This window comes from Pseudoalteromonas luteoviolacea S2607 (assembly GCF_001625575.1).
Classification (GTDB): Bacteria; Pseudomonadota; Gammaproteobacteria; order Enterobacterales; family Alteromonadaceae; genus Pseudoalteromonas; species Pseudoalteromonas luteoviolacea_E.
In genome coordinates this window covers 173,014-264,824 of sequence record NZ_AUXV01000019.1, presented here as the reverse complement: position 1 = coordinate 264,824, position 91,811 = coordinate 173,014, and the positions used below count along the sequence as shown (strand labels likewise).

Annotated in this window: 64 protein-coding genes, 2 pseudogenes and 1 riboswitch (1 of these 67 running past the window's edge); of the genes and pseudogenes, 20 read left to right on the top strand and 46 right to left on the bottom strand. The window is 41.5% G+C overall.

Annotated features, from left to right (window positions below):
- Positions 1-139 precede the first annotated feature (139 nt).
- The 7 genes and pseudogenes from N480_RS12165 to N480_RS25010 form a co-directional block, all read right to left on the bottom strand.
- A pseudogene (locus N480_RS12165) lies at positions 140-490 on the bottom strand (transposase); the annotation flags it as partial.
- A 93-nt stretch (positions 491-583) separates the two neighbouring features.
- Positions 584-889: pseudogene (locus tag N480_RS12160) on the bottom strand (transposase); the annotation flags it as partial.
- 331 nt (positions 890-1,220) lie between these two features.
- Entirely contained in the window at positions 1,221-12,365 is an 11,145-nt protein-coding gene (locus N480_RS12150; RefSeq protein ID WP_063372765.1) for a SpvB/TcaC N-terminal domain-containing protein, read from the bottom strand.
- Positions 12,362-13,789 (bottom strand): hypothetical protein, encoded by a 1,428-nt coding sequence (locus tag N480_RS12145; RefSeq protein ID WP_063372764.1) that lies wholly within the window; start codon positions 13,787-13,789, stop codon positions 12,362-12,364. The genes N480_RS12150 and N480_RS12145 overlap by 4 nt, the downstream gene beginning before the upstream one ends.
- Positions 13,790-14,409: 620 nt before the next feature.
- Positions 14,410-15,636, bottom strand: coding sequence for a DUF1552 domain-containing protein (locus N480_RS12140; RefSeq protein ID WP_081231850.1), 1,227 nt, complete (start codon positions 15,634-15,636; stop codon positions 14,410-14,412).
- A gap of 29 nt (positions 15,637-15,665) precedes the next feature.
- Positions 15,666-18,833, bottom strand: a complete 3,168-nt coding sequence (locus N480_RS12135) for a DUF1592 domain-containing protein (protein ID WP_063372763.1) — start codon at positions 18,831-18,833, stop codon at positions 15,666-15,668.
- Between the two features lie 12 nt (positions 18,834-18,845).
- Positions 18,846-20,648 (bottom strand): cellulose binding domain-containing protein, encoded by a 1,803-nt coding sequence (locus N480_RS25010; protein WP_081231849.1) that lies wholly within the window; start codon positions 20,646-20,648, stop codon positions 18,846-18,848.
- A 224-nt stretch (positions 20,649-20,872) separates the two neighbouring features.
- Positions 20,873-20,955: riboswitch (cyclic di-GMP riboswitch) on the bottom strand.
- 487 nt (positions 20,956-21,442) lie between these two features.
- On the opposite strand from N480_RS25010, the gene N480_RS12125 reads away from it, so the two are divergent.
- Together N480_RS12125 and N480_RS12120 are read left to right on the top strand one after the other, a co-directional pair.
- Positions 21,443-22,111: a sel1 repeat family protein gene (locus N480_RS12125; RefSeq protein WP_063372762.1), complete on the top strand. Its 669-nt coding sequence runs from the start codon at positions 21,443-21,445 to the stop codon at positions 22,109-22,111.
- A 333-nt stretch (positions 22,112-22,444) separates the two neighbouring features.
- Positions 22,445-23,053, top strand: a complete 609-nt coding sequence (locus N480_RS12120; RefSeq protein WP_063372761.1) for a hypothetical protein — start codon at positions 22,445-22,447, stop codon at positions 23,051-23,053.
- 413 nt (positions 23,054-23,466) lie between these two features.
- Here the strand turns inward: N480_RS12120 and N480_RS12115 are convergent, their stop codons facing one another.
- Entirely contained in the window at positions 23,467-24,024 is a 558-nt protein-coding gene (locus N480_RS12115; protein WP_063372760.1) for a metal-dependent hydrolase, read from the bottom strand.
- Positions 24,025-25,105: 1,081 nt separating this feature from the next.
- On the opposite strand from N480_RS12115, the gene N480_RS12110 reads away from it, so the two are divergent.
- Entirely contained in the window at positions 25,106-26,077 is a 972-nt protein-coding gene (locus N480_RS12110; RefSeq protein ID WP_081231848.1) for a haloalkane dehalogenase, read from the top strand.
- 249 nt (positions 26,078-26,326) lie between these two features.
- A complete protein-coding gene (locus N480_RS12105) occupies positions 26,327-27,367 on the top strand; it encodes a helix-turn-helix domain-containing protein (RefSeq protein WP_063372759.1) in 1,041 nt (346 codons plus the stop codon).
- A gap of 253 nt (positions 27,368-27,620) precedes the next feature.
- Here the strand turns inward: N480_RS12105 and N480_RS12100 are convergent, their stop codons facing one another.
- The 7 genes from N480_RS12100 to N480_RS12075 form a co-directional block, all read right to left on the bottom strand.
- Positions 27,621-27,968 (bottom strand): hypothetical protein, encoded by a 348-nt coding sequence (locus tag N480_RS12100; protein WP_063372758.1) that lies wholly within the window; start codon positions 27,966-27,968, stop codon positions 27,621-27,623.
- A 450-nt stretch (positions 27,969-28,418) separates the two neighbouring features.
- Positions 28,419-28,844 (bottom strand): hypothetical protein, encoded by a 426-nt coding sequence (locus N480_RS12095; RefSeq protein WP_063372757.1) that lies wholly within the window; start codon positions 28,842-28,844, stop codon positions 28,419-28,421.
- A 194-nt stretch (positions 28,845-29,038) separates the two neighbouring features.
- Positions 29,039-29,512 (bottom strand): ankyrin repeat domain-containing protein, encoded by a 474-nt coding sequence (locus N480_RS12090; RefSeq protein ID WP_063372756.1) that lies wholly within the window; start codon positions 29,510-29,512, stop codon positions 29,039-29,041.
- On the bottom strand, positions 29,512-29,619 hold the full coding sequence (locus N480_RS25995) for a GH-E family nuclease (protein ID WP_081231846.1): 108 nt from the start codon (positions 29,617-29,619) through the stop codon (positions 29,512-29,514). Before N480_RS25995 ends, N480_RS12090 begins: the two co-directional genes overlap by 1 nt.
- Positions 29,620-30,008: 389 nt before the next feature.
- The gene (locus N480_RS12085) at positions 30,009-30,482 is read right to left on the bottom strand and encodes an Imm26 family immunity protein (protein WP_063372755.1); all 474 of its coding nucleotides are present in this window, start codon (positions 30,480-30,482) and stop codon (positions 30,009-30,011) included.
- A 490-nt stretch (positions 30,483-30,972) separates the two neighbouring features.
- Positions 30,973-31,239 (bottom strand): hypothetical protein, encoded by a 267-nt coding sequence (locus tag N480_RS12080; RefSeq protein WP_063372754.1) that lies wholly within the window; start codon positions 31,237-31,239, stop codon positions 30,973-30,975.
- Between the two features lie 192 nt (positions 31,240-31,431).
- Positions 31,432-31,866, bottom strand: coding sequence for a hypothetical protein (locus N480_RS12075; protein ID WP_063372753.1), 435 nt, complete (start codon positions 31,864-31,866; stop codon positions 31,432-31,434).
- A 203-nt stretch (positions 31,867-32,069) separates the two neighbouring features.
- Between N480_RS12075 and N480_RS12070 the strand changes: the two genes are divergently transcribed.
- Positions 32,070-32,408: a hypothetical protein gene (locus N480_RS12070; RefSeq protein WP_063372752.1), complete on the top strand. Its 339-nt coding sequence runs from the start codon at positions 32,070-32,072 to the stop codon at positions 32,406-32,408.
- Between the two features lie 619 nt (positions 32,409-33,027).
- Here the strand turns inward: N480_RS12070 and N480_RS12065 are convergent.
- The 9 genes from N480_RS12065 to N480_RS12020 all read right to left on the bottom strand — a co-directional run bounded on the left by N480_RS12065 (position 33,028) and on the right by N480_RS12020 (position 40,317).
- Positions 33,028-33,366: a hypothetical protein gene (locus tag N480_RS12065; protein WP_155732831.1), complete on the bottom strand. Its 339-nt coding sequence runs from the start codon at positions 33,364-33,366 to the stop codon at positions 33,028-33,030.
- A 253-nt stretch (positions 33,367-33,619) separates the two neighbouring features.
- Complete coding sequence (locus N480_RS12060; protein WP_063372750.1) at positions 33,620-34,081, bottom strand: hypothetical protein; 462 nt, start codon at positions 34,079-34,081, stop codon at positions 33,620-33,622.
- Between the two features lie 196 nt (positions 34,082-34,277).
- On the bottom strand, positions 34,278-34,688 hold the full coding sequence (locus tag N480_RS12055) for a hypothetical protein (protein ID WP_155732830.1): 411 nt from the start codon (positions 34,686-34,688) through the stop codon (positions 34,278-34,280).
- A gap of 469 nt (positions 34,689-35,157) precedes the next feature.
- Complete coding sequence (locus N480_RS12050; protein ID WP_063372748.1) at positions 35,158-35,544, bottom strand: Imm39 family immunity protein; 387 nt, start codon at positions 35,542-35,544, stop codon at positions 35,158-35,160.
- Between the two features lie 426 nt (positions 35,545-35,970).
- Positions 35,971-36,417, bottom strand: a complete 447-nt coding sequence (locus N480_RS12045) for a hypothetical protein (protein WP_063372747.1) — start codon at positions 36,415-36,417, stop codon at positions 35,971-35,973.
- Entirely contained in the window at positions 36,414-37,988 is a 1,575-nt protein-coding gene (locus N480_RS12040) for an RHS repeat domain-containing protein (RefSeq protein WP_063372746.1), read from the bottom strand. Before N480_RS12040 ends, N480_RS12045 begins: the two co-directional genes overlap by 4 nt.
- Positions 37,943-38,386, bottom strand: a complete 444-nt coding sequence (locus N480_RS12035) for an SMI1/KNR4 family protein (protein WP_063372745.1) — start codon at positions 38,384-38,386, stop codon at positions 37,943-37,945. The genes N480_RS12040 and N480_RS12035 overlap by 46 nt, the downstream gene beginning before the upstream one ends.
- A gap of 252 nt (positions 38,387-38,638) precedes the next feature.
- Positions 38,639-39,085, bottom strand: coding sequence for a hypothetical protein (locus N480_RS12025; protein WP_063372743.1), 447 nt, complete (start codon positions 39,083-39,085; stop codon positions 38,639-38,641).
- A 260-nt stretch (positions 39,086-39,345) separates the two neighbouring features.
- Positions 39,346-40,317, bottom strand: coding sequence for a transposase (locus tag N480_RS12020; protein ID WP_063372742.1), 972 nt, complete (start codon positions 40,315-40,317; stop codon positions 39,346-39,348).
- A 174-nt stretch (positions 40,318-40,491) separates the two neighbouring features.
- On the opposite strand from N480_RS12020, the gene N480_RS12015 reads away from it, so the two are divergent.
- The gene (locus N480_RS12015; protein WP_063372780.1) at positions 40,492-40,842 is read left to right on the top strand and encodes a helix-turn-helix domain-containing protein; all 351 of its coding nucleotides are present in this window, start codon (positions 40,492-40,494) and stop codon (positions 40,840-40,842) included.
- Positions 40,839-41,462: a HEAT repeat domain-containing protein gene (locus N480_RS12010; RefSeq protein ID WP_063372741.1), complete on the top strand. Its 624-nt coding sequence runs from the start codon at positions 40,839-40,841 to the stop codon at positions 41,460-41,462. The genes N480_RS12015 and N480_RS12010 overlap by 4 nt, the downstream gene beginning before the upstream one ends.
- Here N480_RS12010 and N480_RS12005 read toward each other — a convergent pair whose 3' ends face one another.
- The 5 genes from N480_RS12005 to N480_RS11985 all read right to left on the bottom strand — a co-directional run bounded on the left by N480_RS12005 (position 41,463) and on the right by N480_RS11985 (position 51,551).
- On the bottom strand, positions 41,463-41,939 hold the full coding sequence (locus tag N480_RS12005; protein ID WP_063372740.1) for a DUF4265 domain-containing protein: 477 nt from the start codon (positions 41,937-41,939) through the stop codon (positions 41,463-41,465).
- Positions 41,940-49,271 carry a SpvB/TcaC N-terminal domain-containing protein gene (locus N480_RS12000; protein ID WP_063372739.1) on the bottom strand — a complete coding sequence of 2,444 codons (7,332 nt, stop codon included), beginning with the start codon at positions 49,269-49,271 and terminating at the stop codon, positions 41,940-41,942.
- A 328-nt stretch (positions 49,272-49,599) separates the two neighbouring features.
- Complete coding sequence (locus N480_RS11995) at positions 49,600-50,394, bottom strand: siderophore-interacting protein (protein WP_063372738.1); 795 nt, start codon at positions 50,392-50,394, stop codon at positions 49,600-49,602.
- A gap of 68 nt (positions 50,395-50,462) precedes the next feature.
- Complete coding sequence (locus N480_RS11990) at positions 50,463-51,152, bottom strand: hypothetical protein (protein ID WP_063372737.1); 690 nt, start codon at positions 51,150-51,152, stop codon at positions 50,463-50,465.
- Positions 51,153-51,323: 171 nt separating this feature from the next.
- Entirely contained in the window at positions 51,324-51,551 is a 228-nt protein-coding gene (locus N480_RS11985) for a hypothetical protein (protein ID WP_063372736.1), read from the bottom strand.
- Positions 51,552-51,776: 225 nt separating this feature from the next.
- Between N480_RS11985 and N480_RS11980 the strand changes: the two genes are divergently transcribed.
- From N480_RS11980 to N480_RS11965, 4 genes are all read left to right on the top strand, one after another.
- Complete coding sequence (locus tag N480_RS11980; RefSeq protein ID WP_063372735.1) at positions 51,777-52,502, top strand: TetR/AcrR family transcriptional regulator; 726 nt, start codon at positions 51,777-51,779, stop codon at positions 52,500-52,502.
- A 17-nt stretch (positions 52,503-52,519) separates the two neighbouring features.
- Positions 52,520-53,626 (top strand): efflux RND transporter periplasmic adaptor subunit, encoded by a 1,107-nt coding sequence (locus tag N480_RS11975; RefSeq protein WP_063372734.1) that lies wholly within the window; start codon positions 52,520-52,522, stop codon positions 53,624-53,626.
- Positions 53,626-56,724, top strand: coding sequence for an efflux RND transporter permease subunit (locus tag N480_RS11970; RefSeq protein WP_063372733.1), 3,099 nt, complete (start codon positions 53,626-53,628; stop codon positions 56,722-56,724). Before N480_RS11975 ends, N480_RS11970 begins: the two co-directional genes overlap by 1 nt.
- Before the next feature lie 189 nt (positions 56,725-56,913).
- Entirely contained in the window at positions 56,914-57,606 is a 693-nt protein-coding gene (locus tag N480_RS11965) for a hypothetical protein (RefSeq protein ID WP_063372732.1), read from the top strand.
- 59 nt (positions 57,607-57,665) lie between these two features.
- On the opposite strand, the gene N480_RS11960 is transcribed toward N480_RS11965, so the two are convergent.
- The 3 genes from N480_RS11960 to N480_RS11950 form a co-directional block, all read right to left on the bottom strand.
- Entirely contained in the window at positions 57,666-58,145 is a 480-nt protein-coding gene (locus N480_RS11960) for a hypothetical protein (protein WP_063372731.1), read from the bottom strand.
- A 30-nt stretch (positions 58,146-58,175) separates the two neighbouring features.
- Positions 58,176-59,024 carry a hypothetical protein gene (locus N480_RS11955; RefSeq protein ID WP_063372730.1) on the bottom strand — a complete coding sequence of 283 codons (849 nt, stop codon included), beginning with the start codon at positions 59,022-59,024 and terminating at the stop codon, positions 58,176-58,178.
- Positions 59,025-59,268: 244 nt separating this feature from the next.
- A complete protein-coding gene (locus tag N480_RS11950; protein ID WP_063372729.1) occupies positions 59,269-61,692 on the bottom strand; it encodes a TonB-dependent receptor in 2,424 nt (807 codons plus the stop codon).
- A 402-nt stretch (positions 61,693-62,094) separates the two neighbouring features.
- Here N480_RS11950 and N480_RS11945 point away from each other — a divergent pair, with 402 nt between their 5' ends.
- Positions 62,095-64,257 (top strand): M3 family metallopeptidase, encoded by a 2,163-nt coding sequence (locus N480_RS11945; RefSeq protein WP_063372728.1) that lies wholly within the window; start codon positions 62,095-62,097, stop codon positions 64,255-64,257.
- 38 nt (positions 64,258-64,295) lie between these two features.
- On the opposite strand, the gene N480_RS11940 is transcribed toward N480_RS11945, so the two are convergent.
- The 5 genes from N480_RS11940 to N480_RS11920 form a co-directional block, all read right to left on the bottom strand.
- On the bottom strand, positions 64,296-65,114 hold the full coding sequence (locus N480_RS11940; protein ID WP_081231845.1) for a substrate-binding periplasmic protein: 819 nt from the start codon (positions 65,112-65,114) through the stop codon (positions 64,296-64,298).
- Between the two features lie 32 nt (positions 65,115-65,146).
- Positions 65,147-67,750 carry a TonB-dependent receptor plug domain-containing protein gene (locus N480_RS11935; protein WP_063372727.1) on the bottom strand — a complete coding sequence of 868 codons (2,604 nt, stop codon included), beginning with the start codon at positions 67,748-67,750 and terminating at the stop codon, positions 65,147-65,149.
- 158 nt (positions 67,751-67,908) lie between these two features.
- A complete protein-coding gene (locus N480_RS11930) occupies positions 67,909-69,354 on the bottom strand; it encodes a M12 family metallo-peptidase (protein ID WP_063372726.1) in 1,446 nt (481 codons plus the stop codon).
- A 178-nt stretch (positions 69,355-69,532) separates the two neighbouring features.
- Positions 69,533-71,722, bottom strand: a complete 2,190-nt coding sequence (locus N480_RS11925) for an immune inhibitor A domain-containing protein (protein WP_063372725.1) — start codon at positions 71,720-71,722, stop codon at positions 69,533-69,535.
- 482 nt (positions 71,723-72,204) lie between these two features.
- On the bottom strand, positions 72,205-73,683 hold the full coding sequence (locus N480_RS11920) for a flavin monoamine oxidase family protein (protein ID WP_063372724.1): 1,479 nt from the start codon (positions 73,681-73,683) through the stop codon (positions 72,205-72,207).
- 1,182 nt (positions 73,684-74,865) lie between these two features.
- On the opposite strand from N480_RS11920, the gene N480_RS11915 reads away from it, so the two are divergent.
- A complete protein-coding gene (locus N480_RS11915) occupies positions 74,866-76,629 on the top strand; it encodes a hypothetical protein (protein WP_063372723.1) in 1,764 nt (587 codons plus the stop codon).
- 154 nt (positions 76,630-76,783) lie between these two features.
- Entirely contained in the window at positions 76,784-77,626 is an 843-nt protein-coding gene (locus N480_RS11910) for a hypothetical protein (protein WP_063372722.1), read from the top strand.
- 76 nt (positions 77,627-77,702) lie between these two features.
- On the opposite strand, the gene N480_RS11905 is transcribed toward N480_RS11910, so the two are convergent.
- The 4 genes from N480_RS11905 to N480_RS11895 form a co-directional block, all read right to left on the bottom strand.
- Complete coding sequence (locus N480_RS11905) at positions 77,703-80,513, bottom strand: TonB-dependent receptor plug domain-containing protein (protein WP_063372721.1); 2,811 nt, start codon at positions 80,511-80,513, stop codon at positions 77,703-77,705.
- Positions 80,514-81,012: 499 nt separating this feature from the next.
- Positions 81,013-81,183 carry a hypothetical protein gene (locus N480_RS25345; RefSeq protein WP_155732829.1) on the bottom strand — a complete coding sequence of 57 codons (171 nt, stop codon included), beginning with the start codon at positions 81,181-81,183 and terminating at the stop codon, positions 81,013-81,015.
- A 124-nt stretch (positions 81,184-81,307) separates the two neighbouring features.
- Positions 81,308-81,661: a hypothetical protein gene (locus tag N480_RS11900; protein ID WP_063372720.1), complete on the bottom strand. Its 354-nt coding sequence runs from the start codon at positions 81,659-81,661 to the stop codon at positions 81,308-81,310.
- A 413-nt stretch (positions 81,662-82,074) separates the two neighbouring features.
- Complete coding sequence (locus N480_RS11895) at positions 82,075-82,416, bottom strand: hypothetical protein (RefSeq protein ID WP_063372719.1); 342 nt, start codon at positions 82,414-82,416, stop codon at positions 82,075-82,077.
- Between the two features lie 264 nt (positions 82,417-82,680).
- Between N480_RS11895 and N480_RS11890 the strand changes: the two genes are divergently transcribed.
- The 5 genes from N480_RS11890 (at position 82,681) to N480_RS11870 (ending at position 86,188) form a co-directional block, all read left to right on the top strand.
- Positions 82,681-83,157, top strand: a complete 477-nt coding sequence (locus N480_RS11890) for a GNAT family N-acetyltransferase (RefSeq protein ID WP_231102257.1) — start codon at positions 82,681-82,683, stop codon at positions 83,155-83,157.
- A gap of 440 nt (positions 83,158-83,597) precedes the next feature.
- The gene (locus N480_RS11885; RefSeq protein ID WP_063372777.1) at positions 83,598-84,062 is read left to right on the top strand and encodes a hypothetical protein; all 465 of its coding nucleotides are present in this window, start codon (positions 83,598-83,600) and stop codon (positions 84,060-84,062) included.
- A gap of 64 nt (positions 84,063-84,126) precedes the next feature.
- A complete protein-coding gene (locus N480_RS11880) occupies positions 84,127-84,972 on the top strand; it encodes a DUF692 domain-containing protein (protein WP_081231843.1) in 846 nt (281 codons plus the stop codon).
- Positions 84,959-85,753, top strand: a complete 795-nt coding sequence (locus N480_RS11875) for a DNA-binding domain-containing protein (protein WP_063372717.1) — start codon at positions 84,959-84,961, stop codon at positions 85,751-85,753. The genes N480_RS11880 and N480_RS11875 overlap by 14 nt, the downstream gene beginning before the upstream one ends.
- Before the next feature lie 9 nt (positions 85,754-85,762).
- Entirely contained in the window at positions 85,763-86,188 is a 426-nt protein-coding gene (locus tag N480_RS11870; RefSeq protein ID WP_063372716.1) for a hypothetical protein, read from the top strand.
- An 80-nt stretch (positions 86,189-86,268) separates the two neighbouring features.
- Here N480_RS11870 and N480_RS11865 read toward each other — a convergent pair whose 3' ends face one another.
- Both N480_RS11865 and N480_RS11860 read right to left on the bottom strand, forming a co-directional pair.
- On the bottom strand, positions 86,269-86,643 hold the full coding sequence (locus N480_RS11865; protein ID WP_155732828.1) for a hypothetical protein: 375 nt from the start codon (positions 86,641-86,643) through the stop codon (positions 86,269-86,271).
- Positions 86,640-89,192 (bottom strand): reprolysin-like metallopeptidase, encoded by a 2,553-nt coding sequence (locus N480_RS11860; protein ID WP_063372714.1) that lies wholly within the window; start codon positions 89,190-89,192, stop codon positions 86,640-86,642. The genes N480_RS11865 and N480_RS11860 overlap by 4 nt, the downstream gene beginning before the upstream one ends.
- Before the next feature lie 328 nt (positions 89,193-89,520).
- Here N480_RS11860 and N480_RS11855 point away from each other — a divergent pair, with 328 nt between their 5' ends.
- Positions 89,521-89,748, top strand: coding sequence for a hypothetical protein (locus N480_RS11855; protein WP_063372713.1), 228 nt, complete (start codon positions 89,521-89,523; stop codon positions 89,746-89,748).
- A 57-nt stretch (positions 89,749-89,805) separates the two neighbouring features.
- On the opposite strand, the gene N480_RS11850 is transcribed toward N480_RS11855, so the two are convergent.
- The 3 genes from N480_RS11850 to N480_RS11840 form a co-directional block, all read right to left on the bottom strand.
- Positions 89,806-90,474: a substrate-binding periplasmic protein gene (locus tag N480_RS11850; RefSeq protein WP_063372712.1), complete on the bottom strand. Its 669-nt coding sequence runs from the start codon at positions 90,472-90,474 to the stop codon at positions 89,806-89,808.
- A 255-nt stretch (positions 90,475-90,729) separates the two neighbouring features.
- Entirely contained in the window at positions 90,730-91,188 is a 459-nt protein-coding gene (locus tag N480_RS11845) for a nuclear transport factor 2 family protein (protein ID WP_063372711.1), read from the bottom strand.
- 81 nt (positions 91,189-91,269) lie between these two features.
- On the bottom strand, positions 91,270-91,811 hold the 3' portion of the coding sequence (locus tag N480_RS11840) for a ferredoxin--NADP reductase (RefSeq protein WP_063372710.1). 199 nt of this gene lie beyond the right edge of the window; 542 of the gene's 741 nt are visible here — the last part of the coding sequence; its start codon lies off the right edge, out of view — the gene reads right to left on this strand; the stop codon is at positions 91,270-91,272.

Here is a 91,811-nt window from a genome sequence, read left to right as displayed (position 1 = left end):
ACTTAGTATCCACCAAGCTAATTTGTCTACTTCGCGCTGTTGCCATGATTTGAACGCCTAACTTTTCACCGTTAGTTAAAGATAGGCGACACTCAGTTTTTTGCCAAATTTAAGGTGGGTGTCTTCTTAATTCGTTCACTGAGTTAGTCAGTGACTCGCCATTGATAAACTTATGCGTCAACCAAGTGCCTTTAAATTGCTTGTGCCAGCGTATAATTATGGCTTTGTCCGTTAGACGTTTTGCTTTTTTATCATCAACATATAGAACAATATGAGTATGATTACTCATCACTGCATACGCACACACATCAATACAGAACACCTTCGCAAGTTGTAGTAACTTCTCTTCAACCCACCCCCTTCGATGCTCATAAGACTTGCCCGTTGCTTTATCTTCTCCGCATAAAAACGCACGCCTTACGCATCGTGATATGCAGTGATAGTACTTAGTATCCACCAAGCTAACTTGCCGACTTCGTGCTGTTGCCATGAATTGTGCGCCTAACTTTTAACCGTTAGTTAAAGGTAGGCGACACTCAGTTTTTTTGCCAAATTTAAGGTGGGTGTCTTCTTAATTCGTTCAAGTGCCTTTAAATTGCTTGTGCCAGCGTATAATTATGGCTTTGTCCGTTAGACGTTTTGCTTTTTTATCATCAACATATAGAACAATATGAGTATGATTACTCATCACTGCATACGCACACACATCAATACAAAACACCTTAGCAAGTTGGAGTAGCTTCTCTTCAACCCACCCCCTTCGATGCTCATAAGACTTGCCCGTTGCTTTATCTTCTCCGCATAAAAACGCACGCCTTACACATCGTGATATACAGTGATAGTACTTAGTATCCACCAAGCTAACTTGCCGACTTCGTGCTGTTGCCATGAATTGTGCGCCTAACTTTTAACCGTTATTTAAAGATAGGCGACACTCAGTTTTTTTGCCAAATTTAAGATGGGTGTCTTCTTAAGTTTTCGTTCTTAAGTTTTAAACTAGTTTATTCAATTTTAACTTCATGTTTATCAATAAAATACCCAAACTTATATGAAACTGTAAATACACATATTAAGATCACCAAAGAGACTACAAACCTTTTCAACGCTTTTATCTTCTGTCCTCTTGGATTCATTATAGTAGCTAGAATATTTCCTAGCACGCTTAAAAATGAAGCCAAGAATAAGAATAATAGAAATAACCCTAAAATTTTTTCACCCATCTAATTACCATATATTGCTTTAGCATCACCTAATATTTGCCATACTGACATTGTTTTGGTATGCGTAACAACACCTCCAACTGAATAGCCCAATTTTCCGCTCAAACTATAACCATAATTACCATTTGTACCTCGAGTTACCTCTTGACCTGCTAATATAGCACCATGAGATTCACCAGAAAAATCTAAAATATTACCTTGAGTTCTACCATATTCTATTCCTATGCCAATATTCCTACCGGCATTTTCTCCTGTAGTTTTTGTAAATGATATCGATGCGTATCCTCCAATATCTGCTGTATCATCTCTTACAATTCCAAGTTCAAGCTCTACATCAGCCCCTTCAATATCAACCCCAAAGAAAGATAATAACTCTTCTGGTAGAGCCAAAGATATTCCTAGCTTCGATGTTTCATTCGATAATATCGAGCCAATATTCCTTGCCTCCCCATTAACCAAATGCATCATCGCAGCAGTTCTAGCACCATTAGCAAACTTACCACCGGTAATCGCACTCGCTGTACCACCAACAATAGCAGCCACCGTTGTCCGCCCGGCAATGGCTGTCCATTCACGGTTGTTCATATTAAACCCGGCATTGCCCATCGCCATTTTGGTAAAGCCTGCCGATACAAACCCATGGCCAAATTTACCACCAGAGGCAATGGAAGAAATACCGCCAACTAGCGCATGAGAACCAGCCCATTGTAACTGCTGCCCTAGTCTTAAATCAGCAAAAGTCTTTCCTGATTCTGCCGTAATGCCAAATGCAGTTTTAAAATGCTGCCCTATTTCATAAAACGCCTGAGCCGTTAAACCACCGATGACGCCCGCTTTAAATGCTTGAGATGGAGAGCCACCCATAGCTCTCGTGAATTCATAGTTCCACATTGCTGCGCAAGCCCCGACTGCTGGTCCACAAAATCCAGATGCGATATTACCCGCAATACTAACCACTTCCGCGCCAAATACTTTGACTGCAGCGCGGATAATTTGTCTATTAATCTTCTTAGTTACACTCCGGAGTAACCCACTAATCAAATACCCGCTCGGATCCGTATAACTCAACGGATTATTCAACACATACGAGTAAGCATTGTAATTCTGAAGATTCGAAGGCGCCTGCACCACCGGATCGGCCTGCATCACGCGTCCGGTATCTACATCGTAGATCCGACCATTCATATGAAGGATGCGATTGTCGTCTCCCAGTGCCACGGGCTCGTGCCCCGTATAACTGCGCAGGTTACGCGGTGTCGTGCCAAATAGGCCACTTAGATGGTCGCTGACATAATGCTCAGAGTATAGATCGTTGTCTCGCCCAACCGTCGACTTTTTACCCCAAACATCATATTCAAAGCGCTGAATGAGTCTGAGCTTATTGTCTGTAACCGTGATCACCGAACCTTGGTGATCTGTAAACAACCAATTGAGGCTACTAATGCCCGTGCTGTAGTACTTTTGTATCGCGTCGTTGCCAATGTAGCGCTTAATATGTGCCTGTTCATTGTCGGTGTCTTTCACAGTAAGCTCTAATGCGCCAACGTAATAAATGGTCTGCGTGGCATCAGCGCGCTTATAACGGCGGTTGTTCGCATCATACGCAAAGTAAACTGTTTCGCCATTGCCTTGCATTTCAACCGCTTTATTGCGACCAGAATACACGATTTTTCTGTAAGCGGATGAACTTCCACCTTGGTATAAAGCAACTTCATTACCATTTTTATCGTAGTCAAAGCGCTCTACTTTAGGGGCTGGTAGCTGCTGGCTCAAACATGCATGGCTGGTGTTGTCTACTTGTTCAACCGTGCGCGATGTTAATGCATGAAGCGGGTTACTTTGCGCCGCATAGCTATTCGTCCAAGTGTGATTGACCAACAACTCGTCTTGACCTAGGCCATCACACGTGTGTTGCTTAATAAACGTGTAATCGCTTTTGGTTTTTAAGTTGCCATTGTCATCGTAGCTAAATAGCACCCTGTCATTGATGGTCGTCAATCGGTTGAGGTCATCATACTGATAGTGGCGTGTCTGCATCGATGCCTGCGAGCGACTCAGTAAATTACCAAGCCCATCAAAGCGATAGCTATCATTTTGAATATAGTCTTTATCTACTGCTTTAATCGACGAGACCATGCCATTGTCGTCATAACCAACGGCCATGGATTGCAACCCTTTTAGGTAGCCCGTCACAAGGCCCCGTGCATTTAATGACTTCAACCTGAAATACACTTTTCCTTCGAGTTTGTTACGCGCTTCTAGCGTCTCAAACACCTGACCAAATTGGTAGTGCTGCACCGTACCGCGGGCTTCGATATAGGTACCATCAGACTTGCGTCGGTAATCATCAAATTGATAAGCCACCCGCCCATATTCATCAAAGCTCTTTTGTCTAATCACACATCGACTCTTCAATGGGTCCTGCATATCCGGATCACTGCTTGCTGCCAAACGCAGATCATACTGCTCGGTATTGAACACCACTTGCGTATTAGCATGACATGCCAACGCAGATTCAACAGATGTCAGGGTAGATACCTGTCGTCCTAGGCCATCATAGTAATAATACTCAGCCCAATCATTGCCTTGTTTAGCCACTTTTAGCTGGTGGCGGTCGGTTGCCGTATTGCCGTACTCCCAACTGCTGACACCTTCGATATGTAATGTTGCGTCACTGCTTGGTGACGAGGTCCATGACTTTATCTTACGGCCAAAGCCGTCGTATCGCATATGTGTGCTCACCAAACGCGCATCGGTTTGCTTAACCAGCTCGCCAAAGCCATTGTAAGCATATGACCAAGTCCCTCTATCAGCATCCTCCACTTTGACCTTTCTGCCTAGCGCATCGTATTGGGTGCTGATGAGTAATGTACTCGCCCCGGACTCCGCTGACGAATAAACCTGAGTTTGCAGCCCAGTAGGGCTATATTCGTAGGTCAAGGTATTGTCGCGCGTATCTAATACGCGCACAGTTTGACCTAACCCATTGGTGTACGTTGCAGTTGTTTGTGTTGTGATACCCGTGCCAGAGACTTGCGCAATATGCTCAAAGTCACCATAGGTGTGGGTCGTTGTTAATCCAGAGGTGGTGTCTTCGGTACTTATTACTCTGTCAAATTCGTCGTACAGGGTATTAATATCCGACTGTTTACCTGCCTCATGAGGCTTTTGTACTGTGACAACACGGCCATACTCATCATAGAAACTTTGGCTGGCCACCCAGGTATCCAGTACGGTGCGTTTTTCCTGCTTAAGTACACGGCCGACTCGGTCAATATACTGTCGCTCTAGCGTTTCACCATTAACAACAGTATGAGAGATAAATGCACAAGCCACGGCTTCACTGCCATCACACGCGGCAAGGTAACTATACGACTGCGCACCAGAAGGGTGATAGGTCCCGAGCTTTTGACCAAACGCATCATAGGTGACGATTGATTCAACGTTATTTACATCTTTGATGCGCGTTGCCTGACCAAAGCGATTTCGCTCAACCACTTCATCGCCTTTTAACGTCCCATCACATGAGTCGGCACTGCCATCGACGGCAAGTGCACAACTTTGTGCAAACTGCGTTGAATAAATTGCGTATCGCCCTGTAGCATCAAACGTGGTTTGTGCCATACGGGATTGTGATTCACCCGTTTCACAGTCTGTGGTGGTGCTTTTCACCCTAATCGTATTACCCCACGCGTCATACGTATGGGTTTTAGTCAGCTTTTCATCACACCCTAAGTTTGAGCCGACAATTTCATCTTTTAACATGTAGGCATGCGCATGGCCGCTACCATAATAAGTAAATGCACTGCTGAGCGTTTTATCGCCGGCATCTGGGGTGGAGTGTGTGACCTCTGTAGACTCTAAACGCCCCAAGCGTTTTTCAATCACATCTGTGCTGTAGGTGTTTGTAGTGGTTAACGTTTTTAACGCCTCCCCTTGCTCACCATTTACCGTGAACGCCTCGGCATCAAAATAGTCATAATTCGCCACTTGAGTACTGGTCACGTTGCCATAGGTATCTTGCAATGTGGTGGTTTGAGAGCAGTTAAACCCTGTGACACCAAGCGCTGAACTTAGTCGCGCCTGACACTCTCTGACCTTGTCACTATACACTTGCTTATAGTTTGCCGTGCCATCAACAACTTGATAGCTATTAACCGCCTTACTGATGAGCGTATTGTCGATATTTGCATTACTCATCCACTTTTCTGTCGCGTAAGGCATGCCAGTCAACGGGAAAGCTTGGTGGTAGCGGGTGTGGGTTGTAAATGTCGTGCCTTGCTTTGTGTGTGCCGTAGAGATTTTTTGGAAACCCAGCATACCACGGCCACCAAATTGGGCTTTAGCACCTTGGTACTGATATTCAACACTGCTCGTCGTACTTGTGTTATTGGTTGCAGGGCTGTCTGAGGTCACCTTGCTCACCAAGACCATTGCCCCAACTAAAGGCTGCAAACGTAACTTTTGCGCGTCAAAACGCGCTGTATCGGTGGCAAGGTCTTCTTCTGCATCTATATAAATATCTGCAAAATGTGCAGTATCTACAGGCTCGTCAGTCGTGAGTCGATATTGAATTTCAGTTTTATTCTGAGTTTGACCATGGCCACCTTGGTAAATTGCTTTGAGCATGCCATCCGTTGCGCGCGTGTTTGCATCCGTGAACACAGTAACTTCGTGTTTAGACTTGTGTACTAAGTCCAAGCGCATGTCCCCTTGCACGTCGGCAAAGTAGGCATAATCACCTTGCTCGGCATCAAAGTCTTGTAAGGTCAACTCACTCGAATCGTCTTTAAGTAATGAAAAGCCCTCTGGTGACCATTCATATTTTTGCCATGTCGAGCCTGTTTTATTTTTAAAGTAAAAATCAATAAACCCGTCTCGGTCGGTATCTGCAATAAGCGGCGGTAAGGCATTCGACACGTCACCTTTATTGCTGTCTTTATCACCCGCTTCTAATGTGAACACAGATTCAAATGAGGGGTGATTTCCCCGGTTACTGCGGTTAATCAATACGCGCCAGTAATGCGTGTCCGTGGTGTCATGCTTGCTCATATACGCAATATCGACCAATCCGTCATTATTGACATCCACAGGGGTTAAAAACTGTAAGCTATCACCACCAATAGCCATGCCTCTATCAGCCACCGTCGCACTGACAAACTGGTTCAAGTTGCTTTCGGAGTCACCTTCAAGGCCTTGGTTATAGTGCACCGTAATGGTATTGGCATTGGCTTCTTCACACCTGTCTGTGACTGGACAAGTCAGCGACATAATGTCTGCCAAGCCATCAAAGTTCATATCAAGCAGCTGCCAATCTGTGCCTTTTTGAGTAAAACGTCCCCATTTACTGCTCTGGCTAGTTTTCAAATTGGTCCCCAACGGGTAGTGCCCTAACCGTTTGTTCCAAAGGCTGACTTGCAGATCTTTACCCTCTTTGTCATTTTTAAAGACTAAGTCAGGGTAGCCATCACCATTTAAATCCGCCGCTTTAATTTCAAACATCGGCGTATTTTTATTAAGTAGCGGAAGATCAGAAGGGGCACTAAACGCATTCGTGCTGCTAAGCGTATATTGCTGCCAATAAGCGGCGTTGGTCGACGCCATTTTCTCAGACACAAAGTTAATCCAAATGCTTTGTTTGCCTTCGCCTTTAATGTCCATGGCCAGCATAGATACATGATCATCTTGACCTAAATGGTCATCAGAGTGGTATTTATCCGCACCTACCGACACACCACGTCTTATCTGTTGACACGTAAGTTCAGCACCGACGTCACTGTATGCACACAAGCGATAGTTTCTGCCATCAAGCTTTTCTAGGGTTATTTGCTCTGCGGATCCGTCACCTTGCGTATCGGCAAAGACCATACCAGCAATCGGTTTATCAGCCAATCCATTACGATGATAAGTGGTGTTTATCATAAACCTTGTATCAATCGCGTTGTATTCAAACCTTACAGGCTGCTTACAAACCTCAGAATTCGAGTGACTACTTGTAATACAATGTTTGACTTGTGTTAGGAAGCGTGCGCCATTGCCTGCGTCTTCAAAGATAAAGTCGTAGCGCCCTAAGTCTGTTTGCTCATGATTTGTGATAGAGATCCCATTAATTAGACCATCGTCACGCAGCCTTGTGCCTTCATTAACCGACATGCTTCTCACAAATGGGGCTGTGTCTAAGGCAATGGTCACAGTATTACCACTGTACTCAATCTTCTCAAGCAGCGGCAATGAGTCAGCGCGCGTGTTGGCCGCATCAAAGACACGTTTATAGGTATAAGTGATCTCGTTATCAGGGTTTCGCATATTGTCACTGACAGCACGCAGCAACCAGCTAAGGGTCTGATTACCATCTCCCCCATAAGCTTCAACGGTTACCCGCGAATTGTCTGTATCACCAAACGTTTTTATTGAGCCGTCTTTACCATGAACCTCGAAGAAGTCAGTGCGCTCACCTGCACGGCGCAATACGCGAATGTGGCTGTCGATTTCGGTTTTATATAGCGCCAAATGATCCGGATAGGTTTGATCAGACTCCGTAATCTCTATCAGTCGCTGGCCGTTTAAACAGTAGCGGTCGCCATCATCGTAATTGATGGCTTTAAACCCACCATCTTGCGCGGTTGTTTGACGACAACGCGCAATACTCTCTGCCGCATTGAGGCTCCAACCCAAAGCCAAAGCACTTTGTGGGCTTTGCGAGTTATAGCTCAAGCTCAACTCAGGCGTCACACCAGCAATGCCTGAAGGTAATGTAATTGGAATGGTATAGCTTGCACTGCCCCCTTCGGACACTCTAAAGCTACCCAGCGTGGCCGCCAATGACGCATTGGTGTCAGCTAATTCAGCAGAAATCGCGCTATGTTCAGCCACATTCACGACTAAATCACCAATACCAATTTCACCATCTGCCTGACTATCGGCAAAGTCTATGGTTAACTCTTGAGAGTAATTCGCACTACACACATTGGTAATTTGAGGCGCAGACGCCGGTGCGCTCAAACACGCCCTTGCTCGATAGCGATAACTACCGGTTTCATGCTGAACGCTGTAATAGGCTAAAAACTCGCCAACCTGCTCTGCGCTCACACGTGCAATTTCACGAAACTCGCCTGTTGACGACACACGTTCGTATAAACGATAGCCATCGACCTGCTCTGACGATGAGAATGTAAAAGTCGCTTTGCCCGGTGTGTGTTCATAAGTCAACGTTGGCGCAGGCAGCCCATCGGAGCCGTCATAAGGGAGTTTGCCCACCTCAAGTTCTACCCAGTCGCTGATCCCATCGCCGTCACTGTCTGTATCATATAGACACGCGCTGGTACCCGTGCACACACCATAAAAATAATGTAACGCGTTATAGGCAGCATCGGTGTAACGCGCACCACTGTGGCGTAAAATTTCAATGGCCACATTAGCATGAGTTTCTCCACTTTCTAGCGCGTTTACCCATTGCGCCTGCGTTTTACCGGCCAGTGAATTGGTCAACGTTGTCCCACTTGCATACTCAAAAAGCTGCGCCACAAACTGTGCATAGCTGTTCGGCGTTGTTGGCAATGCCCCATTGGCATTGATCATGGCATTGACCATTTCATTAAAGATATGGCCATGGGCAAGTAGGTAAGTCAAAAAGCTGACCTCTGCTTTTGACGGGTTTTTCTGCAATAGCATGAATACTGCTCTGGTCACTTCAAATGACCATGCGCTGTGCTCACTCGGTTGCCATTGATGAGCCAACCAGTTTTCGTACTCGCGAGAATAAGTTTGCGTAATATGACTATGTAGGTCTTGCCATTTAAAGGCATTGGCCCCCATCATACGCTTAGTGATGTCATGAACTTGCTCGTCGCCGGTAACAACACGCACCATCGTTGGGTTAATAATCGGGTCTTCATCACACTGCTCAGGAGATGCGGGCACCCCATTCGCATCAACACATTGCGGCGCAAATATTTGCGGTTGTGCCACAATGCCTCCGCTGTTTGGGAAGTTATAGTGCCACTGCACAGCTCCTGACTCTGGATTAACGGAGTAAAGTACCCCGTTTAATGTGCCTACATAGAGGTTACTTTGCTCATCGAGCTGTGCTTGCGCATTGGCAACCCCAGAGGTTTTAAAGAACCACTTTAACAGCATCAGGTTTTGATTAAATAGGTGGTCTACTTTATAAAAATGGGCATTTTCAGCGCCGAAGTAAATGGCGTCCTTCCCATTTAAGCTTTCTACCAGCGGTTTTGATTTCACTTCACCTAGGTGATTACTCACCTGAAAATGGTCTTTTTCTATCAGCCCGCTGATATTTTTAGACATATCAACAAAATAAGCTTTTAGGCCTTGGCTATCACCGATATACAAGTATCCGTTATTACTGTATGAAAATGGTCTATCTAATAAGACTTGCCCATCTGATGCAGCGCCATCCACTTGAATACCACCCAATAATGGGGCTGATTGACGCGTCACACCGTTGCTCGCTGTGACCGACACGCCCCCTGTGCTCAGGGCCTCACAAATGTCTTTATTGACCTTGCCCACAATTTTATTTCTCGAAACCGTTAACGCACTGTTACTCAAAAATTGCTTGTATCCAGTTTTACGGATCCGCACTTCCACTTCAGATTGGGTCGCATGAAACCCCATGCCGTTAATGGTTAAAGTACTCTCGTTTGGACACGACCCATTCGCCGCCTTAGAAAATGAGGCTGAGCTTATCACTGGCGGGATATGCTCAATCGTTAGCTGGTGTCCACCTAAGCATACGTCTTGACTATTACACGACACCACTTCATAAGTTCTAACCCCCTGTTCACGGGCACTTATGGAAAGCGCATGGGTCTGAGTTTGACCTTCTTCAACCACCGCTGCCGTTGCTTTTGCATTGGCAAGTCCAGGCCAAGACAGAACTTTATAGTAGTGTGTTGCGCCGTCGTTTTGATTGCGCCACTGCAAGGTGAAGTCACCGCCTTCTTGTACTTCGTAATTCACAAAGGCCGTGGCAAGGGGAGCTGGCGCTTCATAATAGATAACCGCGCTTCGATAATCACTCCATTGACTTTCTCTGTAGTTTTCTGTGCCTGGAGTCCCGCTGTAACCACGTGCGCGCACCCGCAATGTCTTACCATGGTGCTCAAGTTTGGCATTGATACTTTGGGTGTACGTTACACGCCCTGAAACATCCACATCGGCTAAGGAGAGGGTTTCATAGTGAGTAAAAGTAGCATCGCCAATGTGCGCTTCAAATTGCAAGTGCTCCGTATTCGCAAAGGCACTAAACTGGGCGTTATACTGACCTTGCGTATTAATGGGCTCCAATGTAAAGACAGGGACTTCAGGCCGCTTAATATAATTAACTTTTAAGCCTCTATACGTCGTTTCGACTTGATTACCATGATTGTCACTTGCAACAAAAGTTAGGGCGATATTGTCTGCATAATCTTCAGGGCTCGGTTGCCATTCAACGATTACTGTTGCGTTTCCACTTCCCGGAAGAACAAGGTTTACAGGCAGTGCAGGGGAAATCGTATAATCACTTTGAGGAATTACCTTATTGCCAACTTTGAGCTCTAGTGATTGTAATGAAGTTAGTCGGTCTAATAACGATGATGATACGTTCAATGAAAACCTGAACTTTTCGCCTTCATTAATGACAGCATCGGAAGCAGACAGCGGCGAAATGTAGACATTAAGCGCACTTTGGTAATATACGCTGTACGATTGGCCATATTCCGTACCATTTATACTTTTTGCATATACTGAGTAGGTAACTCTGCCAGTTTGGTTATGAGTATGAAAACCGAAACAATTCGACTTAGTGACATCACAGCTCCCAACGCGTTTATCAAAGTCGCAACCCGCCCTTGGGTCAAACTGACCAACCTCAGCACTCAAAAATTTACAAAAGTAATACTCACTCAACTGACCGATTGCGACATCAGCATGCAAATTAACAGGCATGCCAATTGCGGGGCGCGTTGGTGTCACAAAAAAACTATTAAAGATAGGAGCTTGCTCAACTCCAATACTTAAATCCGCAGTGACGACCTCTTTGTCGTCTGATACTGTTAAGGTAATGTCAGTGGGCTCAGTAATGGTGACCGACACAGTACATTGGATCTGGCTCGTACCAGTACAGTCTGAGTTAAAACTCTCTAGGCTGTTAACTGAGTTATTGACGGTTAAATCAACGGACTTGAGCTGTAAGCTGCCAAGCTTGTCGTCATCTTTAATATCTATGGTTAGCGTAACGGTTTCGTTTTCAGCAACACTACTTTTATTTGCACTAAAGGTTTGAATTACCGGTGCGGTGTTGTTTGCCAAGTACTTTGTGAGCACCGCGTCAGTTGACGCTTTGTTGCCGAGTTTATCTTCAACAAACGCTTGCCAACGCACCTCACAGCCCCATGTTTTACAGTCACTTTCGACAGTATCGGTAATATTGCAAGTAAGACTGTTGCTGGCACTAACCTGACATGCTTTATTGGCGTTGGTCGTTGTCGTTGTGCCATTTTTAGTGATGGTATAGCTGCGCGTGACATAAAAGCTGCTGATATCTTTACCGGCATCGGTTGCCTTAAACGATAATTTGACAGGGTTATCAGGGTTATTATCACCTACTCTTGGAACAACACTTTGTACACTGACCGTAGGGAGCGTTTTAGCAACGACATTGACCCAAGTTCTTGCTGTGAATTCAGAAATAATAATGCCTGATCCACTATCATAACCTGGATCCTCTAACCAATTTTCGTTAACCCAATGCCACCTCTCTTTGCGATACAGGTTTAGTATATAATTGCCAGGTTTCAAATCATGTACTGTAATACACACATCTAAATACGCAGGGTTGGCTAATCTATCGAGGCCAACCACACTATAGCGTGAAGTAGAGACAAGTTGGCCACTGGTATTGGTAATGTAAAAACGCTCACCCAATACCGTAGGGCTCACTCCTGTTATTCTTGGATCTCTGTGACGCCAGTGATGCTCATTCCTGTAACGCTCTAAGTTTTTCTTGTGGCTATAGCTATCCCCTTGTTGAATGGTTGCGCCATCGGCCATATTTACACAATTGCTGGCAGATACATTAGACGCAATTAACAGCAGGCACGAGGTTATCACCCCAATAATAGTTTGAAATACGCTCATAGCTCTGCGCTCCATGCTTGATTAAGGGTTTGTGCACTCTGTGGCTGCGAAGTCTTAGCGTCATCAAAGCTAAAGAGCGACATTGCACGCTCCAGTAATGAGTTACTACTTTGTGCGATGGGCAATTGTAAGCCATGCAGTCGGTTGCCGTCTCGCACCGCAAATTGCAACCATCCGGCACTGTTGGTATTTGGTGCACCAATGAATAATTCTGGGGTATCAATAACCTCGTTTTGTATTGATTGAGGAAATGCAAAACTACGCGGCTGCGCATTCAAATCATTAAGCGCATGGAGTGCGATATCCCCATTTGCGTAAAACACATAAATGCCATTTACAGCTTGGCTTTCTATTGGCGTAATGCCGATTTTTTGTAACCAGCTGAGATGAGATTGAGGCAAGGATGTGGTATCAACAACAATGGGGCTTGCATAGAGTTGGGCTTGTTTAACTTGAGTACAGGTATGCTGCGAAGATAAAACCAATGACACACTACACACCTGACTTTTACCACCAAAAATGCTCACTGAGTAATATAGCTTGTTATTATATAGTGTTGGAGGGTTACTTATCTCGCCTGAGAGAGATCTTTCCCATATTAATTGCCATTTTGACTCTGTCTGAGCATCGGGTTCATAGCGATAATGTACTAACTTTTTATCATGCGTAGCAAAATAAATCGCATCGTCAAAAGCAACTAGTGTTTTATGAATTATATCCTGATTAATATCATACAGCGGTTGAATATGCTCAGTTTTCGCACTTTTATTAACCACTTTCTCTGGTATAACACCCACAGTGATCTTGGTATACTTTTTTTGACCATTAAAGTCAGCAATACTCAATGTGAAAGTGGTTTCTTTATAAACATCAATACTGAGGCTGCCATGGTTAGGGTTTAAATTACTATAATTTGCGCCATGATTACTTGTAATAGACACTGCACTGGCACCTTGCACCACCCAGTTCAAAGTGACTGACTGAAATTTTGCAACTGCGATGTTGTTAGCATAAAACGCGTTAATGTCCGTTTCTTCTGTCACTGTACGATTAGACCCTTTCCAATCTGAACAGCCATAATTATGACACCCGCGAATTCGATAGGTTGCCGCGCCGGTTGAGAGGGGCACGCGATAAAATGCAGTGGTTACATTGAGACTCAAGGTTTGCCACTGGCCATTTACTAAGGCTTCTATTTGATAAAAATGTGCATCGTTTTCAAAGTGCCAAGCTAATAAATGGCTGTCATCTTGTGGCTTTATGGAGAAGTATTCAGGATGATTTGGGCTCAATTCTACTGGAACGAAAACAATCGCCCCGCCCGTTCTAATTGGCGTAAAGGCTTGCTCAAAAGTGCTTGCCTTAGCCAATTGAATAAATAACGTGGAGAGTAAAAAGAGAATAGTACAGTGTAGTAACTTCATTCTTAAATCACCAAACAACGAGTTAAATTTGTTGGAGTGAATTTAATAAAAAGTAAAAACCACTTTAAACTCACCTCCATGTAAATATAAGGCTGGCATTGTAAAGCACCAAAACAACACAAACAATATATAAACGAAATATTTAACTAAAATAAATATTTTAATATATTTAACCTTTATTATTTACTCCCGCTGCTACTATCATTTTTTGTTGGTCACATGCTAAGCTATCAGCATGAATTAATGACCAGATATTCATATTGAAACACCCGCTTTTGTATCAAATGTTATTTTGGAGCAAATATAGAGTAATACTGTGTCTAGGTTCACACCGTCACAGCCCAATCAAACAATTGCGCCCGAAAATGGCTCTAACAATACGTGCACATCAACATGAGCTCAAAATTGGTTTGGGGTTTTGTTGTTTCTCCACCGAAAGTTTCCAGTTAAAGCCAATTGAAATCAGCAAGATAAGAAAATGAAAACATATTTAACTATCTCACAATGCTCGATAACACGCTTTGAGCAAGTAATTATAAGTTGACGGATTTTAGTAATACCTCGTTGGCAAACCATAAAAATAAGCCCCTAACAACGGGGCTCATTACTTTCGTTACTTTCTATGCAATTATACCTGGAATTTCCTTACCAAAACCAAGGTCGACGCCACATGCTTTTGCTGCGGTATGCAGTACATCGTGCTGGTTGTAACCAGCGCCGAGGTCACTGACGACACCTCTGTTAATACGAGCACCGCCACCAGCAATGAGATAAGAACAAGGGTTTGCAGAATGTTTATCTGCATGCCCCATATCTGACGTTTCTAAAACAACCGTACTATCAAGTATGCCAGCCGCTTTGAGCTTTTGAATCAAGTACGCGCTTAAACTACCCAAATGACTACGCATCTCGGTGTAGTATGGATAGTTTGGTTGACCATTACTCCCACCATGTATCGCATTGTGATAGTGCCCTTGAAAGTTCAGCTCAGGGATCCGAAACTCCGCTTGGTGGTTGCCAAAAGCCAATGATACCGAGCTTGTCAGGTTGCACTGTAATGCAGCTACCGCGATATCCGCTTGCAGGCGCGCTTGTTGGCTGAATGTGTCAAAAGTCAAAGGAAATTCAGTATCATCGGGCGCAATACCGCATGAAACACCTCCGTAAAGATCATCTAAACGCCTTTGTGTATCAGCAATCGCATCTAGATGATCATTCATCCTTTGTACCTCATAGCCTGCGAGTTTGTTCTTAATCGCATTGGCTGCTGACATATGCGCATTCATAATAGGCGTTTTGCTATTGCTGCCTTGTGCACTGCCAAACACCATTTTATATACGGTGAAAGGATTCTCCTGAAACGGTAAGTGATTGCGATTATCTTTGGTTAACTGCCCTTGTCCATTGCTATGAACCCCCAAATTGAGATAGCGAAATGGCAGGTTAGGACCTAGGGCATTACCCATGGTTACGTCATAACTGTCACTGCCCCAATTTTGCGCCAGTAGAATTGGCATTCGACCATGACCTGCATTTGAATGTGACATGTTGATCATAAAATTACATTCAGTTTTTACTGGTTCATATCCTGCTGACATGACACCTAGCTGCATGTTGTCACCGCTGCCTGTTGGGTTCCAAAGCGACGCGATAGAACCTCCAGGTATATAAATTGACACTGTTTTATTTGGCAGCCCAGCACTTTGGGCATCCGCATCTCTTGCAAACAGCAAACCGGATACTAACGGCGAAGTACGGATCAACGCGGAAGAGATCCCCGATGCCATAAATACTTTCAGTAGTCTACGGCGCGACATCATCATGTTATTTAAATGTTCATCTTTCATTTTATTAACCTTCTGTATTGAGACCCGCACTAATCATTTCTTGACCAAGCTTTGCGATAACGCACAGACTTCAACGAACCAAATTTCTCTAACATCGCTCTAGGACTGTTTTGCATCATGGCATCTGTGAGTGTATCTATTTCGCACATGTAACCAATTTGCTCTGTTTCAGAAAGACGCCTGTCCTCTTCGCTAGACGGGTCGACAGAATCATGGCCTACACCCATCACATAGCGGAACATTTGTTGTGGTAAGCAGCTTTGAGCAGAGGAAAGATCGGCAATAACCGCACCTAACTGTTTAGCGCCATTAAATGCCACAGAATCACTGACTTCTGCATATTTTTCAGGAGCATAGAGAATACCCGACGCATCTATCACATTACCATTTTTATCATTACTTCTGATTTTGCCCACAGCATCAAAGTCTTCCATCCCGAATCCCATAGGGTTGATGTACTTTTCATGGCAATTAGAACATGGCTGACCTTCTGTTAAACTGTGGTATTTGAGTCGATTGGTTGTTGCTGGGTCTTGCAACATATCCGACAGCTCTGCAAGCCTTTGCTCTCTGGCTTCAAAGGTCCCCGCTGGTGGATCGGGTTGATCTTGGCATAGCATACGACGACGCACGCGTACCGAACGTAGAATCGGATGGGACTCAGCAACCTCAGCCCAACGAGACATAAATGCGCCATTCGCTAATATACCACCGCGCTCAGTGGTATCTACTTTTTGCATTTCATCACCAGTCACACCTGCAATATTGTAATGCTCAGCCAACAGCTGATTAACGAATGTAAAGTTTGCGGTATAAAGCGAGCTGAAACGCTCATCGGGTTCGGTCATGATGTATGAAAAGGTTTCGTTCATCTCTGCCTTCATCGCAGGCACCAATTGCGCAAAACCTGGATAAAAGTTTTGATCCTTAGTGGCGACTTCTAAACTCCCTGTGCCTAACCAACTACCAACAAAGTCACCTAGAACAGATTTTGCACTGTCAGCAAGGCGATTGGCATGGGCCGTAATATTGGCCTCATCACGCAGCTCATCTCGCTCAGCGGCCTGCCAAAGCTGCTGATCTGGCGTTGAACCAGTAAATGTATAAGATAAGAACGTGGCCATTTCCCAAGAAGTAAGCTCGAAAGCGTCAGCGTCTAATTCTGAGTTGCTCGGATTGGGCTCACCTAACTCATGACGATAAATAAACTGCGGTGAAGATAATAAGCCTTCCAATGCCAGCAGCATGCCGGCTTCAATATCTCCATTATGGAAAAAGCCAGTGGCAATCAATCTGTAATTTTGTGACTCATCTTGCGTTAATGGGCGACGGAATACTTTTGGTGCTAGTTCATCAACCAATTTATTCGCACAGTCTTTGTCCACCCCAGCACAGCTTAAAGCAGGTGAAAAGTCATTGTCTGCCACCCATTGCGAAACCTCCTCGGCCACTAGCAAGTAATTACTGTAATTAGACGGCTGCACACTGGCGTGGGTATTGTTAATGAAAAAGCCAACCTGCGAGTCAGGAGACAACCCGTCAGACACCTCAAAATTCACACCCAGTAGATCTTCGACCGTATTTTGATACTCAGTTTGCGTTAAGATCTTCAACTGCCTTGCCCCATATGCCACGGGCGCAACACCTACGTCACAAGTTAAAGGCGCAGGCCAAAGCGTTTGTAGATATGCCGCAATGTCCGTTGCACATTGTTCATCACACGCACTTGGGGTACCGTAAGGCATCGTAGTGGTAATGATATCTATCATGGTTTGTATATCTCGCTCAGTATTAAGCGCGGGAAATGAACCAAGCCCGCCAGCTTCTGAGCCGTGACAGCCTGCACAACCTGATTTATATAGCTGCATACCTCGGGCGATGGGGTCGGTTTGAGTAACCACAATACGCTCAATATTACTTGGCTCTGAAGGTACTGAATTGTTGAGTGCAATTACTTTGTAATCAAACTCACCTGACTCTGGTAAGCCAGACTCATAAAAGCTCGAGTTTGATGCCAGCTCTGCCGCAGTTTGCCAACTACCATCAAGAGGCTTAAAACGCACTAAATAATGCGTTTCATTATTGCTATTGTCGTTCCAATTTAATTGCGCTTTGCTATCGCTCGAAAGGACGCTTGCACTTAGCTGAGTAGGTGTGGCTGGCTTTTCTGCCTTTACAACAGGTTGAAAACTGTCTTGCTGTGCAGTTAAGAAAGTCAGATTAAAATACACTGGCACAGCTTCACCGATGCTGCTTAAGTTTGCAACGACACGTAAGGCCTCGATGCCATAATCCATGTCAAACGTTTTACTGTCGATGATCATGGGCGTTAATGCACTGACATTAACTTTGCCCGTAGCAAGTTTTACTACCAATACATCTAAGCTAACTTCTTGGTTAACTCCGTGTAAGCTAACCTCACCCGTGAGGTTTTGAATGGTTGGTATGCCAATCTCTAAGCTGCTCAGCAAGGTGTGGTCTACCTGAGTGCTGAAATACGCTGTAGGTAATAAATCCGTTTCAAACAGCAGATCTAAAATTCGACTATTCCTGATATCTACACCAGTCGACACGCTATTCAGATCTACAGCAAACTTAACAAGCCCATCTGCATCAATACTGCCAGATAACGCGGGCGCTTCACTACCCTGCGAGATAAACTGATTCAGCTCTGCAACGTGGTCTTTTTTTACTGATACATAACTCAATAGGGACTCTGCATTATCTAGCTGCCATAGGCCCGTTTCTGTTACAGCATCTGGAGGGGTTTGCCCCGAGTTTGTACAAATATCGCCGCTGAGGCTAATTACAACCTCTTCAGCTAGCCCATTTTTACTGGCAACAAAACCTAAACCAAATGATTGATTGGCATGAACCGTATGGCCCTGTGATGTGATAATACACCCCGTGTCATTGCAATCGAATTGGCCGTTCCAACTATTTTGCAGTGATATACCTTGATTCCAAGTGAGCTCGATTGACCAATCATTGAGATTTTGGTCTGCGTCGTTTTCAATGACGATTTCGGTTTTAAACCCATTGTTCCAATTATCTGGGATAGTGTATGAACACTGTGCAGCCTGAGCAAAAGGCACACTCACAATTAGACTGATACAAGCAGCAAACTTAGCGATTACGGGTGTCACAGACCAAGCATGAGTAGAGGCAAAAAAGCGTGGTAAATTATTGGATTTCATCTTCTTTCCCTCTTACTGCTGTGCTTCGAATACGAGACTAAAGCTCACAGGAACCGCGTAACTGATAACTGATAAGCTCGCCAACGTTTTAAGCGTTTCTATACCTGACTCTAAACCGAAGTCTGTTGCATCTAGCACAACAGGTGTCAGGCTTTGCACCAAAACTTTATTGTGCGCAAGGCGTCGAATTACAACGTTGGCATTTACTTCTTTTATAACCCCTGCAAGGTTAAGGGTGGCCGATATCGACTGCTTTTCAGCACTGCCAATGGGGAGTGCTATTAATGCTGCATAATCAACAGAGAGCTGGACTTCTGCCGTTGGGTATGAGCTGGTCTCGAATAAAAACTCCTTCATTCTGCCGTCGCGGGTCTCGTTACCTGTATCGACACTTGTCAGGTCAATGGTTAAACTTGCTTCGCCTGCTGTTGAAATGCTGCCACTCAGGATGCCAAACGTGTGCGCTTCGACTAAGTGCTGCTTTTTGGTTGAGACAAAGTAAAGGTTAGAGCTTTGGGAGTCGAGAATGAAAGGTTGCTCTATGGGGGTCACATCAGGTTCTGAAACTTGAATATTGATCGATTCACTCACGGTGCGATTAACCCCATCACTTACCGTTAATTTGACTGAATAAGTACCCTCTTCGTCAAAAACATGCGTCGGGTTAGAGTCGTTTGAACTAGCTCCATCACCAAAGTCCCAGCTAAAGTTCAGTGCGTCTCCATCTTGATCAGAAGAACCACTGCTGTCAAAGTTAACAGTTAGCGGGCGCTCTCCTGTTGTGACAGAGGCTGAGGCAACGGCGGATGGAGCATGATTAAGGCCGCCATCTACCGAGCATAAACCACCAAGTGATGGCGTTGTTGGTGTATCATTTTCATGCGCTTTTTGTGCATTGAAACCAAAGTCTAAACTCTGCCCAGGGTTGATAGTGCCATTGTAGTTTTCATTAATAATCTCATAGGGGTTGTTACCACTGTGCTTGCCATGCCAAACTCCCGTCAACTTGGTGTTATCTGCAAAAGCCATTAGCACTTTCCAACTTGAAATAGCAGTACTTTCTGTATTTGTGATGGTTACCTTGCCACGGAAACCTGAGATCCATTCTTGTTCCACTTCAAAAACACATTGCGCAGATTCTGGCTCAGCTTCACTAATCATGAGCCCAACAGGTGCAGCATGATACTCAGTAGCACCATCATTGATGGTCAACGAAACCTGATAAGAGCCAGCTTGCTCAAATATATGCTGCGGGCTTACGTCATTTGAGATGTGCCCATCACCAAAATCCCACAGGTAGCTCACATTATCTGACGGTAAGTTTGTCGCTTCACTGGTAAAACTGATTGTGGCAGGGGCTGTTTCTTGAGTGTTTGATGCGGTAATTTCAATTTTGACCTCATCATGGTCATCTTGTAAACCCCCCTCACAAATACCAAACATCCTTGGCGCAACTGCATCTTGTCCATTACTTTTCTTGACGTTAAAACCAAAAGACTGAGATGAACTCGGATTAATAGTGCGGTTCCAATTAAGGCTTTCAAATTGATATGGGCTGTTGCCAGTAAGTTGCGCTCGCCAAGCATTGTTTATTGACTCTCCCTGCGTAAACTCTAGCCCTACTTCCCAACCATCAATCGCTACATTAGATGTGTTGTGTACCGTAACCTCTGCGGTATAGCCACTTTGCCATTCATTTTTAACCTTGAACTCACATTGTGCAGCTAAGCTGTGTATGGAGTGCCCCAAAGCCATAAAGCACAGACCAATTTTAATAAAATGGTGCTGCTTGCTGTTGTATCTACGTTGTCTCATGAAAATTCCCCGAAACATTGCCATTTGACATGTTATTCCCTGCTGTTCATCGCTAAATTGGCGTTGACCAGAGCTCACAGGCCGCTATAGCAAGAGCAAGTTCAGGTATGAGGAAAGATCATGATTTAGAGGTATGGCAATACCTGCCATGGAAGTGAATACCGATCAGCTTCGCAATGAGCACACACAATCATGTCCTCATTTGAGCAATATAAATGTTGGCATTCAGCAACCCCGCTATCTTAGCTTTCACCTTAGACCGGAAGCTTTGCGTCCCTCTCTTTCAAAAGGTTTGCTATTTTAAGCCTGTTAAAGCAAGTTAGCTTAAAATTGCAATAATCGCAAAGCCCTCACAGCAACTTTCACAGTATTTGCACATTTCGCCCTGTAGCGCTTTAAAAGGCCATACAAAACTCTGAGTCTCTATCTAATAACTCTTTATTAATTAGAAACTTGTTACCTATAAATAAAATAGATACTAATTGAAATAAGGTCGCTGTTTATTTGCTCACTTTAGATGAATCGCGCATCAAAAAACGTGTGTAAACCTTTCAATTATCCGAATATTTAGGTGTCCTAAAAATGTCCATGTTTTCATTTAAAACATACCTTCAACTTAGCGATTCCTAATTTTGCTAGGATAGCTGCAAGTGGGTACTTCGGAAGCAAGCATTAATTCAGTGACGAGGGGTTCTAGTTATCAAAAAAACAAAGCAGAAGTTAAAACCTGCGCTCATACTTCGATTAAGTTAGTCTGCTTTTTACGTCGGTTAAGCAAGCCATAGGACTCATTGATGAAAATTATCGTCTTAATAATAGTCACAATCTGTTGTATCAATACGTATGTATATGCACAGGAAGTTAAGCAAGAACAAGCACTATTGTTATCTGCTAACGCAGGTGATGCTGAAGCAATGTACTCCTTATTTTTGCTGTTATATGAAAGAAAAAAAGGAGGCTGCGAGCCAACACACGCAGATTGTGCAGAAGCAATAAAGTGGCTTTTACAGGCTGGAGAGCTCAATAACTGGCGTGCAGCATTTGTTTTAGAACTTTGCTATAGGACTGGTTGTGTAGGGCTGATCCCTGATACTCAAAAGGCCATACATTTCAAAAGAGTTTACGAAGAACATAGACCACCACCAAAAGATTCTACAGAAGTCATTAGTGACGGGCTGTTTTATATGCAAGTAGTTAATGGTGTTTTCTATGCAAATGATTCGACACAATCTGAATGGCACGCTAGAGCTATAAAACTGTGCAGAGGTTCGGACTATAAATCTCTAATGGTGGGCAATATAAAGCCCTTCTTGATAAATAAGGGATCATTTGTTTTTGGAGCTCCGACTCTCAAGAAACAATCGATTCAAGTTTCTTTGTCGCGAGGTTATGTGCTTTGTGCGTCATCTAAACTAAGTGAAGAAGCAACAATTCAATTATTAAAAAATAATGGACACATATAGTCCGCAACAGTCTGAATAAGGTATGCAACAGGATCGCAATAAGACTGCGTATTGTTGAACGACGTTGTATTCCAAATTGAAATGGGCGAATAAAGCCACTTTTTTAACTCATTAACTAAATACCCCAAAACAAGATGTGCTCGACTTTGAGTTAACAGATAACATCGGGCAGTGGCAAATTGTTGATTATATTTAAATAAATCCTAAAAATCAGGTATCATAGAGCCAAGCAGTTTTAACTGCTGGTATTCGCTTTCTGTCATGCATGCATAAACGGATACTTGAAGAATAGCCAGTAATGGCGGAATAAATTTAATAAAAAACAGGAATAAAATGAAAAAGTTGTTGCTTACATTAGTACCAGTCGTTGTACTTTCAGGTTGTATCTCTCCTAAGACTTACGTAGACCCTTCATTTTCTAAAGCATCATATCAAGATGTAAAATCAGTACAAAAAAAATATTCATCTAATGTAATTGTAGAGTTTCAAAGGAATGGAGAGGTATTCGAAAAAGCGCATCAAGAAGTTAGAAATCATGTTGAAAGAACTCTGCGAGCAACGGGAGTGATTATTCCTTCAAGCGAAAACCCCGAGTTTTCACTTAAAATTGTCGTTAATAATTTAGCAGATCTGGGTGCAGCCGCAGCGAAAGGATTTGGTACAGGTTTGACTTTTGGAGCCGCTGGCTCACTTGTTACAGACTACTATGAGGTGTCTATTACATATATAGACAATTCTGGAAAGGAATTAACAAAAAAGTATAAACATGCATTACACACAACAATAGGAAACAAAAAGGCACCTTTCGAAAATGTTAATCCAACTTCACCCGCAGATGCTTTTGGTTCTGTTGTAGAGCAAGTCATACTTAACTTCATCACAGATATGCAAAACAATGGGTTATTGACCTTAGCCCGTAAAGTCCAGCCAGTACACTCATAATACGAACAATAAAAACGGACGCATACTTTCTGGCCGCTTTTTGCTCATCAATTCTCGGCAAAAATAAGTCTAGCAAGGGTGCGTCGTTCGTTGCTGCAGGGTCATGTTTGAGAAAAGCAGGCCCTGTCGCTAAGCGCCTACATAAAGCTGCCCAGAACTAGAGGCTATTGAGTTCAATTTAGCTTCTATAATTTGATGACCAGTTTCTGATATTTCAAAGTCCAAAATAGCTTTATTCATAACGACTTCACTAACTATCCTTATTTATTATATTCATAGTAAATATATCTATCAATATAATACCAAGCCATAAAAAGGAGATTACACATTAACAAAATAATTATCAGCGATAATCAATTTGTATTATTTTAAGATAACAAACACACGTTACCCTCAAAATATATATTCTCTAATTATCTTGCCTTATAAAAATACCGCTTACACAAGTCAAAAAGTGCTTTGTTTAGCTGTACGCTAAACACCTCTAAAAATGTCAACTTCTTAGTTACTGCCACGTATAAAGAAATGCTCAATAGCATCAACATGAATAGCTGATTTTGCCATGCATTCAACTCCCATTGACCTGTCCATGTAATACTGAAACTTGAATTAATTGGAAAGAAATAAAAAATAGGCCATTGATATCCATCAGGGCCTTTAGAACCAACTATGTCAAATAGGATGTGAAAGTGAACAACAAGGAAAGAGAGCAAAAAGACCAAGCGCTTCTGAGTTTTGGACAATACAGCTAGCAAAGTTGAAATGAAGATCGCAGCAAAAATTGAGTGTCCTATATAATGATGGTACATTAAATAAAAGTTTGTTTTTCCTGTTAGCCAATCTACAAACAAACCCATACCATCTAAATCTGGCAATACTCCAGCTGAAGCGACTAACGCTCGCTCCCTTCTGTTTTTTATAATTTTAACTGTCGTCAACCAGCTAAATAAAAGATGAGCTACAGGAGCCATAAAATAAGTGCCTAATGCTTTGGTGATAGTTAGGGAATTATAGAGCGAACGGCTGCTATGCTACAACTCTCCGTTGAGGAGATTTTCTACTCTTGGCTTTTATATTCAAGACTGAAATTTTATCTCGCTTTTAATCCCACAATAGAAGACCCAGACAACCCATACACTATTTATATCTCAAGTAAATAATTGATTAACTTCCTGTTGATGGCGTCGTAAATTAAAGCCTATAACAGTAGAATTTTTATCGCCTGTCATAGGTTGGTTTACATGTATTATTTCTCGACTTATATGAAATATACTAATTATATATTGCAGCATTCAAATATCTAAATATTAGGTTTTTACTATGAAATTAGCTGGCATAGTTACGAATATTAGCAATGATATATTGTTGTCTTTAGTTAAATTTGAAGGCTGGAGATTACAACCTCAATATGATGAATCTATGTGATTAAGGGGTTTGTTTCAATTGCTACTCTAGAGAGAAGAAAGGATCTACTTTGCATGGACCAATTGGCTTGAGTGGGAAATAGCGCAGAGAAACATGCTTGCGAGCTTATCTAAGGAGTGCCGCTTACACCGAAGCCAAGCACTCCTATTGCCTTGTAATTTGCTTCGCTCACTTTGTCACCGTGTGCCCTTCTTTGTATTCGCCCCATATTTGCATGTGGCATATACTATGAAAGCCTAGATTTATATCTCCCAATATTTCGACAACCATTACCGGTTCTTGTTTTCTAATTAGAAATCTACATTAGTTTGATTAACCAGTTCCCCGCTCGCGCTTCCTTTGCGGTTATCTTAGATACCCTCTGTTTAGAAGTTTTGATGCTTGAATACAGCAGTTATAGTGCGTTTTGGGGCCAACATGACAAATTAATTCCTGCCCAATGTGCTTTCGATGCTCCTTGAGTTTAGAGTTCAACCATCCCCCTAATCAAAATGACAAGTATAACCATATGAAAAGTATACTAATGTAATAAATCCTTCATTTTGCGCTAAAGAGAACACGCTGCTTTCAACACCTTATAAAGTGGGTACGCGCTATAGGTAATTTAACAATATTGAGGAGCACAAAATGACTTATGCACGCATCTTACTGTTATCTCTCTTGGGAGTATCGACTCCATTTATGGCTACAAGCAGTGTAAAACTGCCACTACCAGTTATTGAGGAAACACATCAAATTGAACAGCACTCAATCGAAGTAAAAGGTAGTTGGATGACATATTTAGAGCAAGGTGAAGGTAAACCGGTGGTTTTCGTTCATGGCAATCCAACGTCATCGTATTCTTGGCGAAATATTATGCCTTATATTGCCGATACGCATAGGGCCATTGCCGTTGATCTTATCGGTATGGGGGATTCGGGCAAACCAGATATAGACTATACATTCAAAGAGCAATATCAATACTTCAGCCGTTTTATAAATCGGTTAGATCTTGATGAAGTCATTTTAATCGGCCATGACTGGGGCGCGGCAATTGCTTGGCTCTACGCAAAAAAACACCCAAGAAAAGTAGCTGGGCTTGCCTTTATGGAAGGCGTTTTGCCACCACAATTTCCAGCTGAAAGCTATGAGAGTCTTGGCCCTGTCGCAGATTTTTTTAGAGCATTGAGAGATCCTGTGTTGGGGCCAATGTTAGTAATAGATCAAAATATGTGGATTGAACAAGCTTTACCTGCTTCGGTTAACCGGACGTTGGGCGATCAGGCAATGGACGCTTATCGTGCACCATATCTTGTACCAGAGTCTAGAAAGCCTTTGCTCGCTTGGCCTAATCAGCTTCCTATTGCGGGTGAGCCTACTCAAACAGACCGCATAATGCGTGGTATCAAACGCTTCATGCGCAGAACTAACATGCCGACTTTGTATGTTTACGGCTCACCGAGTGTAGAGCGCTCACCTCAAGTACTTAAGTGGTATGTTGAAAATATTGATGAATTAGAGACCTCTTATGTTGGACAAGGGCTACATTATCTTCCAGAAGACCAGCCTGACGCGATTGGCCGCGCACTTGAAGATTGGCTGCGCCGACTAGATGATTAACCTCTCTCCTGTGTAGTCTGCTACGTAAGTAGCCTCTGATAATCAGAGGCTACTTTGCTTTTAAAAGTCAACTCCCATTCATTTTTGTTTGTAATTGCAACAAAGGAAATGAAAACATCCTCCCTGCTTTTACAAAAGCTGTATGCAGTAAGTATTAGAAACCGTCATCTTTGTACCCTTTACTTTCTTTTGTTGTGCGTTAGTGTATTGCACTCAATTTTCTTCGTTGCTTATAAAAAAGGATTTAATGTGATAGCAGAATCACTCAAAATACTTTACATAGTTTCAGCTGCTTACGTTGTGTTTGTGACCATTGCATTGGCATTGATACAAGGTCGCTTGGCGGTAGACCAAAAGATCGCGCTATTTATATTTTGGTTGCTGCTTTCAACTCCTATGCTGGAATACATCGGTATCGCCTTTAATTATATGCCGTATCCGTTTATCGCATTTGTGCATTCTTCTCTGTTATTGCTTGGTCCTGCAATATATTTTTACATCACGTATAAATCAGAAGCGCAATTTGATTACGCGCAATTACTGCTCCATTTGTTCCCGTTTGTTATCTTTTACACGGGCAGGTTGGTAGAACAAAAAGAAATCCCAACACTCTTAGCCTTACTGTACTTTTTGCACGTGCTTTTTTATCAATTTTTGCTCGTTAAAAAGACGTGGTTTAGTAAAGATCACACTACCAATCCGTGCGTTCAGCAATTGATCGGTCAAAAAGCAATTGTTGTATTTTTTCTGGTCGTTTCTAGCGCATACTTTGCTCAAGTAACACTACATAAAATGGGTTCGGATTACTTACGTTTACTTTGGGACCTGAGTAATACATTGACTTTTATTTATATTTTAATGCTCTCTAAAGGATTTATAGATATCGTAAAAATAAAGCAGACAAAACCAACAAGAGTATTGGAACTGGCACCAGATTTGGCAAATCAACAAAAAAAGCTATTGATCGATTTATTTGAAAAGGAGCAACTTTATTTGAAAAATGAATTATCGCTAAACTGCTTGGCTAAAGAATTAGATTTGACCAATAATCAGACATCTGAGTTGCTCAACGAGCACCTAGATACCAACTTTTACGAGTTCGTTAATAAATACCGGGTTTATGAAGCCGCGCGCATGCTAAAACTAGCGAGCAAAAAAACAAAAGTCTCAGAGTTGTATTTAGAAGCTGGGTTCAACAACAAAAACACCTTTTATCGCGAGTTTAAAAAAACCTTTGATATGTCTCCTGGTGAGTATAAAACGAGATTTAGCGAGGCCACAAAGCATTGATTTTTTAGTGTTCCCCTTAGATAGGCCTACTTTTTGGGTGGTGAGGTAATGTACCCAAAACAAGGATGGCAATAATTAAAAACAATGCTGAAACAAGTATTCATTTTTGGTTTAGGGATCCGATTGTTGCTTAATGTAGGTAATAATAATATGCCAGTTCCACTTCGTTTTCTATTATCTTTAACGGTAAAATGCCCAGTTAAGTTTACTGGGCATTTTCTATATCATGAATAAAATAGTAATGCTCGCACCACTACTTAATCGTGATGTAATTCACATCTGATAACCCAGGATAGATGCTGCACTTACCTGTGGCATAGACGTCTACTCGCGCCTTAGTCGTATGCGCAGCCAACGCCAATGAGAGCAGTGATTTCCCCATCGCAGTATCCCCTTTAAACTGCATACGTTTGCTAGGCAAAGTATGACAGCTGCCTTCCTGTTCATGTAAAACTGTATCCGAAGTAAATAAAATCGAACACATGTCATAGGTATCTACATAGCCGCAATAAATACTCTCTATCTGTGCATCTTTTACATGCACTGCGGCATTCGCGTATCCAGATACAATTAGTGCTAGCGTAATTAGCATGTATTTCATAACTTTCTCACTTTTTAAATTTCTATTTTGTATTTTGCAATAGTAACCTAACACAGCACGCGCTTGTCAATTAATAGTAACTTCTTGGCGATGAAAGTTTCACGCTTAACTAAAAACCATTAGTTTTAAACAGGCGGTTAGATTGCATAGCCATATATGAACACGCAATGTATGCCGCCTTAAACACACTCTTGAATCTGGCCAGCTAGCTAGTCAGCTTTCTTACCTGTTATTTCCATAGTAAAGCACTAATAAAAGTAACAAATATCCGAATTCAACATATAAGTAAACATAACAAACAGGAGACTCATTTATATTTATTTTAAGATAGGCTGCGCTCAGCTTTTTGCCAAGTTTATGATGGGTAATAAATCTTTAGATTGTTTACCACTCATATTTGGGGTGGATTTCATTAGAAATTACGATGTTAATCTATTGCTAGCTCTAAAATTACATTCCGAAAATTTGCATCTCCTGCCCCACACTACTATTCAAGAAAAAATGGCTTTCAGATTTTGAGATATTAATACCTGTATTTCCTAACCAAGAATGACATAGACCCTTTGCATCCCATACATTCCAGCTCTTTAACTTTGCTTTCTTTTTAGGTATACATTTGAGTATTACTGAATTGGGGCACGTATCTTCCCATTGGGTAGTCTCAGAATAGCTTTCTCCTTTCGCTAGTAACGTACCCTTATCTATTTTTATTCGCACTCCTTGTTTATATTCAGAAAAGGGACTTAGCCAATTTATTGCGAGCTGTTTTTCACCTGCTAGTTCCACAATAAATATCGGAGATATACTCATTCCTTCATACTCAATGGACTCTCCCATTGAGCTTTGGAATTCTTCAGATAATGTTTTATTGCTCACCTCTTTTTTATCTCCTGTTATTCTATAAGGATCTATGGTGGCATGGTCTTGTGGCCAGCGGAAACAAAGCTTCTTCTATCTTTGAGCATTCTCTTTAGATTTTCAGCACCGTATTTGTCCGCAGCTCCAAACTTTTCAAAAATCTAGTCTTATCAGTCGTCTAATGGCAAATTCAATAAACTTACTAATCTATTTTATTGGAAAAGCGTCAGCAGTTCATTTTTCCCCATAGTTTCTGCCAAAATTCTTGGAGACACGCCAATGTTGTTTTCTTTCCCTGGATTTGCACTGTAAGACAGTAACGCTTCGATTACAGCGCTATTACCACTATAAGACATTACAGCTCTCCATAGCGGTGTATTGCCAAATGCATCTAACAAATCAATTGAAGCTCCGGATTTTAGTAAAACTAAAACAATGTCAACATGATTATCACGTGCAGAAAAATGTAAAGCACTCCAGTGTTGACAATCATCTTGGTGATCAACATTGGCTCCTAATCTCAATAGCAGTTTAACTATTTCAATGTTTGGCTCAGAATCAAGAACAGCATGAATTAGTGCTGTTCGCCCATCGGAGTCTTTAATATTGACATCAACTCCATCAGTTATCGAACGCTCAATTTCTTTAAAATCTTTCTGATATACAAACTTAATTAGTGAACTCATCAGCCCCACGTTTTTTCAAATTTGTGACTCATATTATTTATAGGATCTTCAATCTGGAAAAACTGAGGATTACTATCAATATAGTCGTTAAACTGTTTTTGTGTCATCCTGCAACTTCCCCGTTAATGAGACACCAGTAAATTAGAGCTTTCTAATTTAGCTCAGTAAGCAGCAGACGGCAGATTACCAAGGCTTTCATGTGTGCGTTCTTCGTTGTAATCCAATCACCAGAACCACACCATTTCTTTCACTTAATTGAGTGACTCAAACAAGCACGATGATCACGCTTATGCAAAAGAACTTGTCACGCCAAAACAGTAGAAAGAAGCAACTTTATCAGTGCCACCAATTAGTGATGCTGACACACATTGCGACAGTTGTTGGACAGCGTAATCACTTCTACTGCTAAAATGCGCCCGAAGCGCTGGCCGAGGTGATTAATAAAGCACCAAAAAGCTTAACATGGTAGTCCAATAAAATTTTTCTTCTTTGAACTTTAGTCAGGTGCTAGTTCTAGACCTATTGCTTCACTAACTTTATCATCTATCGTCCTATAGCTATCCAAACCATTGACCCCACACGGTTCGTAGACCTTGTCTAATTGATTGCCCTTGTCATCAAAATGCTTTTTAAAAAGAACATCATAAAAACAGTGAACTGTGAGTAAATCTTCACTTGTTAGCTCTTGATTATCAACTAACTGGAAATAGCCCTTTTTCCATGGTAATTCATTGGTGGCAATTGGCGCCAACAACAAATTATCCACAGTCAGTGATGATGGTACTGTTAGACCGTCTTCTGTTTCAGTAGCATAAATGTAAATGAGAACACAATCATTAAAACCGCCCACGTTAGCAGTTAAACTGACGACTCTCCCCCAATGGAATTTACCTTCGAGTATTTGAAAAGAAAAAATATCTCCCAAAGCAGGCTTTTGTTTACTTTTTTTCAAAATCTTCATGTTTGTCATCTGTGCCCCTTATAACCCCATACCTTTCAAGAAAGCATCAATCCATTCTACAGCATCATTGTAAATATGGCGCTTAAGACTGATGCTATTGATTTTATTTAAATATTGAGGGTTTCGACGACTCTCGCTTGGTTGCGTTCGGGTTAAGGGGTGTAGGCTCGTAGACCATGAGGGGCGCTGAATAACAGTTAAACCTGGATATATGTCAGAGCAACGTTTTATTGCATGTGACTAATGATCGAAGTTCAGCTGGTAGGTATTAAAAAACAACGAGGCTGCAAAAGCTGCCCGATAGATTCACTCTGTTTGACATACATGGAGTGTCCATATATGTCTTCTATAATTTCTCTTGATAATGTGAGTGGTGCACTTGGAACTTGAATTCGGGTATTTACGAGCTAGTAAGGGGTTTGCAGTAAATAATACTTGCTCCCCTTTACATTAAACTCTGTTAATTATGAATAAGTTTGCTTTGGGCATGGTTTAAAAGTTAAACCTTGCAAGTTTCTACAATAATTTTTTCAAGCTCAAGCATAACTCGGACTTCATCAAGCGGGAATTGAAACCAATATTCATTCCTATCCCTTTCATAAAAGCTGAAACAGAATTCATTTTCATCTGCATCAAAGCCACCGCAAAATATTTCCGACTGAAACATATCACTTGACTCAATTTCAGCCCATAGTTCTTCTGTTAAATTATGGCCTTCTATTCTCAACAAAATTTCTTTAAATTCTATTGGAATTTCAATTAACATAAATTACCTGCTTATAAGGGACAAAGTTTACATGATTTATTTTGTATTCATCCATAATCTGACCGGCTTGATGAATCACTTTCCTGTGAAAGTTGTCTGATAAACGAACGGAATTTAAGATGGGTGTCATCTTTAATCTTTAATTGTATTTTATTGTGCTCTAAGCGTTTCTAACTCACTAGAAAGAAGTCGTTATTTTGATAACTCTATCGCCTCAAGCAAAGCCAGCCCCAAGTCGTTGCAGTCACTCGCACACTTTTTTATTAGCAAGCTATCGACTGCTTCAAATCCCTCTGTGGCACCATGATTTATCGTTGGAAATAACTCCACATTTTCTCCAATGAGATCTATTTCAACACACTTGGCAGACTTACTGAAAGCTCTCCAGGATTTTACTCCCGTCAATTTCAGAACTGGGGAGCAAAGATCTGACCAATTTTGTGGGTGTCTAATTCCACTCTTAGATTTGGATAGTACATCCAAAAGCACTTCGCCCAACTCGTTAACACACTCGTTATAGTCAAGTACAACAGCTGGCTCAGACAGTATCCACACGCCTTGTTCAGTTTTCGAAGATGAATGCAAAAATATTTTACCTTTTCTATAATATGCTGACGCTCTTTTCATAACTCTTAATACCTTACAATATTAAAAATTAAACATGACATTTATAGACACTCCATTTATGTCAAGTTTAACTATATTCTTAGCAGTTATTATGGTTATGAGCAATGAAGCGAGTAGTATGAATAGCCGTTAATATACAACAGATTTTACACTGTAGTTATGCTAGAGTTGTCGTCAAACAAAGTTTCACAATTAGGCAGGATATGAAAACTCTAGCAATTATTGCAATTAGCATCTTTTTTCTCGGATCAAACTTAGCTTATGCTTGGGATTCCCAAATTACGGGGAAAGTTGGGCGTATAGAAGTGCATAGTCCCAAGAGCTCATCCAAAAATATAACGCTTAGTATCGTTGGTGAAACTAGAATGTGCACTCTTCCAACAAACAATGAAACTGCATATATACAAAAGTCTTCTACACCAGATACTTACCAAGATATGCTAAGTGTATTATTAACCGCTAAGGCAACCGGTAATAATGTTCGACTGTACATTAATCATGGCACAGAAGGTTGTCAGATTCATCGTATTGATTTGATGTAAATCTAACATGCGTGGTCAACGCATAGACTAATAAAGCTTAATTAGTGCGTTATTCGCGCACTATATACTCAGTAGAGTATGAAATATCTATTAATAAATAGTCCAAATTTAAGCCTTGTTGCTTGTCGTAACTATGGGCGCCTTTCATTTCCGAAAGATAATAGTATCCGTTGGGCGAAGGTAAAAACATGTTTAGGTGCCATCGATGATAGTGTGGGGAAAACGGTCCTTTGCTCCTATATGGTAAATCGTGAAAGGAACTATTAGGTGACGTGGTTGAAATTGACGCCCTGTTAAAGAAGACATATATGGACACTCCATTTATGTCTTCTATAATTGATAATGAACTACAAAAAGTAGCACATAAAATTAATAGTCGGTCCAGAAAAAGCTTAGATTATCAGACGCCGAAAGAAGCCTTTTCACTCGATAATGTGAGAGGTGCACTTGAAACTTGAATTCGGGTAATTTTTCCTCCACATAATAATCATATCATCGAGTATAGGTAGATAAATTGATTTGTCATTTGAGAGTTTTATCTCATAGGTATCTTTATCCCTAATTTTATTCTCAACAATATCCTTTGTCTCTTTTTTAATTGAAACGATATTACTCCAATTTACCTTAAAATATTCATGTAAGGAATATTTAGATTGTATACATATAGCCCATCTTTCATTGAAAAAGTCACATAACTATCAGAAAATTTTCCAATCATGTCCTGTCCAACAACTGAATTCAATTTATTACTTATCAACAACTTACCAAATTCAGAATAAGGTTTTATCTCAGTATCATATAACAAGCCAGAATCAATCAGAGCCTTAATTTCATTATTTGTTACTAAATGCATTGGCCCAATCAATCGCCAGTAAATTAATAAAAATACGGCTAGGAAGGTCGCTAAACTATATGTAACACTACCTGTTGATAAATATACTGTTGAAGCTACTACCAAAAAAAATAATCAATATAAGTTTAGCGTGTATTATTTTAAGCCAAGTCGTCATACCGAGTTATCTACCCTCTGTTTTTTAACTAGTGAAACTGGCACACATTACAATAATTGCTGGACACGCGTAATCACTTCTACGACTAAAATGTGCCCGAAGCGCTGGCTAATGTGAATAGTAAAACATCAAAAAACTTAAAATAATTGCCCAATTAAATTTTCATTATTCATGAATGGGTTTAATTGCTAGAAGACTTAGTCAATTTTCAGTATATGTAACACTACCACTTGAACAATCCCAGCCATAGTTAAAAAACTTAATATCCAACCCTAAACTAGAAAGCTTTGCTATACAGCTATTATCAAACAGAGCCCTGTACTTCAAAACCAGTTCTTTGGTAGCAGCTTCGTTAAACTCTAGGTCAGTATCATAACTATCTTTAATCTCGTCAAAGTGCGAAGAAAAAGGAATCAGTTGTAAAATTACCTGCACACCGACCTCTTCTTGCAGATCATTTTGATCGCATAGATATATATAAATTAAAGAAGTTTCAAAATGAAAGCTAATATTTAAGATAAAATGATTTGGAATTGGCATTTTCGATTGAAATAAATCTTTAACCATCCCAATTATACCTTGCAGTCCAGTTAAGCTTTCCATTTTCTTGAAGTATTTTTCGCAATAAGGTTCTTTTTGTACTTCAGTCCATACCAGCTCCATTTCATCTCCTATTAAAATTTAACACCCCCAACATTAGATTAGAAAACACATTACAAATAAAATCGCGCTCCTTATTTAATTATAATAAAAATCATACCACCATTTAAAAAACATTATTAAATATACAAGAACCACCTAACCACATCGCGAAAATCTAAATATCTCACTTGTCAATTACAAAACGAAAAATCGTCACCTACCCTTCTTTAAAATAAGATATTTCTATAGGAGATTTAGAAAAAACCTTAACAAATTCACCATCAAAGAATTTATATATAATGACCGCACTATATGAATCTAACACCTCACCTTCATCACTTGTCTCGTTAATTACACCGGATATTATTATTTCCTTAATACCATCTTTATCTATATCTAATACATCGATATCAAGGACCTCTCCTCCATAAACAAATCCATTATCGTGGACATCAAATACAGTCACATATCCATAACTTCCAAACTTTACAATTCCATTGCCCTTCATAGTTTTTGAAATAGTAACCTCAATTGTCTTTTCATTACTAATTTGCAATTGAATTTTTTTGTCTTTTCCATAAGAGAGCTTTTTGACTTCATTGGTCAAATCAGAATTAGCATATGCCACACTGTTGCAGCCTAGTACTATCAACATTATCAATAAGTTACTGAGTGTCATATTTTACATGTTCTCCAGTTATTAAGTTTCGATTGAAAATTTTATCTTTATAAATTTCACCTTACAATTGCTCATCAGCGTTGTGAGGTACACCTTGTTTATCATTTGTATCACTTCGCCCATTATACGTTCTGGCACATACACACATACAGCAGACACCCACTTCCATTTTGAGACTGCCGTAGTAAAACACCAAAGAACTTATGGTGGCTGTCCATCTAAATTACTTATCAAGTTTAAGATGGGTGTCTTCTTTAATTCCTGTTCTTTAATTCCTGATAAAATGTGCCCGAAGCGCTCGCCAACGTGAATAGTCGAACACAAAAGAATTTAAGGTGGCTGTCCATTTAAATTAATGGCTAAGGAAAATAAATAGCGGATAAAGAAAAGCCCGCGTGGTGCGGGCTTACACTTAAATCTATTGAGCCTTTATCATCTCCAGCGGTTCAGAAGGAAGGTCATACTTTTTGGCAACATCAATGAGAACATCAATTGTAGCCTTCACAAAAGTACTTTTGACAACATCCTTACTAGCCACTCGTAAGCTTGCCAGCTCCATCTCGACTGCAACAGGCAGCTCACTATGACGCTTATTAATAGGATCATAGTCTGGAGTTAAATCCGTTTTCTCTCCAAACCTAATTATCATGCTAACCGTCTTAAACGGCGCATTATCAACATAGCCTATTTCATTCAACAGCGGCTCCAGATCATCGCAAATTTCTTGCATTGCAAGACCCGCTTCCCTGACGCGCCCCTTTATTAAAGAGACGCCACCTATTAATAATATTCTTTGATCAGACATCGAAAACACTACCTATTCGTTTTATTCCCCGGCAACGTGTCTTGCCCGTACATCCTTCGATAACGTTCGATTAAATTTGCCTCAAAGGTACGAGCAGCATCTTTATTCGGGAAAGTTTTTCTATAGAAACTTGACCCCCATTTTAATTTATACCACAACTACACCTGCATGTTCTAAATGGAAGTGCACTAGTGGCGCTGGCACAAATTGCGCTAGTTGCTGGACACGCGTAATCACTTCTACTGATAAAATGTGCCCGAAGCGCTCGCCAACGTGAATAGTCAAACACAAAAGAATTTAAGGTGGCTGTCCATTTAAATTAATGAGTCGTTTTATTATCGAGCTCGAGGGACGCCTCGAAAAACATATCAACTAAATGGCAGTTACGCAGAATCTGTTACAAGGTCGGTAAGCCTATCTATATAGCTAAAGCATGCCTTTAAACAACTCACTAAACTCATTTGAATCCACGTTCCCCAGTTTACTCTTCATTTCTTTAAAGACCGATTCTGATTGCAACAATTCAAACTCCAGTACTTTCTTAATCTGTGAGTTATCGTTCGCAGTCACTAACTGCTGGTATGACTCTTTTGAAAATAGCAAGTCGAATGTCAAGTATCCTTGGTATGATGCATCACCCAATAAAGGGTTTTTCAGAGTTACCTTTCTCCTATACTTAGGCTTCTGAGGCTTTGAAAACTCCTCATAACCCTCTCGTACTGCTCTAATGATCAATTTGATGCCTATGTATTCAAGACCCAATATTGTATCGAATTTCTCAGCCCTCAATTCAATTGTATCTGTAAGAGATTTGATAGCACAATAATTGCGCTCTATGTTTTCATCTGTTTCGTAAGCAAATAATAGTTTCATCGTCTAATCTTATTCCCCGGTGGCAATACACCTGTTTTTGCTAAGTGTGTATAAATTTTTAATTTTTCAGCTAATAAAATCTGGCGTTTTGTGCCTTCATACTGGGTAACTTTTCTTAGCCTTCGACCAGCTAACCCTGAGAGTAATTGAGGGTTTGAATATCTTTTCGAAGGATTAGTTGTCTCGCCATATTTCCAGACATCACCTTTGTTTAGCCATTTGGTACCACCTGAGCACGTAAAACAAACATAATCGCCAGTTTCTTCTGCTATTAAAGCATACTGCTCTCCTTTCGGTCCATCAGGTTTGGCACGTATGCCCGCAAGATCATTTTCTAGCCTAGCAAAATCTGTTTTTGATAACTCATCTTTGAGATCAAGCGCACGATTATGAAGAATATTTTCCTCTACCACATTCCGGGTTAGTTCATACATTTCCTCATCTGTAGCAGTGGTCATGGGCATCAAAGCAACTCCAGTTATGCCGCCCTTTCCCAGACTAGGAAGTAATTTTTTTGATATATCTGTCACAGATTTTAATAAACCTCCGGCACCGCTATCTACCGTAGCTTTTCCAATAGCGACTCCACCCGCAGCAATACCCTGCGGACTAGCTATATCCATCTGCTCACTGGTCTGCTTACTCATCCAAGACTTAATGATATTCATGTTCAAATTGGCATATGCAGTAAACCTCGCTTTAGACATGGCAGCATCGCCCATTTGAGTCGCAATGGCGCCCATATTTCCAAAGTTATCGTTACCTCCATGATGCACCGAGGTATTTTCACAAATTGAATTCAACCTAGACGCGGTACACCCCGTATACCCCGTCGGATCCGTCCCCGCGAGTGGGTTGTTCATAATATACGAATAGGGGTTAATGCTTTGAGAGTTCTTTGGACTCTGAATATACGGATCAACCGACATAAACCGCCCAAGGTTATAATCGTACACCCGACCGTTCATATGGATTAATTCAAGTTCATCTAAGTGCTCATGATCGGTAAACCCGCGATTGGTTCTGGCTTTACCTTTGTCTCCTAACCGCGCTTCAAATTTTAAACTACCGTTTGAGGAACGAGGTTTGCCAAAGGGGTCAAAATTACGCTCAACCACCACATTGCCATAGCGGTCTGTCATCAATCGGGCGCTGCCTAAACGGTCTCTGTGCATATAGCGTATCTGGGCTTGATAGTCGTCAGTTTTGCTCACTAATGCCACGCCATCAATATACGCGCGCTCAGTAAATTCGCCGTTTTCTATTTCTAGTTCATAATGCTTGCCCGCATAGTAGGTGGTGGTGTCGCCTTTGACCTGCATAAAGCGCATGTTGTCGGGACCATAAACAAATTCTGACGTCACGCCATTTTTGGTAATGAGTGTCGGCTTATCCATCGCGTTATAGTGAGCAGAGGTTAAGCCATCTCCTTTGATCATATTGCCGCGCGCATCGTAGCTAAAGCCTACCCATTTATCTTGCTTGAAAAATTTAAGGTGGGTGTCTTCTTTAATTTGATTAAAATTTAAAGGCCTAACATATACTCTAAAAACTCTCCAAAACTTCCCCAAGAATGAGCTTCCTGTCCGTATAACTCATCTAGGAATAGAGAAACTCTTCCTGCTTTTTCAGACTCTTCTGAATACAAAAAGTAGTACCCACCACCACCATAACTCTCTAATACACATCCCTCATTTGGTATTCTCTTAAAGTTATGAGGTAATTCATCTTCTCTAAGTTCTTTAGTGCACAGCACTGTATGATAATCTTCGTCTGTCGCATACCCATAAATTGTATGGCCAAACCACTCAATATAACCATACTGCATAAGAAACTTTTTATACTCCTCTGGAAAAGCTATTCCAAGATCGGACTCCATCGAAGCAATCAAAGTACTATCAAGTTCTCCATGACAGCGAAAACCATCTTTGGAGCTAAAACTTTTTAACACATTATCTAGGTTATACATTTTATATTACCTCTATTTTTCATAGATATTTTTGCCATCATCATACCAGTGTAATCGCTTATTATATTTCTGGTGAAACTTAGAGTTCATAACTCTGAAGTTACTAAATGAGTTGTCACCACCTCTAAATAATGGAACCTTGTGGTGAATAATAAAACCCTTGGGTAACTTTCCATATTTTTCCATTTTGGCCAACTGCGCAAAATTTAAGATGGGTGTCTTCTTTAATTCTTTTTGTAACATTAAATCTAGTTAATCAGTTAAAGAGAGCTCTACCCTAACATTGTTGAAATTACTATCTCCTAAGCCATCACTGCAATTTAAGACTGTCTTACTATCTTCGTTTTCAATGTACATCCCAGCATTTCCAATCCACGCTTGAACAACTCCGTCGATCTCCCAAATATTCCAGATCTTCAACTTTGAACTCTTTTTTGGAGTACATAGTAATGATACTTCAGTAGGGCTAGTATCTTCCCACAACACAACGTTAGATAGTTTTTCTCCATTGATATCCATCGAACCTTTATCCAACTTAATTTGAATTCCTTGTTTCACACTAGAGTTGGTTTCAATCCAACGCAAATTAATCAAAGTTTTGTTAGTAATTAGGTCGGTGAATATCGGCAGTACATCTTTATCACCAACTCTTACTGGTTTGCCCATTGGCGCTTGAAATTGTTCTGCTAATGTTTTCATTCTTTAGTATCCCGTATGTCTAAAGGTATCCACGGCATCATGATACTAGATACATTATAGAAACTTGACACCCATTTTAATTTTTTCCACAACTACACCGACATGTTTCAAAGCAGAAACAAACCACTAAAAGTAGCGCAATTCGCTTTTAACCTTTGATAAATTACTTAACTTGATAACTTTGTTGGGATTTCAGACATGACTAACCACGTCACTTTTGAAAGCTACGTTGAAATTGGGGTGTTAATGTATATTAGAGACTAAGCGAGTAACTCACTACACTGAGTGAGGCTGCCTCGTCGTTTTAGCTTTAAGTGCTCGCAATACTTTTGTTTAGCATCGGGCCTACCCACTGAACCTTTGAACACCTTGGTAAACTGAGTGGTGAGCTTTAACCAATTCTCTGGTTGGATATTGAGTCTCGCTAAGATGGGCTGAGCGCCTGTGATAAACCCTCGCTTATCCTCACGTATACATCGACCTGTTAAATCAACAAGCTCTACATAATATTTGAATTCAAATGGCAGCCCTTTTGGCATATGTTTTCTTGGGTTACCTGCAAAGCGCATAAGTGACTTAGGTTGTTTACTCGCTTTTGCTGTTTCAATACGTGTTTTAATACTGGTGTGGTCTGACTCTTCTGGCGTCTCTGCCATTTTGGCTCTTACTGGATTCAAATCCACATACGCTAAACACGCTGCCAACGCGGCTTCATCTAACAAGGCTTGTGATTTAAAACGCCCTTCCCAGAATCGCCCTGTACAACCATCTTCTCTATTGGCTTTGCGCGCGATATCTTCATTTAGCGTGCGCATAAACCAGCTTATATCAGCTAGTCGTGTTCGGTATTTGTCTATTAACTCTGACAGTAAACAACGCTCTGAATTGGTCAGTGACTCGTCATTGATAAACTTATGAGTCAGCCAAGTCCCTTTAAATTGCTTATGCCAGCGTATAATTATGGCTTTATCCGTTAGACGTTTTGCTTTTTTATCATCAACATATAGAACAATATGCGTATGGTTACTCATCACTGCATACGCACACACATCAATACAAAACACCTTAGCAAGTTGGAGTAGCTTCTCTTCAACCCACCCCCTTCGATGCTCATAAGACTTGCCCGTTGCTTTATCTTCTCCGCATAAAAACGCACGCCTTACGCATCGTGATATGCAGTGATAGTACTTAGTATCCACCAAGCTAACTTGCCGACTTCGTGCTGTTGCCATGAATTGTGCGCCTAACTTTTAACCGTTAGTTAAAGATAGGCGACACTCAGTTTTTTGCCAAATTTAAGGTGGGTGTCTTCTTTAATTTTTCTATATTGTCAAGACCATAACAATGGATTATTATGGTACATTCTAATGTATATCATGGCAACGTTAATCAGAACACTTTTGATGATGAGCCTAGCTAAGAGACTTATTACCCTGCGTAAAGAGAAGGGACTTACCCAACAACAGATGGCTGATGTGCTGGGCGTACATGTAAACAGCCTGAAGAAGTATGAAGCAGGTCAGGCCCAGCCTTCGCTGGAAGCGATCAAGAAGATAGCAGTCGGACTGCATGTCAGTACCGACTTCTTGCTATTTGAGGAACATGAGCGTGATCCTGGTGATGATTTAGCCCTACAGCTAGAGGCGATCAGTCAGATGCCTGAGGGCGAGCAGATGGTGATACGGGAAGTGCTGGAGAGTCTGATAATTAAGTATCAGTCCAGAAGGTGGGATTCGGGTAGGCAGGCGGTTAAATGAGTAACATAGATATTCACCTGCTAACTGAACAGTTACACAGTAAAGCATCAACTAAACGCCGTTCAGCAGCTAAAAAGCTAAGAAAACTAAAAGCAAAAGATACTGGCCCGGCATTGCTCGAAGCTTTAAAAAGTGAACTCAAGGATAAGCGCACCTGGGAAACACAATACCATATGATTATGGCGCTGGGTGAGTCTGGCTATACCGATAGCTTAAATTTTTTACAACAAATAGCTAAACAAGACTTTGAAGCCACGATGGTTCTTACGGCTATAGGTGATGCAGTGACGAACTTAGAACTACTAGAAAATCACAAGCAAATCTCGCTAGGCAAGTGGATAGATACTAATAACCAAGCACTAATTGAAGGAGGAATTCGAACTTTAGCCACAAACCAACTCATCCCAGATGAAATCCTTATTCGTAAAATAATATCCTACGCCCAAAACTCTGGAAGTGGAAATGTGGATTTTTGGGCTGCCGCAGCCAGCCCTGGCTGGCCTACTCAGTTAACACAAAAATTTTTAGAACATTGTTTAGAATATTCTTTACTAGACGACACAAAAAAAGCTGCCAAGGCAGCTTTAAAAGGAAAATATCTAAAGTGGCGACCTTTATAATTAAATTGGGTGGCCACAATGCCCCTCTTCAAACTCCCAGACACCATCTCTCTCTGCTCGTTCAAGCAAACTATAGGCTTCGTGTATATTGGTATTTGAGGGCACATTTACAGCATATAAAGTCATCTTTCCTATATCGGAACTCTCATATGTACAGCCAAGGCCTTCTAAGGGCCCCCAATACCTAAGGAAGTCCCCTTCCAAAATCGACTTATTTAGGAGGATCCGATAAGTAGAGTGCCCAGCCGCCATTGATGTAGAATCAAAGAACAAAGCTCCATCCACATCCTTTATAAATACAACATCCTCACAACTAACTCCTTTGGCATAAAAAGGAGTGTTTCGAATTCGACAACGGTTATTATCTATTTTTTCGGCCCAGACCGATTCAGTATGAAACCCGTGCCATTCATTAGTGCCAAGAGAAAACACTACCTTCACTAATGGTAATGCTTTATCAGTTATCCCAAAGCTCATTTAACCTCCACCATTTAAACGCTCCAAATACTCCTGGGTAGTTTGAGCCCTTTTATCAAGGTTACATGTTTGGCAGGTATTTTGAGCATTTTCAAGAGTATTATTACCATTCCGAGATCTAGGAATAGCATGATCTATGTTTGAACGCTGAGGATGGGGCTTCTTCGATCTAATTGTCTCAACATCACAGAAAACACAGGTATTATTAGCCTCTGCGCGAGCTGCATCTTGAGTCTTTCGAGAGAAAGCTTTACCCGCTCCTGGGCCTCCCGCAGATCCCAGTTTGGGCCCTACTCTCTTTGTAACATATTCAGCTACATCGGTTATTAAGGCTTTGAACATACCCGCACCACTCACACCACCGATTAGAGCAGAAAAGCCAGAGTTCAAACTCCTCAAACTATTATCTATTTGGCCGATAGTTCGAGTATCTATACTTGACATAATACCAGTTCTACAAGCTCCGTTATAGCACCAGTTTGCTTGCAATGAGGGGGCTGTAGAACTCATAGTTGTCGGTGAGGCATTGGCTATGCTCTCTTGAGTACCAAAGTCGTAAGCTGCACTAGCTGATTCTCCAGTTTTTCTGTTATGAGTTGACGCAACCACTTGACTTATGTCGCCATTGTTGTTATATGAAACACTGGAATGGGTTATGTTATTTCCGCTTTGAGCTATTTTTGACACATTAACTACATTACCAGCCGAGTTCGTGGTTGTTATGGTAGTAGTCTCAACTCTCCTTTGTATTCTAGAAAGTGGTTTTCCGACAAACTCAGTCTTTTTCTCAAAAGATGTTGTACATATTTCCCCAACTTTACATCCTATATACCCAGTCGGATCCGTCCCCGCGAGTGGGTTATTCATAATATACGAATAGGGATTCAAGCTTTGAGAGTTTTTTGGACTCTGAATAAAAGGATCAACCGACATAAACCGACCAAGGTTATAATCGTACACCCGACCGTTCATATGGATTAATTCAAGTTCATCTAAGTGCTCATGATCGGTAAACCCGCGATTGGTTCTGGCTTTACCTTTGTCTCCTAACCGCGCTTCAAATTTTAAACTACCGTTTGAGGAACGAGGTTTGCCAAAGGGGTCAAAATTACGCTCAACCACCACATTGCCATAGCGGTCTGTCATCAATCGGGCGCTGCCTAAACGGTCTCTGTGCATATAGCGTATCTGGGCTTGATAGTCGTCAGTTTTGCTCACTAATGCCACGCCATCAATATACGCTCGCTCAGTAAATTCGCCGTTTTCTATTTCAAGCTCATAATGCTTGCCCGCATAGTAGGTGGTGCTGTCGCCTTTGACCTGCATAAAGCGCATGTTGTCTGGGCCATAAATAAATTCTGACGTCACGCCATTTTTGGTAATGAGTGTCGGCTTATCCATCGCGTTATAGTGAGCAGAGGTTAAGCCATCTCCTTTGACCATATTGCCGCGTGCATCGTAGCTAAAGCCTACCCATTTATCTTGCTTGAAAACGCGTTTAACTGCGTTTGGACCACCGCCTGAGTGGCCGCTCTGGCGCGTGCTGTAATCATAATCACTGGCATAGTCAGACTTATTGCGCAAGTTACCCATCGCGTCATACCCATAGCGAACGGTTGTAATACCCTCAATGGCATTAGATGTCAGACGGTGTAAATCATCATACTGGTAAGTCTCTTGATAATTGTGCTGCTTACCCACTTCACCTGAAATCACCTCCATAGCCTTTAAGTTACCAAATCCGTCGTAGCTGGTATATTCAATGCCGAGTAAGTTACGGCCATATTGCTCGGTATAGTGGCCTGTCATTTGACCTGTTACTGAACTGTAATACGTTTTATCTATTACCCTATTGCCTAATGTTTGTTCTTCAACATTGTTGAGCACATCACGTTTAGTCACGATTTGGTACACGTACTCAGTATGCAGGTTAGTAATAGATTTACGGTACCCATGGTCATTATACTCGTAGCCGAGTGTTAACCCATTTGGATACCGCATGCCACTTACGCGACCATGATTGCCATCATAGAAGGTGTACGTAACAAAGTACTGACCGTCGCCTATCACCTCATGCGTTACATGGCGGCCCAAGTCATCATAATGATGTTTGTGCACCACGCCATTTGCCGAAGACTCCCCTAATTGCCCATAACTTGTGGTATCAAATGTAAAAGTTTGCGTGCCTTCACCTGTGGCTTTTCGATATATCACTCGCCCAAGGCTGTCATAGTAAAAATTCACTGTTTTATTGTTGCTACGCTTCTCTTCAACGACTTCACCAAAGCCATTGTAAGTAAAGGTAGTTTGACCTTGGTTGGGGTCAATAACTTGTATTTTACGACCCATTCCGTTGTATTTTGCAACTATGCTATTGCCATTAGCATCACGAATTACGATGGGTAACCCTAAGCTATTATAGGCATAGCGGGTATAGCTGCCATTGGCATCTTTGGTTTCAATCAGCTGTTTATCTATACTGTAGCTTCTAGACATCGTGCCTAGCGCAAAACCGTAGCAAGTTTCGCTCACATTAATTTCTGTGGTTAAACCTACATAGTTATATTCAGCGGTCATCTCGCCATGGCTATTGGGACCACAATACTGCGGTGTCACTTTAGATTTAGGCCGGCCCAACACATCAAAATTTTTATATTCGATGTCATACCTAGAATTGGAAAACAGGTATGGCCTAGACTCTCGCGTTTTATTACCTTGTTTATCATAGCCGGTGTCAACATAAACCCACTGCCCCGCATAGTTTTCTGTCGCAACCCTTAATACCCGGTTGAATTGATCAAAATACGTCTTGGAAGTCGGTTTACCCGCTGATTGCGTAGTGACTTGCTTAACTGCATAAGTAGGCGCATTACTATCAGGAGAGCTTGCTACTTGGAAAGTCGTTGCTTGCCCCTTAGTCCGTTCGCTGTATAACCGGGCATAACGATCATACGTATACCTCGTTGTTACGTAATTATTTTGTTTAACTTGGGTTTGTACTGATGTAGGAAATCCCGTAGACGGATCTGTCTCGGTGATGACTTTGTGGCCTTTATGATTAGTCACTGTGTCAACAAAATACCCATCGTCGGAATAACTAAACTGCTCTACTCTATTATTGTTAACCCAAGTTCCCCATGTTGTGAATATTTTCGCTGTAGTCGTCACGTTGTTGGGTAAACCGTAGCCATTAAAGGCCATGGCTATCGTTTTTCCTTCGCCTGATGTGGCGCTTTCAACGATCTTTCTGGGTTTGCGACTAGTATGAAAATCGCTCATAACACGCAAAACGCTAGTTTCAACATCCAAGTTTTGAATATCGCCACCATAAAGAGTGAGCGCATCATTATTATGACGGCTCGTCGCTGCATACTTAGTAGTCTTGGTTCGAGTCAGTTTATTTAACCACCAATTTGTGCTGTCATTATCATAAACGTTGATGACTCGACTTGTACGTGTATTCCAGCTGTCCGATATGCTCGAAAAAACTTCAGTTGGGTTGCCATACTGGTCTATTTTGAGCGTTTCTTGGCTTTGCGTACCAATAATAGTGTTTAAATTATTAATATCGCGCGTAACCTGAATATGCTTACTCAAGTAGTTATGATATACCTTGCCCGATGCAATCCAGTGTGATGGATTGTCTCCCCATATAAATTCACTGTGGCTGATCGCCTTTGTCTCATTTTTGGCATCTCCTAGCAGCGGTGCTTTATAGTCAAAGTCCCCAGCTTTAAACGTTGCTTTTGTTATTAATTTGCCATGACGTGGAAACTCTTGCGAAAAGTCTGATTGCGTAATTAAGTTTTTATCTACATTTTTTTCAATGATACTTCTAAAGCCCAAAAAGCCTCTACCATCGGCACTGAATACCGCCCCTTTATATGCATATTCAGTGGCTGACATCCCCCCAACCCCATTACTTTGTTCAAAGCGTGATACCGTATACATGCTTGAGCTAAAGTGGAATGCGTTGTCTAGAGCGCCAATATAGCTATGGTCTGTTTCATAGTGTGGTGTTGTGCCAACACCACCTTGTGAGCTTGATAGTGGCAACAACTTCCAACGGGCTTTACGGCCTAACCCGTCCTGTATGGACTCAACTATCGCGTTAGGTTGGTAGGTGCTCAGGCTACTTGCACTCGATACCGAGCCGCTGTTTCGGTTGTAGTACATTTTGTTGACCGCTTGGCCAGTTAGTTGTGAGCCTGAAACAGGATCTTTGTAGTAGCAAACCTCTCTACCACTTCCGCAGTCTGCATATTTAAACACCATATCATTTAAACCTTTGCCAAAACCGTCTATCACGTAGGTTCTACCTGGCACACCTAAAAGCTCTGTAGGTTTAGATTTAACTGAATATTTTCCTGACGATGTATCGTAAACAAAACTATATGATTTATGTTTGTATACGCTCCAATCGATGTTGTCTAAAAGATTGACTATTATGCCACGCTTATTTACGCCGATATTTTCATATGTAGAATACAACCCATTACCACACCTAAAACCGTTTCCTGTGTTACTGACAACATAAACACAATATTCAGTGTCGATAGAATCTGGAACAAGCAGTTCAGGTTTACCATCACCATCTATATCAGAAGGAACAAGACCACTTGGAAATTTGGCAACAATGTATCTTTCTGGGGCATCGCCATTTTTCCAAAACATTTTAGTTCGGATCGGGATATTCGCTTCAGTTCCTAGAGAGTATGGTGTTGAAAATGTTCTATTCCCTTTGTTCATTGCGACGTATAACTCGCGGTTTATTTCCGTGGGATCACGCCAACCAATCCAATCTTGCAATCCGTCACCATTTACGTCAAACAGCATGGTAAATGCGGTTACCGACTTGTCACCGCTGTAATCAATGTCTACCTTTTCTGTTGAAATATTGCCATTAGTCCAGTTTAAGTAGATAATTTTATCTAGAACCGAAACAAATCTTGCAGAAGTACCCGTTATCTCCACTTCTTTATTTATTGCAATGTCAGGGATTCCATCGCCATCCATATCACCAGGAAAGCTGACCCCTTCAGATGGTGTCCTGACCCAATCAATCGTCCTTACACCCCATTGGTGTAACAACTGTTTCCGTTCTTCACGGAAAATAGATGTATTTTCATGTGTGGAGTTTGTGTACAAGTGTATGGTCGCAACCCCTCCCCCGTTCTCAGGCTCTCGATACAACACAAGATCACTGTAGCTATTTCCGTTATAGTCGGCAATATTAACAATTGTGTCATACTTCCCCATTTCAATATCTGTGGTGTACCAGACTGGTGAACCAGCTTTAACAGAAATACCTATCCTCAATTTGCCTTTATGTATTTCCCATGTATCTGTTAAACCATCTTGATTAAAATCACCAGTTTTACATTGAGGTTTCATCATACTAAACGTGTGACTGCATCTCGGCATAGGCATAGTATGGAGCCGGCTATTGCCCTCAGGGTCTACAAAACGCTTAGGCCAATCTCTTACTCCGTCACCATTGCGGTCTCCATCTGGCACTTCAAGATTATGAACCCCTGTATCAGCCAATTCATTACCATACTTATCCAATACAGGTTTAACACCATAATGTATTTTTTTATTGTGCCAATTGATTTTGGTAGCGGGTAAACAGTAAGAGTTTGCGGCAAAACATTGAGTTACGCTCGACAACAGTTCAGTACTATTTGCTTTGTTATTTTCATATGTTAAGCCGTAGCTATTAACTTGGTTGTTTGACACTTTAGTTGTGATCAATGCCATTCGTTTGGTGGACTCAAGTCGACCACCAGCAACATAACGCAATGAGCTTTGACGCTTATCTTCGTAGGTAAATTCAATGGTATTTCGGCCTTTGCTATCAGCCGCATCACCCGTATAGGAAATAGTGCTAATAAGTTGTTCACCTGCGCCAGCGGTGACATAATCATAGTGAATAAAATTCCTTCCACTGGCATCTACTTCATAAGCAATTAACCAACTATAAGCCGCAGTTTTATCACCATGAACAACTCTACTGTTTTCGTTCAAGCCAAAATAGGCAACACGGCCATTTTTATAACGCACTCCAAAGTAGGTACTATCCATAGTAATATCGTGCACTTGTGTAACTCTTACAAAGCTATCTAGCTCAGTACGATAAGTTGTTCCATTTTTGCCATATGTACCACTTACAGCAATCAGGCGTTGGCCATTCAAACAGAGTTTATCACTAGCACTATATGATGGAGTTGCTTTGTAACCATCTTGTGCCACTGTCGCGTCACATCGACTAATCGATTGAAGACCCGACAAAGACCAGCCTCTTCCAGCAATGCCAACACCGGACGAAGAAGAGTAGTTCAATGCAAGGTTAGGTTGCATTTTCGCGCGCCCTGGTGGCAATTTTATGGGTATTTGATAAGTAGCAGCACCGCCGTTAACCCCCGCCTTTGCGGCAATCGCACCGACGTTATCCACACTTGGTAACTGCTGTTCTACAATCGGTTGATGCACAGGCGTGATAAAGTGAGGTGTTGGTTTTACATCCCTAGATGTGCCTAACTGGCCACATCCATAATGATCACACGCGCGTACTCTTAGTTTTAAAAACTGGCGCATATATTCATCAATTTCAACACCATATTGCGCGACGGTTTTAATGCTGACCCACTCACCACTCTCTGTCAGACCTTGGATCTCAAACTCTACTGCGTCAATAGATGTGCTCCAAAGCAAAAGCTGATTACTATAAGTTATGGCGTCGACAAACTGCTCTCTAAATAAAAAGTCTTCTGAATTTGACGCATTAACTGCACGAGGCGCCATGGCGAAAGTATTGCCTACTTTTATGAGCAAATATTTAGGTTTTGTAATTTGTGCAATTGTATAGAATTGACCAGTTTGAGCGCTAATATACACCTCGTTTGACTGGCCCAACTGTTCACAATCTGAGTAATTACAAACACCTAATCTGATTTTGGGGTAACTCAATATTTCATCATCTACTTTGATGCCATACTGGTTTATCTTACGAATACTAACCCAATTGCCATTTTCTAATAGCCCCTGTACTTCAAACTGTGCAGCATTAATACTTGTGCTCCAGCGAATATATTTATCACCGTTACTCGCTGTCTCAAAAGTAAACCCCCAATCTGTCTCGCGACTTATTTCTGGTAAATTTTTGTTGGGTATTTGCACATTAATTCCAAGGACTTCGACTGGAACAAATACACTCAGTTTAGTTTTTGGAATATAAATTTCTTCGTAACCACTAGCATCAGCCTTAAAGTTAGAAACCATGGCAACAAAGAATATTAGTAGAACGCTAAGGAAGTGAGGAGCACTTTTCAATTATTATTTCCTGGCTATAAATTAGACGCAAAAAGACAACAGAATGGTACAGGATTAAGACGCCAAAAAAAACAACCAATTTAAAACATAAAAAGTGCCCGCTCTCTAGGTCCGAACGAATACGTTTAAATTTAAGTTAATGTCGTCAATATAAATTGAGTCTCACTACAGATACTTGCTATTTAAACCAATTAAAACGCCCCAAAAAAATCAAGTTATTTACATTTTGGGGTTTTATGAATAACAAGTAGAGGCGGTATTTTAAAGTTACCGATGGCAGCCACCCCAAATTTGAGCCCGTAAATAGGTGTGGCTGTAAAGGGATTAGCTACCCGTCAAGTTCGGCATCCACTCTTTTATCAACTTTATGTTGATCCTCAGTACGGCCGTATTTCCAATAGCTACTAATATACATATCTTGTTTTTCTAGCTGTTTTTCCCTTTTTAAAAACCGGCGGATAGTGCGCATGGTTTCGAATTCACAAGCACACCAAACATACGGTTTCTCAGTCAACCAATCTAACGCCTTTACAGCTGCTACGAGCGAACTATTTTGGCCTGGGGTCGGATTTACAAGCCATAATACCTGTATATTGTCAGGCTTATTCAGTATATGAATATCAGCTTCGCTGGTAACTTCTATTATTGCTGTACCTTGAGCCGTTGAGGGTAAGCGCTCTAAATTACAGCTAATCGCTGGCAATGCAGTCATATCTCCGATGAACAAATACCAGTTGGCATCAGGGTCAGCAAGCTTAGTCGAGCCTGGCCCCCCAATGATGATTTCATCTCCAGCGGTAGCCTTTTTCGCCCAATCAGACGCAGGAGACATTCCCTCTTTTGAAGTATGGAGCGCAAAATCGATAGTCAGGGTAGCAGTTGCTTTATCAAACATTCTTACCGTATACGTACGCATCATTATGTTCTTTTTACTCAGCTGTTCAAACGCCTCTTCTTCTTTGAGTGCGCTGCCTTGTTTAGTAAAAAGGAGCTTTACGTAGCCACTTTCATACCCCGACGGAAAGCTTGTAAGATCAGCACCACCAAGAACAACTCTTTTTAAGTTTGGCGTTACAAGTTCACTGGTGAGTACGTGTGTTTTTCTATAATTACCTACTGCCATTACTACATACCTATTTTTCTTTCATATATGTAGTACGTTCCCCACCATAAATTATTTAATCCAATGCGCTAGCTTTGGTCAGATTTTGCATTATCCATTAAAAGCTTCATTAATTTCTGAATCATTTCTTTTCTGTGCGATTCGCGCAAGGCGTACATATATTCGGACTCTTTCGGCACTTCAATCTCAGGTAATATTGACTTCACAATATCAATACCCGTGTTTTCTCTGGCAGTATGCTTTGGAAAACTCAGCCTAAATTTGATGTATTTGTCTTCTGCAATAAAGACATACGCCTCAGAATGATACTCTGCTCCATCATGGGTTTGCATTACAAACTGAGCCTGCTTTCCTAAAAATTGTTTACCCTGAGTTTCAAATTGTACCATTTGCATCGTTGCTGGCTGTACATCCTGATATTTACCAAGTTTTTTTGCCGCTTCAACCTCATCCATCACGAATTGCAACTCTTCAGCGACCACTTTTTCTGTATCGCTCCAATTGGTTTTTGCGATTGGATATATATAAACGGTTACAAAGTCTTCAGGAAAGCTTTCATCTACGTACTTTAAAGACATACCGTATTCAGGTTGATCAAACACTTTCCTATCCACCAGTAGCAGCTCACCCGCAATTTTAGGTGCTTTTAAATCATTTTCGTAGTCACTGGCGTTGGCTGGTCGACTTGCCTTTTGTGTGGTTTGGCAAGCAACCAAAAGTAAGGTTAAAGCGCCGATTAAAGCATGTTTTTTGAACATATTGTTCCTTTTAATTGTCGATGTTTGATCTAAAGGGTAATCGCTTAGAAGCAGCATTTAGCTTGTTCAATATATATCAAAACGCACGAGAGCATAAATAGGGGTGACTTGAATTGAAGATATTTGTTGTTACGCCAAGCAAAAATCGCTTGGCGCAAGGCTGTATAAGAATTAGAAACAAATAATAGGCGACGTTGTTGGACACGCACATCCCGTTAACTCAGGACTATGACTAGGACATGTTCCATCATTATAAGTATTTGGCGCGCAATCTCCCGCAGTTGCGGTACATCCACCATAAGTAAATTTACCAACACCACCTGCAATGTTAGGGGTTTGCTGTTTTGACAATGCATTTTCGTGAGTTAGTTTTTTTAGGTGCTTTTTATTTAACTTCATTGTTATTTTCCTTATTTATTGTAAATGCACGAATAAAATAGAACAAAATTCAATCTAAAACAATACTTTTTGATTAATAAATCATGCTAAAAGCAATGCGAAACGTGTAAAAATCACCCGCTATCACTCACAAAGCTTGTTGACAACACTGCATTTCCTACTACAATAACGACATTCGAATATCATTCGAATGTAATTCAAGAAGCATTAAATACGAGAATTAATATGGCACCGGCACCAAAATATGATCAACAAACTCAACAGCAAATGATCCTTCATGCTGCTGAACAATGTATCAACGAGTCTTCAGTGACTGACTTTACCATGGCTAAAATAGCTCGCGTGGCGGGGCTATCAATGGGCTCTGTGTATAAATTTGTGCAAAGTAAAGAGGACATTGTGCTCGCACTTGCCTATCAATCATTTGTACATGTCTCTAAGATTTTTGATCAAGTTTTAGCCTTACCTATTAGTACACCTGAAAAAATTCTCGCTATCAGCCTTATTTCTCCACAAAAACTGCAATGTTTTGAATTTGATTATGAGTTGCAAACCTATGCAACAAATGAAGCGGTGATCCGCAAAGGTTCTTCCTATTGGACAACTAAAATCATTGAAGCAAGCAGCCGCTGCGAGAGCTCTTTTAAACTCGCGCTAACGGATGGTATCAACTCTGGAGAATTAAAAGATGTGCCTAACCTTGCCCAAGTTATTGATGAGATCATAATTAGTGGGTGGGCAATGACCGTTGGGTATGAACAAGTTCAGCGTGTTCAACAAACGAAACAAATTGTCGAAGGAACAGATTCCCTACAACAGCCTCTTGAACTCGACCACCCTATTATTCGAAGTTCGGTACGCCTGTTAAACAGCTACCCTTGGCAAAAGCCATTAACCAGTGATTCGCTCATACAGATTGAGCAACAACTTATCGCGCTCAACCTGCGCTAATCAAATTAGGAGGCCTTATGAACATTAAAAGATGGCTAAGTGCCATATTCATCGTCCTAACAGTAATAGCTGGCCTAGGATTTATTAAATTTCAACAGGTGCAGGCTGCAATTGCATTCGGCGAATCTTTTCCTGAGCCGTCTGCAACGGTAAAAAGTACCTATGTACAAGAAGTGCAACATACCCAGTATGTAAAAGTGGTTGGCCAACTCCAAGCGAGACAAACGATTACTGTACGTAACGAATACTCGGGCCTCATTACTTATGTCGGCTTTAAACCTGGTGAGATTGTGCAAGCGGAGCAGGTTTTACTTAAGCTGGATACCAGTATTGACGAGGCCAATTTACGTGCAGCCAAAGCACGCGTTAAACTTGCTAAGTCAACTTACGAAAGAGTGGTCAAACTCCTCGCTCAAAAACGCATCAGCCCTGACGAAGTAGATAAAGCAGAGGCTGATGTCGCTGTCGGTGAAGCTGACGTGCAGAATTTACAGGCATTAATCGCTAAAAAGACTATTCTGGCACCATTCACAGGACAAACAGGTTTAGACCAGTACCAAAGTGGTCAGTTTATCGATGTGAATACCGCTATTACTTCACTGGTTGGCGTAGATGATGCAATTTGGATTGACTTTCAAATCCCGCAAACCCTTACACAGCCGAGTATTGGTAGCAAAGTAAATGTCACTTTTATAGAAGCCACCAAGAGCACAGTGCGCTTTGCCACCGTAATCGCAAAAACCCCTAGCCTAGATGCAACCTCTAGACAGCAAAGCTATCGTGCCCTATTACCAAACCCGAACAACAAATATGGTCACAATCAAATGGCAACGGTAGAGGTTCCCACAGCCCATATGAACGCGGTCAGTGTGCCTACCAACGCTATTACGCGTAGTCATTTTGGTGAATTTGTGTACGTTTTAGAAAAGGATGACGAGCAAAACTGGCGCGCCAAGCCTGTAAAAGTGACGTTAGGCGACAAAGTCAAAGACAATCAAATTGTCTTGTCAGGCCTAAATGGTGGTGAGTTTATCGCCAGCGAAGGTGCATTTAAGCTTAAAGAAAACCTGTTGGTATACATAGATCAAACAGCATCAAGTGAAGATCAAAGCGGAGCGCAGTAATGAGTGCTTTACATGAAAACAAACCATCTGTGATGGACATATTTGTCAATCGACCGGTGCTTGCTATTGTACTGTCTTTACTGATTATTTTGGCAGGCCTAAATGCCGCAAAACAGATTTCTGTGCAGCAATATCCAAAAATTGAAAGTGCCTCTTTGGTGATCAATACCGTTTATACTGGCGCTGCCGCCGACGTGGTAAAAGGTTACGTGACAGAGCCGATTGAGCGCGTTGCGTCGACTGTACCAGGTGTTGATTATGTAGACTCAGTCACAACTTCTGGACTTAGTAAGGTGACCGCTTGGTTAGACCTTAACCACAATACAACCGATGCGTTGGCTGAATTAACAACCCGGTTAAATCAAATCAAGTTTGAACTACCTACAGGGGCTGAAGATCCAGCGATTGAAATTGTCCGAGCAGATAGTCCATATGCCGTATTTTATCTCGATGTCGAATCAACTGGACTGCCTCGTAATGAAGTAAGTGATTACTTAACACGTAATATTGTTCCCTCAATGTCTGATATTTCTGGTGTACAAAAAGTAACGCTTGAAGGAGGCAGAAACCCTGCAATGAGAGTTTGGCTCGATAGCGACAAACTCGCTGTTTACGATTTAAGCGCCACAGATGTTTTTAATGCGCTTCAGTCGAATAACACGATTGCGACAATTGGATACAGTGAAAATAGTCGTCAGCGCATTGATATCATGGCAAATACCAGCCTCAAAAGTGTGGCAGACTTCGAAGATTTGGTCGTGAAAGAGGTTGATGGTACTCAGCTCAAGCTAGGGGCGATAGCTAATATCGAAATTGGCGAAGCCGAGGGTTTGGTCACGGCTAGACTTGATTATCACGATACGGTGTTCTTAGCCGTTTGGGCCTTACCCGGCGCAAATGAAATTAACATCGGTGACGCGCTTTACACCAAACTGGATGAGATTAACCAGATCTTACCTAATGGCATGAAAATTTCTATCGGCTACGATGGCACTTTATACATGCGTGATTCCATTAAAGAAATTTTTACCACACTTGGTGAAACCGTTCTCCTTGTTGGCATTGTGGTTGTGGCGATGATGGGCTCATTTAGAACCGCTATGGTACCACTTATTACCATCCCAATTTCTATTCTTGGCGCTATTGCCGTGATTTATGCGATGGGCTTTTCACTGAATCTATTGACCATTTTAGCCATTGTGTTGTCTGTTGGATTAGTGGTCGATGACGCCATCGTTGTGGTCGAAAATGTCGCTCGGCATATGAGAGAAGGCAAACCAAGGCTTCAAGCAGCCCTGATCAGCTCTCGCCAACTACTCGTGCCTGTGATTGCCATGACGCTTACACTTGCGGCGGTATATGCCCCTATCGGCTTTTTAACTGGGCTGACAGGGTTTTTATTCCGTGAGTTCGCGTTTACATTGGCAATTGCGGTGTTAATTTCTGGCCTTGTTGCGATTACCCTTTCTCCCATCATGAGTGCATATGTGAATCCAGAGGGCGGCAAAGAGGGCAAACTTACACGTAAAGTAAACAGTTACTTTGACAAGCTACAGGCTTTTTACTTCAAAACGCTGGATGCTCTATTTAAGTTACGCCCGCAAATTTTCTTTGTTGCCATTGCCTTCTCTTTGCTGTCTGTGCCTTTTTATTTACTGTCGCAAAAAGAGTTGGCGCCCATTGAAGATCAAAGCAGTATTCAAGTCGTAATCGAGGCCCCTCCGGAGTCTTCTCAGGCTTACACTTCTGAAAAAATGAACGACACAGCACGGGTCATGAATGCAACTGAGGGCGGTCAGTTTACTTGGCAAATCGTCACTGCCGCAGCTGGTTTTGGTGGCGTGGAGTTAGCGCCATTTGAAGAGCGCGAAAACTCTGTACATAACTTACTGTTTGATTTGTATGGAAGACTGGGCAGTGTAACAGGTCTGAGCTTGTTTCCTATCTTACCGGCATCATTACCAACTGCAGGTCAGTTTGATGTCGAAGTCGTGCTGCGCTCCAGCGACGATGCTAAAACCATGAAATTATACGCAGATCAAATCATGGCAAAAGCTAGTCAAAGCGGTAACTTCTTATTTGTAAACACAGATCTAAAAATAGACCTACCACAAGCTGAGTTAAAAATTGATCGTCAATTGGTGGCCGATCTAGGCTTAAACCTTGCGCAGGTTAACGACCAGCTCAGCGTATTGATGTCTAATAATTTTGTGAATTACTTTAATAAAGAAGGGAAAGCATACCGCGTTATTCCAATTGTAGGCGACGAAGAGCGATACAATCCGGAAGGTATCTTAGACATGCAGATTAGGACAGATGCAGGAGCGCTTGTCCCCATCTCGTCATTTGCTACCTTAGAGGCCTTTACGAGCCCGCGTGTACTGGGTTCATTTAATCAGCAAAACTCGTTTAGAATTCTTGCTGGTGTGCTGCCTCATATCACCAAAGAACAAGGGTTGAGTAATATAGAGCAAATTGCAGCGGAGATACTGCCAGCCCACTACTCGATTGATTATGCGGGTGAGTCAAGACAGCTCCGTAAAGAAGGTAACACCATGGTTGGGGTTTTGTTAGTCGCCATGATTGTTGTTTATTTCTTGTTAGCCATTCAGTTTAATAGCTTTAGAGATCCACTCGTTGTACTTCTTGGCTGCGCACCGCTTGCTTTAGCAGGCGCATTAATGCTGCCATTTTTATCGCTAACAACCGTGAATATTTACAGCCAAATAGGTCTCATCACGCTGATTGGCTTGATCTCTAAAAATGGCATTTTGATTGTTGAGTTTGCGAACCACCTTCAGCTCGAAGGTAAAAGCAAATTCGATGCGGTCAAAGGCGCAGCAGCAACGCGTCTACGTCCAATTTTAATGACGACAGGTGCAACAGTGTTAGGGCACTTCCCACTCGTGCTGGTAACAGGTGCTGGTGCCGAGGCGCGAAATAGCATCGGTATCATTTTGGTGGCCGGTATGTTGATTGGGACGTTTTTCACCTTGATTGTATTGCCATTACTTTATGAAAAGCTTGCCAAAGATCACCGCGGTGAAATGGAGTCTGAGCAGGCATTAACCGAAACTCAGTTTGCTAATCAAATATAACTAATACGCGTTGTTGAATAAGTCGATTATTCAACAACGCGATAAACTCACCCCATGAGTATTTATTTTTCTCCATGCGTGCATTTCACGCACCCTACTGGGTAACATTAAATAACATTTATTTGGTTGTACCCTAAGCTATAACTATTAAGATAAGTTTAACGCGAAATGTGAAAGGGAAATCACAAGGTGGATTATAAATTATTCAGTATACTAACTCTTGCAACCACGTTAATTGCCTGTGGCTCTGACTCATCTGACCCAGACTTACCGGACCCCCCTAAGGTTGTAACCAATTTCATTACTCTTGGGTTTGATATCCAAATTTATCAACGCAAAGAATCCACCAGCTTAAACGCCGATAGTTTCTTGCGAGGGGAGGTATACAGTGGCAGGTCACCATTAACATACCGTGATGTGATTATCGGTCTTGATACTCAAACAGAGTCTATACAAATCACAGCGCATAATTCTACTTTTCAATTATTTTCATTGATAAAAAAAGCATATGCACTATCTCCTGCGCCGCCAGAAACTGAAGAGGCGATTAAATCTATTACGATTACTTCTGCTTATGACTTTAATGACGAGTACCCTTCAGGTAGTAGTTTGAATGAATTCTTTCTTGTTACAAATACCAGCATTGGCAACCAATTTTATACCTACAATAATGACGTTAGAACATACTTTAACGTCAACAAATTTATAGAAGTAAATAGTAAAAATGATATGGCACATGTCGGATTTGCCCTAGACTTTGTGCTCAATAAAGAGCCTCAATTAACAAACAACATCACCTTTTATATTAAAATTGAGCTGGATAATGGCGAGATATTCTCAATGGAAACACCTGAAGTTACTTATAAACCCACAGGTCAATAGATCTTAAATATGATGGTAGCCAAATGGCCACCACCTGTTAGTTGCCTACTCGCTATATATTAAGGCTCAAACCCACAACGGAAAACACGAGTAACACGTTGCTCTGTACGACAATTTGTTTCGATAGTACGAGTGCGCTGCTCTGTATAGCTTTGCTCACTTGTTTTTGCTAAATGGCCAGAGTAGTTTGCATGACCAGTCCATCGGCGACCGTCACTGTCGGTGTACCAGTAAATTTCAAAATCGGTAGCATATTGTGAAGCAGGACACGACTCGACTCCACGGCGTGAAGATGTTTTGTATTTAGCATGAGGTAATGGGAAGTCCGGTTTATTCCAAAGGTGCCCTAAATACACATGCCCTGCATAATTACAGTTTTTCAAAGTAACTGTATAGTTTTCAGTCTGTGTGTCACATACACGTACATTCCTTACCACTTCTTCCCAATACCCTTGTCCACCAGGGCAATTAGGTCTCGCTTCAGCGGAAGCACTCGTCAATGCAACAACCGCGGCTACTACCGTTAGTATTGTTTTCATGATTTTCCTTATTTTTGGTTTTTATTATCTTCAAAGTATCAAGCTCTGAAGTTGTTCTTCAGTCAGTACAAGTTTTATCTCTTCGAGCTTTTCCGTATTGACCGAAATACTGCCTACGCCATAAGGACTCCCCATAGAACCTATGCTAACGTTATCAGTTTGATAGAGCTGCGAAGCAAGTCTAGAAATCTCTTGCTGTTGATACTCATCTAAGCTGATTTTGCTCAGAGAATCCCGAAGATGCATTAATTTTTGCTGTGCTAAAACTTCAGCCTGTTGGCGCTCAGCTTGAATATACGCCGCTACTTGATCATCCGTCAGGATTTCTCTTAGAGACTGTTCGTAACGTTGTTTATTCAAATTAAGGTCGTTTGTTAGGCTACTCATATCGATCGAATGCTGCGATTTTTCGCTCTGGTTGCTAAGCCAAACTTGGTAGTCTTGTTGAGCTTTTTCTAAAAGCAATGCCTGAAGCTTATTCGCGGTATCTTCATTCAATTGAAGCTGTATCTCGAGACGTTTCGCAATGGGTAGCACTTGATACATTTCTATCGCTTTGACTGTTTGAGCAAAAGTTGCGGAGGGTCGCAATTGGCGTGACTCATTATTTTGCTGTGCAGTAGCAACGACAACATACTCTTCCAAACCATGATGTTCGGCAGGTACGGTATTTATATCAGCCTGCTTGACCGACGTTATTGCATGATTTAACTGGAGCTGTAAATTTTTATTCTCTTGTGAAAGTTGATCCAATTGGGAGATAAGCAGGGCTGTTTCGGAGGGAGTATTGTACTCGACGACTGCCTCTTCAAAGGTAACTACAGCCACAACATACCCTATCAAACTACCCAATAGAAAAGAGATTACTGTGAGCTTCATTACTTACCTCAATAAAATACAATGAAGAGCATGTTAGCGCTAATAAGCCAGCTCAACACAACGAGTTTTGTAAGCTTATACTGCTGATTTTAGTATTATTTTTATACTGTTAATTCTAACAGTGAAGACATTCACTGAGTAACTTAACAAGAAGCGGGTTTTTGCTTTTGTTGATGACCAAACTAGAAACATAGCCAAAAAATTAAAAAGGGGCTTGCGCCCCCTGAGAGAAGTAAAAGAAAAATTAGAAGTAGCCCCTAAAACCAAATGCAAAACTTCTGCCTGGCATGGGCGCTTTATTTTTTAGGAATGACGTATGTACGCGCGCTTCTGTGTCTGTCAGGTTATGACCTTTTAGATAAAGTACCCAATCTTTTCCAAGCGCTGAGAAGTCATAATTCAAACTTGCGTCAACCAATGTGTAGCCCGGTGTCACTGTTTCATGTGCCGCAATATGGGTCTGCTTTTGATAGCGCACCACATCTAGGTTTACAGTGAACTTATCAAGGCTGTAACTTAATTTAGTACCAAACCTAACAGGTGAAACCATAGGCAGGTTACCGCCGTTACTTAATCGCGCGCGAACCATATCTGCAAAAAGTGTTGCATTTAGCGCTTCTGTCGCCTGCCATGCAAGCTCTGCTTCAAACCCATGGGTTGTGACATCTCCTGTTTTGAACACATAAACAGGTAAACCGTGCTCATCGTGGCCATCGTCGTGGTCGTGGTCGTGGTCGTGGTCGTGGTCGTGGTCGTGGTCGTGGTCGTGGTCGTGGTCGTGGTCGTGGCCATCATCAGCCATTAATCCAGTATTTGTTTGGTAATAGTAATTATCGATTTTGTTATAAAATGCGTTCAAAACAAATCCAAAATCGCCTTCGAGCTTTCGCCATGTAATATCTAGGTTATGAGAACGCTCTAAATCTATATCCTGCGGGTTCAGCTCGAAAGCTAAGCTCTCGTCCTTCTGTCTAAATAGTGCCCCAACCTCGTAAGTACCAGTACCTATATGCGGACCAAATGAGAACAGCTCCGAAGCTGCTGGCGCACGCTCCGCCCTAGAAACAGACACGCCTAGGTTATATCCTGGTTGATAATCCCATACCGCACCGGCTGATAAACTGACTGGTGTGAACTCATGATCCACAGCGAATTTTCTATCGACGATGACCTGATCATGGTCATGGTCATGGTCATGGTCATGGTCATCATGCTCATCCGCCTGTAAGTCACTACCAGACAAAAATACATTTGGCGCATCCAAAGTAACGCGCTCTACGCGCGCACCTAACTGAACTAACACTTCGCCAAAATGACGCTCTTCCATCAGTGCCAGCGCAAATGTCGTGCTTACGGATGGAGGCGTGAATGCTTCTGCACCCTGTGCTGAAAAGTCACTACGCTTGTAATGTACACTCAATCCACCGCGCCAATCTGCGATTGGTTGATGCATTAAATCAATGCGAGCTTCTTGACTTTCATTGGCAAAAATAGTTCCAACTTCACCATGCTCCACTTCACTGTGCTCATAATCAGTGTATGCCGCACGAAAGTTAGCTTCACTTAAAAAGGCATTATCAAAGCTATATTTACCAATTAACTGCCAACGATCTTGATCTAAGTCCGCGAAAACATCTGGCGCTTCATCACCATGACTGTGACCAGGAATACCGTACTCTCTCGCCATTTTGCCATAGGACACACCCACATATCCCTGCTCAAATAGATAGGAGGTGCCGATGGTCGCACCGTGAGAGTCTTCAGCGCTATTTTCAACGGTATAATCACCAGAGCTATTTGACTTTTGATCTAGCTCAGCTGGTACAGGGATTTCATAGTCACTGGACTCTCTAACGAAGCCATCTAAATGCAATGCAAAATTACCTAAGCCTGTATTTAAATTAACTGCGGCCAACTTTTGGTCATCGCCTGTCGCACGCTCAATTAAAAACTCGCCATACGTATCACTGCTAGTCGGTACGCGTTCATCAACAACGTTCACAACCCCACCGATCGCACCACTGCCGTAAAATAAGGTTGCAGGCCCTCTTAAAACTTCTACCTGCGTTGCTGTAATGGACTCAGAAGCCACGGAATGATCAGGCCCTACGCGCGAGGCGTCACTAACGTCTAAGCTATTTTGTGTGATGAGTACACGTGGGCCGCTAAGGCCTCGTATCACAGGCGTGCTTGCAACCTTTGCATGAAAGCTCGTGTGTACACCTACTTGCTTAGATAGCGTATCGCCCAAAGTGGCTGCTTGCTGCTCTTTGAGGGCGTCGCCTGAAAGCACGCTCACAGGCATAGATGACTCCATCGAAGATGCATGAAATGGTGAAGCCTTAACATCAATCACTTCCATCACAGATGCATTTAACTTCACTGTAATGCTCGCAGCACCATTTGCTTGTGCTTTGACCAACTTATTTTGGTGCGCAAAACCCGAAGCTGTAATGTGTAGTTCTACGTCACTACTTTTATTGGTTTGCAAAGTAAACTTACCAAATTGGTCCGATTTAACCGTTTGTTGACTGCCCATAACCGAAATAGTTGCGTTTGCAATCGCTGCACCATTTTGATCTTGAATTTGTCCACTGATATTTTGAGCGTAAGCTTGTACTGAAAGCGGGGCTATCAAGCCAAGCATCAATGGCGAAAGTTTAAACATAATAATTCCATACGTTATTTTTGTTATAATATAACATATCAACACCATTCTGTTTGCAAGTTTTTTGTCGCGTTTTTTGCACCATGCAGCGAATTAATTTTCACTAAAAAGTACTGCATCGCAGAAATACGATTCCCATCCAACTTAAAAAATGAAATTTTAATCCATTTCAAATCATGCACTTAATAAAATGTTTCAAATTATAGTAGAATTTGAATTGCTTTTATTTTGTTACAATATAACATCACACACAATCACAAGTGACCGCTTTCCTTTGAAAATAAATAAGCCAGGTGTGTGAACTCGGTTTACCCAACCAATTCATTAAACGGCAATTGCTAATTAAAAAGCGTGTTATTTGTGAGCTTTCTATTCAGCTCTACAGAATCTCGGAATTTAACTATGATTAAAACAACCATTGCACTGGCTGTCAGTTCAGTCCTTTTATTGACTGGCTGTAACAGTCAAAACTCTGCGCCTCAATATACTCAAGAAGGGCAGGAAGTTGTTGCACAAAATATGCTTGATAACCCATTACTACGACAAAGTGCACTACAGTACCAAGCTCCTGAATTTAACTTAATTCACGACGGTGATATCAAACCAGCTTTCGAGCAAGGGATAACTGAAAACCTAGCTGAAATCGAACAAATTATTGCGCAAAAAGACGTTACTTTTGACAACACGATCGTCGCACTTGAAAAAAGCGGTGAAACTTTATCTCGAGTAGGCAATTACTTTTGGAACATTAGCCTCACCGACTCAAATCCAGAGCGTCGAGCACTACAACAAGAGCTTGCTCCTCTTTTTACCCAACATAGTGATAATATTTACTTAAACAAAGCTTTGTTCGAACGCGTTGAGCAAATTCATGACAAACGCGACAGCTTAGGCTTAGATGCAGAATCTAAGCGACTTGTTGAGGTTTACTACAAACGCTTTATTCGCGCTGGCGCAAAGCTAACAGACGCGCAACAAACTAAAATTCGCGCATTAAACAAAGAACATTCACAATTAACCACGCAGTTTGGTCAAAACTTACTTCAAGAAACCAGCAACATTGCGGTCGTAGTCGACAACAAGCGTGATCTGAAAGGTTTAACGGATGCACAAATTGACTCAATGGCGGCCGCCGCTAAACAAGCAGGAAAAGACGGAAAATACTTAATCAGTATCACCAATACAACTCGCCAGCCTATTCTTGCAAATATCCAAAATAGAGATTTAAGAGCGCGTATTTGGCGTGCATCAGCAGAGCGTGCTCAGTCTGGTGAGACGAACAATATGCCTATTATTAAGCGGCTTGCAGAGATCCGCGCTCAACGTGCAAACTTGCTTGGATTTGGCAGCTGGGCAGCATATGGGCTGTCTGCACAAATGGCACAAACACCTGATGCAGTGTTTTCTATGTTCTCAGGCATGACTGATGCACTGATGACAAATGTAAAACTTGAAACCAAAGCAATAAAAGCAAAAATGGCTGAAAAAGGTGACAAATTTAAACTGCAGCCTTGGGACTGGGCTTATTACGCAGAGCAAGTGCGCCAAGATAAATATGCACTGGATGAAAATACGGTCAAATCATATTTTGAATTTAACCGTGTATTAGAAGACGGCTTATTCTTTACCATGAAGGAGCTGTACGGTGTTGAATTTAAACATCGTCCTGATTTACCTGTATACCATCCAGACGTAAAAGCTTACGAACTGTTTGACCATGACGGCACCAGCCTTGCAATATTCTACGCTGATTATTTCGCGCGCCCTGGTAAACGTGGCGGCGCGTGGATGAGCTCATTTGTTGACCAAACACATCTACTGGGACAAAAACCCGTTGTTGTAAATGTCATGAATATTGCAAAAGCACCAAACGGCCAACCGACACTACTAAGCTACGGTGAAGTAACGACTATGTTCCATGAGCTAGGCCACGGTATTCACGGCATGTTCTCAGATGTAAATTACCCGTCACTAGCTGGGACTTCCGTATCGACTGACTTTGTTGAATTCCCTTCTACGTTTGAAGAGGACTGGGCGATTCACCCTAAAGTTATCTCAAACTATGCTAAACATTACGAGACTAACGAAGCAATTCCCAAAGACTTGTTAGATAAAATTGTACGCTCTCGTAGCTTCAACCAAGGGTTTGACACATTAGAGTATGTTGCTGCGGCGATTGTTGATATGGAGTGGCACTCACTGAAACCAACCGATAAAGTAGAAAACCCCGAGCAATTTGAACAAAAGGTATTGAAAAAACACGGCCTTTACGTGCCTTACATTCATCCTCGTTACAAGTCGGCATTCTTCTCTCATTCAATGGGCGGGGGCTACTCGGCGAGTTACTATGCCTACATGTGGAGTGAAATCTTAGCGGCAGATGCTTATGCATTCGTGCAATCTCAAGGCGGTTTAAATAGAAAAATAGGTGACCACTACCGTAAAAACATTCTTGAAGTTGGTAACTCTAGACCATTAATGGAGTCCTACAAAGCATTTAGGGGACAAGCACCAACGACTGATGCATTGCTAACTCGCCGAGGTTTACAAACAACGAACCTGTAAAAACCACTGGCTGGCTACGCTTGTGGTCAGCCCTTTCTTTACTCCCCTATCTGATAGCAAGACACCGCTCGGCAATTAAAAGATTGCTTGATAATGGCATCATAAGTACCGTCTGCTTTCATAGCTTGAAGTACTTTATCAAACTGAGCTTTGAGATTCTTGCCTTGGGTATTTTTGGAAAACGCAAAGTAACTGGGGATAGGTAACTCATATAGGGGCGTTGGGGAGACTGAATTTTGGATCCCTAAGCGTCGAACAATATCCATCCCACCCAGTTTATTGCTGATCACCACATCAACTCTATCTGCAAGCAGCAACTTAAAACTCTGTGTGCCAGAATTGGTCTCTACAATTTGGTCAATCACACCCGATTTAATAGCAGTATCTATTTCTGTGCCATAACTGACATTGCGCACTAGGCCAACGCGCAATTCGCTAAGTTCGCGGATATTACCGGCCAATCTAATGCCTGAGTCCTTTCGCGTAAAAATAGAAACCGACTGCATAATTAACACTTGCTCAGAGTAAAGCATGGTTTGCTGTCTTTTCTCAGAGAAATAAATGGTAAATATGCCATCAGCTTGCCCACTTTGAAGCTCTCTGATAGCTCTTCCCCATGGCAAGAACTCGATGTTAATGGGTTGCTTTAGTCTCTTGAACACTTCAGTGACTATCTCAACACCAATACCCTTTGGCATGTTACCTTCAAGGTATTGATAAGGCGGGTATTCAAGCGTCACTATACGCAATGTCTTTGCATGCACAAGCTCAGTCGTGAAAATGCTAAAAACGCCCCAAATTAATAGTAGGAGCGAAGTGAACGCACCTTTTATGTCGCTTATCCTATGAAAAAACATGTTGATCCGTTTTGAACTCGCCTCTGTGCCTTTTAAAATTCTATTTTAAGTTTTATATATACCCTTCGTCCTCTTGGATCACCCGTTCGAGGATCGTAACTGCCTGCTATATCCACAAAGGGTGGAGGGTCATCCGTTATATTTAATATACCGATTGCAACACTCGATTGAGCTTTAAGCCGCATCAACTCACCTAATTTCAATGAATATTGTGTATCTAGCGTCGTAAACGACCCGACTTTCTCACCACTGACGTCATTTTCGTAACTTGATACATGCCTCAGAAATGCATTAACCTGATGATTACGCCATAACCAGCGCACACCCGCGCTCCCCCTTAGTCGAGGTGCAGGGTTACCGACAGTATTACGATTAAGTTTTCCAAGACCGTCTGACATAGCGCCTGTATCGTCCGTTAAATCGTACGACAGCAAATAAGTGGCACTCACCTCTGGTGTGAAAAGACCATACTGCGTATCGACATTATATTGTCCAACGAGATCTACACCCGACGTATCTATCGCTTGTGCATTGATAAATTTAGTATTCACAATTGAAATGGTTCCAGCAGAGGTGCGAACCACTCGAGTGGGATCATTTGGCATTGTATTCACCACCGCTTGATGGCTTTCTCTGGTGAGCACATCGTCGAATGAAAAGCGCCAATAATCGACATCAATACTCATGGCGTTATCAGAAAAGGAAGCACCAAGATTAATGGCTGTTGACGTTTCTGGTACTAACTTGTCATCTCCAATCGTTCTGTTACCACCAAATGTGGTTGACCCGTCAGTAGGATCCGTGATGTTTGCGAAATTCGTCTGTACGCCCTTAAGTTGGTGGACCGATGGCGCTCTAAAAGAGGTGCTGTAAGAGCTTCTGAGCGATAAATGTTCAGCTACGCGCCATAATATTGAAAATTTGGGATTCGTGGTATCTCCACCCAAACGTCCATAATCTTCATATCTTACGGCTAAGCCCACTTCAATTTTAGGGGTAATAGGCAATCTAGCTTCGGCAAAAATGGCGCTAACTTCGCGCGACCCTTCAACATTTTGGTTGCCTATTAGAAAAGCGAAACGGTCTTGCTGAGTTAAAGCGTCATAGCGCTGAACAATAGACTCTTTTCGAACTTGAGCACCTATTGCCACAGCGACAAACTCTTCACCTAGTGAAAATGCCTCATCAAAAGAGACATAGCCTTCTAACATCTGTAATTGAGATTCAAGGTTGCCGATATAATCCCCAATGATAAACGGCCGCAATCGCTCATTGTCAGGGTCAAGGGGGTCAAATGGGTTAAAGTAAAGACACAGTCCAACACCAGCGCCTTGCGCACTGTCGCAATTTACGCCGCCGTAGCCAAGTAGTGATTGCTGAAAATTATCCGCTATGACATCTCTTGGGTTCAGTAGCGCATCGTTGATTGCATGTACATAAGCCAGCTGCCAATAAATATCTTGTCCGACATCGCCTTCTATGCCAAAAGCTACTCGCGTAGTTTGATGTTCATAGGAGTTTTGCTCCGTGGGCTTACCCCAGCCGAAAGGCCGCCCCCGGAAAAAAACATCTTCTGCATAAGGGTTATCAGGATGCGATGCTAAAACATTTGGCGCATTCAGAACCGGAAAGCTAGGTGAGACTTCTCTTGAAATCTGATTGTCGGCATGACCCGCTTCAAACCATAGGTGTATCTGATCATTCCAATCCCACTTTGCTTTAACAAAAAGCTGAAGTCTATCTTCATTGGGTACCACCGTAATTTGAGGTGCAAAGTCAAACAAGCAAAACGAATTACCATTACTGCCCGCAGAAAGCTGCCCACCATTGTTTTCACAATTATCGTCTGCGATGGTCAACCCTTGTGGATTTTGAGGCGAGGATAAAGAGGGGATTACAAAGCTGCCCGGATTACCGAAACTACTGAAAGCGGGTTTGAACCAGTCAACTTCTCCTAGTAATAAACTTGAACGCTCAAGAAAACTAGCCGCAAAAAGCAGGTACCCAGTCTCACCAAGCTCTAGGCCATATGCAAAATCAATTTTTGTTTCGTCTTGGCTACCATCACTGACTCTTTGCCGATATTCATATTGCAGCTGCGCACCATTTAAGTCGTCACGACTAATAAAGTTAACAACACCTGCAACCGCGTCGGAACCATAAATTGCTGATGCGCCATCGCGCAAAATCTCGATTCTTTTAACAGCAAGCGAGGGGATCAATGAGGCCGTATCCACAAAACTCGCTCCTTGGTCCGTGACAACCGATGAAGTTACCTGACGTCTGCCGTTGAGCAACACTAACGTGGAAGAAACCCCCAACCCCCTTAAATTAAAATTCGAAGTCCCTACGGTGTAATTTTGCGATAAATTGTCAGAGTTATTTTGTGCACCCGCATTGAATGGCAAGACTTCGACTAGATCCCGAACACCATTAGCACCGATGTTAGAGAGTCTTTCAGCGCCTACGTTTGTAATCGGGGACGAAGAGTCAGCTTGAACAGAGCGTTTTATTCGCGACCCTGTTACTGTGATAGTTTCAATTTTATTTTCAGCTTTTACCGTATTTGGAAATACCATCAACAACATGACGTTGCTAAATAAAAAGGCCCATTTCAGTGCTTTATACACCCACATACGATATTCTCATGTGACAGACGATAAACGCTTTATTACGTAATCGCTAACATTCTCTAAGCATAGAAGAATTCTAGGCGCTCTCCTGTTCTTTTTTGTGCCTTTTATCTGCTTGTAACAAACTATAAAGAGGCACTGTGTGCCTCTAAAAACATGTCTTATTTGCAATTAGTGAGCAATTGCCAAACCTGTTGCCAGTTGCTTTTACTACTGGTTTGACTGGGCCTGTCGTTATAGCTCCACCAGTTTGCTTGATATAGATTTCCCTCGTATGCTACTTCAGAACCTTTTACATAGGCTTTATCAGTCGTCCAAGGCTCAAATTGAGCACAATCAGCCCCTGTAGAGAAACTTGCTACCAAAGGTGCCCACTCATTGTGTTGACGCGCATTGTCATGCTCTGTTGCCGTGCCAAGATATTTGCCGTTAAACTCCTTTCGCGGTGTAGAGAAGTAATTGATCCGAGGGCAATCTTTAGGGCCATTAATCTCATTGTTATTACAACGATAGCTCATGATAGTTCTAAATGACCACTCTTCGGCATCATAGTAACCATGCGCATACTGCGCTATAAAAGGGATCTCCGCAGTATTTTCCCAGTTGTGTTCGGCGCCAAATAGATGTCCCATTTCATGGGCAAGTGTATACTGCTCAAAACACTGCATATTTGTGATAGCTGTTGAATGCTTTCGTTCTTTGGCTCCAATCGTACGCGCTACACCACAGTAAAACTCAAGTTTATGACTAATTAGCATATCCATATCAGAGCCATACTTTTCACTTTGCTTTAACTCTTCATCAAAGTGATCAAACTCCCACATATAATCTTCGTCTCCGAATAAAAAATCCAAGGTATTTAAGTTTTCGCCTTTTTTAAGCCAAAAATCGATTAGCACACCAATACTATCAATCTCGTTATAATCGACATGCTCGATATTAGCTATTTCAATTTTGATGTCGATGTCACTGTTGGCATAAGCTTGATTCGCTTGAGCGATAGCAAAGTCAAAAGCTTGTCTTGGGTTAATCCCTGCTTCTTGGTATACATTCGCCACATCATTGGTGTAATACAAGGATACGCGCACTACACTTGGCTCCGACTGGCTAGTTACTCCCTGACGAGTAAGCTCAACAGGTAGTGTTGCATAACCTTCTGCGGCCCTGTTTTTTGGCATAAATTGATGTTCTAAATCTTCAATTAGCTTTTCTGACGGTTTTGATTCCATTGTGACTAACTTCGTGCCGCTGCTTATAAGACGAAAATCACCAGTAACGACACTCACTTCACCTTGTACAAAACCATTGCGAGCAATACTGATCACACCTTGCTGATTGCCCTCAGTGTCTCGCAAATACAATGTTCCGTTAACTGAATCAATATCACTTAAATTAAACTCAAGTGTATAATTTTTATTATTTGGTAAAACACCTGAATAACTAACTGATTGTGCATGTAATGAACTAGCTGGAGTTGGACTTACAATATAATCAACATTTTTATGGCCAGAAATTAGACTGACTAATTTTTGCACCGACGTATCGGCATGAGCATGAGCTGTAATTAACATACTAGAAACTAGTAAAGAAAGTGCTTTTCTCTTCATATCAATATCCTTTCATTAATAAAGATTATAGAAATGGCAAACCAAAAATTGCCACCTATAAAAATGACAAAATATTTAAAGAAAAATAACACTTAATTAAAAAATAAATCTAAATTTTCTTATTAAAATATAAAAGCCCGATACTAACCGGGCTTTTTAAGTCGATTTTTTATATTAATTACCACATTTTTGATAATTTTACAGTTGCAGTTGAACCATCAGCTGCTTGATCGACAACTTCAAATACAAGGCCTAGTTTTGGAAGTTTTTTACCAGTTGCTGGACGAATATAATTCGTATAATCATCCCAATCAGCAAACTTTGGATTCGCATTTGTGAATGGGTCCATCCATTTACGCTCTAGGTAACCACCATTAGCCAACTCGGTGCGTTCAGTCCTGCCCTCGTCACCTAACTGAGGCAATGTGTTAAAAGCGGCATCTTTAATTTGTCTGCGGCTGTTAAGTGGCGTGACACTTCTATCTGCAACCCATTGGCCAGTACTGCTGTATTCTGTTTCATATTCAAGAATAGGATTGCGATCCGCATCTACAATGCCAATCCAACCTTCACCAGGGTGCGCACCCACATGGTTATCAGCACTTGGTACTTCAAAGAATTCAATTACATATGACGGGTCGACATACCATACAAGTAAACCCTCTTCCATACCTGCATTTTTCAAGCTCGCGTCAAATCCAACATGTTGGCGCCATTCCAGTAAGTAATAAGGTGTATATTGAATAGTGCCATCAGATAAACCTGCTGCGTGAGCAAACGTTACTTTTTCAGGTGTATTCGACGTAATTTCGTTGAGCGTTATGCCACCATCTGAAATTTTAATGTTATCGACAGCAACGTATGTAGAATCGCCACCAATTGCATAGTTTTCCAACGTAAATACAACATCGTTAAACTGCGCCAAGAACGAGATATCGTAGTTTACCTTTGTCCACTGTGAATTTGTTGAACGGATTTTAGAGTTATCCGACCCCATCACCAAATCTGCAGTATTACTAGGTGAAAGCGAACCAGAGATCCCCGCACTAGGCACATCAACACGTAGTCTTAAGCCATAAGCGGCATTGAGTGACAATGTTGAGTTTAAGTCAAAACTTAACGTTGCAGATTTGGTATCTTTTACTGACTGAGTAAACGACACACTACCGTAGCTCGTAAGATCAAATGCTTGATTGTTCAGCGGCTCAAAAATCTCTTTCGTTTGTTCAGCTAGATTAACTTTGATCAAGTCGTTATGCTGACCCTTTATACCTGCTTGTGAAAAGGTAACTTCTATACCTTGTGCACTCAAATCTGACGCATTTACTTCTTCAGAGATAATCCAATTACCACCAAACTTATTCTGTAAAAATAGCTTCGCGTATGGACTATAACCAGTCGGTTTAGTACCGGCAATAACACCGCCCCAACTGCCTGAGGCCATTGAAGAGTATGAAGAAACAGTTTCACCCGCACCACCAAATTTATCTTTTGAATAAGCAGTATCGTATTCATCTGGTAAGCCAAGGTCGTGGCCCAACTCATGTGACAGCAGACCGATAGTTGCATCAATTGGCTGAATAACATAGCTGCCTATTCGCGCGCTTTTACCAGTAGTTTCATTGACTACATCTTGGTTCACAACATGTCTATGAGACCAAATGTAATTATTATAAGGGCTATTCGGATCTTCTCTTAAGTGTCTCGGTTCAGATTCCTCGCCCAATGTTGAATGTATGATACTTAAGTGGTCAATTTGACCGTCTTTATCAGCATCGTAGTCACTCAAGTTGAAATTTTCATCTGCAAGGACGTTGTAAACAGCCTCCTTTATCAGATCGTGCGTATTCGCCTTATAGTGAGGGTGCGAGAACTGAGCTTTATACCAGCCGAACACCTCACCATCCACATCAAAAGAGCCGCCACTTTGATCTAAAAAGTACTCTCTCATACTTGGTAACTTTTCACCATTTGGACCTGCATAACCATTTTTAGAGAAGCTCATCTGACGATAGTGCTCAGGGTTATAATCTTCATAATAATGCCTATTTGGCGCATTATCTGGCTTCAATGAATTATGTGGAACATCAGCAAACTCCATCAGAATAGTAAGTACTTTTCGAGTTGTTACCGGTCCGTGCCATTCGCGCTCTTGTGATGCAAGTGCTTCTTGATTTAGAACGAGTGGCGCAGCGAAGTCAGCAGAAAGATTACGGTGTAAATTTGCATCATTTTGTATTTTTACTACTTGTGAGGGATCAATTGTAGTGTTTTCTTCTGATTTTATATTGACAGAATGTGCATTTGCATAACCACTTAAAGCGCATATAACAGCCACGGATAATGAGTTCATCATATGTATTTTCATTATTATTTCCTATTTTTCTTAATTGTCAGCCAAAGGGCGGTACTCCATGGATTTAGTCCTTGACGCCCTAAAAAAACAAACGAAAAATATTTATAAAAATAACTTAAGACAAAAAAATAATTAAATTAATAGGAAAACCCTTGAAAAAAAACGATTAATCCCCACAATTTATTTGTAAAAAGCAGAATTAACACAACTATAAAGCCAACCGTTTTAAACACATCTACTAGCTAAAAGCTTACTCCAATGGCTTATTATTTTGAATTTTTGAATAAAAACTGGAGCCTCACTAAATAAAACGCCGTTTATAACAGAAACCCTAGCTATTTTTTCTCATTCCCATTCGATCTGATACATGTACACCATTAAATGCAGTAGAAGAAATGACTAGAAAAATTGTGGCTAAACTGAACCTGCACAGCCTTTTCACACTAAAAAGGGCGTATTGCACGCCCTTATTTATTGTTCGATATACCAGAGTCTTACTTGCGCTGGGCGATTTGCTCAGCAACACGAATACCACTTCTTACGGCGCCTTCCATATAACCTAGGTAAAGAGTGTCTGTATGTTCACCTGCGAAATATATTCTACCTACGGGTTGTTGAAATAGTTTCCAATACTTGGTTATTTGACCTGGACCATAAGCTATAAACCCGCCTTGAGTCCACGGCTCAGCAACCCAATTTTGCACCTTGGCATCGACCAGAAATGATTTAGAGCTAGGATACATCACTTCCATTTCATCCAGTCGCGCATCAATAATTTGCTGATCGGTCCAATCTTTTTGGATCAAACTGTAGTCGCCAGAAGTATACGCAATAAGAATGCCTCCATCCCCGTCTTGACGCTCTGTTGTTTCCCACGTCCACCCTGTTGGCAATCCGGTAACAATCGTTTCCCCACCCAAGTTTTGATCTAGCCAAAAGCGTTTGCTGTACTGCAATAAAACTTTCGAGTGCGAGCCATAGTTTATGTTTCTTGCAGCATCTAATAGCGCTTGCGGAAGACGAGGATTGAATTCAATTTTATTGAGCACGGGCAAAGGTACGGTCACAACGACAATATCTGCTTGAAAACTCTCGCCTGCTAGAGTTTCAACATTGACTCGATTATCCGATTCAGAAATGCGTTTTACAGCTTGGTTAAGATGGATAGAACCTGCAATGTTATCTGCGAATGCTTGCGCCATCGCTTTGCCGCCTTTTAGAAACCGGTGGCTTTCGACATTATCTTCAGAGACATTTTCATACACCCGAGCATAATGGGCTAAGTGCAATAATGATAAATCACTTGGTTCGTCAAATTCCCCACGAACAAACTGCTCTGCGACTAACTTTGCGGTAGGATGCAACTGCATCTCATTAATCCATTCCTGTACATTGGTTAGATCGTACTTCTTAGCAATTTCTAACATAGCAGGATCACTAGAGTCAGGTACTGCATCCACCAGCAGGCTTAATGCATCATTAAAGCGGTTATAATCATTTACGATCGCAGTATCAAAGTTACTCTCGAAATCTGTATAACTGACTAGTTTACCTTCTATATAGTACGCACCACTTTCAATGTCTCCCCAATAACCAGTATCAGCCAACTCTACATCAAATAAGTTCGCATAGCGGTGGATTTCTTGATGAACTGTGGGACCGTCAATAAACTCCCCACCCAATTCACCATGCTGATTGCCCATTTGTACCGTACCAATTCGACCACCTATGCGATCCTTTGCCTCCAGTATGGTTACAGAGTAGCCTACACTTTCTAGTTCATAGGCTGCCGTCAAACCAGACAAACCAGCACCAACTACAATGGCTTGATTTTCTACAGCCTGAGGCTGTTCCCTTTCTTGCACTTCAATAACAGTCTGAGTATCGTTACTTCCACAAGCAGACAGCAAAGAAGAAAATACCACACAATTTACAACAATACGCAAAGAGTCCTTTCTCTTTGAGACATTCATATACACCTCACTAATAATTAAATATTGCAAAATATAAAAAAGCCATAAAAGGCTTATAAAAACCGTGGGCAAGCTAACATGATGTATAACCTTTAACAAGGTCAAAAAATGCAAGTTATATAAACATCACCTTTTAAAATAGAAAAATTAAAACTCATTATTTACTTCGTAAAACAATGAAAATATCCAAGTCGAATTCACATGAGAAATCAAGGGAGTAACTTTATAATTCAATTAAAAAAAACAATATAAAATTGATAGATAATTAGACAGGAAATATTTGCTTCATACCTGCTACAACGTCTAGAGCGGGTTAAGATAACTGCTCAGAGGCCCTCTTCTGTAGGAGTTGAGCTCCGTAAGGAAGCAAACATTAGATAACGCCTATTTGGCAAATTACAGTTATAAGTACCGTTTCTATATATTTAATAGCTTTTTACTTTGACGGATTAGCAGCAGTCAAGCCTGAACTATTACATCACAAAATAAAAACCATCAATTTTTATTTAACCTTAGGCTTAAAAGGCTAACCACCATTATTCATGGTAATTATCCATTATTTAACTTATAGAAATAAAACCAGTTAAAACCTTTGCTTTACTTCAAATTGAAGAGTAATCGTCTTGAGATACTTTTTTTGCCTTTGCTTTTTTGTTTATATTCACTAGTACATATGCAAGTTGGGTAGATGTTTCTGGTACAGTGAAGAATATTATGCTTTATCAACATAGAGACGCCATACTTGTTGAGCTCAATAACAAGGTATGCCAGTTGAACTGTGCTCAAATAAAAGCGGATTTATCTTAAGTGCCGACGTACCTGCAGGCCGAAGAGATAGAATGTGCTCTATGTTGTTAGCAGCACAAGTTTCAGCCAAAGATGTAGTAATATCAAACTCCAATAGGTGTGCATCTTGGGGTTCAACTGCCAATGTATGTAGAAAAGTTGCACAGTTAAGGTACTACCTACACTTTGTTGGGGTGCATTGAAACAGTGCTCGCCAACTTAGACATGTTATCTATACATTTACTTCCCCCCAAACGGTTATAACGGCGAGAGAAATTATCGCGTTATCACAGCCTTATCCAAATCATACTGAACATCCCTTTTGTGTATTTTATTACCCTATAAATTGGTATCATTATTATAATTTGGACAAAAGACGACAAAATGGAGTCAACAATGAAAAAGCTTTTACTCGCTACAGTTACCGGTGCAGCGATTGCCTCTGGTGCATACGTGGTCACGCAACAAGACAACGGCTACACACCTATGTCACAGTTAGATTACGTGCCTGCCGATACCATATTTTTTGCGTCGCAACTTGAAAGCTTCCCTTATCTCAAATATTTAGACCTGTTACCCAATGCATTCAAAAGTAACTATGAGATCAATACTTTTGTCGAAGAAATGAAGGCGCATGAATTAGAAATGAAAGCGCTGGGTCAAGAACCTGACCAAAACGCGATATTTTTCATGAATGTGATGGAGCAATATGCCAAAAGTCTGGAGTCCTCAGAAAGCTTTGCCAATATTTGGGGTGTTGATAATGAGCTAAAAATGCTCGTTTATTCAGTCGGTTTACTTCCTGTTATTCGTGCAGAATTAGGAGATGTCGCTGCGTTCAATAACACTCTTAAAAATGCAGCAGACAAAGCTGGCGTGAGTTACCTTGACAGTGACATAGATGGCACGCCTGTGACCAAATTTGCCATCGAACACGCGGGCCAAAAAGTATTTGACCTTATTTTAGCCACACACGGAAAATGGGTTACGCTGTCAGCTGACACCCCTTTTAACAGCCCCGATGATTTAAAAGTCGCGCTAGCAATAGCAAAACCGGCTACAAATCTAAATAGTACAGGCAAAATAGAGCACTATCTAAAAGAGTATCAGCTTGATGGTCAATCAATTAGCTATCTAGACAACAAGCTATTGGTTGACACTTTAACGGCTAAAGATCCACAAAGTACCAGTGTAAAAATGCTTGACAACATACTGGCTTTGTCCGGCAGCACTAACGCACTTGATATGATCAGAAATGAAGCATGCCAAAACGACTTTTCAGATATGGCTAAAAAATGGCCAGCTATTATTTCTGGCACCGAAAGTATGAGTATCAGCGCAAACCATGCAAATTTTAAAGTTTCAAACATCATAGCTTCAACAGATCAAAAGATTTTAACCGCGATTTCTAATATGCGAGGTTTTGTACCTGCTCATACTCAAGGCGCTGAAGACGCCCTGTTCTCAATCGGTTTGGGATTGAACGCAGCTCAACTATCCCCCACAGTAAACACAATTTGGGCAGCATTCTCTAGTGCAGAGTTTTCTTGCCAACCGCTAGTTATGGCTCAAGCGAAAAGCAAAGAGACCAACCCCGCTATGCTAGCAATGGCCACTGGCATGCTGGGGACATTGCAGGGAGTTAGTTTAAGCTTATTGGACATAGACATAGCGGAAAAAGCCGAACAATCTCAAGAAGTTGAGTTTTCTAAATTAGATTTGCTCGCAACTATATCAGCTGATGACGCGATTGCATTGTTCAATATGGCAAAAAGCTTTGTACCCGAGCTTGCTAATCTGAACCTGCCTGAAGACGGATCTCCTGTAGAGGTAAACAGCTTCTTGCCAGTAGATTACCAATTAGACAAACCTGTTTATTTGGCGATAAAAGGGCAACATATCGCGCTATTTACAGGAGAAGATGCTGGAAAACATGCTGATGCCTTATCAACTCAAACAGTGGAAGCAAATGGCATGATTACATTCGGTTTAGATACCGAAAAGCTATTACCTTTGATCAAAAAAGGTTCTGAACTTGCTGGTGAAGAACTTCCTGAAGAGTTCCAGGCTCTGTTTGGCGAAGGGTATCAAATGCACATTACATTTGACGCAACCAATCAAGGTCTAATCACTGACATCATTGCTGATTTTCAAAAGTAAAAATGCTTTATCGATAGTGAGCATGTACTAACATGCTCACTCTCCACTCTTGCACTGCCCAATTTTTCATAACACTCTCTAAACTTTTTATTTTTCATTGTTTAATTATTGTGCTTAACATATAGCTCGATAAATAAACAAAATAAGGAATGTTATGACTTTTTTAAAAAAGGCCAAACTGCTTTTCATGTTGACCGCTTTGGGCACAGCCGCACCCACGCTCGCGAATGACAAATCTGAAGAAGCTCCACTGCTATTAATTGGTGCATCATTTGCCAACGCAACTATGCCCTACTTCGACAACTTGCAAGCACCTCTTGGTGGCATTGCAATTAATGGGGGCCGTTACTTGTCTTTGGGTAACGCACTCATTCGTGAACGGCGATTGTCTGGGCATTTGATTAACGAAGGTCAAGCAGGGGCAACGACTTTCGATAGACTGACTTGTTTTCCAGGACCTGAATGTGTGGGGCCTGGTTGGGAAGGCTATGAAAAACAGCTTACTAAAGCACTCAGCCGAGTAAAAACAGCACAGGGAAATTACACCGCTAAATACATCGTAATCATTCGAGGTAATGACTGTAATCACCCAGACGCATTCGGTATTCCGATGGCCGAAACATCAGAGTGTAGTATTGAACAAATGCACCAATATACTGATACGTTCGTGAGTGTTGCAAAACGCGCACTCGCAGCAGGTGTCACCCCCATATTTTCAAGTCCGCCGAAGTACGAAAATATTGACTGGGAAACGCTCAGGCAGCGCTTTAACTGGCCTTGGATTGTCAGTAAAGATAACTATGAACAATTCGCTGATATCAGGTTAAGCCGCTTGCAGCAAGAAGTGCCAGAGGCGCTGTTTCTTAATATTTGGAAAGGCTTTACACCGATGGACGACGGCTTACATCCAGATAGAAAAACGATGCAACGTGCCGCCAAACGCATCGCAAAAGCTATAAAACGGCATCAGAAGCAGCAGTCAAGCACTGAATATTAAACCACTATGTAAAAAACAATGATGCGCGCTAGGCAAACTGCCTTGCGCGCTTCATTCAGGGAGCTCTTAAAATAATTTAAAAGGTGTACTTAGCACGAATATAAAACGTCGTGCCCAAGAAAGCGGCACTATATGCACCGATTGAGTTCGTGTTTCCTGCTGATCTGCGCATTACTCTCCGTGGTTCGGTGTTGAACACATTATTAATACCTAATGCATATTCCCATTGATCTGAAGCGATGTAATTCACATTTAGATTCGAGTATGACCAACCATCAATAGTGTGCTTGGTTGGCTCACCTTGCTCAGGGCGACCGTCTGTTTCTGCTTCACCTAAATAATACGTAAACCAGTTCGCAGAGATATTGTCATACTGCCAATTAACGCTGAAATTCATCTTATTCTTGGGCTGGAACCCACCATTACTAGAATCGGTACCTACATAATCAGTCACGCCACCATCAAAGATACTGATCTCGTGTTTGAGCGCACGGTGCCAGTTCACGCCAACTCTAAAGTCGCCATATTGTGAGGTTCTAAACTTGTAGAATGCTTCACTATCAACACCTCGATAGTGGGACGCATTTAAGTTTTCATTGTAAGTATCTACACCCAGTAAAACACCTTTTAATGGCCCTGATTGGTAACGGTGTATATCATCACAGAAATCACCTGTTTCATTACACAGCTCTATCTTTCTTTGGGCCCTAAAAGTCGAGATCGTATTTTCAAGTTCAATATCGTAGTAGTCGAATGTCAGAGAGAAACCGTCAAGAGCCTGCGGAGTAAATACCAGACCAAGCGTCTTGATCACTGCTGTTTCAGGCTCAAGATCTGGGTTACCACCAGTATTCGTTCGGATCATGTCTAATCCATCTCTAAAGCCAGAAGCTGGAGCACCTGTTTTTAAACACCCACTATCATGTTCTTGGGTCAATGGCCTAATAGGGCCGTCAGCACCTGTTTTACATGGATCCGTACCATTCTCAAATGAAGGCAATTGCCCTTTAAATAGCTCCTGAATGTTGGCAGCCCTAAATGCTTGGCTAATGGTTGAACGCACGCTAAAGTCTTCGTTCACCGTCCAGAAAATAGACGCCTTAGAGTTTGTTGTGTTACCAGCACCTGTACTGTAATTTGAATATCGACTGGCAAGGTTCAACTCTAGCGAGTCTGCAAAAGCGACATCAGAAAGGAGGGGAATATTTAACTCAATGTACGCTTCTGAAACATTGTAGCCACCACCGGTTGGCCTACCATTACCATCAGTAGTCATCGCATGAACGGCATTACTGTCGGTTTGCTTTAATCCTTCCAATTCCATATAGCTAACACCCGATGCAATTCCTACTTCACCCGCAGGTAGCGTCATCACGGTGCCTGTTACATCAAACGTTGCCGTTTTAATTGATGAGTAGCCATAACTGACATTTGCCCAATCACCTGACACGTATTCCATAGCGCCTTCTGGCTGAGTTTGTCCAGGCTGCAAAAATATATTTAACGGAACACACGTTGACGAAATAAATTTAACCACCTCAGGACCTGTGCCACATCTCAGAGTTCCGCTTTCGTCGAAATGTGTTGGACCTACGGCTTCTCTTACACGCGCCCAGTTAAATACACCTTCTCGTGTTTCTTGGCTTTCATAACGGCCAAAAGTGTAGCCTGTCTGCCAAGACCATACGTCATCAAAGTCACCACTTAACCCAAGGGCAATGTGGAATTGGTTTGCATCGAACCGACTTTGACGAGGGCCAAATTCGTTCATTCGCTTGGACCATTTGTAAATGTCATAGCTTTGACCATTGGCATCTTTTGGACCAAATTTCTGGTTGTAGTAATTATCCTTTGAGATTGGAATGTCGTCATAACCCCCTATCCAAGGTATCAAAGGCTGCGCAGCTGAGTTTGAATCGTTATTTCTGTGTGTATATAAGACTTCAAAGTCGAGAACCACATTCTCTGATTTAAACGCTTGGCCGACATCATAGTTAGCAAAAGCCGACATACTATAGACTTCTGTAGGCTGCTGAAGAAAAGACTGCTCAAAATAGTTGTACGAATCTGCACTTGTATATTCATGAAACTCGCCGTAATCAGGGCCCTGAGTAAGTCGTCTACCCTCTGGATCTGTCACCGCTGTCCAAGGCAACCAATAACTGCCATCAGGTAACAGTGAACCATCATTTTGTAATGCAACTGGTGCTTCAGAAAAAGGAATGTCTTTAGAGTGAATCACATCATCTTCAGAATAGCTTGCCGAAAAAGTGACACTGCCTTTATCTGCTGCAAAGCCAGATACCATCTCAATGTGCTTTTTTGCACCATCAAAGTCGGTATTATTGCCATAACTGGCACTCACTTCTAACCCATCAAAGTCTTTCTTGGTGATAATATTCACTACCCCAGCAATCGCATCTGAGCCGTAAATCGCAGATGCACCATCCATCAGTACTTCGACACGTTCAACAATGCTGGTAGGAATTGCACCAAGGTCCACAGAAGAGTCTGCCCCTTTACCACCATATGGTAAACGTTTGCTATTCAATAATACGAGGGTTCTGTTCGTGCCTATCCCCCGCAGGTTAAACCTGACCGCCCCACTCCCATTTGCACTCAGCGAGTTTTCAGTAGGTTGCGATACCGTCATCGTTTGTAAAATATCACCAATGTTTTTATAAGGGCTCGCTTTAATGGCCTCTTTGTCTATTACAGTAACGGCACCAGCTGAAACTAGATTTGTTCGTGCTATGCGTGACCCTGTAACGACTATTTTCTCAACTTCGTTGTCTTCTGCATTCTCATTTGCCTGTGCTTCATAAGGCGCAAATGAACTAAATATAGCTAAGGATATCAAGTTGTATAAGAATGATGTTTTCTTCATTTTTCTTCTCTCACCGGAACGTTCCAAATCAGCAATGAAAATCCCTTCTAATATTCTATTTTTTGGGAATCCCACTACTTGACGGCTGCACAGCATAACTAATTCAGCAGTGCTTATTGTTATTTAAGCACCAATAGGAACGTTCCAAAAATTATCCTTTGGTATATATATATATTTTAAATGCATATACCATGTAAATAGCGCTTTCAAGTTAAATAGCGACTTAGAAAATAATTGTTTTGACCAATCGTAATAACGAAAAAATGCATTTTACACGCAGCTGATGATGAATTTATTCATACTTAAGCGAGAAAGAAACAAACAAAAAAAGCTGCGTAATAAACTACTCAATACAGTGAGGAAAATAAAAAGATAGAGGCTTTAAAGAAGTCTAGATGTCACCCACATGCCTCTGTTAGAAAAAATAAGCCATTGCTGGCACATCATATTTCTATAACGCGCCAGTTAACAGTAATTAAAATCCAATTATATCTGTCACTTAACAAGCTTTTGATAAATAATTACTGGTACATCTCGCATCGTATGTTGGGCAAATATCAAAAGAGTTATAGCCCGTAGCACCACCGATCTGTGGCGTATTTTTTACTGGTAAAGACTTGTTTTCAAGAGAAAGGTTTTTCATCTTTTTTTTATTGATCACTAGTTTCATTGCTTCGTTCCTTAAATTAATTAACCATAGTTCTTTGAACACTAAAAAGCCTCAGCTATTTAATCACCAAGCACAATTTACCGAGTTCATATTTAGAGTAAGAACATTATTGAGGATAGTCTACTTAAATGAAAAAGTACGCATAAAAGATAGATTTATAGGTCGAGCGGTGAAGCTCGACACTATTTACGTTGTGAGATTTAAAGTCGATACTGTGGAATTTGCTGTTACCGTGCCACTTTTTGAACGCTGCCGAATTAACAAACTCAGCCTCATCATCCAATTCAGTCAAACCTTGCGTGAGCAAGTTTACTTCATACTTTTCTTCTGCCACCCTAAAAATCTCAACAGCATGTTCAAATTCTTTCATGTTAATTGCAAGCTGTGCAGCAAAGACGTAATTTATAAAGTCTTCTCCACCCAAATAAAACAAATCATAAATGCCACGCCATACAGCTAAGTAGTCACCTACTGCCAAGTGAATTAAACTTTTCTCAAGGATATAAATTGGATCTTTTTAATGATGTCTGGTGCGTTATTCAACAACTGAAGTGCTTCTGCATACGCTTTTTTACGTTTGTAATACTGAAGCCTGCCTATACTTGCACGGTCTTCTGGTTTTATCACTTTAGCTAATTCATCAACAAATAAATGTGACTCCTTGGGGACTAATCTGGGTTAGGGTTAGCCTCTGACGCATTCAATCATTGCTCAGCGGTTCACCAAGACAAGGTCCGCGTACAAGTTACGTCACCTTGGTTGGCTAATTTGTTATTTCCAGCAAAAGTTAATCGGTAAAACTTTCAGCCTTATTGCGAATTTAGACCAATTTGACAATAGAGCGTATCCAAAGCCTAAGTTTGAATACGCCCTGACACTGACTATTTTGTATTATGCAGAGTGAACAGAACCAATATAATCTGCAACCCCATCTGTACATGAACGTGCATCGTCGCCATCAAACTCTTCTAAAATATAGATACGGACTTTGAGTTGAAAGTTGTTTGCGGTCGTAAGCTTATCAAGCATAGAACCCAAGTTTGGATCTTGATAAGAAATTGTCAGCGTATCATACGAACGCCAAGTTGTCGGATTGTAAGCTTTAACGACGACACCACGAGAGGTGTTTGTCACACTGTGAATTTCAGCGACACAAGACGTTGCAGCAGAAGCACCGAATGATGAGGCCACAGCAACAGCTGCGAAAGCTAATTTTTTAGTCAAAGATTTCATGATATTCCTTTAATTTTTATGATAATCGTTATTTGTGAGTACGACTTTGCACTTTTAATGCACAATAAATGTACAGCACAAATATGTAGTTCACATGACGTTTTGAAAGCTAAGAACCCGCGACAATGTCAAAATGCATTTCAAGTAGATGACACTAAATCCACTTTAACGTAACGAATGAGGGGGTGATTTTTCAGGCTAGTTTCTATTAAGATAAAGGAACGTAAATAAGACCCTATAATGAAAACAAGACAATAAGTTATAATGACCATTCTCACAAAAGAAATTCACGTTAGAGCTGCAACGATTAAAGACAAAGCCAGTTTATTACATTTAGAGCAAGCCGTTGTCGAAGCGGAGAGGCCATACAACGCGCAAATAAAAACAGCTGCCCACTACTACGATTTGGACGACCTGTTGACCAATCAAAACGCTCAGGTTGTGGTTGCTGAACATAAAGACGCAATCATCGCAACTGGCTATGTTCAGATAAGGCAATCAAAACCATCGCTAACTCATAGCAAACACGGATACCTAGGCTTTATGTATGTCAGTCCAGAGTTTCGCGGGCAAGCCTTAAACCAAAAAGTCATTCAATACTTGATGGCATGGGCTGAATCAAAAGGCATTTATGATTTTTATTTGGATGTTTACAACGACAATCAAGCCGCTATCAATGCCTATCAAAAACTAGGATTCGAGCCTTCATTATTGGAAATGAAAGTCAATACAGCGAAATAGTGCTGTATTGCTTTGTTTTAAGATGAACAAAAAAGAATAGAGGGTTCATACACACTTTTTAATCAAACAAAGCATCTCTAAAAGAGTGCGCTCTTTCTCTATTTTAATCCTTTTACACACTCTTTCCCCCCACTTTTCTATGGCTACTAGAATTGTTAATTACAAAACAATAATTGAAGTAAAAGCAGTAGTTAAGGCTAATTTCAAAAGCAATCAAGTTGTCCTAAATATAAAATTTTCGTCTACACTGAAATTATTCTGCGACTCACAAGGTCTTTTTCAGCAAGTCGTCCGGAGCGCAATAAAATTGCTTTTTTTGTATCGCGCGCATTTGCAAAAAAAGCCAATAAAAAGGAGTAGTCTGGTTAACAACTGTGATAAAGCACAGACACCAGCACGACTCACAACTTTGGCATAACCAAAAACACGAGGAAAATACAATGAAAGCATTAACAGGCGCCGCTATGGCAATGATGGTTGCGGGACTTGTTGGCTGTAATTCAACAAGTGACTCTGGTGCAACTAGCAATGCGAGCTCAGCAAATGCTGGCGGAGCAAAAACTGACTTAGTCCACTGCTACGACGTGAATGTTTGTGGTGGTCACAATGACTGTAAAACAGCAAGCAATGCCTGTGCAGGACATGCTTCGTGCAAAGGCACTGGGTTTGTTGGTATGCCTTCAAAGGCTTGCGCAGATGTTGGCGGAAAGCGCAAAGATGATTGGGTGGGCAGTATTGCTAAAGCAGACTTAGTACACTGTCATGATGTCAATATTTGTGGTGGACACAACGATTGTAAAACAGCAAACAATGCGTGTGCAGCACAAGCATCGTGCAAAGGTACTGGGTTTGTAAATATGCCAGCGAAAGCTTGTAAAGATATTGGTGGCAAAGTAGGCAGTTAATATTTCTAGGGTGGCTCAACTCTAAGAGTTAGTGCCACCCAAACCTGATAATAGCGAGTAAATATTGAGTAATACACCCCACCCATATATTGGATTTGGTCTTGGTTTACGTACCTGTTACTTTGAAGAGATTTTAGCAACACAACCCAATGTCGACTGGTTCGAAATAATCTCAGAAAACTACTTTGTTGACGGTGGCAAGCCTTGGCATTTCTTAGATCAAATTAAAGAGCAATACCCCATAGTGATGCACGGTGTCTCTATGTCAATTGGTAGTACCTCTGATATCAATTTTGACTATTTAGACAATCTTAAAAAAACCATAGATAGGGTTCAACCCTTATGGATTTCAGATCATCTCTGTTTTTCATCTTTAGGTGATTTTAATAGTCATGACCTGCTTCCAATGCCATATACCGAAGAGGCACTCAACCATCTGGCACAGCGTTTGAACATTGTTCAAGACTATTTACAAAGGCCATTGATACTTGAGAATGTGTCAAGCTATTTAACCTACCAAGCATCCCAGATGAGCGAATGGGAATTTCTATCTGAGCTGCACAGTAAAACAGATTGTCGTTACTTATTAGATATTAACAATATCTATGTGAGTGCTCGAAATCATGAATTTGAACCAGAGACGTTTCTTGATGCGATTCCACAAAAAGCCATTGCACAAATCCATTTGGCCGGGCATAGCGATTTTGGTAGCCACATCATAGATACACACGATCAACCGATCTGCGATCATGTGTGGCGCCTGTTTGAAAACTTTGCCAAAACTCGCGGCCCAATAAATACCATGATAGAGCGAGACGACAATTTCCCGCCATTTTCAGAGTTGATGGCAGAGCTGGATCATGCCAGAGCTATCGCACCTGCAACATGGAGTACGCATGACTTCGCTTGAGCAACTACAAAAAGACTTTGTCGAGATGCTCAGCCAAGACTCAACAAGGTTTGAAACACATATCGCTGCGCAATCAGGACTGGCACCAAGCCAGCGAGCAGAGATTTATCAAAATGCATACCGGATCCGGTTAACCAAAGTACTGGAGCAAGACCATGAGATGCTGGGGCTATACCTAGGAGACGACCTCTTCGAAGAAATGGTCAATGGTTACTTAGCAACATATCCTTCATGCGCACCTTCGTTAAGAGAGTTTGGAGACAGACTGCCACACTTTTTATCTTCACACGACCCGTTTAAAGAGCATGGCATACTCCAAGAAATAGCACTATTTGAAAGGCTCTTACTACGTGCGTTCGATGCTGCTGATAGTGACATATTACAATTCAGTCAGCTCCAGAATATACCGCAAGCGAGTTGGCCGAATATCCAATTTCAACTACATGCAAGTGTTCAGTTACTTACTTGTCAATACTCTGCTGTTGAAAGCTGGCAAGCACTTAAAAGTGAGCAACCCCCTCCTTCTCCAGAGATCCCCACTGAAAGGCACTGGATTATTGCGCGAGAACAAGATAAGCGCACTGGGTTTTACGCACTTTCACGGTGCCATTACGAATGTCTAAAAAGCATACAATCTGAACTTCCTTTTGGCTTTGTTTGTGAAACCGCCGCCCACCATACAGAATCAGAAGAGCAAGGTATGATGCAAGTTATGGAACTCCTCCAAAAAGGAACTGAATTGGGTTGGTTCCAAAGTGATATTAACCTACTGCAAGCTTAGGTGTTTACGATGAGAATGAGGCAAAAATTACAGCTTTATCAAATAAGCGTTATATTCAGTATGGTTTTTGCCTTAATTGGTTTCAGCTATAACACATGGCGCCTTGAGGTCACTGAGCACAACAGTAATATTAGGTTAGCGTGTTTTGAGATTCTGAAAGAACTGGCAGCGTTAGAGCAACTGGTTTATATCGCCCACTATGACGGTGACATGGTGACGGCAAGCCCCAGAAAAGGCTGGATAAAGGTGGGCTTGATTCAAGACTTTAGCTATTTAACAAATGAAGAAGTTAAAAACAAGGCGGCCACCCTGCACACTACTTGGTCTAACAATTGGGAAAGCATAGCAACAAGCAATCAGTCGGTAGAGCTCATAGTCCGTGATATCGACAATGTAAAGACCAATATCAAAGCGCTGTTAATAACCCTTAAATAATGCAAACAAACACGACCTACCTGCTATTTAAGCTGCAAGGTAAAAACAGAGTTTTTAGTGGCCTTCTTGATTACCCCACCTCACAACTCATTGTCTTTTTGTAACTTTTTACATACCTCGTACATTTGAACGTTATATGCTTTAGCAAAATTATACCGAGAAATACGCGCTCGTTTAGCATCTTCTCCTCTAATCACATCTCCTGTTTCAGAGAGGTACTTTGTCCCACAACGCCCTTTTATCATCTCAACTGATGTCTGCTCTAAACCTGGTAACACAGGGCGCCTGCCTTGAGTTAAATACAAACGATAGTCCTGTTGCTTTACAGCTCGGTTTATAGCTTCATCTACATCATTATTCATCTCTTTTTGCACCGTATCAGTACTATCCATTTTCCGCTGCTCAGCAATGCAGCCTCCAACAAACCAAACCCACAATAGAAGAAGTACTCTCATGTTTTTACCCCCGCGTTACATCTAACTGCGAAAAAGCATAGTAAGAGTCCTAACAGGTAGTATAAGTTACCTGAAGATCCACCTGAACTTGACGGTGGCGTTGAAACCGTAATAGATACCTGTGCTGTTGACTCAGCATCATTTGAGTCGCGTAACACATACGTTAGCTGCTCTGCCCCAATAAACCCCTGAGCAGGTGTGTAAGAGATTTGATTATTAGACACAAACACATTGCCATTACCCTGATAGCTGATACTACCAATTGCTAAAGCATCACCATCCACGTCACTGTCATTAGACAACACGTTCAACAGATTGTTATCACTGTCTTGTATGACGTTAAACGTGTCATTTGCAGCTTGTGGTGCATCATTTACTGCCGTAACAGTAATTTGCGCATTAAAGACACTACTGGTCAAAGCCCCACGAGTGGCAGTCAAAGGGACTGATAACACGCCATTAAAATTGTCCTCTGGCCTGACTTCAAGTCCCGTAAACGTGTAATTTTCACCAGCTCGAATAGTGAGTGATTCGGCATTAAACCCACCGGCATAATTAAAGTTATTTACTGAAAGCGTGATACTACTGTCTTCTGCCACTTCCAGTGTTTGTTGTGCTGTAATATCTGGTGCAATGGGTTCACTTGACCCATTAATCGAAATTAAACCACTACTCATCGCGAAGAAAATGTTGTTTACGCACTCTATCTTCAACTTTCCCTGAGACGAACTGGCTAATTGTGCCAATGTAATAACCTGCTCTCCATCATTTGGCACATTGTCAGCAACAATTGTAGGAAACGAAGCTCCGCCATCTAGTGACAGCAAGATATCAACCTGTTGGCATGAAATTGGCGCATTGTGAGTACCCGCGGTATCCCATTGCACCGTTTGTTGACCCAGAGCCCATTGCGTATCTGCTCGGGGCTCAGTCACTGAAAACCCTTGCTGATTACCAATCACATTAATTAAGGTTGCATCATCAGCAATATTGCCTTCGCTATCTCTCACTAGTAGCTTAAAAGACAGTGTTCGAGTCGTTGTTGGCAGTGCCTCACCATAACTAGATTGACCGGATAAAACGTCAGCAAGTTTTGGAAACGTTCTCAACCCACTCTCTACAGGGTTGAACACTCTAAATAGAGGGCCACTACCACTGTCTGTTGCATCATCCTGCGCACTGCTTGTTGCATTGCCTAAATCAGTTTGTTGCCAGCTGAAACTCAGCGTATCTCCATCACTATCTGTCGCGCTGCCTGCAAGTGTAAACGGCGTTCGTGCCGGTATCGTAAAATCAGCGCCAGCATTGACCACAGGCGCTTGGTTTGTTTTCGCTGTGCGAGTACCACAAGTGCTGCCACCTCCTTGACGAGTAAAAGCAGCCATTTGCTCAAGAGAATGTACGTGGAAATACGGATCTGAATTAGTCTGTAAGTTTTGTGATTCACAGATCCCGGTATAAGCCATAATCGTGGACCCGCTGCCAGGTTCAAATGCAGCAGAATCAACGCGATTGCCTGCACAAGCGCCCGCTAGCCCGTTATAGGTATGATCAGCCCCAAGTTGGTGGCCAATTTCATGGGCGACATAATCGATGTAAAATGCGTCGTTAATTGGTTGTGGGTTGCCTGTTACCCCTTCAGCTTTGGCACTACTGCACGCAACCCCAAAGCCAGCCAAGCCACCCCCTCCGGTTCCTACGAGGTGGCCAATATCATAGGCTTGTGCACCAATAGCACCATCAATAACCGTGGTAAGTTCATCTATGTCTGTATCATCGTTCACGAACGGATCCGTATTCGGATCTAGAAAAATAAGGTCATCATTATTTGCAACCAGTTCAAATGACGTGGACAAATCTCGTAAATAAACCTGATTAATTCTATTTACCAATGTCACCAAGGCAGCCATCACTGTTGATTTAGTTCCACCATGAAACTGACTGTATTCACCTGTCGCCGTAATAGCTAAACGGTATTTCAGATCATCGGTAAGTGGTGTTGAAAAGCGGGGAGTCACACTCAATACAGCACGTTGCCCCTGAAGGCTCTCGTGCTTTATAGGTTCATGGAAAGTATGTTGTCTCTCGTTTAAAGGTTTTGCCAGCGCACTTTTGTAATACACTCGATACTGTTCGATTTCACCCGAGCTGGTAGTTGGGTCAATATATATTGTGCGCCCTACGCGCTCATACACACCAAAAAAACCATTAGGGGAATAATCAAATACGCCATTAACACTTGGATTATCAATTTGCTGGCCTAGATACGTTTTAATGCTAGGAAATCGACTTTGTAATTCTTTTGGCATCACCGAGTAAGGTGTTAGTCTAAAACGCAGTAATGTGCCTTCAGGGCTGGGTATATCAAGAAATATGCTTTGGGAAGCTAAAGACTCTGACAGGCGCTCAGCATTTAAATGCGCGCGAACACTGCCAACATCGCTTACTTTCGCTGATTTGTTATATTGAAATGACCACAAAGTTTCTTCACTTTGGGCAAGACAAGTAACCATAAAAAACAAGACAAAAACAGCAACAGACTTTACCATGACAGTCACCAATTATCTGCACTCAATTATTACAGCATAGTCATATTAAGACCAATTGCCTGAAAATAGCCTTATATTTAAAAACGCGCATTTGATAAAGCAGTGCAACATCGATCAAACCCCACGAGATCAGACCGCTTTTTACCCACACTTTTAAAGCTAGATAGGCTGTATTTCAAAAGTATGACTTCCGTGAGATATTTCTTACAAAATGTGTAAGCTAAACATGTAACAACTTGTAATAGTGTACAAAAACTCATCAGACCTCTTGAAACCATCAAGCAAAAACTCTAGAGTGCAGTCCATTAACTTTGCAAAGGGAAACGCAATGATATTTTTAATAAGATGGATAAGTTGTATCGCAATGACAACTCTGTCACTAATTTACTTGATAGAAGGGGAGTTTTTATACACCGCACTGATGGCAATATTCGCCTTCATAGTAAATCCAGGTACGAAGGCTTCGCCAGTGGAGCATGAAAATGGAAAGCGTTTATTCGATAAATACCTCGTCGACAAACCTAAAAGAGATAGAAGCAGCCTAAAGCCTTGGTAGCTAAATCAGCTAGATTTAAGAGCGTCATTGCTACTTTATTGAAGCCTTAATGGCGTTCTATGGCCCGACAAACATTTTATTGTGATCAGCGAGCGCTCTTTTAACTTTATTAATGAGCGTTCTATCTGTGTCTAAATGAAAGGCCATGCAAGCACGTCTATCAGATGAGTTTCGCACCTCTATCACAGGATCAACTTGACTATAGTCTACCCCCATCAATTTCAAGCGCTCATACATTGTATACTCTGTCGTCAATAAAAAGTCGATACGACCCGCTACCAACTTTTTTTGAGAAGCACTAGGGTCTGCGGTGATATCTAAGTTCACCCCAGCCTCAAAACCTTGATTTACAAGAAATTCATGGACAACACTGCCACGAACCACAGAAATAACATAATTTTTTGCGTCTTCTATCGATGCAACTTGTATATCTGTGCGGCTCTTTAATTTGAATAGGTATTGACGGACTGGGCGCATTAATGGGCATGCCCATTCAAACTGCTTTTCACGATCTGCATTTCTATATATTGAATAAATCATGGTATTAGGCTGCGTTTTGGCAAGCTTCATAGAACGTGCCCATGGGTATAGGTTAATGTCGTACTCTACCCCTGCTGCGTCTAAAACTTCTCTTACCTTTTTTGTAGCACGGCCGACAATAACTCCTTGCTCATTTGCATAGTTATAGGGCACCCATTCCTCAGTCACCACTTGAAGCTTCGGCATGGCACCGCTCAACCCACTTACGGACAAACAGCAACACAATATAACTAACCGTGTCGGTATGCTAAACACGTTTAGACCTCCCAACAATTCCGCTTCACACTGCACCCTAATTAAGGCTATTACCCTATAAATATTAGGATAGACGCTTAGTGTGAATCGTTAAAAGTAAAAGTACAAAAATGTAAAAGCAGTATGATTTATCATCCTTGTACCTTTAAATTGAGATCCCATCTTTACTAGGTCACCCCAGTCACATTAGCGAAAAAATACCACTTTTTGAATTTTCCCATTTTCAACCTGATAACTAGTTACAAACTCAGAACGCTTGTCCACTACATCTGGTTTTTCAGAACATATTTCCGAAGTTTCGTGATCAATAACGATATTGCCATTGGTAATACGTTTTATAGAGGTCGCTTTGAGACAATGCATTTTCTCAAACATCAGCCCATAGCGTTTAATGAGTTGCTTTTTCCCTTTAAACATAAGCGTTTGTGGGTAAATATAAAACTCGACATTTTCGTCGTACAAGGAGATGAACTTCCTAATATCTTGCCTGTTATAAGCAGAAATTAACGCATCTACGACAGCTTCAGCGGCTTTTTCTTCATCAGACTTTTCCAGATTATATTGACTAGCCGTTCCTTCAAAAGCAGGGTTTGCTGCTACGATACAAGAAAAAAACAGCAAGATAATTGACAATAAGTACCTCATAATTCCCCCATTTTGGTACATTCGACGGGAATTATAGCAAGTTTAGACATTTTTATACAGTGAACAAACTAAGGCCTTAAATTACCAGTATTGCTCTACTGTAATGTGCCCTGCTTCGGCTCTGCGATGTTTTTTAAATCCCATTTCCAACAATAATGCTGTTGTATCTTTCACCATCGCTGGGTTGCCACACAGCATAAAGTGGTGATCTTGTGCGAACTCACCTATATTGCAGTATGACAGTAATTCACCATTGCTCAAAACATGGGTAATACGTCCGTGAAGACCATTTTCTGGCGTTTCTCTACTTACGAGCTGTACATATTTGAATTGCGGGAACAACTTTTCCGTTGCTTTAATTTGGTCCTGATAACAAAGGTCGGTATTGTGCCTTACGCCATGAACCAACACCACGCGATCGTAATCTCGCCATAGTTTACCATCAGCCAGTATCGATAAAAATGGCCCAATGGCTGTACCCGTCGACAACATCCAGAGCGTGTTTGCTTTTGGGACCTCATCAAGTACAAAGAATCCGCTCGGTTTAGTGTTAACCCATATATTGTCGCCTTCCCCTAACTGCGCAAGATGACTTGAAAGCGCCCCTTTATCCACTTCTATTA

Excerpts from the sequence above, each read along its gene's own strand:
- N480_RS11980 (WP_063372735.1), top strand. The coding sequence starts at position 51,777 with ATGGCACCGGCACCAAAATATGATCAACAAACTCAACAGCAAATGATC.
- N480_RS11855 (WP_063372713.1), top strand. The coding sequence starts at position 89,521 with ATGATATTTTTAATAAGATGGATAAGTTGTATCGCAATGACAACTCTG.
- N480_RS12010 (WP_063372741.1), top strand. The coding sequence starts at position 40,839 with ATGAGTAACATAGATATTCACCTGCTAACTGAACAGTTACACAGTAAA.
- N480_RS12070 (WP_063372752.1), top strand. The coding sequence starts at position 32,070 with ATGAAAACTCTAGCAATTATTGCAATTAGCATCTTTTTTCTCGGATCA.
- N480_RS12150 (WP_063372765.1), bottom strand. The coding sequence starts at position 12,365 with ATGAGCGTATTTCAAACTATTATTGGGGTGATAACCTCGTGCCTGCTG.
- N480_RS11905 (WP_063372721.1), bottom strand. The coding sequence starts at position 80,513 with ATGAAGAAAACATCATTCTTATACAACTTGATATCCTTAGCTATATTT.
- N480_RS11975 (WP_063372734.1), top strand. The coding sequence starts at position 52,520 with ATGAACATTAAAAGATGGCTAAGTGCCATATTCATCGTCCTAACAGTA.
- N480_RS11845 (WP_063372711.1), bottom strand. The coding sequence starts at position 91,188 with ATGAGGTACTTATTGTCAATTATCTTGCTGTTTTTTTCTTGTATCGTA.
- N480_RS11950 (WP_063372729.1), bottom strand. The coding sequence starts at position 61,692 with ATGTTTAAACTTTCGCCATTGATGCTTGGCTTGATAGCCCCGCTTTCA.
- N480_RS11850 (WP_063372712.1), bottom strand. The coding sequence starts at position 90,474 with ATGCCGAAGCTTCAAGTGGTGACTGAGGAATGGGTGCCCTATAACTAT.
- N480_RS11915 (WP_063372723.1), top strand. The coding sequence starts at position 74,866 with ATGAAAAAGCTTTTACTCGCTACAGTTACCGGTGCAGCGATTGCCTCT.
- N480_RS11945 (WP_063372728.1), top strand. The coding sequence starts at position 62,095 with ATGATTAAAACAACCATTGCACTGGCTGTCAGTTCAGTCCTTTTATTG.
- N480_RS11885 (WP_063372777.1), top strand. The coding sequence starts at position 83,598 with ATGAAAGCATTAACAGGCGCCGCTATGGCAATGATGGTTGCGGGACTT.
- N480_RS12145 (WP_063372764.1), bottom strand. The coding sequence starts at position 13,789 with ATGAAGTTACTACACTGTACTATTCTCTTTTTACTCTCCACGTTATTT.
- N480_RS11875 (WP_063372717.1), top strand. The coding sequence starts at position 84,959 with ATGACTTCGCTTGAGCAACTACAAAAAGACTTTGTCGAGATGCTCAGC.
- N480_RS11870 (WP_063372716.1), top strand. The coding sequence starts at position 85,763 with ATGAGAATGAGGCAAAAATTACAGCTTTATCAAATAAGCGTTATATTC.
- N480_RS12075 (WP_063372753.1), bottom strand. The coding sequence starts at position 31,866 with ATGAAAAGAGCGTCAGCATATTATAGAAAAGGTAAAATATTTTTGCAT.
- N480_RS11955 (WP_063372730.1), bottom strand. The coding sequence starts at position 59,024 with ATGAAGCTCACAGTAATCTCTTTTCTATTGGGTAGTTTGATAGGGTAT.
- N480_RS12080 (WP_063372754.1), bottom strand. The coding sequence starts at position 31,239 with ATGTTAATTGAAATTCCAATAGAATTTAAAGAAATTTTGTTGAGAATA.
- N480_RS12115 (WP_063372760.1), bottom strand. The coding sequence starts at position 24,024 with ATGGCTCCTGTAGCTCATCTTTTATTTAGCTGGTTGACGACAGTTAAA.
- N480_RS12100 (WP_063372758.1), bottom strand. The coding sequence starts at position 27,968 with ATGAAATACATGCTAATTACGCTAGCACTAATTGTATCTGGATACGCG.
- N480_RS11890 (WP_231102257.1), top strand. The coding sequence starts at position 82,681 with ATGACCATTCTCACAAAAGAAATTCACGTTAGAGCTGCAACGATTAAA.
- N480_RS12045 (WP_063372747.1), bottom strand. The coding sequence starts at position 36,417 with ATGAAACTATTATTTGCTTACGAAACAGATGAAAACATAGAGCGCAAT.
- N480_RS11930 (WP_063372726.1), bottom strand. The coding sequence starts at position 69,354 with ATGAAGAGAAAAGCACTTTCTTTACTAGTTTCTAGTATGTTAATTACA.
- N480_RS12050 (WP_063372748.1), bottom strand. The coding sequence starts at position 35,544 with ATGTCTGATCAAAGAATATTATTAATAGGTGGCGTCTCTTTAATAAAG.
- N480_RS11895 (WP_063372719.1), bottom strand. The coding sequence starts at position 82,416 with ATGAAATCTTTGACTAAAAAATTAGCTTTCGCAGCTGTTGCTGTGGCC.
- N480_RS11925 (WP_063372725.1), bottom strand. The coding sequence starts at position 71,722 with ATGAAAATACATATGATGAACTCATTATCCGTGGCTGTTATATGCGCT.
- N480_RS12120 (WP_063372761.1), top strand. The coding sequence starts at position 22,445 with ATGAAAAAGTTGTTGCTTACATTAGTACCAGTCGTTGTACTTTCAGGT.
- N480_RS12025 (WP_063372743.1), bottom strand. The coding sequence starts at position 39,085 with ATGAAAACATTAGCAGAACAATTTCAAGCGCCAATGGGCAAACCAGTA.
- N480_RS11935 (WP_063372727.1), bottom strand. The coding sequence starts at position 67,750 with ATGTGGGTGTATAAAGCACTGAAATGGGCCTTTTTATTTAGCAACGTC.
- N480_RS12135 (WP_063372763.1), bottom strand. The coding sequence starts at position 18,833 with ATGAAATCCAATAATTTACCACGCTTTTTTGCCTCTACTCATGCTTGG.
- N480_RS11860 (WP_063372714.1), bottom strand. The coding sequence starts at position 89,192 with ATGGTAAAGTCTGTTGCTGTTTTTGTCTTGTTTTTTATGGTTACTTGT.
- N480_RS25010 (WP_081231849.1), bottom strand. The coding sequence starts at position 20,648 with ATGAGACAACGTAGATACAACAGCAAGCAGCACCATTTTATTAAAATT.
- N480_RS12020 (WP_063372742.1), bottom strand. The coding sequence starts at position 40,317 with ATGGCAACAGCACGAAGTCGGCAAGTTAGCTTGGTGGATACTAAGTAC.
- N480_RS12125 (WP_063372762.1), top strand. The coding sequence starts at position 21,443 with ATGAAAATTATCGTCTTAATAATAGTCACAATCTGTTGTATCAATACG.
- N480_RS12015 (WP_063372780.1), top strand. The coding sequence starts at position 40,492 with ATGAGCCTAGCTAAGAGACTTATTACCCTGCGTAAAGAGAAGGGACTT.
- N480_RS11910 (WP_063372722.1), top strand. The coding sequence starts at position 76,784 with ATGACTTTTTTAAAAAAGGCCAAACTGCTTTTCATGTTGACCGCTTTG.
- N480_RS12060 (WP_063372750.1), bottom strand. The coding sequence starts at position 34,081 with ATGGAGCTGGTATGGACTGAAGTACAAAAAGAACCTTATTGCGAAAAA.
- N480_RS11960 (WP_063372731.1), bottom strand. The coding sequence starts at position 58,145 with ATGAAAACAATACTAACGGTAGTAGCCGCGGTTGTTGCATTGACGAGT.
- N480_RS12085 (WP_063372755.1), bottom strand. The coding sequence starts at position 30,482 with ATGACAAACATGAAGATTTTGAAAAAAAGTAAACAAAAGCCTGCTTTG.
- N480_RS25345 (WP_155732829.1), bottom strand. The coding sequence starts at position 81,183 with ATGAAACTAGTGATCAATAAAAAAAAGATGAAAAACCTTTCTCTTGAA.
- N480_RS11985 (WP_063372736.1), bottom strand. The coding sequence starts at position 51,551 with ATGAAGTTAAATAAAAAGCACCTAAAAAAACTAACTCACGAAAATGCA.
- N480_RS12005 (WP_063372740.1), bottom strand. The coding sequence starts at position 41,939 with ATGAGCTTTGGGATAACTGATAAAGCATTACCATTAGTGAAGGTAGTG.
- N480_RS12140 (WP_081231850.1), bottom strand. The coding sequence starts at position 15,636 with ATGAAAGATGAACATTTAAATAACATGATGATGTCGCGCCGTAGACTA.
- N480_RS12110 (WP_081231848.1), top strand. The coding sequence starts at position 25,106 with ATGACTTATGCACGCATCTTACTGTTATCTCTCTTGGGAGTATCGACT.
- N480_RS11970 (WP_063372733.1), top strand. The coding sequence starts at position 53,626 with ATGAGTGCTTTACATGAAAACAAACCATCTGTGATGGACATATTTGTC.
- N480_RS11940 (WP_081231845.1), bottom strand. The coding sequence starts at position 65,114 with ATGTTTTTTCATAGGATAAGCGACATAAAAGGTGCGTTCACTTCGCTC.
- N480_RS25995 (WP_081231846.1), bottom strand. The coding sequence starts at position 29,619 with ATGACACAAAAACAGTTTAACGACTATATTGATAGTAATCCTCAGTTT.
- N480_RS11920 (WP_063372724.1), bottom strand. The coding sequence starts at position 73,683 with ATGAATGTCTCAAAGAGAAAGGACTCTTTGCGTATTGTTGTAAATTGT.
- N480_RS12035 (WP_063372745.1), bottom strand. The coding sequence starts at position 38,386 with ATGTATAACCTAGATAATGTGTTAAAAAGTTTTAGCTCCAAAGATGGT.
- N480_RS11865 (WP_155732828.1), bottom strand. The coding sequence starts at position 86,643 with ATGAGAGTACTTCTTCTATTGTGGGTTTGGTTTGTTGGAGGCTGCATT.
- N480_RS11990 (WP_063372737.1), bottom strand. The coding sequence starts at position 51,152 with ATGTTCAAAAAACATGCTTTAATCGGCGCTTTAACCTTACTTTTGGTT.
- N480_RS11995 (WP_063372738.1), bottom strand. The coding sequence starts at position 50,394 with ATGGCAGTAGGTAATTATAGAAAAACACACGTACTCACCAGTGAACTT.
- N480_RS12090 (WP_063372756.1), bottom strand. The coding sequence starts at position 29,512 with ATGAGTTCACTAATTAAGTTTGTATATCAGAAAGATTTTAAAGAAATT.